Raw genomic sequence first — 111,837 nt, forward strand, 5'->3', positions numbered from 1 at the left:
GGCCGCCGTCCAGCGCCAGGGCAGGGCATTCGCGCGCCAGATGCCGCCCAGCACCTGCAGCCGCAGCACGCGCTGCGCGCCGGGCCAGCGCGCACGCGAAGCCTCGTCCCAGAGCAGCTCGGCGCGGGCGGCCACATGCAGCAGGCCGCCGTCGTCATAGTCCACCCACAGCAGCCCGGCCTGCGGGTGCAACGCGAGGTTGCCCAGGGTGTTGAAGAACAGGTTGCCGGGGTAGTCGGGCAGGCTGAGCACCAGGCCCTCGGCCGTGTACTCGGCATGCACGAAACCCGCCTCGCCACCGCGGTGCGATACGTCCACGCCTTCATTGCGCCGTGCTCCCGGGCGCGCCGCCGAGGCGCTGGCGATGAACATCGTGTCGCTGCGTGCGATCAGTCCCAGCGCGGCAGTATCGAGCCCCGGGCCCAGCACCTGGGCCGGCGCAGGTGGCGTGACCACCGCGCGCAATCCGGGCGCGCGCGCCTGGATGTACTTGGGGCAGTTGCCGAAGCTCTGCACCACGCCCACTTCCAGCCCGTGGGCAGCGAAGGCCGCCACGCGCCCGTTCATGCGATTGCGCCGGCGCGTGTGCGGCTCCAGGCCGAGCACGCCCACCGGCGCACCGGGTGCCAGCCGGGCCAGCACCGGGTCAGCGGCATCGGGCGCCACGGCCAGGTGCATGGACCCGGCGTCGGGCGTCTGCACGAAGCCCGGCGGCCCGGCCACCATGGTCGCCCATGGCTGGCCCTGGTCGTCGAGCGCGCCCAGCAGCAGCGTGGGCAGTTTTTCGAACAGTTCGCGGTGCTGGTCGGGCATGTGGTCGCGCAGCACCACGGGGCCGACCGCGGCCATGCGCTCGCGCACGCCCACGCGCTCCTGCAGCGCCTGCTCGCCCACGTGGAAGGCTGCGGCGGCCCCGGCGCTCATGCCGGCACCACGGCGTCAGGGGCTGGCAGGCGGTCGGCCAGCGGCACATAGCCCGGCAGGGCCTCGACCCGTGCGACCCAGGCGGCGATGCGCGGGTAGCTGTCCAGCGAGAGCCCGCCGATCGGCGCCTGCGAGGTGTAGCTCACCATGGCGATGTCGGCCAGCGTGGGGCGGGCACCGCCTAGCAGCCAGTCACGCCCTTCGAGTGCGGGCTCCATGAAGTCGAACAGCCGGCGGCCGATGGCGAGCGCCGCCTCGGTCGGTTCGCGGCCGATGATGGCGGCGAAGCGTGCGCTCGATGCCCCGGGCGCGAGCATGCCGGCGGCCAGGCTGAACCAGCGCTGCAGGCCGGCCTGGCCCACCGGGTCCTGCGGCATCCAGTGGCTGCCGGGCGCATAGCGCTGCACCAGGTAGACCAGGATGCCGTTGCTGTCGGACAGCACCAGCTCGCCGTCGACCAGCACCGGGATCTGGCCCAGCGGGTTGCGTGCCAGGTGGGCGGCCTGCCGGTGCTCGCCGGCGATCACGTCCACATGGACCAGCTGGTGGGGCAGGCCGAGCATGGACAGCATGAGCTCGACCCGGTGGCTGTGGCCCGAGATGGGCATGCGGTAGAGCGTGAGGGGTGCGGAGAGTGCCATGGTCGGAGGTCCTTGTCGGAGGGGAAGTACACAGAGGTCTCCACGATATCCATTGCCAAATCTGCCGTGAATAGCCATAGTGCGGCAATCAAAATTGCGGATTTCGCAACAATGGACCATTTGGAGACCCTGCGCTGCTTCATCGCCGTGGCCGATGCCGGAGGCTTTGCTGCGGCGGCGCGGCGCCTGGGCGTGTCAGCCACCGCCGTCACGCGCGCCATTGCGACGCTGGAGGCACGCCTGTCGGTGCTGCTGTTCCAGCGCAGCACGCGCACCGTGCGCCTGACCGAGGCGGGCGAGCGCTTCCTGGCCGATTGCCGGCCCCTCCTCACCGACCTGCAGGAGGCCGAGCAGGCCGCCCGCGGCGCACAGGCCGATCCCCAAGGCCTGCTGGCCATCACCGCGCCGCACATGTTCGGCATGCGGCATGTGGCGCCCATCGTGCAGGACTTCCTGCACGCCCAGCCCCGCGTGCAGGTGCGCACCCTGTTCGTGAACCGGCTGGTGCACCTGCTCGAAGAGGGCATGGACGTGGCGGTGCGCATCGCCCACCTGCCGGACTCGGGCCTCACCGCCGTGCAGGTGGGCACATTGCGCCGGCTGGTGGTGGCCTCGCCCGCCTACCTGGCGCAGCATGGCGAACCCCGCCACCCCGCTGACCTGGTGGCGCACCGCGCCATCGGCTTCTCGTTCGACAACAACAGCGTCTCGCCGTGGAAGTTCAAGGACGGCGTGGTCGGCCAACCGCATTTCAGCTGGGTCAGCAACAGCAACGAGGTGGACATCGCCGCGGCCGAGTCGGGCCTGGGCCTCACGCGCTGCCTGGCCTACCAGGCGGCGCAGGGCGTGCGCGCGGGCCGGTTGCGCGTGGTGCTGGCCGCGCACGAGCCGCCGCCGGTGCCCGTGCACATCGTCTACCCCGCGGGGCGGCGTGCGCCGGCCAAGGTGCGCGCCTTCGTGGAGTTCGCGCGCGAGCGGTTGTCAGCCGAGCCCGTGCTGCAGGGCCGTGGCCTCACCCGCAAGGCCTGAAAAGTTCTGCCGGTAGCGCGAGGGCGCCGGCAGCCGGTGCAGGCGGAAATGCCGGCGCAGCGACTCGGGCGAACCCAGGCCTGCGAGGTCCGCCACCGCATCGATGGGCATGGCCGGGTGGGTCTCGAGCAACTCCTTGGCGATGGCCACGCGCTCGCGCACCAGCCAGTCCTGCGGCGACAGGCCCGTGCTCTCTTTGAAGCGGCGCTGCAGCGTTCGCCGGCTCATCTGCGCAACCGCCGCCATGGAGTCCACCGTGTGGGCCTGGCGCGCGTTCTCGCGCAGCCAGTCGAGCAGGCGGGCGATGGTGCTCACCTCGGCAGACGGCATGGGCCGCGGCACGAACTGCGCCTGCCCGCCATCGCGGTGCGGCGACATCACGAGCCGCTGGGCGACCGTGTTCGCCACGCGCGCGCCATGGTCGCGCCGCACCAGGTGCAGCAGCATGTCGAGCCCTGCGGCGGAGCCGGCCGAGGTGATGGCCTGGCCTTCGTCCACATACAGGGCCGAGACGTCCACCGTGATGTCGGGGAACTCGTGGGCCAGGCGCTCGGCATAGCGCCAGTGCGTGGTGGCTCGCCGGCCTGCGAGCAACCCCGCATGCGCCAGCACGAACACGCCCGAGCAGATGGAGCAGATGCGCGCACCGCGCCGCCAGGCGCGCTGCAAGGCGCGCAGCAGCGCCTCGGGCGGGCGTTCGGCCGCATCGCGCCAACCGGGCACCACGATGGTGTCGGCCCGTGCCAGCATGGCCAGGCCATGCGGCGCCTGCACCTGCACACCACCCATGGCGCGCAGCGGGCCGGGCTCCACCGCGCACACCGCGTGGCGGTACCAGTCCACCTGCAGCTCGGGCCGCTCCAGCGCGAAGAGCTCGACCGCGCAGCCGAATTCGAAGGTGCACAGGCGGTCGTAGGCCAGGATCGCGACAAGGTGGGGCATGGCGCAATGTTACCGAAGATTGTCGTGGCGGCCACTGGCCGGAGAAGCACCCCATGGCGACACTGGAGGCATCTGAAACGCCATCCAAGGAGCCAGTTGCCATGACCTCTACCCCCAGCGCCGTGGGCGCCATCCCCGCCGCCCGCAGCACCGAAGCGCTGGCGCACTTCGAATCCGCCTTCGCCTTCGAGACCGATTGCTGGGACGTGCACGACGCCATGGACCGCGGCGTACAGGACTTCGTGCTGCTCGACGTGCGTAGCCACGCGCTGTACGAGGCCGGCCACGTGCCCGGCGCGGTGAGCCTGCCGCACGCCAAGATCATCGAATCGAAGATGGCCGCCTACGCGCCCGGCACGCTGTTCGTCGTCTACTGCGCGGGCCCGCACTGCAACGGCGCGCACCGTGGCGCCGTGCGGCTGGCGCGGCTGGGCCGGCCGGTGAAGCTGATGATCGGCGGCGTGACGGGCTGGATCGACGAGGGCTTTGGCCTGGACAAGGGCGCCCAGGGTGCTTGAGCCCGCCACCCTTCGCAAGGCAGGCCCGCACGACGCGCCGCAGCTGCTGGCGATGATGCGTGCGCTGGCCGTCTTCGAAGGCTATGCCGATGCCTTCCAGGTGGCGGAGCAGGACCTGCTGGAGCGCGGGCTGGCCTGTAGCTGGCAGGACCGCGAGTTCGGCTGCCTCGTCGCGCAGGCCAGCGCGGATGCGCCGCTCGCCGGCTATGCGGTGTGGGTGCTGAGCCGCTTCACCTTCGACCTGAAGCCCACGCTGGTACTCAAGGAGCTGTGGGTGCAGTCAGCCCACCGGCGCAGGGGCCTGGGCGAGCAGCTGTTCGATGCGGTGCGCACACAGGCCGCAGCCATCGGCGCCGCGCGGCTGCAGTGGCTGGTGCTGCCGGGCAATGCCGCGGCCCAGCGCATGTATGCCCGCTGCGGCGGGCGCCGCGATACGCGCTGGGAGCACTGGGAGCTGCCGCCCGAGGCGCTGCGGCGGCCGGCAGGCTGAGCCGGCGACGGCTCAGCTCAATGGTGGTGGCCGTGGTCGCCGTGCACGTGGCGGTGGGCGATTTCCTCGGCACTGGCAGCGCGCACGCTCGCCACCTTGCAAGAGAAGCGCAGGGCCTGGCCGGCCAGCGGGTGGTTGCCGTCCAGGTGCACTTCGGGGCCCTTGATCTTGACCACGTTGAAAACGGCGGGCTGGCCATCGCTGCCCACGCCCTGCAACTGGCCGCCGACCTTCACGCCCGGGGGAAACTCGGCCTTGGGAATGGTGCGCACCAGGCCTTCGTCGCGTGCGCCGAAGGCGTCTTCCACGGCCAGGTCCAGCGTGGTGCTGAAACCGGCGGTCTGGCCTTCGAGGGCGGCCTCGACCTTGGGGAAGATGTTCTCATAGCCGCCATGCAGGTAGGACAGGTTGCCCGCATCCAGGGGCTTGCCCTCGAGGGTGGTGACCTTGTAGGCGATGGTGACGGCGGAGTCTTTGGCGATGTTCATGGAGGACGCGCTTTCATGCAAGGAAAAGCAGGGGGGCGGCATGGCCGCCACCCTGCGGATCGGAATGCAGGATTGTCCACGACCCGGGCCACCCCTGCCCAAGCAGGGGTGGCGGCCTTCAGGCGGCCGCGGGCACCTCGTCCTCGGCCTGGCCCGGGTAGCGCGCAAAGCGCCGGGCCTCGGTGCCGTGCACCGGGTCGCTGTCCGGCCAGGGCCAGCCGCCGAACTGGGTGCGGCGGTAGTCCTGCATGGCCTGCATGATTTCCTGCTGCGTGTTCATCACGAAGGGGCCGTACTGCGCAACGGGTTCGCCGATGGGGCGGCCCTGCAGCACCAGGCATTCCGCCACGGTGGCACCGGTGTTGGTCAGCAGCCATTCCTGGCGGGCATCGATCTCCAGCGCGGCGTGCTCACGCACGTCTTGCGGGCCCACGCGCAGGCCATCGCCCACGAAGAAGTAGAGCATGCGGCGCGTGCCCTCGCCCTGTGCGGCGGGCATGGGCCACTGGGCGCCCGGCTCCAGGCGCAGCGTCCAGATCGCCACGTCCGAACCCGGCTGCGAGGCCCAGGACTCGGGTGGCGGTGCCAGCGGCGCGGGTGCGGCGGGCAGGGCGCCGGCCACCACCGTGGCGGTGGTCGTGCGGCCGGCCTCGTCGTGGTGCACCAGGCGCGGGATGTGCTCGTTCCAGAGCATGGTGAAGTGCGGATCCACCATCTTGTGGCGGGCGGGCAGGTTCAGCCAGATCTGGAACAGCTCCAGCGGGTTGGGCTCGGTGGCGCTGAGCAGCGGGAACATCTCGGAGTGCACGATGCCCTTGCCGGCCGTGACCCACTGCACATCGCCCCCGCCGAAGCGCGCGGCAGCACCGAGCGAGTCGGAATGGTCGATCAGCCCCTTGCGCACCAGGGTCACGGTCTCGAAGCCGCGGTGCGGATGGCCGGGAAAGCCGGGCACGGTCTCGCCGTGGTACATGCTCCAGCCATCCTTGCGGCTGAAGTCGCTGCCGATCTGGCGATCATCCACCGGCACGGCCGGGCCAAAAGCGGCGTTGCCGGCAGGGTAGGCGTCGTCGTGGTGCGCGCAGAACAGGAACGGGTCGAGCGTGGGCCACAGCGGGCCGAGCGGCTGGCTTTGCAGGATGGGCGTGGGATGGTTGTTCGACATGGGCAATGGCTCCTTCTGTTGTGCGCCGTCCGGATTGTGAACGGCCTGCACCTGCAGATGGGGCCAGGATGCGCCAGCGGAAGTGCCATCCATGGGACGGTGCGGTGCATGCCGCAGGACAATCCCCGCGTCCCATGCGTGGGCCGGCTGCGCGCCCAGGCGGGCCAGCGTGGCAGCCTCCGGTGGGAAGCGACGTGGTGGGCGATGCGGGCTCAGGAGGTCTTGCGGCGATACCTTGCTGTCATGAACTCCTTCCAGCTGCCATCGGGCTGCTGGGTGGCGGAGGTCAGCGTGCGCTCGTTGGGACCGACGATGGTGATGGTGTCGCGGTACTTCGCGGTGCCGCCATCGCCGGCGAAACTCGGGCCCTCGGTCTCGAGCGGAAGCACCTTTTCGCTGGCGTCGAGCGTGCCGCGGTAGACCCACATGTTGGTCATCATCGAGCCGATCCAGGTGCCGATGAAGGCCTTTTTCTCGGGGTCGTAGCCCAGGGTGATGAGCATGCGCGCATCGCCGCCACCGGGCATGGTGCCCGTGCCTTCGCCCAGCACCCACAGAGCGCCGAGCTGGCGCACGTGTTCGGTGCCGGTGGTGGTCATGGGCGGCTCGCCGGGCCCTGCGTCGCAGGTGGATTCGCAGGTCCAGTCGCCGAGCAGTTGCTGCAGCCAGAGGTGCTGCGCCTGGGGTTCGGGGTTCATCATGGTGGGTCTCCTTGAAGGGCAGGTGGTCTACATCGCCAGTCCGTCGTGGTGGTGCACGGGAATGGCGCCGAGGTCCACACCGTCGAGCGTGCGCAGGTTCACGGCGGCCATCTTGTGGCCCGCCGGGTGCACGCCTTCGCCGAAGGTGTGGATACCGCAGGCCGGACAGAATCGGTGCGTGATGACGTGTTTGTGGAAGGTGTAGCTGCCCAGGTCCGCCGCGGGCGTGGTCAGCCGCAACTGGCCGTGCGGCACGAACCACAGCAGCGAGCCGCGCCGGCGGCACATGGTGCAGTTGCAGGCCAGGGCGCTGTCGATGGTGCCCTCCACTTCGAACGCCACCTTGCCGCAGTGGCAGCTGCCTGTGTAGCGCAGGGGCTGGGCTCCTGGCGAGGCTGCCGCGGTCATTGGGGCACCACCACCATCCACGACACGCCGAAGCGGTCTGCCACCATGCCGAAGGCGGGCGAGAAGAAAGTCTTGCCCAAGGGCATCTGCACCTGGCCGCCCGCGGCCAGCGCGTCGAACAGGCGCTTGGCCTCGGTTTCGGTCTCGGGCGCCAGCGACAGCGAGATGCCCTGGAAGCTAGGCTTGCCCGAGCCCATGCCGTCGGACGCCATGACCTGGGTGTCGCCCACATTGAACGAGGCGTGCATGACCATCTCGGGCTGGGGGCCTGCGCCCGCAGCGCCGTCGGCCGAACAGCCGGCGCCGGCCGCTGGCTCGGGGTTGTCCTTGTAGCGCATGAGCATGGTCACCTCGGCGCCCAGGGCCGTGCGGTAGAACTCAAGCGCCTCTTCGCAGCGGCCTTCGAAGAACAGGTAGGGTTCGACTTTCATGGGGGATCTCCTTGGATGGAAAGGGGTCAAGGGCGGATGCCCATGCATTGTGGACACCGTTCACAAACAATAGCAGAGATAATGGACAGTGTCCACATTGCACTCCAGATGTCCGTAACCACCCGCAACAGCGTCCCCACAGACCCCCCGGCCGCCCGCAGCACCTACCGCCATGGCGACCTGCGCCGCGCCCTGCTCGACGCCGGCATCGAACTGGCGCGCCAGGGTGGGCCCGATGCCGTGGTGCTGCGCGAGGCCACGCGCCGCGCGGGCGTGGCGCCCAATGCGGCCTACCGCCATTTCGCCAACCGGCAGGACCTGCTGGCGGCCGTGCGCGCCGCCGCCGTGGCCGCCGTGGCCCAGGCCATGGAGGCCGAGATGGCCGGCGTGCCCACCGGCGGCACGCCCACCGAGCAGGCCCATGCCCGGGTGCGCGCCGTGGGTGCCGGCTACATGCGCTTCGCGCACGCCGAGACAGGGCTGTTCCGCACTGCGTTCGGCGGGCAGTTCAGCGTGGAGCAGGACCCCGACCCCGCCATGGGTGGCCTGACGGGCCTGAACCCGTTTGAGCACCTGTCGGCTGCGCTCGACGACCTGGTGAAAGCCGGCGCACTGCCGGCCGAGCGCCGCCCGGGCGCCGAGTACCTGGCCTGGTCCACCGTGCACGGCATGGCCTTGCTGAGCATCGACGGGCCGCTGCGCGGCACGCCGGGCGACATGCAACAGCTGCTGGGCCAGCGGCTGCTGGACATGGTCGAGCGGGGGCTTTAGCCCAGCTTGTAGAGCCGGGCTGTCGCCTGGACGCGCTCTATCAGCGCCCGCCGCAACGCCGCCGGGCGCAGCACCTCCACTTCGGGCGACTGGCGCATCAACTGGCCGCAGGCGTGCGCGACCGACTCGATGGGGATGGTGAGCGCCACCCGGCCGTCCTTGCGGCGCGAACGCGGGGCCGCTGCCACTGCCCGCGCCACGGCGCTGCTCAGTGCGGCGAGGCCCTTGAGCCCCGCCGGTGTGGCCAGCAGGTCTGCCTCGCCGGTGTAGAGACTGGATTCGAAGCGGCGGATGGACTCGCCCCAGTACCGGGGCAGATCGAAGCGCGCCGGGCGCCGCACGGGAGTGCCCAGTGCCGTGGCCGCGCGGATGTTGGCGACGCGGTAGGTGCGCGGGCCGCTGTCGGCGGGCACCTTGTCCACCTGCTGCGCCACCAGGTACCAGACGCCCGCCTTGAGCACCAGCCCCAGTGGGGCCACGGCACGCTCCACCGTGTCGGCCCAGCTTTCGTAGCGCAGGGCCAGCTGTTCGCCGCTCCAAACGGCGGCGGCCACGGTGGCCAGGTGGGGCGTGGGCGCGCTCTCGCGGTACCAGTCCACCGGGTCGAGGTGCAGGCGGTCGCTCACGCGCCGGGCATCCTCGCGCCACGGGGCCGGCAGCGCGGCCAGCAGCTTCAGGCGCGCGCCCTCCACGTCACCGCCCAGGCCCAGGTCACCGGCCGGGCCGGGCAGCCCGCTCAGGAACACGGCCTGCGCCTCGGACGGGGTGAGGCCGGTGAGCGTGGTCTTCCACCCCGGCAGCAGGGCAAAGCCGCCGCTGCGACCGCGTTCGGCATAGACCGGCACACCCGCGGCGGTGAGCTGGTCCACATCGCGGTACAGCGTGCGCACCGAGATCTCCAGCGCCTCGGCAAGCGCCTGCGCACTCATGCGCCCGCGGGTTTCGAGCAGCATCTGGATGGACAACAGGCGGCTGGCGCGCATGGGGACTCGGAAGAAAAGGGACCGGCATGCAGTATGCCGCGAATACCTGCCATGCCTTGGCAGGTATTGCGCCCCAGACTGCAGTCTTCTCTTTCGCCTGAAACCACCAAGGAAGTCCCGCATGCCTACCACCACCCCCTCGATTGCCGACTGCTCCATCGCCGAGCTGCGCCAGTACACCCTGCACCCTGGCCAGCGCGATGTGCTCATCGACCTGTTCGACCGTGAGTTCCTCGAAACCCAGGAGCGCGAAGGCATGCGCGTGATCGGCCAGTTCCGCGACCTCGACCAGCCGGACCTGTTCGTCTGGCTGCGCGGCTTTGCCGACATGGCGGCGCGCCAGCAGGCACTCGAAGCCTTCTACGGCGGCCCGGTGTGGGCTGCGCACCGCGATGCGGCCAATGCCACCATGGTCGATTCGGACAACGTGCTGCTGCTGCACCCGGCCTGGCCCGGAGCAGCCGATGGCCTGCCCGCGAACCGCGCCGCTGCGGGTGCCGGCAGCATGGCCCCGGGCCTCCTCGATGCCACGGTGTTCTACCTCCAGGAGCCTGCAACGCCCGACCTGTTGGCGTACTGCCGCGAGCGCATGGACCCCGCGTTGCGCGCGGGTGGCGCACGCCATACCGCCTGGTACGCCAGCGAGACGAGCCCCAACAGCTTTCCCCGCCTGCCGGTGCGCGAAGGCGAGCACGTGCTGCTGGGCCTGGCGCTGTTCGGCGATGCGGCGGCGTTCGATGCCTTTGCGCAGGGCGGGGCCTGGCAGCGCGATGTGGCGCCCGGCCTGGCCCCCTGGCTGGCCCGCGCACCCGAGGCCCACCGGCTGCAGCCCACGGCGCGCTCGGCCCTGCACGCATGACGCACGCCCATCCCGGAGACACCCCATGCCGATCACCCCACCCACTGGCGATGCCCACGACTTCGACTTTCTGATGGGCCCCTGGCGCATCCGCAACACCCGCCTCGTGCAACGGCTTGCGGGCTGCACCGACTGGGAAACCTTCGACGCCACCGGCACGGCACGGCCGCTGTCCGGCGGCATCGGCAACTGCGATGACTTCATCCCCGAGGCCTGGAATGCAGGCTACGTGGGCATGGCGCTGCGCCTGTTCAATCCCCAGGCGCAGCGCTGGAGCATCTACTGGCTGGACAACGTGACGGGCGGGCTGGACACGGCCACGGGCCAACTGCTGCCACCGGTGAGCGGCGGTTTCGCGGGCACGGACCAAGGCGTCTTCTTCGGCCAGGAAGTGTTCGAGGGCCAGCCCGTCCAGGTGCGGTTCGAGTGGGCCAGGAACCTCGCCACCGGCATGCCGCGCTGGGAGCAGGCCTTCTCGGACAATGGCGGGCAGACCTGGGAGACCAACTGGGTCATGGAGTTCTCGCGCCCTGTACAGGCAGACTAACGCGCGTTCGCCATCACCTCGGCCAGCCAGTCCACGAACACGCGCACGCGCGGCGAGAGCTGGCGGCTGTGCGGGTAGAGCACGGTCACCGGCAGGGGCGCGGGGCGGCAATCGGCCAGAACCTCGACCAGGCTGCCGTCGGCCAGCTGCGGCTCCAGGTGGTAGCGCGGCACTTGGATGATCCCCAGCCCCGCCGTACAGCAGGCTACATAGGCAAACGCATCGGTGACCGACACCGCGCCCTTGAGCTGCACGCTGCGCGGCACGCCGTCGACCATGAGGTCCAGGGGCATGGGCTTGCCCGTGCGTGACGACAGGTAGTTCACCGCGCGGTGGCCACGCAAGTCGTCCACGCTGCGGGGCACGCCATGGCGTGCCAGGTATTCGCGGCTGGCGCAGGTCACCTGCGCGAGCTGCGCCACGCGCCGGCCGACCATGCTGGAATCGGCCGGCTCGCCGCCGCGCATCACGCAGTCCACGCGCTCGCGCACCAGGTCCACCAGGCGGTCGCCCATGCCCAGCTCCAGCTCCACGCCGGGATAGCGTGCAAAGAACTCGCCGATGCGCGGCAGCACGAAATACCGTGCCAGGGTACCCTGCAGATCCACGCGCAGCTTACCCTTGGGCTGCTGACCGGCGGTGGCGAAGGCCGCCTCGGTCTCGTCGAGGTCGGCCAGCAGCTGCTGGCAGCGCCCGTAGTAGGCCTCTCCGTCCTGCGTCGGCGCCACATGGCGCGTGGTACGGTGCAGCAGGCGCGCACCCAGGCGCTTTTCCAGCTGCTGCACGGCCAGGGTCACCGTGGCGCGGGGCAGTTGCAGGTCTTCCGCGGCCTGCGTGAAGCTGCCCAGTTCCACGATGCGGGTGAACAGGCGCATGGCGTCGAATCGGTCCATGGGGAGCAGGGCTTGGTTGTTGGTATTTTTTGAACAGTCATGGCATTTATTGGGCCTTTATCAAACCCAGCGCCAACAGAACAATACACCCATCACCACCGTTCAGGAGTTTTCATGGCCACCAACGACCCATCCACCCACCGCCCCGTCGCCATCGTCACCGGGTCCTCGCGCGGCATCGGCGCCGCGATTGCCCAGCGCCTGGGGCGCGATGGCTTCAGCGTGGTGGTCAACTACGCCGGCAGTGCGGCCGAGGCCGAAGTGGTGGCGCAGTCCATCACTGCGGCAGGCGGCCAGGCCATCGCCGTGCAGGCCGACGTGGCCGATGCCACCGCCGTGGCTCGCCTGTTCGACCAGGCCACCGAGGCCTTCGGCCGCGTGGACGTGCTGGTGAACAACGCGGGCGTGATGCCCCCGCACACGCCACACCTGGCCGATACAGACGATGCCACCTTCGACCGGCTGATCGCCATCAACCTCAGGGGCAGCTTCAACACCCTGCGCGAGGCCGCGCGCCGGCTCGAGCCGGGCGGGCGCATCGTGAACTTCTCCACCAGCGTGGTCGGCACCGCGATGCCCGGCTACGCGGTGTACGCCGCCACCAAGAGCGCGGTGGAAACCATGACGCTGATCCTGGCCAAGGAACTGCGTGGCAAGAACATCACCGTGAACGCCGTAGCCCCCGGCCCCACGGCCACGGCCCTGTTCCTGGACGGCAAGACGCCCGAACTCGTCGAGCGCCTGGCGCAGATGAACCCGCTGGGCCGCCTGGGCACGCCGGACGACATCGCGGGCACCGTGTCCTTCCTGGTCGGGCCCGATGGCGCCTGGATCAACGGGCAAACCCTGCGCGCCAACGGCGGCATGGTCTGACCCACCGCTGGCGCATTCTCACGCCGCAGCCTGCTGTGGGAAGTCCGTGGAGGCTGCCAGCTCGCGCCAGGCGGCCGTTTCCTTTTCCACAAAGGCGTGCTTCTCGGCAATGGCCTGCAGCGTGTCGGTGCCCAGCGGCAGGCGCAGCGGCGGCGTGGGGCTGGCTACCAGCTGCATCATGGCCTGGGCCAGGCGCACGGGGTCGCCGGGCTGGTTCAGGTTGATGCGGCGGGCGGCTTCGCGGATCACGCCGGCGCTGGGGGCGTAGTCCTCCAGCACCAGCGGGGAGACCGCGAGCGAGGCCGTGTCGAGGAACTCCGTGCGAAAGTAACCGGGCTCCACCACCGTGGCGTGGATGCCCAGCGGCGCCAGTTCGGCGTGCAGCGCCTCGGTGATGCCTTCCACCGCGAACTTGGTCGAGCAGTACACGCCAAAGCCCGCGGCAGAACGCACCCCGCCCAGCGACGAGATGTTGATGACATGGCCGGTACGGCGCGCACGCATGGCGGGCAGCACGGCGCGCGTCACGTTCAGCAGGCCGAACACATTGGTTTCGTAGAGGCTGCGCACCTCGTCGGCGGTGGCCTCCTCCACCGCGCCCAGCAACCCGTAGCCGGCGTTGTTGACCAGCACGTCGATGCGGCCGAAGCGATCGAGCGCTGCACCCACGGCATGGCGGGCCTGGGCCTCGTCGGTCACGTCCAGGGCCAAGGGCAGCAGCGCATCGCTGGCGCCCAGGCGGCGCGTGATCGATTCGGTATTGCGCGAGGTGGCCACCACGGCATCGCCCTGGGCCAGCGCGGCCTCGGCAATGCGGGCACCGATGCCGCGCGAGGCACCGGTGATCAACCAGATGCGGGGGAAGGAAGGGGAAGAAGCATGGGCAGTCATGGCAGAAGTCCTTGGAAGGGTTGAATTTCGGGGTTCTGGCAGACGCGGTGCGTTGCCATGGGGGTGAACTTTAGGCACACCATTGCCATCGCACTAGCCCATAATCGCTGACTTCATTGGCAATAAATTCTTGCCAATCTCCGGAGCTTGTCATGGCCATGAACGAATTGCGCGCGATTTCCACCTTTGCCAAGGCGGCCGAGCTGGGCAGCCTGCGCCAGGCAGCCTCGGCCCAGGGCATCACGCCGCAGGCGGCCAGCCTGGCGCTGGGGCAGCTCGAATCGCACCTGGGCGTGCGGTTGTTCCACCGCACCACGCGCAGCCTGAGCCTGACCGAGGAGGGGCGCCAGTTCCTCGACGCCGCGCAGCCCGGGCTGGCCACGCTGCAGCGCGCCGTGCACGGCGCGCGGCGCGGGCGCGAGGAGATCGCCGGGCCGCTGCGCATCACCGCGCCGCGCTCCATGATGCTGGAGGTGATCTGGCCCGTGGTCGACGAATTCGTGCGCCGCTACCCGCAGGTGGAGCCCGACGTGCAGCTCGAGGACCGCATCGGCAACTGGGTCGAGGACCGGGTGGACGTGGGCTTCCGCTCGGGCTATCCGCCCGAGGGCGGAGTCATCGCGCGCCGCCTGCTGTGGCTGCAGCTGGTGGTGTGCGCCACGCCGGACTACCTGGCGCGCCACGGCACGCCCACGCGCATCGAAGACCTGGCGCAGCACCGCTGCAGCGGCTTTCGCCACCCGACCACGGGCAAGCCCATGCCCTGGGAATTCCAGGTGGGCGAGGACATCGTGGCCCACGCCATTCCGCCGGCCTTCTGCACCAACGACATCGAACTGGAGGCGCGCGCCGTGCTGGGCGGCCATGCCATCGGCCAGCTCGTGGGCGTGACGGCCGCGCCCCTGGTGCGCAGCGGCCAGCTGGTGCCGGTGCTGACCGGCTTTGTCCCCCGGCACCTGGGCCTGTACGTGTACTACGGCAGCCGCGCGGCCCAGCCGGCGCGCGTGCGCGCCTTCATCGACCTGGCCGTGGAGATGCTGGCGGACAACCCGTTGTTCAGCCTGGGCGCCCAGGAACTGGCGGGCGCGGCGCCCAAGCCCCGCAGGCGCCGGCAAACCCCCGCTTGAAGCCGGTTTGTACACCGTTCTTTCGCTGCGGGAAGGGGCAATTGTTCACGGTTTGGCCAACAGTCCGTTTGAGAAAACGGTATTTATCGTTTCCGCCTTCCACAATACATTCGATCCACTCCCCCTCCCGCACGAACCGGACGCCACCACCATGCCCACCTTTGCCGCCACGGTCCAGACGCATATCAAGGCCTCGCCCGCCCAGGCGTTCCAGTTCATCGCGCCCGTCGACCCGACCACGCTGTTCACCGGCTACGGCCCCCTGCCGGCGGTGACCGGCACCAGCGACCAGACGGGCCCCTGGGACGCCCCGGGGCAAACGCGCACGGTGGCCATGTCCGATGGCAGCAGCGTGCAGGAGGGGCTCAAGCACTACCGCCCGGCCCAGTACTTCGCCTACACCGTGAGCGGCTTCACCGGCGTGCTGCGCTGGCTGGCCACGGGGGCCGACGGCGCCTGGTGGTTCGACCCAGAGGCCAATGGCACGCAGACCACGGTGCGCTGGCGCCATGCCTTCCATGCGCGCTCGAAGTGGGCGGCGCCGGTGCTCTGGCTGCTGGCCAGCGTGCTGTGGCGCGGCTACATGCGCAAGGCGCTGCGCCTGGCCAAGGCACAGATCGAAATGGCGCCGCGCGCCCCCGCAGGAGCGCTGTCGGCCTGAACTGCCTAGGGCCTGTTCGCACCCATTTCGGGGATCGCGTTGCCCGTCGTTGCGCTCCTTGCGTGTGCAAGGGCACTAGCAGCGTCGCGCGCCTGGATTGGCACGCCGGCAAGGGCCTTCGAGACCCCGAAATGGGTGCGAACAGGCCCTAATTGCGCGTGGCCTCGAAGAAGGGCTTGCCCTGGATGGCCGAGGGGCTGACGGTGAAGGTCTTCACGGGCGCCATGGGTTTGATTTCGCCTTCCGGCAAGGGACGCGAGACGCCGGGCTTGAGCGCAGGATTGATGCAGCCATTGCGCACCGCCTTGAGGACCTCGGGGTTCAGGGGGCGGCGCTGGCCCAGGCGGCTGCCGGACAGGAACAGCACTTGGCCCTTGAGTTCGGCCCGCTGGTCCATGAGAGGCATGGCCTGCAGTTCATCGAAGCCCACGTGCACGGAGTTGCCGCCTTCCAATCGGTACTGTACAACCTTCACGGCCGATGGCTTGCCGGGGCTCTCTTCCACCACTTCGCCCAGGTAAAAGTAGCGCACCGACGCTGCGGGCAGGGCGGGCAGCTTGTAGCTTTCCGACCAGTTGTTGTTGCCTTCGTTGAACAGCGGGCGCAGGGTGGTCGGTGCAGTGTCGTCTGCCGACACGGCGAATGCCGGTGCACGGGCATTGGACAACGTATGGCCATGGAAGTCGAACTCCACCATGGCCCCCAGTGCTTCCACCTTGCGGGCAAATGCGGGAAACAGCGTCTGCGCCTGCCGCACCTGCTGCAGCCGGATACCCGTGCCCTCGGCCTTCCAGCGGCCTGCGGCCACCATGTCCAGCGCACCGCCGGTGAAGGCGAAGCAATAGGTGTTGTCGTCCAGCAGCGCGAGCTGGGCCACGGTGTCCACCGAGCCCCCGCGGTACTCGCCCACATAGCCGGACTCGGCCGGGGTGACGGCACCGGCGGTGAAGGCGGCCCACAGGGTGGCCAAGGCCACCGCAGTGGTGCGGGCATTGCGCAGGAAGTGGGGGGTGTGGTGCACGGCAGGGTCCCGGGTGGAATGGTGGGCCACTATAAGGCCCTGGACTCCTCGAACCCGCGGTAGCGCGCCAGGCCCTCGACCAGGAAGTCCACGGCCGCGCGCACCGAGGGCAGTTGCCCGCGCCGGTGCGAGATCAGCAAGGTGGTGGTCATGCTCGCGCCATAGCGGAAATCTGCCAGCAGCCGCACCAGGCGGCCGGCCTCGATATCGGGCTGGCACAGGCCGCGCGGCAGGCAGCCGATGCCCACGCCCGCCAGGGCCGCCCGCAGCAAGGTCCAGGGCTCGTCGGCAAAGAAGCGCGGCACCGGCCGCACGCCGATGGCCTCGCCATCGCGCAGAAAAGTCCACACCTGGGCCGATGGCGCGGGCGACAGCAGCAGGGCGTCGTGCGCAGCCAGATCACGCGGGTGCACCGGTGCACCACCGTGCGCCGCCAGGTAGCCCGGCGAGGCCACGGCGTAGAACGGCTCGTGGCCCACGCGCCGCTGCACCAGGTCCGAATCGGGCAGCGGGGCGGAGTGGTCGCGCACCCCGATGTCGAAGCCCTCCTGCACCAGGTCCACGAAGCGATCGGTGGCGTGCAGCATCACCTGCAGCCGGGGATGCCGCGCCGCCAGCGCGGGCAGCAGCTCGGCCAGCACCAGCTGGGCCGTGGTGACCGAGGCCGTGAGGCGCACGATGCCCGCCGGCTCGGCCTGCAGGCCACGCACCACGCTCTCGGCCGCCTCGGCCTCGACCAGCATCGCGGCGGCATGGCGGTAGAAGGCCTGGCCGGTGTCGCTCACCACGAACACCCGCGAACTGCGCTGTATCAGGCGCACGCCCAGCGTGGCCTCGAGCTGCGCCACGCGCTTGCTCAGCGTGGACTTGGGCACCTCCAGCGCCCGCGCGGCAGCAGCAAACCCGCCATGGTCCACCACGCGCACAAACCACTGCAGGTCATTGAGATTGAGCATGCAGGCATCCTCGCAGCCCAAGGGGGCGTTCATCGTTCACAAAAGGAGACGATGAGTCTACTTTCACCCGACTACCCAAGCAAAGGCCACATCCGTATCTTTGGTGCTTGTTCCCACAACCCAAGGATCTGCAAATGACACCGACCCTTTTCTATGGCGTACCCCAGGGCTGCTCGCTGGCCAGCACCATCGCGCTCGAATGGCTGGGAGCGCCGTACGCGCTCTCGCGCATCGAGATGCTCGAACACCCCTGGCCCGCGGCTTTCGCGCACATCAACCCGCAGAACCTGACGCCCGCCTATGTGACGGCCGAGGGCGGCACGCTCACCGAGAGCGTGGCCATCCTGCAGCACCTGGCGGCGCGCAACGGCCACCAACTCGGCTACCCGCAGGGCAGCCCGGAGTACGACCGGCTCAACCAGGCGCTGGCCTACCTGGCCACGGATTTCTTCGCGGCCTTCGCGCCACTGTGGGCCGCCTACGAAATGGCCACCGACCCGCCGCGCCAGGACGTGCTGCGCGATCTCGGCCGCCCCCAGGTGGCCAAGGGCTGCGCCCACCTGGACCATCTGCTCGCCGGGCGCGAGTGGATCGACGGCGGGAGCAAGAAGACCGTGGCCGACGCCTACCTGGTGGCCGTAGCACGCTGGGCCGAGTACCACGGTGTGCTGCAGGTCGCAGCCTACCCGCACCTGGCGGCCCACCTGGCGAAGCTGCGCGCCGACCCCGCCGTGGTGTTCGCCGATGCCATCGAGCGGCAGCAACCCGCCACCAGCAGCGGCGGATTTCTGGGCCACGTCACGCTGGCCGATGTGGTGGCGCAGATAAGCGTCTGATCTCAGGTGGGCCAACGCGCCACATGGGCGCGTGACCTACAGCACTGGCGCGACCCAGGCCAGTGCCCCCGCGCAAGGGCCGCCCCGCCGCGCTGGGGGCGTCCCCCTCAGGGGGATGGCGCGAAGCGACTCAGGGGGAGCCTGTTTCAGGCTGCGAACCCGCCATCAATCAGCAGGCTGGCACCCGTGACCATGCCCGACTCGGGCCCGGCCAGGTAGGCCACCATGCCGGCGATCTCGGCTGGGTCGGCGTGGCGGTCCAGCGCCATCAGGCCGTGCATGTCCTTGGCCATGGGCCCGTCGGCAGGGTTCATGTCGGTGTTGACCGGGCCGGGCTGCACGTTGTTGACCGTGATGCCGCGCGGACCCAGGTCGCGTGCCAGGCCCTTGGTGAGCCCCACGATGGCGGCCTTGCTCATGCCGTAGACGCTGAAGCCGGCCCAGGGCAGGCGCTCGGAATTGGTGCTGCCGATGGTGATCACGCGGCCGTAGGCACCGCCCTGGCCCATGTGGCGCACGGCGGCCTGGGTGGCGACGAACACACCGCGCACGTTGATCGCCAGCGTGCGGTCCAGGTCTTCGAGCGGAACGCTGCCGACCTCGCCCATGATGGCGACGCCGGCGTTGTTGACCAGGATGTCCAGGCGGCCCAGATCGCGCGCGGCACCGTCGATGGCGGCCGTGATGGCCTGGGCATCGGCGCTGTCGGCGCGCAGCGCCAGCGCGCGGCCGCCGGCGGCCTCGATCTCGGCGGCCAGCGCCTTGGCCGGTGCGTCGTTGCTGGTGTAGGTGAAGGCCACGGCAGCGCCATCGCGCGCCAGGCGGCGCACGATGGCGGCACCGATGCCGCGCGAGCCGCCGGTGACAAAGGCGGCCTTGCCGGCCAGGACGGCGGTGGTGGCAACAGGGGAGGAAGAAGCAGAGGAAGCGACAGACATGGTGGACTCCGGTAGGTGGACCAGTGAATGCACTGGCAACACCTGCAGTGTCGGCAAACCATTGCATTGCTGGTAGCCATGAATGGGATGTACCTGTTTCAACTTCCAGTTGAAAATAGCAGGCATGCAGCCCCTCAGCCATCTCGAATCCTTCGTGAAGTCCGCCGAATCCGGCAGCTTCTCGGCCGCCGCCCGGCTCATGGGCCTGACGCCTGCCGCCGTGAGCAAGAACGTGGCGCGGCTTGAGCAGAGCCTCTCCGTGCGCCTGTTCCAGCGCAGCACGCGGCGCCTGGTGCTGACCGAGGGGGGCCAGCGCCTGCTGCAGCAGATCAGCACGCCGCTGGCCACGCTGGCCGACGCCGTGCAGCATGCGGCCGAGGCCGATCGCCAGCCTGCAGGCACGCTCAAGGTCAGCATGGGCCAGGCCTTCGGCCGTGCCTACCTGGTGCCGCTGCTGGGCGAGTTCCTCGCGCGCTACCCGGCCATCCAGCCCGACTGGCGCTTCGAGAACCGGCAGGTGGACCTGGTCGGCGAGGGCTTCGACGCAGGCATCGGCGGCGGGCTCAACCTCAACCCCGGCATGGTGGCGCGCACGCTGGGCACGATCCACATCGTGGCCGTGGCATCGCGCGCCCAGTTGCAGGGCCGCAAGCCGCCGCGCCACCCGTCGGACCTGGCGCAATGGGACGGCATTGCGCGCCGCTCGATCCAGACGGGCCGCATCCACGTCACCACGCTGCGCAACAAGGCCGGTGATGCGGCAGCCGCCGAGCTGCGCCCGCGCATTGTCTTCGACGACCCCGAGGCCATGTGCCAGGCCGCCCTGATGGGCCTGGGCGTGGCCTTGCTGCCCATGCCGTTCGCCCAGCCCTGGCTGGCCAGCGGCGACCTGGTGCGGCTGCTGCCGGGCTGGTGGTCGGACGCGGGACCGACCTCGCTGTACTACCCGGACAAGAAGCTGCTTCCCGCGCGCACGCGGGTCTTCGTGGACTTCATCATCGAGCAGTTCGGCCAGCGTGGCTTTGCGCAGCGGGTGCGCGGGGATTGATGTCCGCGCAACCCACCGAACAAGGCCATTGAGCGCTGGGAGCCATCGACTTGCTTCACGGAGCCGGTTTGTTCACGAAGGCAATGGACAGGCCCTTGGCGGTCACGGTGATGGCCCCGGGCTGCATGCCCAGGCCGTCGAGCACGGCGAGATCCTGCGGCCGCAGCCGGTGCAGCACCACCTCGCGCAGCGATTGCTCGGCCAGGGCGGGGCCGTAACCATTGAGCAGCGCCACCACCTCGGGCCGCAGGCTCGGGAAATCCAGCCGCCCCACACGCAATTGGTGGGCGCGCAGGCTGCGGTCGCCGGGCTCGTAGCGCAGGGCGAATTCCACCTCCAGCGTGCCACTGTGGCGGCGCCTGAGCGCAGGGCCGGCGGCGCTCAGCGCGAAGGCCGCAGCCAGGCGGTTGCTTTCGGGCAGCAGCGACAGGCCCGGGGCCTGCACGTCCACATCCACCAGGCCCGCCATGGGATAGCGCAGCGGAAAGCGCAGCGCCACGGCCTCCTGCAGTTGCTCCGCGGAGACGGTGTAGGCCGGCTGGGCCCGGGCGTTGCGGATGGCCGCCAGCACGAGGCCGCCCAAGGCCAGACGGCGCCCCCCGGCAGCAAGGAAGATTCGGCGATGCATTCAGTGGCTCCTTGGTGTGGCGGGTGGCCATTGGCAATAATGTCCGGATGAAGCCCGCAGCGCCCACCCACCAATGCCAGGTCTTCGGCTCGCCCTGGGAAGGGGTGTACGCTACGCACATCGAAAGTTCCCGCCACTATGGCAGGCATTGGCATGCAGTCTATGGCCTGGGGCTTCTCGACGATGGCGCGCAGAGTTCGGCCAGCGGGCGCGGCCCGGTGGATGCCTATGCGGGCGACCTGATCACCACCAACCCCGGCGAAGTGCACGACGGCCAGCCGCTGGGCGGCCCTTCGCGCCGCTGGCGCATGGTGTACCTGGAACCCTCGGTGGTGCATGCCATGGCGGGCGACCTGGCCACGGCATCGCCCCACGGTGTGGCCCTGGCCCGCCCGGTGATCCAGGGCGACGCGACACTCCGCGAGGCCCTGCACCAGTTGCTGCAGCGGCTCGCGCACTGGAGCGCGACACCACAGGCCGCGGCCAGCCTGACCGCGCTTGCCTGTGAAGAAGCGCTGGTACAGACCTGCGCCCTGCTGCTGGGCCGCCATGCCAATGCGCCGCGCGCACATGGGCTGGGCGCGGATGCCTCGGCCGAGGTGCGCCAGGTGCGCGACCAGCTGGCCGATGCGCCACTGGCGCCCCCCACGCTCACGCAGTTGGCCGCGATGGCCGGCCTGGGCAAGTACCAGTTGCTGCGCCGCTTCACCCAGGCCTACGGCCTGCCACCCCACGCCTGGCTGCTGCAGCAGCGTGCCGAGCGCGCCCGCAGCCTGGTGCAGCGCGGCACCAGCCTGGCTGAGGCGGCGGCAGACTGCGGCTTTGCTGACCAGAGCCACATGACGCGCATCTTCGCGCGGCAGTTCGGCTTTACACCCGGTGCCTGGCAGAAGGCCGCCGCAGGCTGGCAGCGCCGGCCACTGCCGCAATAACGTTCAAGACCCATCGCGCCCAGGAATCCACACTGCCTGCCATGTTCATATACAGGCAAGGCGGTACGCGATGGGGATGTCGGAATCATGGAAGGGCCCGCTGCTGTGCAGCCTGGCCATGGTGCTCGTGGGCAGCACGGTGGTGGTCAGCAAGCCCATCGCGCAGGACATCGAGCCTTTTGCGGCCACCGTGCTGCGCCATGCCCTGGCCCTGCCGGTGTTCCTTGTGCTCATGCGCTGGAGTGGCCAGCAGTTGCCGCGCGTGGGGCGGCGCGACGCGCTGCTGCTCACCGTGCAGGCGGCGGCGGGCAGCGTGGGCTACTCGGTGCTGCTGATCCTGGGTGTGGCGCTCGCCAGCGCCGCGGATGCCGGCATCGTGGCCGGCACGCTGCCAGCGGCCGCCGCGCTGTTCTCGGCGCTGCTGCTGGGCGAGCGGCCGGGCCACAGGCTGGTGCTGTCCATTGCGCTGGCCACCGCCGGGGTGATGGCCGTGGCCATGGCGCCCGATGGCGCAGCGCAGGGAGGCGCCAGCACCCGGCTGGCGGGCATTGCCCTGGTGCTGGCCGCCGTGGCCTGCGAGGCGGTGTTCATTCTGGCCAACAAGCGCTTGTCGCAGCCCATCCCGGCCCTGGCGTTGTCCACACTGATGTCGGGGGGCGGACTCCTGCTGTCGGTCCTGCCGGCGTGGCTGGTGGCGCAGGCATCGCCCTCCTCCTTCACAGCAGCGGCTCTGGCCGGGGTGTTGTACTACGCCTGGGTGCCCACGGTGGGCGGCTTTCTGCTCTGGTACGCGGGCAGTGCCCGCACCAGCGGTGTGCGCGCATCCCTGGCCACAGTATGGCTGCCGGTGTCAGCCCTGCTGCTGTCGGTGGTGTTCCTGGGGGAATCCATCCGCAGCTGGCAGTGGCTGGGCCTGGGCTGCGTGGTGGCGGCCCTGCTGCTGGCTTCGCTGCCCCCTGCGCAGGTGCCCGGGGATTGACGAAGCGCGCTCAGCGCCCTACGACGGACCAGCCTGCATGCAGGTTGGTCTTGTCGTTCTCGTACTCCCAGGCGGTGCCGCAGCGGTCGCACTGGTAGCGGGTGAAGGTCACCTGGCCGTGCTCGCGGTCTTCCTTGCGGTTGCTGCGCTGCACCAGCTCGGCATGGCCTGGGGCGCGGCGCCAGTTGCGCTGGATGCCCTTGCAGGACTCGCACAGCTCCATGGGTTTGAGTTCGGTCTGCCGTTCGTGTTGTTTGGTCATGGGAAAGGCCTTGCCGTTCTGGGATGGTGGGGTCGTGTCGAAGGGGCGCCTGTGCAGGGCCACCCCGCTATTGTCCCACCCCTGCGCCGCCGGGCAGAAGCACCTTGGCCATGCGGGCATTGGCGAGAACCACGCCGTGGCGCTCCACCTGCTGGCGGGCTTCGACCACAAAGCCGCTTTTGGCGAAGAAGGGCTCGGCCGTGAGGCTCACATCGGCCCACAGGCGCTCGGTGCTGCGCAGCGCGGCCTGGGCATGGATGTATGCCATCAGCGCCCGGGCCACGCCCTGACCGGCATGGGCGGGCGCGACGAAGAAATGGTCGATATAGCCGCTGGCCTGCAGATCCGAGAAGCCGGCGATGTGCACCACCGTCCCTGCCGGTACCTCAGCGACAAAGGGCTGGTTGGCCTCGAGGCGGGCGTTCCACAGCGCAGCGTCGTACGCCAGCGGTGCCCAGGCATCGCGCTGCGCCAGGCTGTACTGCGCGGCGGTCAGGCCATGCACGGCGGCGTTGAACAGCGCACGCAATGCGGGCGCGTCGCCCGGGCGGAAGTTGCGGATCACGGGGGTCATGGCGGCGGGGCGGGCAATGGCAAGGGGCGCCGATTGTGCCCGAGGCCGCTGCAACTATGCCGCGGTGGCCATGCGCAGGCGGCGCGCGGCTTCTTCGGCGCGGGCGTCCTCGATCTCGCGCAGCACGCCCTGCATGTCCACGTCGGTGTGCTCTGGCGCGTAGATGCCGGTGAGCAGCGTCTCGTTGGTCAGCAGCCCGCCCTGGTACAGGCTCCAGATCTCGGGGCCGTACTGGGTGGCGAGCAGCTCGGGCGCGAACTGGCCGAAGAAGTCGCGCAGGTTGGCCACATCGCGCATCAGCATGCGCGGCGCATGGTTGTTGCCGGCGGCATCCACGGCCTGCGGCAGGTCGATGATGACCGGGCCGTCCACGCCCTCTTCACCCTCGGCCCCGGGCAGGTGCGCCAGCAGGATGTTGAACTCCGAGAGGTCGCCATGCACCACGCCCGCGCAAAGCATGCGCACGACCTCGGCGATCAGCGTGGCGTGGTGGGTGCGGGCCTGTTCAGGCGTGAAGGACACGTCGTTCAAGCGCGGTGCCGCATCGCCATGGGCATCGGTCACCAGCTCCATGAGCAGCACGCCTTCGTGGAAGTTGTAGGGCTGGGGCACGCGCACCCCGGCCGCGGCCAGGCGGTACAGGGCATCCACCTCGGCGCTCTGCCAGGCGGCCTCCTGCTCCTGGCGGCCGAACTTGCTGCCCTTGGCCATGGCGCGGGCCGAACGCGAGTTCTTGACCTTGCGGTTCTCGGTGTAGTCCACGGCCTGGCGGAAGCTGCGGTGGGTGGCTTCCTTGTAGATCTTGGCGCAGCGCGTTTCCTCGCCACTGCGCACCACGAAGACCATGGCCTCCTTGCCACTCATGAGCTGCCGGACCACGGTGTCGATCAGGCCTTCCTCGATGAGGGACTGCAGGCGGGGTGGAGCTTTCATGGGCGCATTGTGCACCTTCGATGCACTTCAGGCGCGCAGTGCCTGCAACCTCAGGTGCACCTCATCGCCATGGTCCACCGGCAACTGGTGCTTGGACTGCAGGTAGTGGTTGGTGAACACATCGAGGTAGGCCTCGAGCGTCTGGGCCGCATGGCCTTCGCCCGACAGCTCCATGCACAACGCCGCCACTTCGGAGGTACAGAAATGGTCCTCGCGCGTGGAGCGGCGCAGCCGGTAGCGCGACAGCTGCTCGGGCGCGAGGCTGAGTACCGGAAACGCATCGATGTACGGGCTCTTGCGGAACATCTTGCGTGCCTCGGGCCAGGTGGCATCGAGCAGGATGAACAGCGGGCGTTTGCCACCCTGCACCGGCTCCACCGCCGTCACCACGCGCTCGGGCGCCACGAATTCGCCAGGGAACACCACATACGGCTGCCACTGCGGGTCGGCGAGCAGGGTGAGCAACCCAGGGTCGACCTCGGTGCGCGCCCAGCCGAAGGCCCAGGTGTCGGCCACCACGTCGGCAATCAGCCAGCCGGTGTTGCTGGGCTTGAGCGGCTCGATGTCAGCCATGAGCAGACACACGCCGGCCTGCGGAGTCAGCAGCGGGCGCAAGGCGCACAGGCAATGGCTGGGCACCAGGCGGCAGCCTGGGCAGCGCTCGCCACGCGGGCCGCCCCGGGCCAGGAAGGGCTTGGCGCTGCGCGCCAGCCGCGCTGCACGCAGGCGCGACACGGCGTGGGGCAGGGCCGGCACCGGTGCAGCGGCAGCCGTCACTGGCCGCCCGCGTGTTCGAGTGCGAACAGGGGCAGCTCGGTCTTGGGGCTCAGCCACACACCGCCGCCCAGCTCGGTGAAGCCCTCGCCCAGCGTGCGGCGGTACAGCTGCGCGGGGTGGCGGAACATCCGGGGGTCGGTCAGGGTCTCGTCCACGATGTCCTGCTCCCAGTCCTCGCGCGTGACCGCCTCCACGTACAGGGCGCCGCGGCTGAGCCCCGCCAGGTTGCGCATGGCCTTCTGCACGTCGGCCTCGTTCAGGTAGGGCAGCACGCCCTGGCAGATCACCAGGTCGTAGGGTGTGCGTGCCTGGTAGTCGACCACCGAGCCCTGCTCCCAGCCAAAGCGGCCGCACAGGTACTGGCTGTACTCGACACCGTGGAACGTGGCCTTGGGAAAATGCCGGGCCACGATGTCGCGCCACAGCCCGATGCCGCAGCCCACGTCCAGCACGCGCCGCACCGGCACGCGCAGGTACTGCAGGTAGCTGCAGACGAAGGCACCGAGCCGATCGGTGTGCGCCGGGTCGACCACGCTGGTCTTCTTGTCGAAATAGAAACGCTCGTAGTAGGCCGCGTCGAAGCCATCGGCACTGGCGCTCTGGCCGGTACGGTTTGCAGAAGTCACTGCCATTCCTTGTGGCGCGGATGGATCGCCGAACCCGGAAGTATCGCCCACGAACCGGCGCTCATCGGCGCCGCGGCCCTGCCTGTCTCACTTCGCTGGCGCGGGGGTCCACACGGGATTGAGCAGGCGCTCCAGCCGGGCATAGGAGGCTTCGAGCCGCACCAGGGCCTGGTCGATGAGCGCGTTGGTCATGGTGATCTTGGTGCCGTTGGCTTCCACGGGCTTGCCCTTGGCAACCAGCGCCAGGGATTCGCGGAACGCCTTGTCCTTGGCCAGCACGGCATCGGTCGGGAGCTTGCGCATCTGCATCATCTCCAGACGGGTCTTGAGGGCCGACTCGTAGCTCTTGTCCACCACCGGCTTGCGCTGCTTGATGCTGGCCTTGTAGCTGACCACCGTCGCACGCTCCATCTCGAGGTTGTTCTTGAGCGCGAAGGCCACGCGCTCCAGAGCACCGCGACTCACGGCGGCCTCGGGATCCTGGAGGCCGGACCAGAACTCGCGGTGCACATCTTCGGTCAGTACGGCGTCGTCCTTGAACATGGACATGATCACAGCCTGGCGCTCCGCCTCGGTCTGAGCCGCCATGGCCGCTGGCGACAGTGCGGAGAAGGACAGCGCGAGCACCAGGCTCGCGCGCAGGCATTGCTTGCGGAAATTCATTCGAAACTCTCTTGGAAAGCGGTCGGCACAGGGAAGCCGTGGACTATGCCACCGCTGCAACGCCTGCATGTAAACGCCAGGTATCAGCGTGTAAACGGACTGGCACCGTATGCCACTTCGCACCGGCCCCCGGCGCCCGAGCACATCAGCGCTGCGGCTGCAGGTACTGCGCCGCCAGTTGCCGCTGGGCCGCCGCATCGACCCCGAGCACGTCCACCAGGTAGGTCGGCACGCCGCCGTAGTCCTGGTCGACCATGTGCAGCGCAGTGTCGAGGAATTCCTCCTGCACGCGCCACAGCACGGCCAGCACCTCTTCGGGCGCGTGGCTGCCCATGCCGGCAGGGCGGCGGTAGAGGTTGTTGGTGAGCAGGTAGTCCTGCATCACAGTCTCGCGCGGCACGCCCAGGGCCATCAGGATCAGCGCGGCGGCAAAGCCGGTGCGGTCCTTGCCCGCGGTGCAGTGGAACACCGTGGGTGCATCGCTGGCCAGCAGCAGGCGGAACAGTTCGGCAAAGCGCGGTGCGTTCTCGTGCACGAAGCCGCGGTAGGTGTCCTGCATCAGGCCCACGGCGTCCTGTGCGGTGAGCGCACGGCCGGTGGCCTGCAGCTCCAGCGCGCGCTGCACCACCGTGGGCTCGATGACCAGCGGGTGGTAGGCCACGCCAGGGATGGCATAGGCATATGCCGCGCCCTCGGCCTTGCCGCGAAAGTCGATGGCACGGCTGACGCCCAGTTCGGCGAGCAGGGCCTGGTCGGCCGGGGTCAGCCCGGCCAGGTGGTCGGAGCGGAAGATGCGGCGCCATTTCACGGCCCGGCCGTCCTGCCCGACGTAGCCGCCCAGGTCGCGGAAATTGGTGGCGCCGGCCATGGGCAGGGAACGGGTGGGGTCTTGGTGCATGGAGAAGCGGCGATCCCCCAGGAGGGACCGGGTGATTGGTTCAGCAGAGCACCCAGCTTAGCCGAGCCCGGTGTCCACCACCTGTCGCCCCCGCGGTGGCCCTGCAGCGGGCGGGGCAAAAAGAGCCAGCATTTGCGCCCATCGAACCCGGCTGAGCGGTATGGACCTGATGCGCACACGCAACAGTCAGCACGCAAGCCCCGGCCGATCCCGCCCTGCAGCTCAGCGAGCGCCCTGGGCGGGGCGCATATTTTGGATGCATGAATGATAATTACTATCATTGACATTGTAAGAACAGGTTTCCAGCCGGTCCCGCGCCGTGCATGCAAAGCACCCGCCCGTGACCGGCCCAGAACCACACCGCACCGGGGAAATTCACATGACGACACAACACACCAAGGCACCCGCTTTGACACCGAAGCTCACCCGCTGCGCCGCAGCCGTCGCGCTGGCCTGGCTGGGCGCGCCGCTGGCACTGCATGCGCAAGATGCGTCGCCTGCGGGCGACAGCGCCTCGCCGGCGCTGGAAACCATCCAGATCACGGGCAGCTGGCTCGGCACAGGCCTGCAAAACAGCGTGAAGAATTTCGCGGGCGCCCGCACCGTGGTGGACAAGGAAAAGATCGACGGCACGGGCGCGGCCAACATCGGCGAAGTCCTGCGCCGCATCCCTGGCGTGCAGGCCACCGAGAACTCGGGCACCGCGGGCAGCGCGATCTCGCTGAACATCGGCGTGCGCGGCCTGACCGGGCGCTACAGCCCGCGCTCCACCATCCTGCTCGACGGCGTGCCGCTGGCGGTGGCGCCCTACGGCCAACCCCAGCTCTCGTTCGCGCCGGTGAGCCTGAACAACATCGAGTCCATCGACGTGGTGCGCGGTGGTGGTGCCGTGCGCTATGGCCCGCAGAACGTGGGTGGCATCATCAACTTCACGAGCCGCGCCATCCCCTCCAAGCCCGGCCTCACGGGTGACGTGACCGTGCGCCACAACCACTACAGCGAAGGCGGCCAGGACAACACACAGTACAGCACCTTCCTGGGCTCGCAGCTGGACAACGGCCTGGGCCTGGCACTTCTGTATTCGGGCATGACCGGCAGCAGCTGGCGCCAGGGCAGCGACGAGAAGGTCAACGACCTGGCCTTCAAGTTCCGCTACGAACTGACCGGCAGCTCCGAGGTCTACGGCAAGGTCTCCTACTACGACGTCAACTCGCGCACGCCCGGCGGCCTGACGGTGGCGCAGTTCAACGCCAACCCCTTCCAGAACACGCGCCCCACCGACTACTGGAATGGCGAGCGCAAGGGCCTCGACCTGGGCTACATCAACACGATCTCCGACAACCAGGAGTTCGAGGTGCGCGCCTACTACAACGACAGCACGCGCAAGAGCACGCTGATCAACGCTACCAGCACACAGCTGGCGCACCAGCCACGCGACTACGAGGTGCTGGGCATCGAGCCGCGCTACACCCAGCGCGTGCAACTGGGCGCCACCACGCACGATGTGACGGCCGGCTACCGCTTCCTGCGCGAGCGCGGCAACGACCGGGCCTACAACCAGACCATCGCCACGGGCGCGAACAGCGTCCCCACCCGCTTCGACAATGCCACCGACGCGCACGCCGTATACATCGATGACCGCATCGCCTTTGGTGCCTGGCGCGTGACGCCGGGCGTGCGCTTCGAGCACATCGAGACGAACCGCGAGGACCGTGCCTCCACCCAGCGCTTCGACACCACCAACAACAAGGCGCTGCCTTCGCTCAACGTGGCCTACCTGGTGAACCCGGCGCTCACGCTGTTCGCCAACTACGGCACCTCGTTCGGCCCGGTGCAGAACATCCAGCTCAATTCGCAGACGGCCACCAACCCGCTCAAGCCCGAGTTGGCCAAGACCGCCGAAGTGGGTGCGCGCTGGCAGACCCCGCAGATCCGCGCCGAACTCACGGCCTTCAAGATCCGCTTCGACAACCAGATCCTGCAGGTGCCCGGCATCACGCCAGCCACCTTCCAGAACATCGGCGCCACCAGCCATGAGGGCATCGAGGCCGCCATCGACTACAGCTTCGACAAGGCCAGCGCACTGGCGGGCCTGAACGTGTACGCCAACTACAGCTACACCAAGGCGATCCAGAAGTCGGGCACCACGGCCGGCCTGGACGTGCCCTTCTACTCGCGCAACACCGACACGCTGGGCGCACGCTACCAGCTCGGCGACTGGGCCTTCAACCTGGCCAGCACGCACCAGAGCGCGCAGTACGCCGATGCGGCCAACACCTTCGCCGAACCCGCCGACGCCCGCCTGGGCCGCATCCCGGGCTTTCGCCTGTGGAACATCCAGGCCGACTGGAAGGTGCCCGGCTACAAGGGCAGCAGCATTGCCGTGGGCGTGAACAACCTGGCCGACAAGCGCTACTACACGCGCAATGTGGACGGCAACCCCGGCCGCATGGTCGGCGCGCCGCGCATGCTGTACGTGCAAGGTCGCCTCGCATTCTGATGCCGGTGACCAAGGGCGCGCGCTGACATGCAGCGGCTGCGCCAACTCTGGCTGCGGGTACACCGCTGGACCGCGCTCAGTCTGGGCTGGGTGCTGATCCTGTCGGGGCTGACCGGGGCCGTGCTCGTGGTGGCGCAGCCGCTCGACCGTTGGCTGCACCCTGAACTGTTCCGTGCCGAGACGCAGGCTGGCGTCGGCTCGCCCGATGCCGCCCTGCAGGATGTGCTGCAAAAGCTCAAAGCCGAGTGGCCCAAGGGCAGCTTCACGATGCGGCCCGCACGCGAGTCGGGAGAGAGCCTGTGGGTGCTGGTCAACGGCCCCTGGCGCGGCACGGTCTACTTTGACCCGGCCACCGGCCTGGAGCAGGGCCGCCGGGGTGAAACCGAGGGCTTCGTCAACGCCCTGTTCAAGCTGCACAGCTCGCTGTGGTGGCAGGACACGGGCAAGGCCGTCCTGGCCTGGGTGGCGCTCGGCTATCTGTTGCTGCTCATCACCGGCCTGGTCCTCTGGTGGCCGCGGCGCTGGCCGCCGTCCTGGCGCATCGTGCTGGACAAGGACCTGCTGCGCGCCTTCTTCGACCTGCACCGGGTGGGCGGTGCGGCCCTGGGGCTGCTCATCGCAGTCTCGGTGGCCAGCGGGGCCTGGATGGCCTGGCGGCCGCTGGGCGGGTTCGTCACCACGCTCAGCGGGGCCGAGCCGACCAAGGTGCCCACGCTGCCCAAGGGCTCTGCATCGGCCCGCGCGCTGCCGCTCGACAGCCTGGTGGCCCGGGCGCAGGCGCAGTTTCCAGGTGCGCCCATCGGCTATGTGCAGGTGCCGGCACAGGCCGACCGGCCGCTGCGCGTGCGCCTTCGGCTCGCGGACGACCCGCACCCGAATGGGCTGAGCTCGGTGTGGCTGCACCCCGCTACCGGCGAGGTGCTGGCCACCCACCGCTGGAACGAACTGGACCCCGGGGCGCGCGCAACGGCAGTCATCTACCCCCTGCACACCGGCGTGCTCGGAGGTGTGCTGCTGGAAGCGCTCATCGCCGTGGGCGGCCTGGTGCTGGCAGGCATGGGCATCACCGGGGTCTGGCTCTGGTGGAAGCGCCGGCGTCCGCGCTGACCCCGGCTACAGGGGCCTGCGCGTGGCGTAGCGCACCACCGTCACGCCTGCGCGCGCCTGGCGCACCGAGGGCATGACGAGCACACAGTCGTCGTACGGCGTGGTGACCGGCACGCCGTCGTTGTCGCCGATCACGGTGCCGGCCTTCTCGATCACTTCGAGGCCGGTGTACGGCTCCACGAAGCGGAAGGCGCTGCTGGTGGCCACCACCGGCCCGGTGACTTCGAGCGCCCACTGGCGCGGCGCGTCGGGCAGGCGCCAGCCGGGCAGTTGCTGCGCCAGTGCGTGGGCACCGAGCACGCCCGCTTGTTCGAGGAAGCGCACGCACTGGTCCTGCGCCACGGCGCGGCTCGCCGGGTCGCCATGGAAGCCGCACTCGATGAGCAGGGAGCGGGTGTCCTCCCCCTGTGCATCGCCCAGACCGAAGCGCCCGTAATCGCGCATGCGCACGCCATCCTTGTGGCCGGCGTCGACCACGATGTGCTCTGGCGAGCGCATGGCACGCGCCAGCTGCAGGTTGCGCGGCTGGATGCCGGTGAGCAGCAGTGGCGCCGAGGGCTCGTGCATGGAGTGGATGTCCAGCAGCCAGTCGGCCTGGGCCACGAAGGGCCGCAGGGCCGCGGCACGGCGGCGCTCGCTGGTGTCGCCCGCGTCCATGCGCTCGTCGAGCCACTGGCGGTTCAGGTCTTCGTCGGTGAAGCGCGAGGCGTCGTGGCTTTGCGGGTCGAAGCGGTCGAAGGCGGTGAGGTTGCAAAAGGCCAGCGTGAGCTTGCCGCGCGCAGGGCGCAGCCCGGCTTCCAGCAGGCCCTTGAGCGCCCAGGCACCGCACAGCTCGTTGCCGTGCACCAGGGCACTGACCATCACGTGGCGGCCGGGCACGCCCGAATCGAAGTGCCAGACACCTTCGGTGCCGGTATTGCCCGCGCGCCAGGCGCCGATGTCGGGCGCGGGCAGTTCGAAGACCAGGGGCTGGGATGTCGTCGCTGCAGTCATGCCGGTCATTCCTCGATCTTGGCGAACTCGACGATCTTCTTGTACTTGGCCACCTCGGCGGCCAGGTACTGGTCCATGTTCACCGTCGTAGCCGCCACGGTGGAGCCGCTGGCCTCCATTTTCTTGCGGAAGTCGGGTGACTGCAGCGTGTCGTTGAGCGCCTTCTTGATCTTGTCGAACACGGGCTTGGGCAGGTTGGCCGGGCCCAGCAGGGCGAACCAGACACCGATGTCCACGTTCTTGAACTGCGGCGACTCGGCCAGGGCCGGGATGTCCGGGGTCGTGGACGAGCGCTTGGCTTCGGTGGTGCCCAGCGCGACGACCTTTCCGCTCTTGATGTGGGGCAGGCCACTGGAGAGCACGAACACCCCGAATTCGAGGTTGTTGCCCAACAGGTCGTTGGTGAGCGGCGCCACGCCGCGGTAGGGGATGTGGGTCATGAACAGCTTGCCCTGCTCCTTGACCATCTCGCCGGCCAGGTGCAGCGAGGTGCCCACGCCCGAGCTACCGTAGCTGTACTTGCCGGGGTTCTTGGCCACCTTCTGCGTGAACTCGGCCAGGTTCTTCACGCCCGCGCCTGGGGACGCGACCAGCACCAGGGGCTGCGAGGCCACGAGGCCGATGGCCGTGAAGTCCTTGACGTCGTACTTGACCTTCTTGGTCACGAGCTTGTTGATCGCGATCTCGTTGCTGGCCCCGACCAGCAGGGTGTAGCCATCGGGTGCGGCACTGGCCACCTTCTGGGCGCCGATGGCGCCGCCCGCGCCGCCGATATTCTCGATCACCACCGGCACGCCAAGCTTGGCGCCCAGCTCCTGCGCCACCGCACGCCCCGTCAGGTCGGTGCTGCCGCCGGGCGGATAGCCGACGACGATGGTGATGGGCTTTGCCGGGTAGGTGTCTTGCGCGAAGGCCGGGGCCGCGGCGAAGCAGGAGGCCAGGGCGCACAGCAGTGCGGTGCGGCGCGCGAAGTGGGCGGGTTTTTTCACAATGGAACTCCTCATCGGGTGGGGTCAGGGCTTGGTATGTAAGCCATTGTGAGAATGCCGCCCGATCCCATTGGTGCTGAAATGGCACCAGGATGTGCCGTTTTGGTTCGCCTTGGCACGCGCTCAGCGCTGTGCAAACGCCTGCCAGAACGCCTCGGCCAGGGGAGGCAGCCGGCGCTTGGGCCGGTACAGGCGCACATCGAAGCGCACCTCCATGCGCGCATCGCCCGCGAGCGCCAGGCGCTGCGCCTTGCAGTCGGCATGCACCAGGGACCACGGCAGCCACGCCACGCCCACCCCGCGCAGCGCGTACTCGTACAGGGCATCGGGCGAATCGCATTCCACCACCCGCTGCAGCCGCGGTGCATGGGGGTGGTTGGCCAGGTGGTCCTCCACCAGGCGGCCCAGTGCCAGCTGGGGTGCATAGGCCAGGTAGGCCGCCGCGGCACCGTCGGGGCCGAAGCGGTGCTGCGGCTGGCCCTGTGCGGTGGCGCGCGACACAGGCACCAGCCGGTCGCTGGCCACGGTCACGTGGCTGAACTGCCGGGCATCGAGCCGCACGGCCAGGGCGGTGTGGTGGTAGACCAGCGAGAAATCGGCCTCGCTGCGCTCGAGCTGGGCCACGGTCTCGGCCAGGGAGCCGGTGCGGATGCACAGCTCACTGGCGTGCAGCGCGCGCGGCAGCCGCACCAGCCAGTCGGCCAGCAGGGTGCGCGCCAGGGTACGGCCCGTGACGATGGTCACGGTGCGAGCGGTGCGCCCGGCCATGCTCTGCATTTCTTCGTGCGACTGGGCCAGGCTGCGCGCCATCTGGCCAGCCGTCTCCAGAAAGCGCTTGCCTGCGGCCGTCAGCGTGACCGGGCCACCGCCTTTTTCCACCAGGGGGGTGCCGGCCCATTCTTCCAGCGCGCGGATGCGCCGCCCAAAGGCCGGATGGGTGACATGCCGCAACTCGGCCGCGCGCGTGAAGCTGCGCTCCTGCGCGAGCACGATGAAATCCTCCAGCCACTTCAGTTGCATCGGGGAATCCTTGCAGCGACCGGTGCGCGCGCAGGGCACGCCGGGGACATCAGGCCCGGGCCGCTTCCAGCACGGCCCGCGTGCGCACCGCCTCGGTACGCGCTGCACTGGCGAAGTCCTCGCCGCCCGAGGCGTAGAGGATGGAGCGCGACGAGTTGACGATGATGGGCCCGCCCTCGCGCAGGCCGGCACGCACGGTGGCCACGGCATCACCCCCCTGGGCACCGACGCCCGGGATCAGCAGCGGCAGCGTGGGCGCGATGCCGCGCACGCGCTCGATCTCCTGCGGGTAGGTGGCGCCCACGACCAGGCCGAGCTGGCCATTGCGGTTCCAGGGGCCCTGGGCGAGGCGTGCCACGTGCTCGTACAGCAGGGGCTCGCCCGCGACGCTGGACAGGCGCTGGATCTGCAGGTCGTCGCCCCCGGGGTTGGAGGTGCGGCACAGCAGGAAGGCGCCCTTGCCGTGGTAGGCCAGGTAGGGCTCGATGGAGTCGAAACCCATGAAGGGCGAGAGCGTGACGGCGTCGGCACCGTAGCGCTCGAAGGCCTCCTTGGCGTACTGCTCGGCCGTGGAGCCGATGTCGCCGCGCTTGGCGTCCAGGATCACGGGCACATGCGGAGCATTGGCGCGCATGTGCTGCATCAGGCGTTCGAGCTGGTCCTCGGCGCTGTGCGCCGCGAAGTAGGCGATCTGGGGCTTGAAGGCGCAGGCCAGGTCGGCCGTGGCATCGACGATGGCGGCGCAGAAATCGTAGATCTTGCGCGGATCGCCCTTGAGCGCTGCAGGGAAACGGGTGGGCTCGGGGTCCAGGCCCACGCACAGCATGGAGTTGTTCTGTGCGGACGCGTCGCGCAGCATGTCTAGAAAGGTCATGGGGCCCGATTTTAGGCGGGCCGGGGCACGAAAGCCGTGGGCCGGCCGCTTCCCCCTCTCGTGGGAACCCCTGCGGACGTAAAAAAAGGCCGTCGCAACGGCCTTATTCCAGGGGGCAAAATGTAACCAAAATGGTTATTTTGCAACTGCACGCTTCTCCAATATCTCGAAAGCCGGCAGCGTTTTGCCTTCCAGCACTTCCAGAAACGCGCCCCCGCCGGTGGAGATATAGCCGACCTGTTTCTCGATACCGTATTTGGCGATGGCCGCCAGAGTATCTCCGCCGCCAGCGATGCTGAATGCGGGCGATTCGGCAATGGCGGCCGCAATCGCGCGCGTGCCATTTTCAAAGGCCGCGAATTCGAACACGCCGACCGGCCCGTTCCAGACGATGGAGCCGGCCGACTTGAGCTGGCTGGCCAGACGGGCGGCGGTCTCGGGCCCGATGTCCAGGATCAGGTCGTCGGCACCGACGTCCGTGGCCGCCTTCACGGTGGCCGGCGCATCGGCCGAGAAGGCCGTGGCCGTCACCACGTCGGTGGGGATCGGCACGTCGGCGCCGCGCGCCTTCATCGCGGCCATCACGGCGCGGGCTTCCTCCACCAGGTCGGGTTCGGCCAGGCTCTTGCCGATGGGCAGGCCGGCGGCCAGCATGAAGGTGTTGGCGATGCCGCCGCCCACGATGAGCTGGTCGACCTTGTCGGCCAGGCTCTTGAGGATGGTGAGCTTGCTCGACACCTTGGAGCCGGCCACGATGGCCACCAGCGGCCGCTGGGGCTGCGCCAGGGCCTTGGTCAGCGCGTCGATCTCGGCCGACAGCAAGGGGCCAGCGCAGGCGACGGGCGCAAACTGGGCGATGCCGTAGGTCGTGCCCTCGGCGCGGTGGGCGGTGCCGAAGGCATCGTTCACGAAGATGTCGCACAGGGCGGCCATCTTGCGCGCCAGCTCTTCCTTGTTCTTCTTCTCGCCCACGTTGAGGCGGCAGTTCTCCAGCAGCACGATCTGGCCGGGGGCCACGCTCACGCCATCGACCCAGTCGGAGACCAGGGGCACCTCGCGGCCCAGCAGCTCCCCGAGGCGCGCGGCCACGGGAGCCAGGGTGTCCTCGGGCTTGAACTCGCCTTCGGTGGGGCGGCCCAGGTGGCTGGTGACCATGACGGCAGCACCGGCGTCCAGCGCCAGCTGGATGCAGGGAATGGAGGCGCGGATGCGCGTGTCTTCGGTGATGGCGCCACTGTCGTCCTGCGGCACGTTCAGGTCGGCACGGATGAAGACGCGCTGGCCTTGGGCCTTGCCCTGGGCGCACAGATCGGAGAAGCGGAGGATGTTCATGAAAGAAGGGTTCCTGGATGGGGCACTGAAGGCCGCCATTTTAAAGGGCCCGCCCTGGCCCCCTCCCGGCGCCTACCAGCCCCAGCCGATGTGCAGCGGCAGGTAGACCACCATGCCCACCACGATGGTGCCCAGGATGCCGCGTTTCCAGAAGTAGTAAGCACTCGCAAACAGAACGGCCGGCAGGCGCGCGTCCTTGAACGTGTCCAGCAGCTCGCCCTGGGTCATGAGGATCTCGGGCGCGATGACAGCCGTGAGCGCGGCCAGCGGCGCGTACTTGAGGCCGCGCTTGAGCCAGTCGGGCAGGGGCAGCTCGCGCTCGGGAATCATGAAGAAGGCACGCGACACCACGGTGATGATGGCCAGCCCGAGGATGGCGATGGTGATCTCGATCCAGTGGCCGCTCATGGGTGGCGCTCCTCGCGCAGCGGCACCACATCGCCGTCCTTCATGTGCTGGCGCTCCTCGGGTGGCATTACGCTGTTGGCTGGTACCAGCAGCATCTCGGGGTGGCGGTTCTTGCGGCGCCGGTCTACCGCCTCCATCATCAGGCCCACGGCCACGGCGGCCGCAATGGCCACGAGGATGTTGAGCTTGAGCGGCAGGGCGAACGCGGCCACGGCGGCCGTGGCCGCCACGCCCGTGGCCAGCCAGGTGGCGCGGTCGAACAACAGCGACAGCAGCACGCCCAGCAGGGCCAGCACGCCCGCAAAGCCCAGGCCCCAGGACAGCGGCACCGCATTGGCCAGCAGGATGCCGGCAATGGAGGGCACCTGCCAGGCGACCCAGTTGGTGGCGGCCGCGCCCCAGAAATAAGGCATCTGTTCGGGCTGGGACTGGGGCTCCGGGAAGCGTTTCATGAAGGCCACGTAGATCACGTCACCACTGAAGTAGCCAATGGCCAGGCGCTCGCGCAGGGGCCTGTGGGCAAAGTAGCTGCGCCACATGCTGCTGAAGATGACGAAACGCAGGTTCACGCACGAGGCCGTGAGCCAGATCACCCACAGCGGCGCCCCCACGGTGAGCAGCGGAATCACGGCCAGTTGGGCGCTGCCCGCATAGACCACGACCGACATCAGCAGGGCCAGCGACACGGACATGCCGCTCTTGACCATGGCCACGCCCGTGACCAGACCCCAGGCCGCAATGCCCAGGGAGGTGCCGGCCATGTCCACGGCGGCCAGGCGGAAATGCGGATCGCGGACGGTGCGCGAGACTTTCTGCACCAGGGTGCTCATGGCGCACCGCCAGCGCCGAGCGCCACCCCCAGCACCGCACCGGGTTGCAGCTCGTCAAAGCCGCGCAGGAAATCCGCCGCGGCCAGGCGCTTGCCACCGGCACGCTGCAGGGTGGTCAGGCGCAGCCTCCCCGTACCGCAGGCCACGGTGACGCCCGCGCCATCGGCAACCAGGACCTGCCCGGGCACGGCCCCGGCAGGGGCATCCCCCGCCTCGGGCAAGCCAGCCCACAGCTTGATGGTCTCCTCACCCAGGCGGGTGCTGGCGCCGGGAAAGGGATCGAAGGCGCGGATGCGCTGGCCGATGGCCTGGGCAGGCTGCGACCAGTCGATGGCGCTCTCGGCCTTTTCGATCTTGTGCGCGTAGGTCACGCCCTCGGCTGGCTGCACCACGGGCGCCAGGCCGCCGCAGGCCGCCAGCTCCAGGGCCTCCACGACCATGCGGCCACCCAGGTCGGCCAACCGGTCGTGCAGGGTGGCGGTGGTGTCGCTCGTGGTGATGGCGGTGCGTTCGGTGAGCAGCATGTCGCCCGTGTCCAGGCCCGCATCCATCTGCATGATGGTGACGCCGGTCTCGGCATCCCCGGCCTCGATGGCGCGGTGGATGGGTGCCGCGCCGCGCCAGCGCGGCAGCAGGCTGGCGTGGATGTTCAGGCAGCCCAGGCGCGGCAGGTCCAGCACCCACTGGGGCAGGATCAGGCCATAGGCGGCCACCACCATGGCGTCGGCCCGGGCGGCCAGCAGGGCTGCGCGCGCCGCGGCCGCATCCTCGGGGTACTTGCCATCCAGGCGCAGGCTCCTGGGCTGCGCCACGGCAATACCGTGGTCCAGGGCGCACTGCTTGACGGGGGAGGCCTGCAGCTTCATGCCCCGGCCGGCAGGACGGTCAGGCTGGGTGAGGACCAGGGGGACGGTGAAGCCGGCCTTCAGCAAGCGCTCGAGGGCCACGCGGGCGAACTCGGGCGTACCGGCAAAAATGACGTTCATGGGGGTTTCTGCAACACAGACGATCAGTCTCGTCCTTTGTCGGTATTGGGGATGTCGTCGGTGAAGCCGATGCGGCGGACCACGCCGGCAGGATCGAGGTGCACGTGGGCAAAGCGCGGGTCGGAGCCCTGCTTGAAGCGGTAGGTCCAGATGTCACCGTCCCAGCGGGCCACCCGCTCCACCCGCAGCGGCGGGCCGAAGGTGCGCTGCAGGTCGGTCTGCGTCCACTGGTCCAGGGGAATGCTCTCGAGCCGGGTCTGGGTCAGGACCTGCTCGGCGCGCACCAGCCTGCCGCTGGCGTCAAAGTCGAGGTTGTACACCTCGGTGCCGGCAGGCAACTGCGAATAGAGCAACCGCTCGCCCTGCGGCAGGGAGTGGACGGCGGTGGGCTGCCCCTGCCGCGCCAGCACCTGGGCGCGCGGGGTGCCCAGCGGCTCGCTCAAGGGCACGGCACAGGCCGCTAGGCCCGCCACCAGTGCCAGCGCTGCGGCACCGCGCAGCACGCGGGGCGCCACCAGGAGCGTGCGCGGCAGAAGGCATCGAAGCGAAGCGCTCGAAAACCGGGGACCGCGGGGTAGTACCGACAAGCCCAGGGTAGACGCCTGGGCGCCGGAGGTGATGCCCAGCGAGACCGGTCTATCGGGTGTTGCAGCCGATGTTCCTTCTGCCACGCACGCTCCTGGGCCCATCAGCGGTTCTCCCGCTGCTGCTTGACCATCTTGGTCTTGATGCGGTTGCGCTTCAGGGGTGACAGGTATTCGACGAAGACCTTGCCCAGCAAGTGGTCCATCTCGTGCTGGATGCAGACCGCCAGCAGGCCCTCGGCCTCGACGGTGCGCGACTGGCCCTCGGCATCGAGCGCCTTCACATGCACGGCGTCGTGGCGCTCGACCCCGTCGTAGATGCCGGGCACCGAGAGGCAGCCCTCGTCGTTGACGTGCTTTTCGGCGCTGGCCCAGACGATTTCGGGGTTGATCAGCACCATGGGCTCGTTGCGCCCTTCGGAGACGTCGATCACGATCAGGCGCTCATGCACGTCGACCTGGGTGGCAGCCAGGCCGATGCCGTTGGCGTCGTACATGGTGGCCAGCATGTCGGACACCAGGGTCTTCAGGCGTGCATCCACGGCCTCAACGGGCCGGGCGACCTTGTGAAGCCGGGGGTCTGGATAACAGAGAATGGGGAGAATTGCCATGGAATCGGGTAATAGATGTCGCTATTTTCGCCACTTTTGCCCAAAGCTGCAGATACTCAACCCAATAATCGTTGCCGAATCAAGGGCTTGAGCAGAGAATCTAAGAAGGTTTGTAACGTATTCGTCCGGCTGCTTGCATGTGCAACACAGTTCGGACGCCAGTGAGGGGGCGTTTCACAATGCATCAAAAAAGGATCCACATGACGGCATTCACCAGCGCGCGGCTAACCGCCCTGGGCGCCCTGACCGTGGCCGCAGGCGCTTTGCTCGTCGCACCGGCCCAGGCGCAAAATCACCCCATTTCCGGTCAGCAGCGCGCCACAGCGCAGGAAGTGTCGCAGCGCGGCGTTCCCGTGGCCGACCTGGCACCCAACGCACCCGATGTGTACGTGGTCAAGCGTGGCGACACGCTGTGGGGCATCTCCGGCCTGTACCTGAAAAGCGCCTGGCGCTGGCCCGAACTGTGGGGCATGAACATGCAGGCCCTGCCCAACCCGCACCTGATCTACCCGGGTCAGACGCTGTACCTGGACAAGGAAGGCGGCTATGCCCGTCTGCGCACCACGGCCCCGGGCGGCAGCGGATCTTCCGACACGGTTCGCGTGTCCCCCAGCACCCGCAGCGACAGCTTGGCCAGCACGGCACTGCCGACGCTCAAGCCCCACCTGATCGAACCGTTCCTGGTCGAGCCACTCGTGGTGGACGCCAGCGTGCTCCAACGTGCCCCGCGCGTGATTGCCACGGTGGACGATCGGGTGCTCATGGCCGGCGGTGATCGCGCCTATGTGCGTGGCGACGCCGCTGCGCCCTTGACGATGGAGCCGGGGGAACCCCGCCAATTCCGTGTATTCCGCGACGCCGTCGCACTCAAGGACCCCTTGACGGGGGAGGTTCTGGGATATGAAGCCCAGTACCTGGGCAAGGCCGAACTGGCGCGTGGCGAGAGCTTCGAGAAGTCCTCCGATGGCAAGGGCGGCATCCGGACCGACTACGTGCCTGCTACCGTGGACCTCACCGGTGCCAAGGAAGAGATTCGTGCCGGTGACCGCCTTCTGCCAGCTCCTGCACGCGAGTTCGTCAGCTACGTCCCGAGCGTTCCTCGCGGGGATGTGGAAGCCCGCGTGGTATCCATTTACGGCAGCTCATCTGCGGGTGCGGCCGGTCAGAACCAGGTGGTAGCCATCAACCTCGGCACCCGGAACGGCCTCCAGGCCGGCCATGTACTGCGGTTGCTGACCAAGGGCGACGTGATCAAGGACAAGACCGATCCCAAGCTCCCCATGATCAAGCTGCCCAGCGAGAGCAATGGCCTGGCCATGGTGTTCCGGACCTTCGACCGGGTCTCCTACGCGCTGATCCTGGAAATCCGCACTGGCGTGCGCGTGGGCGACCGGCTGGTCAGCCCACAGGAGTGAAGCGCCAGCGCATCCCCCCTGCAATGGGCCCCCGGCCCGGCCTGCAGGGGAATGCGCCAGGCTTGTGAAGCCGGCGGGCCACGCCATGCCCCTCATGGACCACGACGAATTGCAGGCCTGGCTCAGGCTGACGCTGTCGCGCGGCGTAGGCAATGCCGCCGCGCGGCTTCTGCTGGCCCGCTTCGGCCTGCCGCAGGCCATCTTCGGGCAATCGGAAGCAGCCTTGCTGGAGTGCGTGACCCCGGCCCAGGCCAAGGCCTTGCGCGCCATCCCTCCCACCCTGGCGGACCTGGTGGAAGCCACCTGGGAATGGCTGCAGGATGCGCCCGAACCCGAAACTGCAGCCCGCACGCTGCTCACGCTGGGCGACGCCGGCTATCCGCGCACGCTCCTGAACACCGACGATCCCCCGCTGCTGCTGTACCTGATGGGGCCCGCTGCACGTCTGGCGTCCGAGCATCCGCTGGGCGAACGGCCTTGCCTGGCCGTGGTGGGCAGCCGCAATCCGACGGCCCAGGGCGCGGAGCATGCACGGCAGTTCGCCAAGTCCTTGCACGGCGCCGGCCTCACCATCGTCTCGGGCTTGGCGCTGGGGGTGGATGCGGCGGCCCATGAGGGTGCCCTTGAGAGCGCCGGCCTGGGCGAAGACCAACCCGCGACCATTGCCGTGGTCGGCACCGGGCTGGACCGGGTCTACCCTGCAGCCAACCGGGCACTGGCCCACCGCATCGCCCGGCAGGGACTGCTGGTGAGCGAGTACCCCCTGGGCACGCCACCGCTGGCCCCCAATTTCCCCAAGCGCAACCGCATCATTTCCGGGCTCTCGCAGGGCACGCTGGTGGTCGAGGCAGCCCTTGCCTCAGGCTCGCTGATCACCGCCCGGCTGGCGGCGGAGCAAGGCCGCGAGGTGTTCGCCATCCCGGGCTCCATCCACTCGCCCCAGTCCCGTGGATGCCACGCACTCATCCGACAGGGCGCCAAGCTGGTGGAGTCCGCCCAGGACGTGCTGGAGGAATTGAGCCTGCCCGCTGCGGCCGCCGCCCCGGCGGGCGCCTCGGGTCCGCAAGGCCTCGGGCGCGGGCATCCGCGGCAGGACAGCCCCCTGTTGCAAGCACTGGGATTCGACCCCATGGGCCTGGATGCCCTGCTGGCCCGCACCGGCATGGACGCGGCCAGCCTTCAGGTGCAACTGCTGGAACTCGAACTGGCGGGAAACGTGGCGCGCTTGCCTGGCGGACTGTTCCAGCGCATGGGAACAGCGTAGCCCGCACCAGGGGAGCCCCGCAGGCACTACTGCCGCGCCTGCAGATCAGCCCAGCAGGCGCTCCGGATTGGCGTCGAGCTTGGCCAGCGCGTCGCGCGTGGCACGGGTGGTGATGCCCTCTTCGTCCTGCGCCACCAGCAGGCCGGCCTGCAGGTAGGCAGCCAGACGCCGCAGCTGGATCAGGTAGCTGCTGCCATCCACCGCGGCGAACAGGTGCAGCTGCTTGCGCTGGCTCTGCCAGGCGTACTGCACCTGGGCCGATGCCCCGTTGTGGTCCAGCGTGTACCAGGTGCCGGGCTTGAGTTCCTGCGCCCAGACGACCATGCCCTCGTCCACCGGCGCACCGTTGTCGGCCACGACATGGATCGACGAGGCGTCGATGCCCAGCATCATCTCGATGTTGTCGGCATTGAGCGGCATGTCGCCCAGCGTTGCATCGCTGATGAAATCCTCGAGATTGGCCAGGCGCTTGGCCATGGCCTCGATGTGCGCCTGCGGGATCGATGCGGTCTTGGACAGGAAGGCATCGGCCAGCGTGTCGGTGAGCGTCTTGATCAGGGCGTCCTGCGGGGCGTCATGGATGCCCATCAGCGCCAGTCCCTGGCGCAGGCGCTGCAGCAAGCCGGGCAGGTTCTGGATGACCTGCGCCCGGTCGCTGCGGTTGGGCTTGGCGCTGGCGGCCCACACCAGGTCGGCGGCCGTGCGCTTCAAGGTGATGGTGTCGGCATGCTGGGCGCCATCGCGCACGGCCGACAGGGCCAGCACCTCGGCCCAGGTCTTGAACAGGAACTCGCGGATCTCGTCGCGCACCGGCATGTCCTTGAGCATGGTGCGCATCTCGATCGTGTACTGGATCGCCAGGGTTTCCTTCTGCTCGACCTGCTGGGCCACGCTGACCAGGCGCGAGGTGGCCTGCTTCTCGGTGAGGAACTTGGACAGGAACTTCTCGAACTCGTCGTAGACCAGCTGGAACACGCGGCGACCGGTCTCCGGGTACTGCTCGATCACCTGCACCACGCGGCGGATCTCGGCCTCCAGGGCGCTGCCATTGATGCTGGTGGAATCGAAGCCCATCACGCAGGCACCCATGCGGTCGATCAACTGGCGCGCAGGGTGGTCCAGGTTGCTGAAGAACTCGGGCTCGGCCAGGGCCACGCGCAGCACCGGCACCTGCAGGCGCGCAAACCACACGCGCACGGCAGGCGGGATGCGGTCTTCGGCCAGAATGCTCTGGAACATCAGGGCCACCACCTCGATGATGGCTTTTTCACCTGCGGTGGAGGCCTTGTTCTTGAACTCGGTGGAACGCTCGCGCACGGTACCGGCCAGTTGCACCACGGCAGCCGGGCTGTAGTCTTCCATGAGCGTGGCCACACCGCTGTAGTAGGTGTCCGCCTGGACGCGCTGCGCCGACAGCGCATGGGCCAGGGCCGCAGAGGCCGGCGGCGCCTTGACCATGTCGAAGCCCGTGGCGGGCTGGGTGAGCAGCCGGCGCAACTGGCCCATGACACCCTGTGCGCGCTGGCGCGCGCGGATCAGCGGCGTCATGCCGGTCGCAAAGCCCATGCCCATGCCGCCGCCGCCGGGGGCCATGGGATAGCCCGGGCCTGGCGGCATATAACCCCCTTGCATGTGCTGGGGCTGCATCTGCTGCGGGTACATGCCCGCGGCCGCCGCCTGGCGACCTGCCGCAATCGCCTCGCGCGACTGTGCCAGCGCCTGCGACGCCAGGCCTGCCGGACCGGAATCGCCACCGCCCGGTGCGCCGCCACCGCCACCGCCCCCGGTGCGCCGCACGCGCGAGCGCAGGTCGGACTGCACTGCCACACCCTGCTCCACATAGAAGGCATTGGTGGCCTGGTACTGCTTTTGCAGCACGTTCGCCAGTTCCCGCTGCAGGGGATCCACCACGGTGAGCAGGTCGGTGCGCGGCAAACCCGCCTCCACCCACTGCTGCACCAGCAGCAGGCAGATGGTTTCGGGGCGCAGGATGTCGCTGCTGTCTATCTCCTGCCCCTCCAGCGACTGGGTGCGCTGGCGCAGCGCATCGAAGTGCTGCCCCGCCTGCTCGGCCACGGTCAGCGCCATGCGCGAGGCGACGATCTTGTTTTCCACCACATCGTCGCTGAGCAACTCGAACGACAGGCTGAGGTTGTTGCCGCCCGCTGCGGTCAGCCCCGAGCGCGCGCTGGTGTGGGGCGCCAAGGCCTCCTGCCATGCCTGGCTGGTGGCCGATACCCACTTGGCATGGTGCTGCTGGTAGAGCATCCAGGTGTCGCGGCGGGACTGCATCTCGCGCGCGGTGCCGGTCTGCGCGATCAGCACGCCCAGGAAATCAGCGACGGCCTTGTCCACCTCCGCCAGCCCTGCGCAGAGCCCCTCGACAAACCGCTGGCGCGCCAAGCGTGCCAGGCGGCGCTGCGGTGAGGGGGCAGGGGAGTTTTGCATGCGCCAATATTAGCGGTTCAGACGGCGGCCCCGGCGTTGGGATCGTTGGGATCGCCGTCCTTTTTGGTAGTGGTCTTGATCAGGTCTTCGCGCTTGACGCCCAGCCACATGGCAATCGCCGCGGCCACGAACACCGACGAGTAGATACCGAACAGGATACCAATGGTCAGCGCGAGAGCAAAGTAATGAAGGCTCGGGCCGCCGAAGAAGAACATCGACAGCACCATCGCCTCGGTGGACGCGTGGGTGATGATGGTCCGGCTCATGGTGCTGGTGATGGCGTGGTCGATCACCTCGTGCGTCGTCATCTTGCGGTACTTGCGGAAGGCCTCGCGGATCCGGTCGAAGATCACGACCGATTCGTTGACCGAATACCCCAGCACGGCCAGCACGGCCGCCAGCACCGACAGCGAGAACTCCCACTGGAAGAATGCGAAGAACCCAAGGATGATCACCACATCGTGCAGGTTGGCGATGATGGCCGCGACCCCGAACTTCCACTCGAAGCGAAAGGCCAAGTAGATCATGATGCCCACCACCACCATCGCCAGCGCCATCAGGCCACCGTGCACCAGTTCCTCGCCCACCTGCGGTCCGACGAACTCGGTGCGGCGCAGCGTGACCTCCGGGTCGGCAGACTTGAGCGCAGTGAGCACCCGCTCGCTCTGCTGGGCCGAAGTCACGTCCTTCTGCACGGGCAGGCGGATCATCACGTCGCGAGCGGAGCCGAAGGTCTGCACCTGCACGTCCGGGTAGCCCAGCGCCGACACCGTCTCACGCACCTTGGAGAGCTCGGCCGGCTGGCTGTAGGCCACTTCCATGACCGTGCCGCCCGTGAACTCCACCGACAGGTGCAGCCCGCGCGTGAGCAGGAAGAACACCGCCAGCGCGAAAGTGATGAAGGAGATCGCGTTGAAGATCAACGCGTGCTTCATGAAGGGGATGTCTTTTTTGATGCGGAAAAATTCCATGGCCGCTGTCCTTTAGTTCGTTTTGGCCACGGAGGTACCGTCGGCGTCAGGTTTCCAGACCTGTCCGATGGACACGCTCTTGAGCTTCTTCTGGCGCCCGTACCACAGGTTCACCAGGCCGCGCGAGAAGAACACGGCAGAGAACATGCTGGTCAGGATACCGATGCAGTGCACCACGGCAAAGCCGCGCACCGGGCCGGAGCCAAAGGCGAGCAGCGCCAGGCCGGCGATCAGCGTGGTCACATTGGAGTCCAGGATGGTCGCCCAGGCGCGCTCGTAGCCCGCATGGATGGCCGCCTGCGGCGACAGGCCGGCGCGCAGCTCCTCGCGGATGCGCTCGTTGATCAGCACGTTGGAGTCGATGGCCACGCCGATGGCCAGCGCCATGGCGGCGATGCCGGGCAGCGTCAGCGTGGCCTGCAGCATGGACAGCACTGCCATCAGCATCAGCACGTTGACCCCCAGCGCAATGCTGGAGAACACGCCGAACAGCATGTAGTAGAAGCACATGAAGGCCGCGATGGCCGCCAGGCCCCAGACCACGCTGTGGATGCCGCGCTCGATGTTGTCGGCACCCAGGCTCGGGCCGATGGTGTATTCCTCAATGATTTCCATGGGCGCGGCCAGCGAGCCGGCGCGCAGCAGCAGCGCCGTGTCATTGGCTTCCGCCGTGGTCATGCGGCCCGAGATCTGCACCCGGCCGCCACCGATTTCACTGCGGATCACGGGGGCCGTGACCACTTCACCCTTGCCCTTCTCGAAGAGCACGATGGCCATGCGCTTGCCGATGTTGTCGCGCGTGATGTCGCGGAAGATGCGCGAGCCCTTGGCGTCCAGCGTGAGGTTCACGGTGGGCTCCTGGGTCTGGCCGTCGAAGCCGGGCTGGGCATCGGTCAGGTTCTCGCCGGTCAGGATGACCTGCTTCTTGACCACCACGAGCTGGCCGTTGCGCTCGGGGTAGCGCTCGGAGCCGAACGGCACCGGGCCGCGGCCCGACTCGGCCGATCGGGCTTCGGTGCCCTCGTCGACCATGCGCACTTCCAGGGTGGCTGTGCGGCCCAGGATGTCCTTGGCCTTGGCCGTGTCCTCCACCCCAGGCAATTGCACGACAACACGGTCCAGGCCCTGCTGCTGGATCACCGGCTCGGCCACGCCCAGCTCGTTGATGCGGTTGTGCAGGGTGACCATGTTCTGCTTGAGCGCCTGCTCCTGCACGCGGCGCGTGGCCTCCGGCTTGATGGTGGCGCGCAGTTTGAATTCGCTGCCATCGGGCACGCTCGTCGTCACCAGGTCGGGGAACTGGTCGCTGACCAGGTTGCGGGCGGCCGTGACGGCAGCTTCATCGCGCAGGCGTACTTCGACGGCCTGGCCATCGCGGCTGATGCCGCCATGGCGGATGTTCTTGTCGCGCAGCGCGGTGCGCAGGTCGCCGGCATACGACTCGGCCTTCTTGGTCAGCGCCGCCTGCATGTCCACCTGCAGCATGAAGTGCACGCCACCGCGCAGGTCCAGCCCCAGGTACATGGGCATGGCACGAATGGAGGTCAGCCACTTGGGCGACAGCGAGATGCGGTTCAACGCGACCACATAGGAGGGGTCGGACTCATCGGGCACCAAGGCCTTCTGAATGGTGTACTTGGCCTTTTCCTGGTCTTCCTGCTTCTCGAGCCGCGCACGCAGGGAAGCTCCCTCCAGGCTCACAGAGGCCGTCGGGACTTCTGCCGCTTTGAGCGCCTCTTCCACCCGCTGCTGCAGCGCAGCATCCACCTTCACGGAAGACTTGACGGCAGACACCTGCACAGCAGGTGCCTCGCCAAAGAAATTGGGCAGGGTATACAGGGTCCCCACCAGCAGCACGATCACCAGGATCGCGTACTTCCACACCGGATATCGGTTCATGATCGCGCTCTTGCCTCTTGGAAAGCTTCAGGGGGCGCCGCCCGCACGGGCCGGGGCGCCCCGGATACAGGGGGCTTTGCGGCCTTACTTGACCGAGCCCTTGGGCAGGACCTGCACCACGGCACTGCGCTGCAGCTGGATTTCGACGCCGCTCGCGATTTCCAGGTGCAGGAAGCCTTCGGACAGGCGCGTGACCTTGCCGACGATGCCGCCTGCGGTCGCCACCTCATCGCCCTTGGCGATGGCGTCGATCATGGCGCGGTGCTCCTTCTGCTTCTTCATCTGGGGGCGGATCATGACGAAGTACAGCACCACGAACATCAGCACCAGGGGCAGCATGCCGGTGAGCGAGGACATCATGTCACCACCGCCCGCAGCGGCGGCGGGAGCGGTCTGGGCAAAAGCAGAAGAAATAAACACGGACGAAACTCCACAACGGATGGTCAAAACACACTGAAAACCGCCTGCAGACAGCGCCTGCGCGCTCACCGGGCGGAACAGGACATTGTATGCGGCCCCCCGCCACGCCCCCAAGGGGTATGACCCAAGGTGGCAGCGGGTGTTTGTTGCCCTCCACAGAATGCCACCTCCGGCAAGCCTGCAAAGACTCGAAAGCTACACTTTCAATAGCAAAAAGCCCGCGCAAGCGCGGGCTCTCCGATCAAGGTGCGGCCAGGCCGCCCCACTTCAAGCGGCCTGGCGCTGCGTCTGCACCGCACCGCCCTGGCGCCATTGGGCCATCAGGCCAGCCCACTTGGGTCGGGCCGCAGCCAGGTGGCGCTCCTTCACATGGCCATAGCCACGGATCTCTTCGGGAATGCGCGCAATCTCCACGGCCAGCGCCAGGTTGTCGGCGCTGAGGCTCTGCAGCAGCTCGTCGAGGCAGGCGCGGTATTCCACGATCAGTGCGCGCTCCATGCGGCGCTCCTCGGTCTTGCCGAACAGGTCGAACGCCGTGCCGCGCAGGCCCTTGAGCTTGGCCAGCACGCCGAAGGCGCTGCGCATCCAGGGGCCGAAGGGCTGCTTGACCAGTTCGCCCCGGTCGTTCTTCTTGGCCGTCATGGGCGGGGCCAGATGGTGCACCAGCTTGTAGTCGCCCTCGAACATGTTCGCGATCTTGTCCGTGAAGGCCTTGTCGGTGTGCAGGCGCGCCACCTCGTACTCGTCCTTGTAGGCCATGAGTTTGAACAGGTAGCGGGCCACGGCTTCCGACAGGCGGGTGCCGGTACCGAGCTTGCCTTCGGCGGCGCGCACCTTTTCCACGAAGGCCGTGTACTCGGCTGCGTAGGCGGCGTTCTGGTAGCCCGTGAGGAAGTCGACGCGCTTGGACAGCATCTCGGTGATGGACGGCTTCTTGACGAACTCGATCACCTGCGCGGCCTGGAACAGCGACTGCACGGCCTTCAGGTCATGGGCGCAGCGGCGACCCCATTCGAAGGCTGCCTTGTTGTTGTCCACCTGCACGCCATTGAGCTCCATGGCGCGCATCAACGAAGCGAACGACAGCGGCACGCGGCCCTTTTGCCAGGCATAGCCCAGCATCAGCGGGTTGGTGTAGATGCTGTCGCCCAGCAGCTGGGTGGCCACCTGCTCGGCATCGAAACTGCCCACGCCACCGGCCCCCACGGCCGCCGCGATGGCGCTGTCGCAGTTGGCGCCCGGGAACTGCCAGTTGGGATTGGTCACGAAGGCCGCCGTGGGCGTGCCATGCGTGTTGAGCGCCACGAAGGTGCGGCCCGGCTGCATCACGGCCAGCGTGTACTTGTGCGCCGCGACGATGGAGTCGCAGCCGATCACCAGGTCGGCCTTGGCGGTGTCGACCTTGGTGGTGTAGATGGCCTCGGGGCGGTTGGCGATCTGGATGTGGCTCCAGGTGGCGCCGCCCTTCTGGGCCAGGCCGCCGGCGTCCTGGGTGATGACGCCCTTGCCGTCGAGGTGCGCTGCCATGCCCAGCAGCGAGCCGATGGTGATCACGCCCGTGCCGCCCACGCCGCCGACCACGATGCCCCAGGCCGCTTCGGCCACGGGCAGCACCGGCTCGGGGATGGCCGGCAGGCTGGCCAGGTCGCCCTTCTTTTCCTTCTTGGGCTTCTTGAGCTTGCCGCCTTCCACCGTGACGAAGCTCGGGCAGAAGCCATTCACGCAGGAGTAGTCCTTGTTGCAGGTGCTCTGGTTGATGCGGCGCTTGCGGCCGAATTCCGTCTCCACCGGCTCCACGCTCAGGCAGTTGGACTTGGTCGAGCAGTCGCCGCAGCCCTCGCACACCAGGTCGTTGATGACCACGGTCTTGTCGGGCGTGGCCAGGGTGCCGCGCTTCCTGCGGCGGCGCTTTTCGGTGGCGCAGGTCTGGTCGTAGATGATGACCGTGCAGCCCTTGATCTCGCGGAACTGGCGCTGCAGCGTGTCGAGTTCGTCGCGGTGGTGCACCGTCACGCCCGCGGCCAGCGCCACGCCGTCGTACTTCTGCGGTTCGTCGGTGACGATGATGAGCTTGACCACGCCCTCGGACTTGAGGCTGTTCATGATCTGCAGCACCGAGTGGCCCTCGGGCCGTTCGCCCACCTGCTGGCCGCCGGTCATGGCCACGGCGTCGTTGTAGAGCACCTTGTAGGTGATGCTGGTGCCGGCCGCAATGCTCTGGCGGATGGCCAGCAGGCCGCTGTGGAAGTAGGTGCCGTCGCCCAGGTTGGCGAACACGTGCTGGTCGGTGGTGAACGGGGCCTGGCCCACCCAGGTCACGCCCTCGCCGCCCATCTGCGTGAAGGTGGACGTGTTGCGGTCGGGCATCCAGTTGGCCATGTAGTGGCAACCGATGCCGGCCACGGCGCGCGAGCCCTCGGGCACACGGGTGCTGGTGTTGTGCGGGCAACCGCTGCAGAACCAGGGCGCGCGCTCGCCGGTTTCCACCTTGAGCTCGGCCATGCCGCGCTCGCTCGCCTCGATGACGGCAATGCGCGCATCCATGCGGGCGATGATGTCGCTCGATACACCCATCTTTTTCAGGCGCTTGGCGATGGCCTTGGCGATGATGGCCGGCGTCAGGTCGGCCTTGGCGCGCAGCAGCCAGTTCTGGCTGGGGTTGGGCATGGACCATTCGCCGCCCGTGGCATCGCCCTCAGGCTCGTCGAACTTGCCCAGCACGTGGGGGCGCACGTCGGCGCGCCAGTTGTACAGCTCTTCCTTGAGCTGGTACTCGATGACCTGGCGCTTTTCCTCGACCACCAGGATCTCCTGCAGGCCCTGGGCGAAGTCGCGCGTGATGGTGGCCTCGAGCGGCCACACCACGTTGACCTTGTGCACGCGGATGCCGAGCTGGCGGCAGGTGTCGTCGTCCAGGCCCAGGTCCACCAGGGCCTGGCGCGTGTCGTTGTAGGCCTTGCCGCTGGCGATGATGCCGAAGCGGTCGTTCGGGCCTTCGATGACGTTGTAGTTGAGCCTGTTGGCGCGGATGTACGCCAGGGCCGCATACCACTTGTAGTCCATGAGGCGCGCTTCCTGCTCCAGCGGCGCATCGGGCCAGCGGATGTGCAGGCCGCCGGGCGGCATCACGAAGTCCTCGGGCATCACGATCTTCACGCGATCGGGGTCCACCGAGATGCTGCTCGAGGACTCGACCACCTCCTGGATAGTCTTCATGCCCGACCACACGCCCGAGAAGCGGCTCATGGCAAAGGCGTGCAGCCCCATGTCCAGGATTTCCTGCACGCTGCTCGGGAAGAACACCGGCGTGCCGCAGGCCTTGAAGATGTGGTCGCTCTGGTGGGCGGCCGTGCTGCTCTTGCTGATGTGGTCGTCGCCCGCAATGGCGATCACGCCGCCGTGCTTGGCGGTGCCGGCCATGTTGGCGTGCTTGAACACGTCCGAGCAGCGGTCCACGCCCGGTCCCTTGCCGTACCAGATGCCGAAGACACCGTCGAACTTCTTGGACTGGGGGTACAGGTCGAGCTGCTGCGTGCCCCAGACCGCCGTGGCGCCGAGTTCCTCGTTCACCCCGGGCTGGAAGACGATGTTGTTGGCCGCCAGGTGCTTCTTGGCCGCCCACAGGGACTGGTCGTAGGTGCCCAGGGGCGAGCCGCGGTAGCCGCTGATGAAGCCGGCCGTGTTCAGCCCCTCCATCGCATCGCGCTGGCGCTGCAGCATGGGCAGACGAACCAGGGCCTGCACCCCGCTCATGAAGGCCCGCCCGCTATCCAAAGCGTATTTGTCGTCGAGCGTGACGGTCTCGAGGGCCTTGCGGATGTGCTCGGGCAGGGGTGCATTCATGGCTATGTCTCCATTGGCTTTTTTGTGGGGTGCGCCCCTTGTGGGGGCGGTGGATCACGGCGCTGTCACCCGTTTAGGGCGGCACCTCCAGTGTGGAGACAAGTGTATGCCCGCGTCGCTGATATGTCTTTGCGTTGTGTGCCGTGTTTGGGCTATTCTGAGAAAGGATCTTTCTTGATATGGCCATTTTGTGAACACTCTCGACAAATTCGACATTGCCATCCTCAACGAGCTGCAGACCGATGCCCGTCTGACCAATGCCGAGCTGGCCCAGCGCGTGGGCCTGTCGGCCGCGCCCTGCTGGCGCCGCGTGCGCGCGCTGGAAGAAGAGGGCTTCATCAAGGGCTACCGCGCCGAGATCGACCGCAACAAGATCGGCCTGGGGGTGCTGGCCTTCGTGCGGCTCGACGCCGACCGCAGCACCGGCAACCTCACGCGCGAGATGGAGGACGCGATCGCCAAGATCCCGGAGGTCGTGGCCTGCCACTACATCAGCGGCACCGGCACCTTCGAGCTGCAGGTAGTGGCGCGTGACCTGGAGAGCTTTTCGCAGTTCGCACGCAATGTGCTGCTCAACCTGCCGAACGTGAAAGACATGCACACCAGCTTTTCGCTCGGCGAAGTCAAGGCCAGCGGGGCACTGCCGCTCACGCACCTGGCCCGGACGAGATGATGACGCTACTTATTTTGTAGCAATTTGCGTTTTATGGACATGCGCCAGGGCCTATTTTGGCCGGATATCGGCGCTGACACGCCGCTGCGCACAGCGGCTGGGACGATGCCCGATGCCCGACCCCCTGCAAGGTAACAAGGCGTTCGGGCGTGGACTCACCACAGGGTGTGCTGTATAAGCCTGCGACGCCACAGCACAACCACCGCGGAACCACCCAGCTGCCGCGCGCACCCTCTCCACGACCGGGGTGCTTTGTCGCAATGCTCAGGGGTTGCGCGTTGGCCGGTGGGGCTAAAAATACGATGGCTTCTTTGGTACAGGCCGGCGGCCTGTCGAAGGAAGTCCCAAAGAGGGAGCGAGCGGCATGATCATCTGGGGCATTTTTTGGGGCGCGGTGCTGGGTTCCTGGTTTGGCGGCCATGGCGATTTCGGACCGTTCGTCGGCGCCATCCTGGGCTTCTTTGCCGGGCTGTCGTTGCGCTGGGCGGTGCGCTCCGCTATCCGTACCGAGTTGCAGGCGCAGGCCGCGAAGGCTGTCGCCCCGCCCGCTGCGGCGGCGCACGCGGCGCCCACGGCCGAAGACCGGGCACAGGTGGCCTCGCCCTCACCGCCGCCCCCGCCGGTGACCCTGGACAAACGCCCAGACGCTGACGATCCGTTCTGGACTGGCGAACTCACGCCGCACGGCCTGCCGCCCGTCCCGACCTCGGCCTCCACCTCGTCGGCTTCGGTGCCTCCCGGCCCCGATGTACTTCGCCAGCCCGCCCCACCCAACCCCTTGGAGCAGGCCGTGCTTGCCGCCAGGAACTGGTTGCTGGGCGGCAACACCATCGTGCGGGTAGGCCTGGTGATTTTGTTCATTGGCCTGTCCTTCCTTGCGCGGTATGCCGCTTCGGCCGGGCTGTTGCCGGTCGAATTCCGCCTGGCTGCAGTCGCGGCGGTGGGCATTGCGCTGCTGGTGGTGGGCTTCCGCAAGCGCGCTGACAAGCCCGCTTTTGCGCTGGCCCTGCAGGGCTGTGGCGTGGCGGTCATGTACCTCACCGTGTTCGCCGCCTTCCGGCTCTACGGGCTGCTGCCACCGCTTTATGCCTTCGGTCTGATGATCGCGGTCTGCGCCGCCAGCTGCGCGCTGGCGCTGCTGCAGGACTCGCGCGCACTTGCCGTGGCTGCGTTTGCCGGTGGCTTTGCCGCACCCATCCTGCTGTCCACGGGTCAGGGCAGTCATGTGGGCCTGTTCAGCTACTACACCCTGCTGAACCTGGCCATTCTCTTCATTGCCCACAAGCGCTCCTGGCGCATGCTCAACGTGGTGGGCTTTGTCGCCACCTTTGGCGTCGCCTCGGCATGGGGTGCGCTCAAGTACCAGCCCGAGAACTACGCCAGCACGCAGCCCTTCCTTGCGGGCTTTGTGCTGATCTACCTTTGTGCTGCCATCCTCTATGCCCGCAACACACCCACCAAGCTGGGCAATGCCGTCGACACCATGCTGGTCTTCGGCACGCCGCTGGTGGGTTTTGGTCTGCAGGCCGGGCTGGTACAGCCTTTTGAGCTGGGCGCCGCCTTCTCCGCAATGGCCTTTGCCGCGCTGTACCTGGTGACAGCGACAGTGTTGGCGCGCCGCGCGCTGGACAGCTGGCGCCTGCTCGTCGAATGTTTCATTGCCGTTGGCGTGGGCTTTGCCACACTTGCCGTGCCGCTGGCGCTGGACGCTCAATGGACATCTGCGGTCTGGGCGCTCGAAGGCGCAGGCGCTTTCTGGGTCGGCATGCGCCAGGCCCGCTGGATGCCGCGCGCCTTCGGGCTTGTGCTGCAGGTCGTGGCCATGCTGGCGTTCCTGGGCAGCACCTCCAGCATCTCGCCGCTGCCGCTGGTCAACCCTGCCTTCCTGGGCGCGTTACTGATCGCGCTGCCCTCGCTGCTGCTGGCCTGGTGGCTGCGCCAGCCGCTGCCGCACAGCGGCTCAGCCTGGGCCCGGGGTTATGCGGGTGTTGAGGCGCGGCTGTCCAACCCGGCCTATCTCCACGGCTTTGTGTTCTGGTGCCTGGCCTGGCTCATGGAAATCACGCGGCGTGTGCCCGGCCTGGAAGCGGGCCAGTGGCCCACGTCGGTGTTCTCCGAACAGGTGACCGGGCTGCTGGCCATGCTGGCCGTCGTGCTCAGCGCCGCGCTGTCGATGGTGCTGGGCCTTCGCACGCGCTGGGCAGTGGCTACCTGGCCGGCGCGCGGCACCATTGCCGTGCTGGCGCTGGGGTTGGTCGTGCAGGTGACCGACGGCTACCGTGTGCTCGCCACCCCGGCCTGGGCCGTGTGGCCCGTCGTGCTGGCGCTGCATGTGTGGATGCTGCGGCAGACGGACCGCCTGCAGGTGGCGGCCGATGTGGATGGCAAGCCGGGTGCGCCCACTCCGCTTGTTGGCTGGTTCCATGCCGCCACAGCGTGGCTGGTGACTTTGCTGCTGGCCGACTGCCTGTGGTCCGGCATCGGCAAGGCTGAGCTGTGGCGTACCTCTTGGGCCGGTGTGGTCCTGCTGGTCAGCGCCATTGCGGTGTTGATGCTGCTGGCGCTGTGGGCGGGTCGTGGCAACCGGCTGGCAGCGCGTGCAGCGCTGCCTTGGCCGCTCAACCCGCATGCCGAGGCCTACTACTGGCTGGCGGCCCTGCCCCTGGCGGTGATGGTGTTCTGGGGCGCGCTGTTGGCGGCAGTGCATTCGTCAGGCCACACCGCGCCGCTGCCCTACATTCCACTGCTCAACCCCACCGACCTGACGCTCGCGCTCGCGTTGGGCGGCCTGGTGTTCTGGCGGCGGGTACTGCTTTCGGCGCTACCGCTCCCGGCCCGCTCGGGCTGGATCACCGGGCGCCATGCGCTGCTGGCGTTGGCGCTGCTGGCGTTCATCGTGATCAACACCGTGTGGTTGCGTGTGGCCCACCACTTCTTCGGCGTGCGCTGGGATGCGTCGGCGCTGTTCGACAGCTTCGTGGTGCAGACCGGTTACGCCATCCTGTGGACGCTGCTGGCGCTCAGCATGATGGTGCTGGCGCACCGGCGCGTGCAGCGGCCGCTGTGGCTGGTGGGCGCGGGCCTGCTCGGCGGGGTGGTGGTCAAGCTGCTGCTGATCGACCTGTCCAATGCCGGCGGTGCCGAACGCATCATTGCCTTCATCGCCGTGGGTGTGCTCATGCTGGTGGTGGGCTACTTCGCGCCGTTGCCGCCCAAGGCGGCTGCCCTCGCGGAGCCTGCTGCGCCGCCGCTGGCGCCATCGCAACAAGAAGCACACCCATGAAGCCTGTCGCTCTGAACCTGCCCCTGGCGCTGGCCGCTGCCGCCCTGTCCCTGTGTGCCGGTGCGGCCCACGCGGTGACCGATGCCAGCAAGCCTGCGGCCTACGCCATTCGCATTCCCGTGACGCTTGCGGCCGATGCGCCGCTGCAGCGCATCCTGCTGCCCGCCGAGGTGCTGGTGCGCCTGCAAAGCCCGGGCTACGCCGACCTGCGCCTTTTCAACGGCCTGGGCCAGCCCGTGCCCATGGCACTGACCGGTGTGGCGGCGGCCAGCGCCCCCGAGGAGTCGGTGACCTTGCCCGCTTATCCCATCCTGGGCGCTGCCAGCGCGGGGACGGCAGGGCTGGAAGGCCTGTCGCTGCGCATCGAGGAGCGCCAGGGCCAGCGCGTGGTGCAGATCGACAGGGCCGGCACTGCAGGTCCTGCAGCCACACAAATCGTGCGGGGCGCGTTGCTCGACGCGCGCGATGTGCAACTGCCCGTGGCCCGCATGGCTCTGGACGCGGATCTGCCAGCAGGCCAACCCGTGACGTTCCAGGTGCAGGCCAGCAAGGACCTCAAGCACTGGCATCCACTGGCCGAGACCGTGCTGTACCGTGCCGACGCTGCGATGGCACCCACGGCACCAGGCCGCCTGGGCAGCGAGCAGATCGACCTGCAGCGCGCCGACCTCAAGGACCACTACCTGCGCGTGACCTGGGGCGACGCTGCCGTGACCTTGCGCGGTGTCAAGCTGGCTACCTCGACCAAAACGGGCCCGCGCGAGCGCGTCAGCGCCAGCATGGCGGTGCCGCCACTGGGCAACAACCCACGCGAGCTGGTGTTTGCGCTGCCGTTTGCTACGCCAGTCGCCGCGCTCCAGATCAAGCCGCCCGGCAACAATGTGCTGATCCCTGTGCGCGTGCTGGGCCGCAACCACCGCGAGCAGCCCTGGTCGCCGCTGGCGAGCGCGGTGGTCTACACGATGACCATGGAAGGCAAGGAGCAGGCCAGCGGCCCCATCGAGCTGGGCGGCGCCTCGGTGCGCGAGATCAAGATCGAAGCCGACCCCAAGACCCCCGGCTTTGCCGCCGCGCCCGAGATGGCGCTGCAATTCGAGCCCGCGCAGCTGGTGTTCCTGGCCAGCGGGCAAGGGCCCTTCACACTGGCGGCTGGGCTGCCCGGCGCCAGCGCGGCGACGAGTGCCTTCCTGCCCCTGGCCAGCCTGGTGCCGGGCTACCAGCCCGCTCAGGAGGACCAGTTGCCCATGGCGCTGGCCGATGTGGCCCGGGCCGACATCACCGGTGGCAAGCCCGAAGACAGCGCGCGGGTGCCTGCTGCGGCCGCCAGCGGCGGCATCTCCACGCGCAGTGCCGTGCTGTGGGGCGTGCTGCTGGCGGGCGTGGGGGCGCTGGCGCTCATGGCTTGGCTGCTGCTGCGGCAGACCAGGCGGGCGGGCAACCACGCACCGGCTGAGCCCACCGATGCGGTGTGAAGGAGTACTGGGGGGAAGGGACAGGCCTGCAGTCGGCTATTTGGCGCTGACCGGCCACGACCACTCCAACCGTCGCACAATGTGCAGACATGCCACCATTGCCGTCCCACGAAAGCACCCGCAGCGTCGCGCCCGAATCCGCCCCCACCAGCGCGAGGGCTGAAGCCGCGCAGGGAACCACGGAAGAAACCACGGCCGCCCAGCCCGGTCCGACCTCCGAGCAGCGGGCCTCGCTGTCCACCCTGGCGCCGCTCTCGGTGCCCGTGTTTCGCATGCTCTGGCTGACCTGGGTGGCGGCCAATACCTGCATGTGGATGAACGACGTGGCGGCCGCCTGGCTGATGACCTCGCTCACCACCTCGCCCATCCTGGTGGCGCTGGTGCAGTCGGCATCCACCCTGCCGGTGTTCCTGCTGGGCCTGCCCAGCGGCGCGCTGGCCGACATCCTGGACCGGCGCCGCTACTTCATGGCCACGCAGTTCTGGGTGGCCGCCGTGGCGCTGGTGCTGTGCGCGACGGTGCTGGCCGGCGGCATGACGGCGCCGCTGCTGCTGGCACTGACCTTCGCCAACGGCATCGGGCTGGCCATGCGCTGGCCGGTGTTTTCCGCCATCGTGCCCGAGCTGGTCAGCCGCGCCCACCTGCCCGCGGCCCTGGCGCTCAACGGCGTGGCCATGAACGCCTCGCGCATCATCGGGCCGCTGCTGGCCGGCGCCATCATCGCCAGCGCCGGCAGCGCCTGGGTCTTCGTGCTCAACGCCGTGCTGTCGGTGGGCTCGGGCCTTGTGATCATGCGCTGGAAGCGCGACCATGTGCCCAGCCCCCTGGGCCGCGAGCGCCTGCCCAGCGCCATGCGCGTGGGCCTGCAGTTCGTGCGCCAGTCGCCGCGCATGCGTGCCGTGCTCTGGCGCATCTCCATCTTCTTCCTGCACGCCACCGCCCTGCTGGCCATGCTGCCGCTGCTGGCCAAGGGCCTGGAGGGCGGCGGCGCCGGCACCTTCACGCTGCTGCTGGCCTCCATGGGGGCGGGCGCCATCGTGGCGGCGATGTTCCTGCCGCGCCTGCGCCAGGCCATGCCGCGCGATGTGCTGGTGCTGCGCGGCACCCTGCTGCAGGCGGCCGCCACCGGCGTGATGGCCGTGGCGCCCAATGTCTACGTGGCCGTGCCCGCGATGGTCGTGGGCGGCATGGCCTGGATCACCACGGCCAACTCGCTCAGCGTGTCGGCCCAGCTGGCGCTGCCCAACTGGGTGCGCGCGCGCGGCATGTCCATCTACCAGATGGCCATCATGGGCTCCACCGCCCTGGGCGCTGCGGTGTGGGGCCAGGTGGCCACGCTCACCAGCGTGCACACCAGCCTCGCGCTGGCCGCCGTCACGGGCACCATTGCCATGGTGGTCGTGCAGCGCCTGGTGGCCGACCGCAGCATCGAGGAAGACCTGAGCCCGTCCCAGGCCTTCAAGGCCCCCGTCGCGCCCACCCCGCCCGAACGCGGGCATGTGGTGGTCACCATCGAGTACGTCATCGACCCCGCGCGCGCCACCGACTTCCGCGCGCTGATGCAGGAAAGCCGCCGCAGCCGCCTGCGCCAGGGCGCTCTCTCGTGGCAGCTGCAGCACGACATCGCCGACCCGGCACGCTATGTGGAGCAGATCGAGGACGAATCCTGGACCGAGCACCTGCGCCGCTTCGACCGCGTCACCGCCTCCGACGTCGCCCTGCGCGAACGCAAGCTGGCCTTCCACCTCGGCGACGCCCCCCCCGTGGTCTCTCGCTTCGTGGTGGAGCGCTGAGCCCCGCCCACAACCGTCAAAACTGGCGCGCTCCAAGCCAGTGCCCCCGCGCAAGGGCCGCCCCGCCGCGAAGGCGGCGTATCCAGCGCTTGCGCTGGGGGCGTCCCCCTCCCGACTCGCGCAGCGAGACGAGAGAGGGGTGAAGGCGCGAAGCGACTCAGGGGGTGCTTACTGCCTCGGCCAGAGCACCCACAGGCGCAGGCCCTGCTTGAGCCGGCCGGCAATGTCGCCCGCCTCCTGGCCCCAGCCCGTGAAGTAGTCGGCCCGCACGGCGCCCAGGATGGCGCTGCCCGTGTCCTGGGCCAGCACCAGCCGGCTCAGCTGCACCTGCGGCCCGGTGGAGGCCAGCCACACCGGCGTGCCGTAGGGAATGCTCTGGCGGTCCACCGCGATCGAGCGGCCCGGCGTGAGCGCCACGCCCTGCGCGCCCTTGGGACCGAAGCCGGCCTCCATGCCGTCGAGCGCCTCTTCGCGGAAGAACACGTAGCGCGGATTGGCCCACAGCAGCTCATTGGTGCGCTGCGGGTTCTGCGCCAGCCAGGCACGGATGCCGGGCCAGGTGGCATCGCGCGTGGCGCCCTGGTCCAGCAGCCAGCGGCCCACGCTCTGGTAGGGCTGGTCGTTGGTGCCGGCATAGGCCACGCGCACCAGCGTGACCGAGCCGTCGGGCTCGGCCACGCGCAGACGGCCCGAGCCCTGGATGTGCAGCACCATCGATTCGACCGGATCGCGCAGCCAGGCGATGGCACGCCCCTGCAGCGCGGCCTGCGCCTCGGGCAGGGTGTCGATCTGCTGGCGCGTGTACCAGGGCTTGCGCGCACCATGCCCGGCCGGCAGCCGGTACACCGGCACGGTGAAGCCGTTGCCGGGCTGGCGCGCGGCATCGATCATGGGCTCGTAGTAGGCCGTGAGCAGGCCCTCGGGGTTGCCCTCGGGCGACTCCACGCGGTAGGGTTGCAGGCGCGCCACCATCCAGGCGCGCTGCTCCTCGGGCGTGGCGATGCTCAGCTGGCGCACCTCACCGCACAGCAGCGTGAACTGCGGTGCCGGGCGCTCGCAGCTCTTGATCCAGGCGTTCCAGGCCTCGTGCAGCGCGTCGTTGGCAAAGCCCGGCAGTTCGGCCCAGCGCACCGGGATCCAGCGGCTCTTGGGCTGGGCCATGGCGGACGGCAACGGGCCGTTGTCCCCGGGGACGAACACGGCGCCCGGCACGGGCGCAGGGGCTATGGCCGGGGGACGGGAGGGACTTGGGGCGGGTGCGGTGGAGCAGGCGGCCAGCGTTCCTACAATCAGCGCCGTCATCACAAGGCGCAGGAGTGTCAATTTCATGGGGCTGATTTTGCTTGAAGCGCTGCTCGCGCTGGTGGTGCTGGTGGCCATTGTCTGGTGGACCATGTTTTCGGGGCGCCGTGGCGGCGAGCTCAAGGCCCCCGAACCGGAGGGAGAAGAAGGCAAGAAGGCAGACACCCCGGCGCGCAAGGACTGAACCGAGCGCGGGGCTCAATGCCCCAGGCGCAGCAGGTTGGCCAGCTCCACGGCCGACTTCACCTGCATCTTGTCGAACACCCGCGCGCGGTGCACCTCCACCGTGCGCACGCTGATGTCGAGCTGGTCGGCAATCAGCTTGTTGGGCAGGCCCGCGACCACCAGGTCCATCACGTCGCGCTCGCGCTCGGTCAGGTCGGCCAGGCGCACCTGCAGGTCGCTGCGCTCGCGCAGGGTGGCCAGGTGGGCGGCCGATTTCGCCAGCGCCTGCTCGATGCGGTCCACCAGCGCATTGTCGGAGAACGGCTTCTCGCAGAAGTCGAAGGCGCCGCGCTTGACCGCATCCACGGCCGTGGGCACATCGGCGTGGCCGGTGAGAAAGATCACCGGCATGGTCGCCAGGTCGCCGCGCACGATCAGCAAATCGAACAGCGCCAGGCCGCTCATGCCCGGCATGCGCACGTCCAGCAGCAGGCAGCACGGATGGCGCTGCGCCGGGCGCGACTGCAGCGCGGCATCGAAGGCTTCGGCGCTGTCGAAGGACTCGCTGGGCAGGCGGCGCGAGCGCAGCAGCCAGGCCAGTGCTTCGCGCACGCCCGCATCGTCATCGACGATGTACACGGTGGCATTGGAGACGGGTTCCATCAGGAGGCGGTAGAAGAAGAGGCAGGAGGTTGGTGGACGGGCAGCGTGAAGGTGAATACCGTACCACGCGGTTCGTTGGCCGCAAAACCGAGGAAACCGCCATGCTGCTCGATGACGGTGCGGCACAGGCTCAGGCCCAGCCCCATGCCCTCTGCCCGCGTGGTGAAGAAGGGGGTGAACAGGCGCTCGGCCACCTCGGGCTCGATGCCGGCGCCCAGGTCGGCCACGGCAAACTCGATCCAGGCCTGGTGCGCGTTCGATGCCGCACGGCGCGCACGGATCTCCAGCACGCGCTTGGAGATGCCCGGCACGTCCATGGCCTGCATGGCATTGCGCGCCAGGTTGAGCAGCACCTGCTCGACCATGGTGCGGTCGCACAGCGCGGCCGGCAGGTCCGGCTCCACCAGGGTGTGCACGCGCACACCGATCTTGCGCGCCTGCAGGCTCACCAGCGGCATGATGGCGTCAAGCAATTGCTGCGCGGTGACGGCCTCGCGCGCCTGGTCGCGGCGGCGCACGAAGTCGTGCACGCTCTTGATCACCTTGCCGGCACGCTCGGCCTGCCGCCCGATCTGCTGCATGGCCATGCGCACGTCCTGCAGGCTCTCGGGCGGCGGCAGATCGCCCGCGCCAGCAGGTGTCTCCAGCAGGTTCAGGGAGCCCGTGGCATAGCTCGAGATCGCGGCCAGCGGCTGGTTGAGCTCGTGGCTGAGCAGCGAGGCCATCTCGCCCACGGTGGCCAGGCGCGCGGTGGCCTGCAGGCGCTCCTGTGAGGCGCGCGAGAGTTCCTCGATGCGGCGCTGCTCGCTCATGTCCAGGAAGGCGCTCATCCACCCGGTGTGCAGTCCCTGGGCATTGATCAGCGGCGCCTCGATGATGAGCACGGGAAAGCGCGTGCCGTCCTTGCGCATGAATTCCGACTCGAAGCCTTCGCGCGGGGGCATGTAGCCGGCAAAGCGGATGGCCTGGCGCTGCTGGTACTCCTCCACGCGCTCGGGCGGCCAGTAGGGGGCCGACGCGCTCAGACCCAGCAGCTCCTGCGGCGTGAAGCCCACCATGTCGCAGAACGCCGGGTTGACGTAGGTGATACGGCCCTCCAAGTCACGCGCGCGCAGCCCGGTGACCAGCGAGTCCTCCATGGCCTTGCGGAATGCCAGCGCATCGCCCAGATCGCGCTCGGCACGCAGGCGCCGGCGGTTGTCGCGCACCAGCACCACCATCACCGTGACCAGCGCGATGGACATGGCCGTGACCAGCGCCGTGAGCACGTTCGGGAACAGGCTCGGGGCACTGTGCCAGGTGTCCATGCGCAGCACCAGGGTGGCGCCGGGCAGGTCCAGCAGGTGCGTGGCGGTGAACATGCGCGAGCCGCGCCGCGCCGCGCCCAGCACCGCCAGGCGCGTGCCATCGGCCTCGGTGAAGGAGGCCTCCTGGCTGCGCGTGAGTCCGTGCCCCACCAGGTCTTCGAGCATGGCGTTGAGCGCATAGGTGGCTACCAGGAAACCGGTGTTGCGCCCGCCCGAGGTGATGGGCAGGCACAGCTCCATCATCTCCGAGCCCAGTCCATCGCCATGGGGCTGGAAGTAGCTGCTGGAGTAGGCCGGCCCGCTCAGCCGGCGCGCGTTGGCACAGGCCAGCGAGGCGTCGGAGTGCGCGCTCTCGCGCGTGCCCCGGTCCCAGTACACGGGGCGGTAGGGTGTCTGCACCTGCGAGCGCAGCCGCATGCCGGTGTCGCGCCATTCCAGCCGCACCAGCTCGCGGTGGCCGCGCAGCAGCTCCGAGGCATTCACCTCCCAGGCCAGCACGCCCGGGTCATCGGCATGCAGGGCCTGCAGGCTCTGCAGGTTGCGCGTGAGGGCCACGCGCACGTCCGAGACGGCGTCGGCCGTGTCGCGCTCGAGCCGGCTCTGCACCTGGCTGGCCTCGTAGCGCCCGGCCAGCCAGACCACGGTGACCAGCATGGCCACCACCAGCGCCACCAGCAGCGTCCACAGCGACCAGCGCCGCCAGGCGCCACGCCAGCGTTGCCACAGGGTCTTGCGCGGCTTGCTCACAGCACGCGGTGGCCCAGGGCTGGCAGCTGGCTGCGCACCTCGCGCAGGCGTGCCTTGGCCAGCATGCCCACGGCGACGCCGGCGCCTTCCTCACGCAGCGCCGCAATGCCGCCCCAGGGATCCACCAGCATGCTGTGGCCCCAGGTGCGGCGGCCGTTCTCGTGCGCGCCGCCCTGGGCCGGGGCCAGCACGTAGGCCAGGTTCTCGATGGCGCGGGCGCGCAGCAGCACCTCCCAGTGCGCCTGGCCCGTGGTGTGGGTGAAGGCACTGGGCACCAGCAGCAGGTCGGCACCCGCCTGGGCATGGGCCCGGTACAGCTCGGGAAAGCGCAGGTCGTAGCACACACTCAGGCCCACGCGCCACAGCTCGCCCTCGCGCGAGCGCAGGTCGAACTGCACGACCTCGTCCCCGGGCTCGATCACCCGGCTCTCGTGGAACTGGTCCTGGCCGTTGTCGAAGTGGAACAGGTGGATCTTGTCGTAGCGCGCGACGCAGGCGCCCTCGGGGTTGAAGGCCAGCGTGGTGTTGCGCACGCGCACGGCATCGTTGCCGCGCAGCGGCAGGGTTCCACCCACGACCCACAGGTCGAGCTCGCGCGCCGCGCGTGCCAAAAAGTCCTGGATCGGGCCCTCGCCATGCGACTCCTTGAGCGCCAGCTTGTCCGTGTCCTGCCGGCCCATGATGCAGAAATACTCGGGCAGCACGGCCAGCTCGGCGCCCTCGCGCGCCGCCTGCTCCAGCAGGGCCCGGGCGGCGGCCAGGTTGGTGTCGAGGTGGGTGCCGGAAACCATCTGCAGGGCAGCGACTTTCATGAGGATTCTCCGGTTCGGGGGGCGGGGGATGGCGGGCCGGTGTCTGCCGCGTTGCCCGACAGGCGCGTGCGCCGGGGCACGCGCACCACGCGCGGGTCGGACCAGGAGCCATCGATGCGGAACTCCTGCGTCGCCGCCTCGATGAGCGGGCCGCGCAGGAACACCTGGGCCAGGAAGCTGCCCAGGCCGATCACCGGGTTGATGGCGGTGGCCACCAGCGAGGCCGTCATGGCATTGATCTCGGGCACCACCACCACGCGCAGGTCCTGCGTCTCGCGGTCGATGTCGGCGCTGCCCTCCATGAGCACGGCGGCGTTCACGCCCTTCATCTGCAGGTTGTTGGTGGTGGCCACGCCCTGCTCGATGCGCAGGTCGCCGCGCACGAAATCGAACGCAAAGCCTTCGCTGAAGACATCGCGGAAATCGAGCGTCAGGCGGCGCGGCAGCGACTGCAGGCTGAGCACGCTGAGCAGCTTGGCCAGGCCCGGGTCGGCCTTGAGGAACTGGCCGGCTTCGATGTTCACGCTGACCTGGCCTGCCATCGAGCGGTAGTCGGGACTGAAGGGCGCGCCCACCCAGGCCACCTGGCCTTCCATGCGGCCCTTGCCACGCCGCACCACGCCCGGCATGGCAAAGCGCGCCAGCAGGTCGCCCGAATCGCGGATGTCGAGCCGGAAATTGAGCACCGTGCGCCGCTCGCCGGCGCCGCTCCCCGCCATCCGCGCCTGGTTGAGCAGGGCCCAGTTGCCACTGGCCGTCAGGCTGCCCTCGGGCGAGGTGATGTTGAACTTGGACAGGCGCCACTCGCGCGGCGTGCTCTCGCTGCCCCGGTTCTGGGCCTCGATCTCCACCCGGCCGAGCTTGCGGCCACGCAGCTCGAAATCGTCGACCACGATGTCCAGCGCCGGCAGCGAGGTCGGCTGCTCCTCGAGCAGTGCCTCGACCTGGTTGGCGTCACTCTGCGGCATGTTCAGGCGGGACAGTCGGGCATACAGCCGCCCATTGCCTGAGTCGCCGCCACCGCCTTCGCGGAACTCCACGAAGCCGCTGAGCTCGGTCGCGTCGATGTTGCCCTTCCACGCCGGGCCTTCGCGCTGCCCGCCGGCCACCACGTTATGCAGGGTGCGCCCCTGGGCCGACAACTCCTTGGCGCGCAGGGCCACCCGCGTCGGCAGGTATTCCTGCGTGGTACTGGCCAGCGTGGCGCCTGCCGGGGCGGTCACACGGGCCGCAGCACCGGGCGCAGGGCGGGCCGGCGGGCTGAGCAGTTCTTCCCAGGCATCGACGTCGAGCCTGGCAATTTGCACATTGGCCGCCACACCCTCGGCCGGCATCGGAGCCGTCTCTCCGGGCGCCAGCCCCACGCCGATGGCCCCGCGCAGCACGCGGGGCTGGGCGCCGCTCACGTCGCGGTGGTAGGTGGCCGAGCCCAGGGCCCCCAGGTCCAGCGTGATCTGGTCGCGCAGCGGCGGCAGGGCTCCGGCGGCAGTCGCCGTGCCGGTGAGCGATTCGCGCGCCAGCGAGTTGTCGTAGCGCAGCGGCAGGGTGGCCTCGGCCGTTTTGCCCAGCGGGGCCGGCAGTGCCAGCGCCAGCCCCTGCAGGCTGGTGGTCACCTGCACCTCGGGCACCCCGCGGCGAAAGGCCAGTGCCAGTGTGTAGGGCGCGCTGCCCGTGGCACGGCCGGCCAGCTGCGACAGCAGGCCCAGCTGCGGCGCCTGCTGCAGGCCCTCTGCCGTGGCCACGCCCTGCGCTCGCAGCTGGATGGCCGACTCGGTGGCTGGAGCGCCTGGCGGCAGGGAGCGCATGCCGCCTTCGAGCTTCACGTCGCCGCCCAGGGCCCGGGCCTGCATGCCCACCAGCGAAAAGCCCGTCTCGCTGAACTGCACCGAGCCCCGCGCACGCCCGAGCATCGGCGTGTCGGGCGTGATGCGCACATCGTTGCCGGCCAGGGTGACACTGCCTTGCACCCGGGACTTGTCGATGTGGCTGATGGGCAGGGTCAGTTTGAGCTGGAGATCGGCCTGGCCCGTGCCGCTGGCCTGCGCCAGGGCATTGCCCGTCAGGCGCGAGAGCGGCGAGGTGTTGACCACGCCGAGCAGTTCGGACAGCGGTCCACGGGCGTCGGCATTCACGCCCACTACCGTGTGCGCGAGATCGGGGATGGAGGCCTCCACCCGCGACACGCGCACGCCGGACGTACCTGCGAAGCTGCCACTGGCACCACGCACCTGCATCGACGAGCGCTCGAAGATCAGCTCACCCTGCAGCTGCGTGAGCGCCGGCCAGCGCAGGGGATCGTTCGGGTGCAACTGCGGCGGCACGAAGGCATAGGTCACATCCTTGACGCGCGCTGCAATGCGGAACTCGCCCTGGCGCGGGTCGTTGAACGGCATGTCATGCAGGTCGCCCCGGACCTTGAAATCGACCACGCTGGCGGTACCGGCAACCACCGCGTCGCGCACATAGTGGCGGGCGTCCTCGCCGACGGACAGCGGCAGGTAGCGGTGCACGCGCGTGCCATCGGCCCGCGTGAGCTTGCCCGACAGGTCCAGCACGCCGGGGAAGCGCGAACGGCTCGGACCCTTCGCGGGGTCGGAGGTATGCCAGGTCGCGCGTGCCTCGCCCTGCGCATCGGCATTGGCGAACTTCACCTCGTTGGCCTGCACCGCGATGCGCTCGCCCTCGAGCTGCCAGCGCACCTCGGCACTCAGGCGGTCCAGCGGCAGCAGGGGGTCTTCGAACACGCCAGGCAAGAGCAGGGCGCCGGATTCGATGGCGAGCATGGCCTTGCCACCGCCCTGCGTCATGTCCAGGTCCACCGTGGCACCACGCAGGCCCAGGCGCTGCGCCGCGCCGTTGTCCAGCTCCCCCGCCAGCGCCAGGCCCTGGATGCGGCCGCGCACCTGGTACTGCTGCAGCGCACCAAGCGGCCCCTTCCAGGTGGCCTGGATCTCGTCCACCAGGCCCTTGGGCGCGTACTGGCGCACGGCATCGTGGGCCGTGGCGCCCAGGGGCAGGCGGCTGGCGATCTGCGCCAGGGCGGCCAATTCCAGCCGGTCGGCACGGAAGTCGCCCTGCGCGGGGGCCTTGGCGGTGGCATCGGTGTATACCAGCCGGACGTTGCCCCCGGGCCAGCGCAGGCCGTCATCGGTGGTGAACTGCAGGCCCTGCGTGGAGAATTCGAAGCCGCCCTTGAGCTGCCGCCCGCCCAGGCGCCCGGCGACGGAGGGCAGCGCCAGCGGCTCCAGCCCCGGGCCCAGGGTGGCATTCACGTCGGCCAGTGCCAGGTCGGCCGTGCCGCCGACGATCTGGCCGCTCTTCACGTCCGCCCAGGCCCGGAGGGCGCCACGGCCCTGGGCCACGTCCACCCCCAGGTCGGCATGGTGGCGCAGCCGGGACACGTCCACCCGCGCGAAGTCGGCATAGACCTGGCCGTTCCAGTGCTGCCAGTTGCCGTCGCGCGCGCGCAGCAGCGGCGCGCGGAACAGGCCGACCAGCGTGAAGCGGTCGCCCCAGTCGGGCGGCGGCGTGGCATCCACGCGCATGCGGTGGCTCCAGTTGCCGTTGCGCACCAGCAGGTCCACGTCGGTCAGGGCCAGCTCGGGCGCATTGCGCATCTCGTCGGTCCAGCGCAGGGTGCCGCCCTTGATCAGCACCTCGCCCTGCGAGAAGAACCAGTCCGCCGCGCTGCTGCTGTCGCTGCGGCTGTCCTTCATGGCCAGGCCGGCCACGGTGATGCGGCCGTCGCTGGCCCGGCGGATGTCCAGGTCGGGCTTCTCTATATAGAGCTGCTCGAAACCGAAGTTCAGCAGCGAGCGCGGCGACAGGGCCACGACCACGCGCGGCAGGCGCAGGGCCTCACGGCCGGCGCTGTCCAGCAGCGCCACATTCACCAGCTCCACGGAGGGGACCAGCCCCTCGGAGCGGGCGCTCAGGGCGCCGATGCGCACGGGAACCCCTAGGGCGCGTGCGGCATGGGCTTCGAGCTGCGGGCGGAACTCGCCGATTCGCGGCACAATCCAGCCATGAAGGGCCCCCCAGGCGATGGTCAGCAGCAGCCAGAAGGCAAGCAGCAACCCCAGTGACCACCGCGCAAAGCCTGCCACTGTCTTGAGCAGGCGTGAGGGGTGCGGGGTGGGATCGATCATGGTGGGATTGAATGTGGCAGGAATTATGACCCGCGGTTTCCTTGTGGGTTCAATGAGAACCAGTGTCCTTTTGCTTGCAGCGGGCCATGGCCCCGTGCTTGCAGCCGGCTGCGGCACCTCCTGCCCCACCCCTGTGCGCCACCATGCCCATGTCCTGTAACGACCCCTTCAAGGACGGCGAGCCGCTGGCGGGGCATTCCCGCTTCCTGCAGCGCCTGCACCGGCGTTACGCCGGCGATTTGACCCTGCTGCCGGCCGGGGCACCCCGGCGCGCCGCAATGGATACCGTCTGCGATGCCCTGCTGGCACGCGGCAACGACACCGGCACCGCCCTGCGCGTGCTGCGCCAGCTGGTCATGGAACGCCTGATCCAGCTCGACTGCGATGGGCAGGCGCCGCTGTCCGACATCACCTGTGCCGTCACCGAGCTGGCCGAACTGGCCCTGGACCGCGCCTGCCGGCATGCGCGCCAGGAGCTCGACGCGCGCCACGGCGCCCCCCAGGGCCCCGAAGGCCAGGCCGTGCAGCTGTGGATCATCGGCATGGGCAAGCTCGGCGCGCGCGAGCTCAACGTATCGAGCGACATCGACCTGATCTACGTCTACGAGCACGATGGCGAGACCGCCGGCACGCCGGACGGCCGGGGCAAGATCTCGAACCACGAGTATTTCGCGCGCGCGGTCAAGGCCATCTACAGCCTGGTCGGCGACACCACCGAGCATGGCTTCGTGTTCCGCGTCGACCTGGCCCTCAGGCCCAACGGCAACTCGGGTCCGGCGGCCGTCTCGCTGGCGGCGCTCGAGGAGTACCTGCAGGTACAGGGCCGTGAATGGGAACGCTTTGCCTGGCTCAAGAGCCGGGTGGTGGCACCGCGCGAGTGCATTGCCAGCACCGAGGTGCAGGCGCTGCGCGGCGTGGTGCTGCCCTTCGTCTTTCGCCGCTACCTGGACTACAGCGTGTTCGATGCGCTGCGCCTGCTGCACAGCCAGATCCGCGACCATGCGGCCAAGCGCAGCGCGGGCCACCCCGAGCGCGCCAATGACGTCAAGCTCTCGCGCGGGGGCATCCGCGAGATCGAATTCACCGTGCAGCTGCTGCAGGTGGTGCGCGGCGGCCAGTTCCCCGAGCTGCGCCGGCGCCCCACGCTCGATGCCCTGCAGCGCCTGGCCCAGGCCGGCCTGATGCCGCAGGAGACGGCCGACGCCCTGGCGCGCGCCTATGTCTTCCTGCGCCGGGTGGAGCACCGCATCCAGTACCTCGATGACCAGCAGACCCATGTGCTGCCCACGCGCGACGACGACCTGGCCTGGATCGCCCGCACCATGGGCTACCCCGACTGCTGCGCCTTCCTGCACGAACTCGACGCCCACCGCGAACTGGTGGCCCAGGAGTTCGACACCCTGCTGGGCGGCAACGGCAAGAAGCAGTGCAGCAAGGGCGGCTGCGGCGGCCCGCGCGCGGCCGCGCCCCCGCCACCCGAGCTGGAGGCGCTGCTGGAACAGCTGCCCCCCGGTTTCCGCGAGCGCGTGGCCGAGTGGCGCAGCCATCCGCGCGTGCAGGGCCTGCGCGATGAGACACGCGCGCGCCTGTTCCGCCTGGTGCAGCGCACCGCCCAGTGGCTCAACGAAGGCCGGGTGACCGAAGAGGCCGCCGTGCGCATGGCCAACTGGCTCGAGCCCCTGCTGCGCCGCGACAGCTACCTGGCGCTGCTGCTGGAACGCCCCTCGGTGCACGAGCAGATGCTGCACCTGCTGGGTGCGGCCCGCTGGCCCGCGCGCTACCTGTTGCAGCACCCCGGCGTGATCGACGAGCTGGTGGGCGACGCCCTGCTGGCCGAGCGCTTCTCGGTGGCCGATTTCGAGCGCGAACTGGCCATGCGCCTGGCCTCGATCACCTCCACCGGGGAAGACGACGACGAGACCCTCCTGAACCTGCTGCGCCGCGCCCAGCATGCCGAGACCTTCCGCACGCTGGCACGCGACGTGGAGCACCGCATCACGGTCGAACAGGTGGCCGACGACCTGAGCGCCCTGGCCGACAGCGTGCTGCGCGTGACGGCCCAGTGGTGCTGGAGCCGCCTCAAGACGCGCCACCGCGACGTGCCGCAGTTCGCGGTGATCGGCTACGGCAAGCTCGGCGGCAAGGAGCTAGGCTACGGCAGCGACCTGGACATCGTGTTCGTCTTCGACGACGACGACGAGCGCGCCCCCGAGGTGTATGCCGCCTTCGTGCGCAAGCTGATCAACTGGCTCACGGTGAAGACCGGCGAGGGCGACCTCTACGAGATCGACACCGCGCTGCGCCCCAATGGCAGCTCGGGCCTGCTGGTCACGCGCTTCGAGGCCTATGCCAACTACCAGGAACGCCGCGGCAGCAACACCGCCTGGACCTGGGAGCACCAGGCCATGACGCGCGCGCGCTTCGTGATGGGCAGCCCCGCACTGGAAGCCCGCTTCGACGCCGTGCGCACGGCCGTGATCACCTCGGCCCGCGACCCGGTGGCCCTGCGCGATGAGATCGTGGCCATGCGCGAAAAGGTGCGCCAGGCCCACCCCACGCGCGACGGGCAATTCGATGTCAAGCACAGCGTGGGCGGCATGGTGGACGCGGAATTTGCCGTGCAGTACCTGGTGCTCTCGCAATCGGCGGCGCACCCCGAACTGGTGGCCAACGTGGGCAACATCGCCCTGCTGCAGCGCGCCGAGCAGGTCGGCCTGCTGCCGGCCGGCGTAGGCCAGGCCGCCGCCGACGCCTACCGCGAGCTGCGCCGCGTGCAGCACCGGGCGCGCCTGGACGAGGCCCCGACCCAGGTCACGCCCCCGGCCCTGCAGGCCGAGCGCGACGCCGTGCTGGCCCTCTGGGCGGCGGTGTTCGGCAGCGGCGACTGAGCCGGGCCCACCCAGGCCCGCGGCGGCCTGTTGCCGAATGTCACGCTAATTTAAACACTTGTTTGAATTATGGTGGTTTAATCCACCGCCATGCATTCTGCCCCGCCCATTTCTGAGCCCGCTGCCAAGCGCGCCGCGCGCCCCGCCCGTGCCGCGCGCAGCGATGGCGACGACACGCGCGCACGCCTGCTGCAGGCCGCGCTGCGGCTGTTTTCCGAAAGTGGCTTTGCCCGCACCTCGGTGCGCGCCATCGCCGTCGCGGCAGGCACCAACGTGGCCGCCATCGGCTACCATTTCGGCGACAAGGCCCAGCTGTACACCGCCACCTTCTATGAGCCTTTTGGCAGCGGCAGCGACCTCATCGAGGTGTTTGCCGCCCCCGGGCTCAGCCTGCAACAGGCCCTGCAGGCCTACTTCACAGGGCTGCTGGAGCCGCTCAAGCACGACGATCTGGTCCGCCAGGCCACGCGCCTGCATGTGCGCGAGCTGCTCGAACCCACCCATGTCTGGCCCGAGCTGATCGAGCGCGAATGCAAGGCCCCGCACATGGCGCTGGCACGCCTGCTGTGCGAGCACATGGGCGTGCCCGACATCGACGACGACATGCACCGCCTGGCGTTCTCGATCGGCGGCCTGGTCATGCTGCTGTGGACCCAGCGCGACGCGATTGCCGCCATTGCCCCCCAACTCGCAGGCCCCGCCACCGCGGACGCCTGGGCCGAACGCCTGACCGGCTATGCCATGTCCATGATCCAGGGCGAAGTGGCACGCCGCCAGACACTGCGCGAACGGCGCAGGCACAACAACAAGGAGGAAGAGGAATGACATTGTTTGTTCGAACCCTGGGCGTCTGCGGCGTGCTGCTGCTGGGCGCCTGCAGCACCGCGCGACCGCCGCAGGCGATCCCGGTGCAGGCGCCTGCGGGCTGGGTCGCGCCGCTGCCGCATGGCGGGCAGATGGCCGACCTGGCGCAGTGGTGGCGCCAGTGGAACGACCCCGCGCTGGTGCCGCTGATCGAGGCCGCGCAGGGCATCAGCCCGAGCCTGGCCCAGGCCCGATCGCGCCTGCTGCAGGCCCGCGCCACGCAAACCACGGCGGGCGCCGCCCTGAAGCCCACGCTCGACGCCCAGGCGACCACCAGCCGTGGCGCCAACGCGCAGGTCGGCGGCCTGGCCACCACCAGCCAGGCGGGCCTGCAGGCAGCCTGGGAAGTGGACCTGTTCGGCGCCAATGCCGCCACGCGCGACGCGGCCAGCGAACGCCTGGCCGGCGCCCAGGCCCTGTGGCACGAAGCGCGCGTGAGCGTGGCAGCCGAGGTGGCGCTGCAGACCAGCAGCCTGCGCACCTGCCTGCAGCAGCTGGACGTGGCCGAGCGCGATGCGCGCTCGCGCGGCGAGACCTCGCGCCTGTCGGACCTGAGCGAACGCGCCGGCTTCACGGCCCCGGCCACCGCCGCGCTGGCGCGCGCCAGCGCCGCCGAGGCCGCGGCGCGCGCCTCGCAGCAGCGCATGCAGTGCGACGTGGAGTTCAAGACCCTGGTGGCCTTGACCGGCCAGGAGGAGGCCGCGCTGCGCCAGCTGATCACGGCAATGCCGATCACGCCCGCACCCGACAGCCTGTTCGCCATTGCCGCCCTGCCCGCGCAGGTGATCTCCCAGCGCCCCGACGTCTACAACGCCGAGCGCGAGGTCGCAGCCGCCAGTGCCGAGGTGGGCAACGCCCAGGCACAGCGCTATCCCCGCCTGTCGCTCAGCGGCAACATCGGCAAGGCCTGGAGCCGCGCCGGCGGCACCACCCTCGACGTGGACGCCTGGACGCTGGGCCCGCTGACCCTGAGCCTGCCGCTGTTCGACGGCGGGCGCCGCGCGGCGCAGGTCGATGCGGCCCGCGCGCGCTACGACGAGTCGGTGGCGCTGTACCGCGCCCGCATCCGCCAGGCCGTGAGCGAGGTGGAGCAGGCCCTGGTGCGGCTGCAGAGCACGGCCGAGCGCAATGCCAGCGCCCGCGCCGCGGCCGATGGCTACCGCATCTCGTTCGATGCCACCGACGCGCGCTGGCGCGGCGGCCTGGCCAGCCTGGTGGAGCTGGAGGACGCACGCCGCACGGCGCTGGCCGCGCAGAACGCGCTGCTGGCCCTGCAGCACGAGCGCCAGTCTGCCTGGATCGCGCTGTACCGCGCAGCCGGCGGCGGCTGGGACACCACGGCCCCCGGCCTGGCCGAGACCGCCCAGGCCGGCACCCGCTGAGCCCGGCACCCCCCATTTTTCCTGACACCTTCCGGATGAACGGACCCCTTTCATGAACCAGTTCAAACTCTCCGCTTCCACGCTGGCCGTCGTTGCCGCCTGCGTCCTGGCTGCCACCGGCGCCCTGGTGTTCTCGGGCGCCTCGCGCGCTGCCGACGAGCCAAAGGCCAACCAGCCGCGCCCGGCGCTCACGGTCACGACCGCACAGCCGCAGCGCACCGCCGTGCCCCTGCGCCTGGCCGCCAACGGCAACGTCGCCGCCTGGCAGGAGGCCATCATCGGCGCCGAAAGCAATGGCCTGCGCCTGACCGACGTGCGCGTCAACGTGGGCGACGTGGTCAAGCGCGGCCAGGTGCTGGCCACCTTCTCGGCCGAGACCACGCAGGCCGAGGTGGCCCAGGGCCGCGCCAGCGTGCTCGAAGCCCAGGCCACGGCCGCCGAGGCCGCCGCCAATGCCGAGCGCGCGCGTTCGCTGCAGGCCTCGGGCGCCTTGAGCCAGCAGCAGATCCAGCAGTACACCACGGCCGAGAAGACCGCCCAGGCGCGCGTCGAGGCGGCCCAGGCCCAGCTCAACGCCCAGCAGCTGCGCCTCAAATACACCCAGGTGGTGGCGCCCGACAGCGGCATCATCTCGGCCCGCAGCGCCACCGTGGGCGCGGTCGTGGGCGCCGGCACCGAGCTGTTCCGCATGGTGCGCAAGGGCCGGCTCGAATGGCGCGCCGAAGTCACCTCGACCGAGCTGGCACGCATCCAGCCCGGCTCCAAGGTCAGCGTGACGGCCGCCAGCGGCACCACGGTGCAGGGCACGGTGCGCATGGTCGGCCCGACGGTGGACCCGCAGACGCGCAACGCCCTGGTCTATGTGGACCTGCCGTCGTCCGCCACCGACACGCCCATCGACCCCAAGGCCACGCTCAGCGCCATCCTGCCCGGCATGTTCGCACGCGGCGAGTTCGCGCTCGGCAGCAGCGAGGCCCTGACCGTGCCGCAGGAAGCCCTGGTGGTGCGCGATGGCTTCTCCTATGTGTTCGCCCTGGGCGGCGACCAGCGCGTGCAGCAGCGCAAGATCCAGACTGGCCGGCGCGTGGCTGACCGGGTGGAGGTGCTCTCGGGCCTGGAGGCAACGACCGCCATCGCCGTGCGCGGCGCCGGCTTCCTCAACGACGGCGATCTGGTGCGCGTGTCCAACACCGCGCCCGTCGGGGTGCAGGGCACGGCGACCGTGCCCACCGCGGCCGCCCCGGCTTCGGCCACCAAGTAAGAAGAGCAAGGAGCATTCACCATGAATGTATCTACCTGGTCGATCAAGAACCCCATACCGGCGCTGATGCTGTTCGTGCTGCTGACCTTCGGCGGCCTGCTGTCGTTCAACGGCATGAAGGTGCAGAACTTCCCCGACATCGACCTGCCCACCATCTCGGTGACCGTGTCGCTGCCCGGCGCCTCGCCCGCGCAGCTCGAGAACGATGTGGCACGCAAGGTCGAGAGCTCGATCGCCACGCTGCAGGGCCTGAAGCACATCTACACCAAGGTACAGGACGGCGGCGCCACCATCACGGCCGAGTTCCGTCTGGAAAAGCCCACGCAGGAGGCGCTCGATGACGTGCGCTCGGCCGTGGCACGCGTGCGCGGCGACCTGCCCGGTGACGTGCGCGACCCCATCGTGACCAAGATGGACCTGGCGGCCCAGCCGGTGCTGGCCTTCACCATCGCCTCGCGCCGCATGGACGACGAGGCCCTGTCCTGGTTCGTGGACAACGACATCGCCAAGAAGCTGCTGGCCGTGCGCGGCGTGGGCGCGGTGAACCGCGTGGGCGGCGTGGACCGCCAGGTGCACGTGGCGCTCGATCCCATGAAGCTGCAGGCGCTGGGCGCCACGGCGGCCGACGTTTCGCGCCAGCTGCGCCTGGTGCAGACCGAGAGCGCGGGCGGCCGCACCGACCTGGGCGGCAGCGAGCAGCCCGTGCGCACCCTGGCCACCGTGCAGTCGGCGCAGGAGCTCGCGGGCCTCACGCTGTCGCTGTCCGACGGCCGCCACGTGCGCCTGGACCAGGTGGCCACCGTCTCCGACACCTTTGCCGATCCGCGCGCCATGGCCCTGCTCAATGGCAAGCCCGTGGTGGGCTTCGAGGTGGCCCGCAGCAAGGGCGCGAGCGAGGTCGAAGTGGGCGCCGCGGTGCAGGCGGCCCTGGCCGAGATGCGCGCCCAACACCCCGACCTGGAGATCACCGAGGCCTTCAACTTCGTGGCGCCGGTGCAGGAGGAATACGACGGTTCCATGCACCTGCTCTACGAAGGCGCGCTGCTGGCGGTGCTGGTGGTGTGGCTGTTCCTGCGCGACTGGCGCGCGACCTTCGTCTCGGCCGTGGCGCTGCCGCTGTCGGTGATCCCGGCCTTCATCGGCATGTACCTGCTGGGCTTTTCGATCAACGTGATCACGCTGCTCGCGCTGTCGCTGGTGGTCGGCATCCTGGTGGACGATGCCATCGTGGAGGTGGAGAACATCGTGCGCCACCTGCGCATGGGCAAGACGCCCTACCAGGCGGCCATGGAGGCGGCCGACGAGATCGGCCTGGCCGTGGTGGCCACCACGTTCACGCTGATCGCGGTGTTCCTGCCCACGGCCTTCATGAGCGGCATCGCCGGCAAGTTCTTCAAGCAGTTCGGCTGGACCGCGGCGCTGGCGGTGTTCGCCAGCCTGGTCGTGGCGCGCGTGCTGACCCCGATGATGGCGGCCTATATCCTCAAGCCCATCGTCGGCGAGCACAAGGACCCGCGCTGGATGGGCTGGTACCTGCGCTGGGCGGCCTGGTGCATCCGGCACCGCTGGATCACCTTCATCGCCACGGGAGCCTTCTTCATCGGCTCGCTGGCGCTGATCCCGCTCCTGCCCACGGGCTTCATCCCGCCGGACGACAACTCCCAGACCCAGGTCTACCTGGAGCTGCCGCCCGGTGCCACGCTGGCCCAGACCCGCGTGGTGGCCGAGGACGCGCGCCAGCGCGTGGCCGCTGTGAACCACGTCAAGAGCGTCTACACCACCATCGGCGGCGGCTCCGCGGGCTCCGACCCCTTCATGGGCAGCGCCAATGCCGAGACGCGCAAGGCCACGCTCACCATCCTGCTGGCCGACCGCGGCGACCGGCCGCGCAAGCAGGGCATCGAGAACCAGATCCGCGCCGCGCTGGAGAGCCTGCCCGGCGTGCGCAGCAAGGTCGGCCTGGGCGGCTCGGGCGAAAAGTACGTGCTGGTGCTCACGGGCGACGACCCGCAGGCACTGCAGACAGCCTCTCTCGCCGTCGAGAAGGACCTGCGCACCATCCCCGGCCTGGGCAGCGTGTCCTCCACCGCCAGCCTGATCCGCTCGGAGATCGCGGTGCGCCCCGACTTCGCGCGCGCCGCCGACCTGGGCGTGACCAGCAGCGCCATTGCCGAGACCCTGCGCATCGCCACCGTGGGCGACTACGACGTGTCGCTGCCCAAGCTCAACCTGGCCTCGCGCCAGGTGCCCATCGTGGTCAAGCTGCAGGACGATGCGCGCAAGGACCTGTCGCTGCTCGAACGCCTGGCCGTGCCCGGCTCCAAGGGCCCGGTGATGCTGGGCCAGGTGGCCACGCTGGAGTTCAGCGGCGGCCCGGCCGTGGTGGACCGCTACGACCGCTCGCGCAACGTGAACTTCGAGATCGAGCTCTCGGGCCTGCCTCTGGGCGACGTGACCAAGGCCGTGGATGCGCTGCCGTCCATCAAGAACCTGCCGCCCGGCGTGCGCCAGATCACCATCGGTGACGCCGAGGTGATGGGCGAGCTGTTCGCCAGCTTCGGCCTGGCCATGCTCACCGGCGTGCTGTGCATCTACATCGTGCTGGTGCTGCTGTTCAAGGACTTCCTGCACCCGGTGACCATCCTGGCGGCGCTGCCGCTGTCGCTGGGCGGCGCCTTCGTGGGCCTGCTGATCGCGCAAAAGAGCTTCTCCATGCCCTCGCTGATCGGGCTCATCATGCTCATGGGCATTGCGACGAAGAACTCCATCCTGCTGGTGGAGTACGCGATCCTGGCACGGCGCGAGCATGGCATGACGCGTTTCGAGGCGCTGATCGACGCCTGCCACAAGCGCGCCCGGCCGATCATCATGACGACGCTGGCCATGGGTGCGGGCATGCTTCCGATCGCCGTGGGCTTCGGCGCGGCGGACGCCAGCTTCCGCTCGCCGATGGCGGTGGCGGTGATCGGCGGGTTGATCACCTCGACCTTCCTGAGCCTGCTGGTGATCCCGGCCGTGTTCACGGGGGTGGACGACGTGGGCCAGTGGTTCGGCCGCATGCTGCGGCGCCTGCGCGGCCTGCCGCCGCGGGCACCGACCTCCAGGCCGGAGCAGGCACCCGCGATCCCCTGACGGCAACACATCCCGTCATCCGCGCAAAAGGGCGCAAACCACCCGGGTTTGCGCCCTTTAACACGCCCCGGGGCGGCGAGATAATGGCCTACCGCTATGAACCTCGTCACCATCAACGTCGGATCGATCCAGCTCGGCCACCCGCTGCCATTCGCCTTGCGGGGTGCCGATGGGACGCTGCTGGCCCAAAAAGGCTTCGTGGTGCACACCCGGGACGAGTTGGGCGCCATGCTCAGCCGGGGTCGCCAGCTGTGCGTGGACGTGGAAGAGTCCGGCGAGAGCTACCGCGCCTACGTGGCCCAGCTGCAACGCATGCTGAGGCAGGAAACCAACCTCGGGGAGCTGGCCTCCGTCAAGCTGACGGCAGGCGCCCATGCGGCCTCGCGCGAGCGCGATGCCCCGCCCTACATGGTGGACTGGCCGGCCCTGCAGGACCGCGCGACCCAGTTGCTGCGCAGCCCGCACGCCCTTGATTTCCCGGACCGCTTCCAGCCCCTGCATGCCGAACTGGCGCGCAACTGCGAGCAGTCGCCCGATGCCACGCTGCTGGCCCTGATCTACCTGTCGGCACAGGAGACACGCATGTACAGCGGCACCCACGCCATGCTGGTGTCCTGCGTGTGCATGGTGGTGGCCAGGGAAATGCTGCGCTGGCCTGCGGCCCAGGTGCAGACCGTGGGCCAGGCCGCCCTGTCCATGAACATCGCCATGACCGAGTTGCAGGACCAGTTGGCCCAGCAGGCCCAGCCCCTGACCTCGACCCAGATCACCGCCGTGGAGAACCACGCGGCCCGCTCCGAAGCGCTGCTCCGCGAACTGGGCGTGCACAGCGAACTGTGGCTGGAGGCCGTGCGCCACCACCACCACCGCACCCCGGGTGCCTTCGGCCAGAAGAGCCCCGGCCTGCAGATGGCCCGGCTGATCCAGCGCGCCGACGTCTTCGGTGCCCGGCTGGCGCCGCGCGCAGCGCGCTCGCCCATGCCGGTGACCGCCGCCATGCAGGCCAGCTACTACGACGAGGAGCAGAAGGTCGACGAGGCCGGAGCGGCCCTGGTCAAGGCCCTGGGCATCTACCCGCCGGGCGCCTTCGTGAAGCTCGCCAGCCAGGAAGTGGCCGTGGTGCTGCGCCGCGGCAGCACGGGCACCACACCGCGCGTGGCTGTGGTCACCAACCGGCTGGGCATGCCCACGGGTGAGCTGATTCCCCGCGACACCGCCCAGCCCCAGTGGAAGATCGTCGGCGTGGTCGCGCACAAGGACGTGCGCGTCAAGCTCTCGCTCAACCGGCTGCTGCCGCTGGTCTGATTCCCCCGGGCCTGCACGGCCCACCGGCCTGTCCTTGCCAGTTCCACAGGGGTTTCCACCCCCTGGGGCCGCGTCCACGCATCCAGCCGCGCTTTCGCTGCGTACTTCCCCACACACGGCAACGCCAGCGCTGCCGGCGCTTGCAAGTGCCGCCGCCAAAAAAAACCAATCAGTACAAATAAAAACTTATCTGGACAAAATATGATTCATTGGTTAAATTGGCCACCAACAACTCGGGAGGTGCTCTCATGATCCAGTTTTCGCGCCTTGGCACCCTGGCCCCGGTGGCAGCCCTTCTGTGGTTCGGCGTGGCGCCGTCGTCAGCCCTCGCGGCGTCCCCCGAGTCCTGCCCGGCCACACTGCAACACACCTACCTGCGCCTGCAGGACGAGAAACCGCAATCGCTGTGCCAGTACGCTGGCCGGGTCGTGCTGGTGGTCAACACGGCCAGCTTCTGTGGCTTCACGGGGCAGTACAAGGGCCTCGAAGACCTCTATGCCCGCTACAAGGACAAGGGGCTGGTGGTGCTGGGCTTTCCCAGCAACGACTTCTCCCAGGAAAGCGGCAGCAACCAGCAGATCGCGGATTTCTGCGAAAACACCTTCGGGGTGAAATTCCCGATGTTCGCCAAGAGCGTGGTGACCGGTGCCGAGGCCTCGCCGCTGTTCCGCCAGCTGGCCCAGATGTCCGGCCCACCGCGCTGGAACTTCCACAAGTACCTGCTGGGCCGCGACGGCAAGCTGGTGGACAGCTACACCAGCCTCACGGCGCCGGACAGCAAAAGCCTGGTCCGTGCCATCGAACAACAGCTGGCCACCGCACCAACCCGGTGAACACGAATGTTTTCTTTACATTTCTTCAAAAAAATGCGGAGGAACCTCTGGAACTTCTGCGGAACGGCCTTACTCTATCGAACGCAAGGACGTGATGAGCGTCCATCCGTTTTAACGTTGCGAAGCCTTTCGGTCCCACGGGTTCCGACTGTTCTCCTGGAGCGCTTCTCCTCCCTCCCTCTCTTATTCGTTTCGGGACGCTTCGCAACTTTTTTATTCAGCCAGCCGGCCAGAGGGAGCCGGCCATGAAGATCGCCATCGTCGGCTCCGGCATTTCCGGCCTGGCAGTGGCGCACCGGCTGCGCGACCAGGCCGACATCACCCTCTACGAAGCCGGCAGCCATTTCGGCGGCCACACCCACACCGTGGACGTGACCCTGCCCGGCCCCTCCGGGGACGTGGCCTGCGGGGTGGACACCGGGTTCCTGGTCTTCAACGAGCGCACCTACCCGAACCTGATCCGCCTGCTGGCCGAACTGGGCGTGGAAACCGCCCCGTCGGACATGTCGTTTTCCGTCCAGGTGCCGCAAGCGCTGGGCGGCGGGCGCACGCTGGAGTGGAGCGGCACCAGCCTGTCCACCGTGTTCGCCCAGCGCGGCAACCTCTTGAACCCGCGTTTCCTGGGCATGCTCTACGACCTGCTGCGCTTCAACCGGCTGTGCACAAGCCTGGCCGAGGCCCAGGCCGATGCCGCGCTGATGCAGCCCCTGGGCGATTTCCTCAAGGAGCACCGCTTCGGCGATGCCTTCCGCGACTGGTACTTCCTGCCCATGCTGGGCTGCATCTGGAGCTGCCCGACCGACCAGATGCTGCAGTTCCCCGTGGCGACCATGGTGCGCTTTTGCCACAACCATGGACTGATCCAGGTCAGCAACCGCCCCCAGTGGTGGACGGTGGCCGGCGGCGCGCGCCACTATGTGGACAAGATCGTGGCCGGCATCGAGGACAAGCGCCTCGCCACCCCCGTGCGCCGCATCGAACGCGACGCTGCGGGCGTGCGCGTGGTGACCACCGGCAACACCGAGCGCTTCGACCAGGTGGTGCTGGCCACGCATTCGGACCAGTCGCTGGCCCTGCTGGCCCAGCCCACGCTGCAGGAGCGCGCCGTGCTGGGCGCCATCCGCTACCAGGCCAACCATGCCGTGCTGCACACCGACACCTCGGTGCTGCCCGGGCGCCGCGCCGCCTGGGCCGCCTGGAACTACGAGCGCGCACCGGACCGCGGCCGCGAGTCGGCCCGCGTGTGCCTACACTACCTGATCAACCAGCTGCAGCCCGTGCCGTTCACGCAGCCGGTCGTGGTCTCGCTCAACCCGGTGGCCGAGATCGACCCCGGCCAGGTGATCGGCCGCTACGACTACGCCCACCCGGTCTTCGACCTGGCGGCCATCCGTGCGCAAAAGGGCGTGGCGCAACTCCAGGGGCGCGAGCGCACCTGGTTCTGCGGCGCCTGGACGGGCTATGGCTTCCATGAGGACGGGCTGAAGTCCGGCCTGGCCGTGGCCGAGCAATTGCAGGCCCGCATGCCGGCGCTCCTGGCGGAGGCCGCATGACAACGGCTCCGCGCAGCGCCGAGCCGCTGCTGGGCTTTGGCCAAGTGCGCCACACGCGGTTGCGCCCCACGCGGCATGCGTTTGCCTACCCCACCTTCTTCCTCATGCTGCCGCTGCGCACGCTGGGCGCGCAGCCGGCCGGCCTGCTGGCCGTGAACCGGCCCGGCGTCATCAGCTTTCACGACACGGACCATGGCGACGGCCGCGGCCCGGCGCAGGGCGGGGCGCTCGCCTGGGTCGACGAACTGCTTCGCGCCGAGGGCATCGCGGACGCCACCGGCGAGGTCTGGCTGCACTGCTACCCGCGCGTGCTGGGCTACACCTTCAAGCCCGTGAGCTTCTGGTACTGCCACCGTCCGGACGGCAGCCTGCGCGCCATCGTGGTCGAGGTCAACAACACCTTCGGCGAGCGCCACTGCTACCTGCTGGATGCGCCGCGCTATGGCGCCGAGCTACATGCGCGCAAGGTGTTCCATGTTTCGCCCTTTTGCGACATCAGTGGCGGCTACCGCTTTCGCTTCCTGCGCACCGCGCAGGGCGGGCAGGAGCGCACCGTGGTGCGCATCGACCATGACGACGCCCTCGGCCCGCTGCTGCAGACCAGCGTGAGCGGCACGCTGGCGCCCATCACGCGCAAGACCCTGCGCCACGCCCTCTGGGGCTACCCGGCGATGACTCTGGCCCTGATCGCCCGCATCCACTGGCACGCCCTGCGGCTGTGGGCCAAGCGGGTGCGCTTTCACCGCAAGCCCGAGGCACCCGCCTCCATCGTGACCCGCTGAGCCCCGGCACGGCACCGCCCCGAAAACCCCTTGTCCATCCGGCCCGCCATGAACAGCACCACCCTCGCACCCACCCTGCCACGGGGCACCCCCGCTGCCGCCCGCACGGCCCTGCGCCTGATGCAGCGCTTGCAGCATGGCAGCCTCACGGTGCAGCTGCCCGATGGCACGCTGCAGCACTTCGGCGACCACCAGGGTGATGGGCCCGCCGCGGCCATCACACTCAAGAACTGGAATGTCTGCAAGGCGGCGCTCAAGTCCGGCGACATCGGCTTTGCCGAGAGCTACATCGCGGGCGACTGGACCACGCCCAACCTCACGGATCTGCTGCGGGTCTTCATCGCCAACCGCCAGCAGGTGGAGGGCGTGATCTACGGCTCGTGGGCCGGTCGGCTGCTGTACCGCATCAAGCACCTGCTCAACCGCAACACGCGTGCCAACAGCCAGAAGAACATCCACGCCCACTACGACCTGGGCAACGCGTTCTATACGCTGTGGCTGGACGACACGATGAACTACTCGTCGGCCTGGTTCGAGGGCGATGCCGGCGGCGACATGCGCACCGCCCAGCATGCCAAGGTGCGCCGCGCCCTGCGCATGGCGGGCGTGCAGGCGGGCGACCGGGTGCTGGAGATCGGCTGCGGCTGGGGCGCGCTGGCCGAGATGGCCACCACCGAGTTCGGTGCCTCGCTCACCGGCGTGACGCTCTCCACCGAACAGCTCGACTTCGCGCGACGCCGCATGGAAGCGAGTGGCACCGCCGACCGGGCGGACCTGCGCCTGCAGGACTACCGCGACATCGCTGACGGCCCCTACGACGCGGTCTGCTCCATCGAGATGATCGAGGCCGTGGGCCGCGGGTACTGGCCGACCTACTTCCAGGCCGTGCGGCGCCTGCTCAAGCCCGGCGGCAAGGCCTGCATCCAGAGCATCGTGATCGACGATGGCCTGTTCGAGCGCTACATCAGCTCCACCGATTTCATCCAGCAGTACATCTTTCCGGGCGGCTGCCTGCCCTGCCCGCGCGAGTTCCGCCGCGAGGCCGAGGCCGCCGGCCTGCGCGTGGTGGACGAGTTCGCTTTCGGCCAGGACTATGCCGAGACCCTCAGGCGCTGGCGCGAGCGTTTCCTGGCCCAGCGAGCGCAGATCCTGCAGCTCGGTTTCGACCAGCGCTTCCTGCACATCTGGGAGTTCTACCTGGCCTATTGCGAGGCGGCTTTTGCCATGGCCAACATCAACCTCGTGCAGTACACCCTGGTGCGCGACTGAGCCATGCCCATGAAGCATGCCACCGCACTCACCCTGTCCCTGGCCTTGCTGTGTCCCGGGGTGTCGCTGGCCCAGGCGCCAGGCGCAGAGCCGCTGGCCGGGCTGCGCCAGGCCGGCCAGGGCACACTGCGCTTTCTGGGCTTCGAAATCTACAGCGCACAGCTGTGGGTGAGCCCGGGCTTCGACGCCAGCAACTACGCCGCCCAACCGCTGGTGCTCCAGCTGGCCTACCAACGCGAATTCACGGCCGAAGCGATCGCCAGGCGCTCGATCCAGGAGATGCGCCGCGTGGGCCGCTTCACCCCCGCCCAGGCCACGCGCTGGCAACAGGCGCTGCAGGCCGCCCTGCCCGACGTGAAGGCCGGCGACCAGCTCACCGGCATCTACCAGCCCGGGGCGGGTGCCGTGTTCCAGATGGGCGGGCAGGTGGTGGGCGAGGTCAAGGACCCCGAGTTCTCGCGCCTGTTCTTCGGCATCTGGCTGTCGCCCCGCACGTCGGAGCCTGAGTTGCGCCAGGCGCTGATCGCGCCGCCTGCGGCCGCGGGAACGCCATGACCACCGGCACGGCGCTGCCCTGGCGCCAGGGGCTGGCCTATGGCCTGCTCGGGCTGCCGCTGGCCTTTGTGGCGCTGCCGCTGTACGTGCTGCTGCCCAACCACTATGCGCGCGAGTTCGGCATGCCCCTGGCCACGCTGGGCGGCGTGCTGCTGGCCGCACGGCTGTTCGACGCCGTCTCGGACCCGCTGCTCGGCCGCTGGGCCGACCGGCTGTTCGAGCGCTCGCCCCTGGCGGTTCTCTCCACGGGGGCCGTGTCCGCCGTGGTGCTGGCCGTCGGGCTCACCGCGCTGTTCTTCCCCCGGGTGCAGGGCCAGGGTGCGCTCGCCGCCTGGGCCCTGGCCTGCCTGCTGGTCAGCTACCTGGCCTACAGCCAGCTCGGCATTGCCCACCAGTCCTGGGGCGCACGCCTGGGCGGCGACGAGCTGCAACGCAGCCGCATCGTGGCCTGGCGCGAGGGCGCGGCCCTGGTGGGCGTGGTGCTCGCCTCCGTGCTGCCGGCGCTGCTGGGCCTGCCAGTGATGCTGGGCGTTTTCGCGGCCACGCTGGTGCTGGGCTGGCTGGCGTGGCTGCGCGCCCCCCGGCCCGCTGCGGTTGCGCCCCACGCCACCGACCGTGCGCAGCTGTGGCGGCCCTGGACGCGACCCGCCTTTCGCCGCCTGCTCGCGGTGTTCGTGCTCAATGGCATCGCCAGCGCCGTACCGGCCACGCTGGTGCTGTTCTTCATCCAGGACCGGCTGCAGGCCCCGCCGGGCCAGGAGCCGATGTTCCTGGCTGCGTATTTCCTCTGCGCCGCGCTCTCGATTCCGCTGTGGCTGCGGGCCGTGGCGCGCTGGGGGCTGGCCCGCACCTGGCTGGCGGGCATGCTGCTGGCCGTGGCGGTGTTCGGCTGGACGGCGGCGCTCGGCGCGGGCGACAGCGGGCCCTTTCTCTCGGTGTGCGCACTCTCGGGCGTGGCCCTGGGCACGGACCTGGCCCTGCCCGGCGCCCTGCTGGCCGGCGTGGTGGCGGCCGAAGGCGACAGCGGCCAGCACGAAGGCGCCTACTTCGGCTGGTGGAACTTTGCCACCAAGCTCAACCTGGCGCTGGCTGCGGGCCTGGTCCTGCCCCTGCTCGACACCCTGGGCTACACGCCCGGCACGCGCAGCCCCGAAGGCCTGCACACCCTGACCCTGGCCTATGCCGTGCTGCCCTGCGCACTCAAGCTCGCAGCCACCGCGGCGCTGTACCTCCTGATCCTGCGCAAACCCGCGCACCCAGCCCACCCCATCCTCCAAGGCAGACCGTGATGCAGCGACGCTTGCTTCTTCTTTCGACGGCGGCCGTGGCCGCCCCCCTGGCGCTGTCGGGCTGCGCCGGCCAGAACGTGGCCGACTATGCGGCCGAGAAGCCGGTGCTCGACCTCGCGCAGTACTTCAACGGCGTGGTCGACGCGCACGGCATGTTCCAGGACCGCAGCGGCAAGATCGTCAAGCGCTTCACCGTGGTCATGCACTGCCAGTGGACCGGCAACCAGGGCGTGCTGGACGAGGCCTTCACCTATTCGGACGGCAGCACCGAGCGGCGCATCTGGCGCCTGACGCGCGAGGCCGATGGCCGCTACACGGGCACGGCCGGCGACGTGATCGGCCAAGCCGTGGGCCAGGTGCGCGGCAACGCCTTCCGCTGGAACTACACGCTGGCATTGCCCGTGGACGGCACGGTCTACCACGTGGACCTGGACGACTGGATGTACCTCATGGACGAGCGCGTGATGCTCAACCGCGCCACCATGCGCAAGTTCGGCGTGCGGCTGGGCGAGATCACGCTGTCCTTCACCAAGCGACTGCCATGAGCCTCAACCCCCGCCTGCGCGACTGGCAGGGCCGCCGTGCCTGGCTGGTGGGCGCCTCCAGCGGCATCGGCCGGGCCACGGCATCGGCCCTGCACGCGCGCGGCGCACAGGTCATCGTCTCGGCCCGCAGCGAGGCGGCGCTCAATGCGTTCGCCGTGCAGCACCCCGGCAGCATCGCCCTGCCGCTGGACACCGCCGTGCCCGACGCCGTGAAGGCGGCCGCAGCCCAGGTGCTGGCGGGCGGTCCGCTGGACCTGGTGTGCTACTGCGCAGGCACCTACCACCACATGCGCGCCACGGAGTTCGACCTGCCCGTGATGCTGCGCCACGAGCAGGTGAACTACACCGGCGTGCTGCACCTGCTGGCCGCCGTGCTGCCGGACATGCTGGCCGCCGCGAAGTCGGGCCGCGCCGGGCATGTGAGCCTGGTCAGCAGCGTTGCCGGCTTCCGCGGGCTTCCCAAGAGCCTGGCCTACGGCCCGACCAAGGCGGCACTGATCAACCTGGCCGAGGCGCTGTACCTGGACCTGCACGGCCTGGGCATGGGCGTGAGCGTGGTCAACCCCGGCTTCGTGGCCACGCCGCTCACCGAGGGCAATGACTTTCGCATGCCAGCGCTGATCACACCCGAAGAGGCGGCCACGGCCATCCTCAAGGGCTGGGGGCAGGGCGCGTTCGACATCCATTTCCCCAAGCGCTTCACGCGCGTGATGAAAATGCTGCGCGTGCTGCCCTATGGGTGGTACTTTCCGGCGATCCGCAAGTTCACCGGACTTTGAGCACCATGCCGCCACCAGACACCATGCTATCCACCGAAGAAGCCGTCACCCGCGTCGTGGCCTTCTTCGAGACCCTGGCCCCGGCCGACGTGGCGGCGCTGGGGCACCTGTATGCGGCCGATGCGCGCTTCAAGGACCCGTTCAACGAGGTGCAGGGCCTGCCCGCCATCCGGCACATCTTCGAGCACATGTTCGTGGCGCTGGAGCAGCCGCGTTTCGTGGTCACCGGTCGCGTGGTGCAGGGGCAGCAATGCTTTCTGACCTGGGAGTTCCTGTTTGCCTTCCGCAACTTCCACAAGGGCACCACGCAGACCGTGCGCGGCGCCTCGCACCTGGTGTTCGACGGCCAGGGCCTGGTCACGCTGCACCGCGACTACTGGGACGCAGCCGAGGAACTGTACGAGAAGCTGCCCATGGTGGGTGGACTCATGCGCTGGCTCAAGAAGCGCGCCAACAGCTAGCGACCCATCAGCCGCAGGTGCCCTGGCAGGGGCACGGCACGCTGCAGTACCCCTTCGGCCAGCCACACGGCACTGTTCCAGGCCCGGCCGGCCACATAGGGCAGGGGCAGTTGCTGGTAGTCGTCGTTGAAGACTTCGAAGCTGTAGTCACCCCGGTAGCCCATGCCGTCGAGCGTGCGCACCAGCTCGACCAGCGCCTGGCTGTGCACGCCCTCGCCCGGGAAGACGCGGAAATGCCGCGCCGTGTCGATGCGCTCCTGCACCGTGCGCGTTTCCTGCCACATGAAGTCCGACAGCTGCACTAGGTAGATGCGCTCCGGGTCGACGCCTTCCAGCGCCTCGAGCGGCGTGCTGGTGGCGAACTGGTGGTAGGAGTCGATGGCCAGGCCCAGGTTGGGGCAGTCGGCCCGCTGCACCGCGGCCCAGGCCTGGTGCACCTCGTTGATGTGCCGGCCCCAGGACAGGCCCTCGAACGCGATGCGGATGCCGTGCGGCAGTGCCAGCATGGCCAGCTTGCGCAGGTCGCGGGCGATGGCATCGGGGTCGTTGGTGGCGTGCAGCGAAGTGGAGCTGCAGGCCAGCAGCACGCGGGTGCCCAGCGCCCGTGCCATGAGGATCATCTGCTGGGCAATGCCCACCTTGTAGCTGTGCAGGTGACCCGAGAGCCCCTCGAAGTCGCGCAGCACCTGGAAACCCGTGACACGCAGGCCGCTGCTGCGCACCGCCTGCACGGCGGCATCGATGCCCTCTGGGTGGCCGACGAGGTCGCGCGCGGCCAGCATGATCTGGCCGAAGCCGGCGGCCTTCACGGCGGCGAGCTTGGCCTCCAGCGGACCGGCGAGGCTGATGGTGTCCATGCCGAAATCGGCGACGTTGCGTTGCATGGCCTGGGCGCGCATGGTGGTGAATTCCTTCAACGGGGATCGAGTACCAGCTCGAAGCTGGCACCGCCGGCCTCGGCGCGTGTCAGCGCTCCGCGCACCTCGCTGTGCACGCCCGTGGGCGATTCGACGAAGTCCACCCCTTGCGCGCGCAGGGCCGCCACCGTCGCCAGCACGTCGCCGGTGCCGAAGGCCACGCGCTGCAGCAGCTCGCCCGGGTCGGCATCGAGCGCGTCGATCAACGGCTCGATGAGCTGCCAGTACAGCGTGCCGCAGGGGCTGGCGAGGATGCGCCCCTGCGTCAGCACGCCGAAGTTCTGCTCGGGCGGCAGCTCGGCAAAGCCGAACAGCTCGCCATAGAAGGCGGTCCAGTCGGCCAGCCGGTCCAGGCCGATGTACTGCACCAGGCCGAACAGGTGCAGGCCATGCTGCGCAGGCGGGCGCGGGTCCACCGTGGGGATGGGTACGAAGTCCACGTCGTAGATCGAGAACTCGCGGTGCCGGTCCACGAAGTAGATGCGGCTCGTGCCCACGCCGTGGATGGCCGGGATGTTGAGCTCCATGACCTCGACCTCGGTGTGCACGGCCCAGGCGCCGAGCTCCAGCACGCGGCGGTAGGCGGCCGCGGCATTGCCCACCCGGAAGGCGATGGCGGACAGCACCGGCGCATCGCCGGGGGCGGGGAGTTTGGCGCCGGCGCCCTCGCCCTGGTGGGCGTTGACGATGATGTTCATGCCGCCCTGGCGGTACAGCAGCACCTCGCGCGAACGGTGGCGCGCCACGGGCTTGAATCCCATGCGCTCCAGCGCCTGGCCCAACGCCTGGGGGCGTGCCGTGGCGTACTCGATGAACTCCACGCCCTGCAGGCCCAGGGGGTTGGGCAGGGTGCCCAGGGATTCACGGTCGGCCGTCATCGGTGTGCTCATGGAATGCGCTCCAGAAGAAGGAAGATCAGCGGGCTGCCACGAGCCGGCGGAAGTGGGCGTCCATGCGTGCCGCGTCAGGCACCACGCCCGTGAACAGTTCGAAGGCGCCCACGGCCTGGCCCACGGCCATGCCGCCGCCGTCCGAGACCGGGCAGCCCAGCGCGCGCGCGGCACGCACCAGGGCGGTTTCGAGCGGAAAGTACACCACCTCCGAGACCCACAGCGCCGGGCGCAGCAGGCCCACGTCCAGGGGCAGGCCGGGCAGCTTGTCCATGCCTGTGGGCGTGGCATGGATCAGCCCCGTGGCCTGCGCCATGGCGGTGGCGATATCGCTGGACTGGGCCCGCGCACCATAGAGCGCATTCACATCCGCTGCGAGCTGGGCGGCCCGCTCGGGCTGCGCGTCGACGATGGAGAGGCGCTGCGCCCCCAGCCGCAACACGGCATGCGCAATCGCGGCGCCGGCACCGCCCGCGCCCAGCAGCACCACATGCGACAGGTCGGCCTGCGGCAGGGCGCGCTGGAAGCCCCAGGCCCAGCCGGAGCCGTCGGTGTTGTGCCCCACCAGCCGGCCGCCCTGCACCACCACGGTGTTCACGGCGCCCATGGCCCGGGCCTCCTCGGACAGGTCGTCGAGGTGCGGGATCACCGCCTGCTTGCAGGGATAGGTCACGTTGCAGCCCGCATAGCCCATGATGCGTGCGGCCGACAGCAGGGTCGGCAGTTGCTCGGGCGACGAGGCGGAGCGGTCCAGGTCGATCAGCTGGTAGTGCAGGCGCATGCCGTGGTGCCGCGCTTCCTCTTCGTGCAGCGCGGGCGACAGCGATTGTTGGATGCCTGCACCGATCAGCCCGATCAGTACCTTGCGGGGGCTTGTGGAAGACATGGTGGGCGGGGAATCGAGAAGCAGCGGGGAGTCCATGGGAATACAGGCCGTCCCGCATGGCCCGGGCGGAAAGCGCCAGGGCCATGCGGGTTGCGGGATCACTTGCCGCCGCGCAGCTTGGCCAGCGTGGCGTAGACCTCTTGCACCGTGTCGGCACCGACCTTGTCGCTGTGCTTTTCGACCACGGGCTTGACCTTGGCGCGCAGTTTGTCGACCTCGGCGGGCGAGAATTCGGTGACCTGCATGCCGGCCTTCTTGAGTTCCTCCAGCGCCACGTCGGCCTGCGAGCGCGAGACACTGCGCTGGAAGGTGGTGGCTTCGGCCATGGCCTCGGTCACGGCCTTCTGGTCGGCCGGGTTCAGGCTGTCCCAGAACTTCTTGGAGACGATGACGGCCTGGGGGTTGTACATGTGGCGCGTGACCGTGAGGTGCTTTTGCACTTCGGCAAATTTCGACGAGAGGATGGTCGAGAACGGGTTCTCCTGGCCGTCCACCGCCTTTTGCTCCATGGCGGTATAAAGCTCGGGGAAGGGCATGGGCACGGCGTTGGCGCCCAGGGCGTTGAACATGTCGATGTAGATCGGCGACTGGATCACGCGGATCTTGAGCCCCGCGATGTCCTCGGCCTTGGTGATCGGCTTCTTGCTGTTGGTCAGGTTGCGAAAGCCCAGCTCCCAGTAACCCAGGCCCACGAGGTTCTTGGCCTGCAGCTTGTCGAGCAGCTTCTTGCCGAAGGGGCCATCGGTCACGGCATCGGCCTCCTGCGGCGAGGCGAACAGGAAGGGGAAGTCGTAGATGCCGAACTCCTTGGCCTGGGCCGACAGGATGCCGGCGTTGAGCACCGTCATCTCCACCGTGCCGCCCTGCAGTGCCGAGACGGTCTGCAGGTCACCGCCCAGCGTGCCGCCCGGGAAGAGCTTGACCGCAATGCGGCCATTGGTCTTGGCCGCCACGAGGTCGGCGAACTTCTGCGCGCCCTGGGCCTGGGGGTGCTCCTTCTGGTTCTGGAAGGCGAACTTGATGGTGCGCTCCTGCGCGTGGGCGCCAGGCAGCAGCGATGCGGCGACCAGGGCCGTGGCAAGCAGGGTCTTCAAGAGTTTCATGGATGTCTCCTTGGTTTTAGGACGGGCAGAAAAAGGGGGTGCGGCAGCAACGGGCGGGCGGATCAGCCACCGAGCCAGCGCAGCGGTACGGTGACGAGCGCGGGGAACATCACCAGCAGGAACATCACCGCGAACTGCGCCAGCATGAAGGGCATGACGCCGCGCGTGACCTGGCCCATGGAGATGCGCCCGACACCTGCCACCACGTTGAGCACGGTGCCCACGGGCGGGGTGATGAGGCCGATGGAGTTGTTGATGATGAACAGCACGCCGAAGTAGACGGGGTCGATGCCGGCGGCCTTGACCACCGGCATCAGCACCGGCGTCATGATCAGGATGGTGGGCGTCATGTCCATGGCGGTGCCGATCACCATCACCAGCACCATGATGGCCACCAACAGCAGGGTGGGGTTGCCCATGAAGGGCTCGAGCATGCCGATCACCTTGCTCGGCAGGTCGGCCACCGTGATGAGCCAGGCCGACACCATGGCGGCGGCCACCAGGAACATGATCACGGCGCTGGTGCGCGCTGCGGCCTGGAAAATGCCGGCCAGCTCGCGCCAGCTGAGCTCGCGGTAGACCACCATGGAGATGAGCAGGGCGTACACCGCGGCCACCACGGCGGCCTCGGTGGGCGTGAACACGCCCATGCGCAGGCCCACCAGGATGATGACCGGCAGGCCCAGGGCCCAGCCCGCCTCGCGCAGTGCGGTGCCCAGCTCGGCCCGCGTGGCGCGCGGTGGCGGCGTGACCTTTTCGGTGCGGCCCAGCCACCACCAGGTCGCGGCCATGGCGACCGCCAGCAGCAGCCCCGGGAAGATGCCCGCCAGGAACAGCTTGCTGATGGAGACGTTGGCCGCCACCCCGAAGATCACGAAGCCGATGGACGGCGGGATGATGGGCCCGATGACGCCGGCCGAGGCGATGAGGCCGGCCGAGCGCTCCTTGGCGTGGCCCGCAGCCACCATCATGGGCAGCAGCAGCGAGGTCAGCGCGGCGGCATCGGCCACGGCCGAGCCAGAGACCGCGGAGAGGATCACCGCGGCCATGATGACCACGTAGCCCAGCCCGCCGGGGATGTGGCCGACCAGCGCCAGCGCCAGCTTGACGATGCGCTTGGACAGGCCGCCCACGTTCATGATCTCGCCGGCCAGCATGAAGAAGGGAACGGCCAGCAGGGGGAAGCTGTCGGCCCCGTTGATCACGTTCTGCGCCAGGATCTGCGCGTCGAACAGGTCGAGGTGCCACATCAGCGCAACGCCGCTGATCAAGAGCGCATAGGCGATGGGAATGCCGATGGCCATGGCCAGCAGCAGGGAACCGATGAAGATCGCGACGGTCATGGTGTGTTTCTCGGGAAGAGGCGCTCAGGAGTGCTTCGCAGGGCCATCGCCGTCCGCTTTGTCGGAAGGGGGTTGGAGGCCGGGGTTGCTGCGCTCGAAGGCGGCCATCTCCTCGCTCTCCTGCACCATGATCAGTTCATGCTCGGCCAGCGGCACGAGCAAGGTGCGCAGCAGGTCGCGCAGCAGGATCACGATGGCCGAGGCGCCCATGAGCACGCCGCTGGCGTAGAAGATGCCGACCGAGGCGCCCGTCACCGGTGCCTCGGTCTCCCAATTGATCAGCACCTGCGCCCAGCTGCCGGCCAGCAGCAGCCACGAGACGTAGAGCATGGCCAGCTGCGCGATCACCAGGCAGGTCTTTTTGCCCACGACGGGCAGGCGCGAGACGAAGGCATCCATGCCCAGGTGGCCGTGCTCGCGCAGCGCCACCACGGCGCCCATGAAGGTCAACCAGACGAAGAGCCAGCGCGAGAGCTCCTCGGACACGGTGATGCCCGAGTTGAAGGTATAGCGCAACACCACGTTGCCGAACACCAGCACAACCATGATGGCCAGGCAGATGCCCGAGAGCACGTCCAGCACACGGGTGTATCCCCGCAGCACGCGATCGGCCAGTGCAAACATGGTGTGTCTCCGTCTTCGTTCGTTGTGGATGAATTTTGTACGAACTGGTTAGTATTTAATCTAGGTGCAAACCCTGTACCCCGACTCCGCAGAGAGAACTCCCGGGTCGATCAACCAATGTCTAAAGGAAGGGCACGCCCTCCACAGGCCAGTGACCGCCGCGCAAGGGCCGCCCCGCCGCGCTGGCGGTGTCCCCCTTCCCGAATGGCGCAGCCATTCGAGAGAAGGGGGAAGGCGCGAAGCGACTCAGGGGGATGTACCTGCTACGGCCGCAGGAAGCGCACGATCATCTCGACGATGGATGCGCGGCGCTCGGCCATGGCGGCGGGCGCATCGAGCGTGCGCTTGAAGATGGCGCCGAAGGTGTGGCGGTTGGAGACGTTGAAGAAGCACAGCGCCGAGATCGACATGTGCAGATCGACCGGGTCCACGTCGGGGCGAAAGACCCCGGCGGCCACGCCGCGCTGGTAGACCTTGTGCACCGCATGGATGACCGGGATGTTGAGCTCCTGGATGGTCGTGGAGCGGCTGATGTACTCGCCCCGGTGCATGTTCTCGTTCATCACCAGGCGGATGAAGTCGGGGTTGGCCAGCTGGTAATCGAAGGTGAAGCCGACCAGGGTGCGCAGGGCCTGCTCGGGCGCCAGGTCTTCCAGGTGCAGGTCCGATTCGATCTGCCGGATGCGGCGGTAGGCTTCTTCGAGCACCCGCACGTACAAGCCTTCCTTGCTACCAAAATAGTAGTAGATCATGCGCTTGCTGGTGCTGGTGAGCGCCGCGATCTCGTCGATGCGCGCGCCGGCCAGGCCCTTGTCCGCGAACTCGGCCGTGGCCACCTGCAAGATGTTGGCCATGGTGCGGTCGGGGTCGTTCACGCGCACGCGCTCGGCACCGGGCGTGGCCGCGGCCTCGCGCGCAGCGCGCTGCCGCGCCGGGCGGCTGTCACCGGCGGAAGGCGGGGTGTTTTGAACCGTTTCGTCCATATGCGCCAAGCATACGGCAAGGGCCGGCCCTGCCAGTGCGATCAGGCGGGCTTGGTGTCCGCGAAGCTCGGGCGCAGCATGAGCTTGTCCAGCAGCTTGCCCAGGTTGGGGTATTCGCTGCGCCAGGCGATCTCGGGAAAGCGGAACTCGAGCCAGCCCAGGGCACAGCCCACGGCGATGTCCGACAGGCTCAGGTGGATGCCGCTGCAGTAGGGCTTGTCGCCCAGGCCCTGGCTCATGGACTTGAGGCTGTCGTTGACCTTGCGCATCTGGCGGTCGATCCAGGCCTGGCTGCGCTCGCCGTCCTTGCGGTGGGCCCAGGTGGCTTCCAGGCGTGCCAGGATGGCGGCGTCCACCACCCCATCGGCCAGGGCTTCCCAGGTCTTGACCTCGGCGCGCTCGCGGCCCTGGCTGGGGATGAGCTTGCCCACAGGCGACAGCGTGTCCAGGTACTCGACGATCACGCGCGAGTCGAAGACGGCTTCGCCGCCTTCCATCACCAGGCAGGGCACCTTGCCCAGCGGATTGGAGGTGGCAATCGTCGTGTCGTCGGCCCAGACGTTTTCCTGCACAAACTGGTAGTCGAGCTTCTTCTCGGCCATGACGACGCGCACCTTGCGTACATAAGGGCTGGCGGAGGCTCCGATCAATTTCATGGCGAGATTTCTTCCAGTGCGCGGGATGCGTGACAACGGTACGGGTACGCGACCGATTCTATCGGCTGGCGCCCGGGGGACCGGCCCGGCATGCCCCCGCAAATGGGTGACAACGGTCCGAGCGGCGCCCGCACACGGGCCAACGGCCGGCGTGTGTGCACATTTGGTGCGGATTTGCAACACTTGCATCCAGCCCGTCGAGGCAGGCCGATGTCACCGGCCGGACGGCCCTCCAATGGCCCGGATCGGGGTTTTCCCGCGCGTGGCGCCTACAATCCGGGTCCATGAGCCTGTCCACCATCACCGCCCTGTCGCCGCTCGACGGCCGCTATTCCAACAAACTCGCAGCGCTGCGCCCGATCATGAGCGAGCACGGCTACATGCACCGGCGCGTGCAGGTGGAAGTGGCGTGGTTCATCGCGCTGTCGGACGCAGGCTTTGCCGAATTCAAGCCGCTGACCACGGGCGCGCGCGCCTACCTGCTGGGCCTGGTGAAGAACTTCTCGGAGGCCGATTCGGCCGCCATCAAGGACATCGAGAAGACCACCAACCACGACGTGAAGGCCGTGGAGTACTGGATCAAGAGCAAGTTCGAGGCGCGCCCCGAGCTGGAGAAGGCCGCCGAGTTCGTGCACTTTGCCTGCACCAGCGAAGACATCAACAACACCAGCCACGCACTGCAGCTGCGTTCGGGCCGCGACCAGGTCGTGCTGCCGGGCCTGGACCGCGTGGTGCTCAAGCTGCGCGAGATGGCGCATGCCTATGCCGACGTGCCCATGCTCAGCCGCACGCACGGCCAGACCGCGAGCCCCACCACGGTGGGCAAGGAAATGGCCAACGTGGTGGTGCGCCTGCAGGCCGCCTGCGACCGCATCGCGGCGGTGAAGATCCTGGGCAAGATGAACGGCGCCGTGGGCAACTACAACGCCCACATGTCGGCCTGGCCCGACTTCGACTGGGAAACCTTCAGCAAGAAGGTCATCGAGACGCCCGAGCCCCTGGGCCTGGGCCTGACCTTCCAGCCCTACAGCATCCAGATCGAGCCGCACGACTACATGGCCGAGCTGTTCGATGCCGTGGCGCGTGCCAACACCATCCTCGTCGACCTGTCGCGCGACATCTGGGGCTATGTGAGCCTGGGCTATTTCAAGCAGCGCCTGAAGGCCGGCGAGATCGGCTCCAGCACCATGCCGCACAAGGTCAACCCCATCGACTTCGAGAATGCCGAAGGCAATCTGGGCCTGGCCAATGCGCTGCTGCGCCATCTGTCGGAGAAGCTGCCGATCAGCCGCTGGCAGCGGGACCTGACCGACAGCACGGTGCTGCGCAACATGGGCGTGGCCCTGGGCTATGCAGCACTGGCCTATGCCTCGCTGCTGACCGGCCTGAACAAGCTCGAACTCAACGAAGAAGCCCTGGCCGAGGACCTGGATGCCGCCTGGGAAGTGCTGGCCGAGCCCATCCAGACGGTGATGCGCCGCTTTGGCGTGCAGGGCGCCTACGAGAAGCTCAAGGAAGTCACGCGTGGCAAGACGGTGACGGCCGAGGCGCTGCACGGTCTGATCCGTTCGCTGGAGATCCCGCAGGAGGAAAAGGACCGGCTGCTGGCCATGACACCGGGCAGCTACACCGGCAAGGCCGCCGCATTGGCCCGCCGGGCATAGTCGCTTTTTCTGCCGAGCCCCGCCCGGGCCCGCTGTGCTGCGTGCACGGCCCCGGGCCCGCTGTGCTGCGTGCACGGCCCCAGGCCCGGCACGCTCGCGACCCCAATCACCTGCGCTCTGTGGCGCATGGTGATTTCCTTTTTTCACGGCCTCTGTTGCCTGCACCCAGGCAAAGGCAGCGGTCAATTGTTGTTCAGTGAGACCGCATGGCCATCAAATCCACCATCTTCAAGGCGCATCTGCAGATCGCCGACATCGACCACGGCTACTACGCGGACCACGCGCTGACGCTGGCACGGCACCCGAGCGAGACCGATGAGCGCATGATGGTGCGCCTGGCGGCGCTGGCCATCCATGCGCACGACCTCAACGACGTCTGCAACGGCGACGGCACGCTGGCCTTTGGCGCGGGACTGTCGGACCCGGACGATCCGGACGCCTCGCTGACCGACTTCACGGGCAGGAAGCGCGTCTGGATCGAGGTCGGCCAGCCCGAGGACAAGCCGCTGACCAAGGCCTGCAGCAAGGCCGACAGCGTGGTCGTGTACTGCTTCAACCACGCGGCCGAGATCTGGTGGAAGGGCATCGAGACCAAGCTCTCGCGCCTGGAGAAGCTGCAGGTCTGGCGCATCCCGACCGAGGCCTCGCAGGCCCTGGCGGCCCTGGCCGAGCGCAGCATGCAGCTGCAGGCCACGGTGCAGGAGAACGCACTCACCCTGAGCAGCAACCTGGGCAGCGTGGTCGTGGAGCCGGTGCGCTGGAAGTAAGCCTCCAGCGCAGCTGAAAAACTGCAGGCACCGCTGCTGCCCGACGGCCGTGATGGGTCCGGTCAATCCAGCGGCATGAGGGCCCCGCAGTGCCAGCACTGCTCGAAGCCCCCCTCCACCGTTTCACCGCAACGGCACACCCAATGGCGCTGCGGAATGTTCTGCAAATCGTCGAGCAGGGTGCGCGCGCGGCTGGCGTGCTCGTCGTATTCGAGCCAGATCTCGGGCAGGCACTGGTCAGGCGGCAGGTGGCCCGCTGCAGCGCCCAGGTACTGCCGCTGCACCGAGGCGGTCATGCCGGCCTCGCACAGGATGTCGGCCCAGAGCGTGGCAATCGCGATGTTGGGGGCCTGGGTCAGTCGCAGCATGGCCCCACCATACCGGTTTGGGCGCGCGGCGTACAGTGGCCCCGGCGGCCTGGACCTCAGGCTTGTGCCACCGGCACCTGCAGTGGTCCGGCGGATGGTCCTTCTGCGGCCCGCTCGGCATAGCGGTTGAAGCGCCATGCCGAATGCTCGAGCGTGATGCGGCGCCACACGCTGCGCTTCTCGGCAGGGGTGTAGGCGAGCCAGTGCTGCACTTCGTCGAAACTGCGACCGCAGCCCTTGCACTGGTCGTCGCCCTGGCTGGTGGAGCAGATGGCGATGCACGGGGTGTCGGGCGTGGTCTCGTACCAGCCCTGCCAGGCCGCCAGCGCCTCCTCGGGGAAATCCGCTTCATCGATCTCGTCCGCGTGCCGGTAGACCATCAGCGCATACACCTTGGCCAGGGCGCGGGTGGCAGGCGCCAGGGTGAAGCCATCGGGCGAGGGCAAGCGCTGGCGCCAGTGGTTGATGGCGGCCTCGATGTCAGTGATGTGGATGCGGGAAGAGGGCATGGCGAAAAAATGGCCCCCGCCAGCTTCTGCCCGGCGGGGGCCCGGAGGATAACCGGCATTGCCCGACATGCGGGCAAGGGGGTTACTCAGTTGTTGCCCAGCGCGATGCCTTCACGGCGCGGATCGGCGCCCCCGGCGTAAGTACCCGCTGCGGGGTTGCGCGAGAGCAGGCCGGCGCTGCCGTTGGCGCGCACGCCGTTGAACGTCACGCCGTGCAGGCCGCTGGCGAAGGTGTCGGTCTGCGCCACGGTATGGCCGCGCGCCCTGAGGCCGTCGCGGATGGCGGCCGTGTCGATGACCGAGCCCTTCTCGATCGAGGTGGTGGCACTGGTCTGCGCGCCGAAGTTGGGCAGGTTGATGGCCTGCTGCACGTTCAACCCCCAGTCGGTCATGCCCAGGATGCTCTTGGCGGTGTACTGGATGATGGCGCTGCCGCCGGGCGAGCCGATGGCCCCTTCGAAGTCGCCGGTGGCGGCGTTGAAGATGATGGTCGGCGCCATGGAGCTGCGTGGCCGCTTGCCGGGCTGCACGCTGTTGGCGATGGCCTTGCCGGCCGCGTCGGTGGCGGTGAACGAGAAGTCGGTGAGCTGGTTGTTCAAGAGGAAGCCGCGCACCATCTGCAGGCTGCCAAAGCCGTTCTCGATGGTGGTGGTCATCGACACGGCGTTGCCCGAGGCATCGACGATGGACAGGTGGGTGGTCGAGGGCAGGTTCAGCGAGCTATCGGCCCCGCGTGCGGCGACCACGCCGGGTGGCGTGCCGGCCACCGGCGTGCCAATGCTGCGCTGCATGTCGATCAGGCGCGCACGGCCCTTGAGGTAGTCGGCATTGACCAGGCCGGCCTGGGGCACGGCCACGAAGTCGGGGTCGGCCACATACAGGGCGCGGTCAGCATAGGCCAGGCGGTAGGCCTCGGAGACCACGTGCACGGAGTCGAGCGTATTGGGCTTCATCGCCGCGAGGTCGAAGCTTTCGAGCATGCCCAGGGTCTGCAGCACGGCGATGCCGCCCGAGCTCGGCGCCGGCATGCCGCAGACACGGTACTTGGTGCGGTACACGCCGCACACGGGCTCGCGCACCTTGGCGGTGTAGTTGTTCAGGTCGGCCAGCGCGAGCTTGCCGGGATTGGTGGGGTGGCCCGTGACCTTGGCCACGATGTCGGCCGCGATGGCCCCCTTGTAGAACGCATCCGCGCCGCCAGCGGCAATGGTGCGCAGCGTCGCAGCCAGTTCGGGGTTCTTGAGCAGGGTGCCGGTGGGCTTGGCCGTGCCGTCGGCCCGCAGGAAGTAGCTGGCCCCGGGCTCGCCCTGGGCCTTGATGCGCGCGGCCGAGCCGGCGATGGAGACGCTCATGCGCTCGGAGATCGCAAAGCCGTCTTCGCTGAGCTTGATGGCGGGATCGAACAGGTCCTTCCAGGGCAGTTTGCCGTGCGCCTTGTGTGCGGCTTCGAGCATGCGCAAGACACCGGGTGTGCCGACCGACAGGCCACCGTCCACGGCAGTCAGGAAAGCCAGCGGGTTGCCGTCGGCGCCGATGAACAGGTTGGGCGTGGCGGCCAGGGGCGCGGTCTCGCGGCCGTCATAGGCCAGCAGCCGGTTGGCCCCTTTGTCGAAATGCAGCATGAAGGCACCGCCGCCAATGCCCGAGGATTGCGGCTCCACCAGGTTGAGCACCAGCTGCACGGCAATGGCCGCGTCGATGGCACTGCCGCCCTTGGCCAGGATGGCCGTGCCGGTCTGCACGGCCAGCGGGTTGGCCGCGGCGACCATGTCCTTGTTGGCATAGGCGATGGTCTTGGGCGTGTAGCCCGAGGGCGGCTCGGGCGGTACGTACTGCTCCACGGGCTCGGCGACGGGGGTGTCGTCACTGCCTCCGCAGGCAGCAAGCAGTGCAGCCACGGCAGTGGCACTGAGCAGGGCGAGTTGCCAGCGGCGCCCGGTGGTGGAAATGGTCATGGGGTACAGGTCCTCGATCCAGTGAAGAGCAGGAGGGGAATGCGGCCTGCGGGCAAGGCGCAGGTGCATGGCGAAACACATGATAGTCACGGTTTTGTCACACCGCAAAGGCAAAAAACGGCATGTTGAAATGCACCGCTGCATGTGCTCGTTATCCCTTGGATAGGCGCTCTGCGCGCTCCGCGGGGCTTGCGTTCATGGCCGGGCGATGGTCCAATTGCGGCTTCGAAGGGGAGTAGCTCCCGCCACGCATGTACAGCGCGCCCTGCAGGGGCACTGCCCACGCATGGCATCGGCCTGTCGTCAGTACGAAGCATCGCTTCCGGCAGTCCGGGTCCAGCGCGCAAACAGGGCGCTGGATCGAGCAAGACCTTTGATGGGCCCTTCTGTGGGCTGATCAAGGCTGCCTTCCCGATTTTCGAACCACCCGCGCAACGCGGGCGAGCCCTTGATCCTCCGACCGCAGGCCCTCTATCCCCCAGGTGGACTTGGCGCTACATTGGCGCTAAGCCCTCCTTTTGCCCACTGATATTGAGGAATTTATGGACTTTTTGGCTTCGCCCGAATTCTGGCTCGCGCTGGGACAGATCATCATCATCGACATCCTGCTGGGTGGCGACAATGCGGTGGTCATTGCCCTGGCCTGCCGCAAGCTGCCCCCCGCCCAGCGTACCAAGGGCATCATCTGGGGCACGGCCGGCGCCATCGTTCTGCGCGTGATCCTGATCGCCTTTGCGATGACCTTGCTGGCGCTGCCCTTCCTCAAGTTCGTGGGCGCGGTCCTGCTGGTGTGGATCGGCGTCAAGCTGCTGGCCCCCGATGAGGACGGCCATGGCGAAGTGGCAGGCAGCGACAAGCTGCTGGCCGCCATCAAGACCATCATCGTGGCCGACCTGGTGATGAGCGTGGACAACGTGATCGCCATCGCTGGCGCCGCACAGAACGCGGGCGAGCACCAGTTCCTGCTGGTGGTGCTGGGTCTTCTGATCTCGATCCCGATCATCGTCTGGGGCAGCCAGCTGGTCATCAAGCTGATGGAGCGCTTCCCGTTCATCATCACGCTGGGTGGCATGCTGCTGGGCTGGATCGCCGGCGGCATGCTGGTGACCGACCCGGTGTTCTCCAATCCTGACAAGTGGCAGTGGATGCTCAAGATCCCGCAGACCGACGTGATCCGCTATGGTGCGAGCGTGGCAGGTGCCCTGCTGGTGCTGGCGCTGGGCAAGATGATCCTGGCACGCCGCGCCCCCGCGACCCCCGTGGAACACGGTTGAGCGATTTTCAATGACCCCGTGGGCTGACCGCGGGGCGCTCGCCGAGCGCCCCGTTGGCAGCCACTGACAAGGGAGCTACCCAAATGGACAAAGTCATCGTGTACGTGGACGACGCAGCCCATGCGCAGCAGATCCTCGCGCCCCTGTTTGCGCGTGGTTCGGCAGGCAATACGCACTGGGTGCTGGTGGCGTGCGCGCCACGCATGACCCATCGCATCAGCAAGTGGGTGAGCCACAGCGCGCGTGAGAACTGGCGCGCCAAGTGGGCCGACAAGCTGTTCGCCCAGGTGGTTCCCAGCCTCAGGGTCCACCCCGACCAGGTCACCACGGTGCTGGCCAAGGGCCCGCTGCCGGAATTGACGGACAAGCTGCAGGCCGACATGGGCAGCACCAAGGCCCAGGTGGTGGATGCGCGCCGACCCAAGCTGGATGTGGCAGCCCCCGATACCGGCGCCACGGTGCCGGCCGGCGGGCGCTGGTCGCTGCCAGGCACGCTGAGCAGCCTGTTTGCCAGCGTGGGCTTGCTGATGGTGCTGGGCACCGAGTAAATACACCGCTTGCAAGGCACGGGGGCCGGCCCGCCGGTGCCCCGCCTTTTGCCACAGGCCAATGCTATCCTGTGGCCATGATCCGACTTCTTCTGAAATGGCTGCTCAGCGCTGCATCGCTGCTGTTCGTGGCCTATGTCTACAGCGGTGTGGTGGTGCAGAGCTTTCCGTCGGCGCTGATCGCGGCCTTCGTGATCGGCCTGTTCAATGTGGTCCTGCGTCCCATCCTCGTGGTGCTGACATTGCCCGTGACCATCGTGACGGTCGGGCTGTTCCTTTTTGTCATCAACGCGCTCATGTTCTGGGCGGCCGCCAGCGTGCTCGACGGCTTCCAGGTGACGGGCTTTGCCGCCGCGCTGATCGGCTCGCTGATCTATTCGGTGCTGGGCGTGGTGATCGAATCAGCGCTCGGCGGTCTGTTCACGAAGAAGTGACTCCACGGCCTTGAGCCGGGTGTCGATGATGGACGCCTCGAAGTGGTCCGCCGATGCCCCGCTGCGCCGGGCCAGGTCCTGCCCGGCCTTGAAACGGTCCACCGCCGCGGCATAGTCGTAGCGCGTGGCGTGGGCTTCGGCCTCGGCGCGAACAGCGCGCAGCGGCTGGCCGTTGGCCTGCCACACCGTGGCCAGCAATTGCCATACGGTGGCATCCCGCGGGTGGTTGGCGATCCAGGTCTGCAGCGCACCGACCACCTCGCCCGAGCGCCCGGCCTTGAGCAGCGCGCGGGTGCGCAGCAGCAACTCCGGCCGGTGGTCACTGGCCCCGGCGGGCAGCGCGGCCAGCGCCGCGTCGGCCTCGCCGGCGGCGAATTCGATTTCTGCCTTGAGCAGCTGCGCCAGCCGCTGGGCCGGCATGTCGCCACGCACCTGCGCCTCCAGCAGCGCCCAGGTCGTGCGCGCCGCCTTGGCATCACGCAACTGGCTGCTGCCCAGGGCCGACGCATAGAGGATGGCGGCCTTGCGCGACCCGCTCTGGCTGGCAAAGCCGGTACTGCCCGGCTCGGCGATCCACTGGCGCAAGGTGTCCACCCCCGGGTTGGAGAGCACCCGCGCCCGCGCGGAGGCCATGGCATGTTCCTGCGTGGAGGCAGGGCCGGGCTGCTGTGCCTTGCCGGGCGGCAGCCGCGACTGCATGTCGGCCATGCGCTGGGTGGTCAGCGGGTGGCTGCGCAGGTAGGGCCAGCTGCCGTTGTCGTTGATGCGGTTGGCCTGCTGCAGCTTGTCGAACATGCTGACAAAACCCTGCGGTGCGAAGCCTGCGGGCTCCATGAGGCCATAGCCGATGCGGTCGGCCTCGCGCTCCATGTCGCGAGAAAAGTTGAGCTGGTTCTGCATGGCCAGCGCCTGGCCGCCCACGACCATGGCCTGCGCCGCACCCGGGTTCTTGCTCGCCGCCAGGGCCCCGAGGATCATGGCGCCCAGCAGCAGGGGCGTCTGCTTGCTCTGCTGCGCGATCAGCCGCGAGATATGGCGCTGGGTGACGTGGCTGAGCTCGTGCGCCAGCACCGATGCCAGCTCGTCGCGCGAAGTCACCACGCCGATGAGCCCCAGGTGCACGCCCAGGTAGCCGCCCGGCAGAGCAAAGGCATTCACCGTGCGGTCACGCCCGAGCAGGATCTCCCAGGCAAAGCGCTCGTCCAGCTCCGGCGAGAGCTCCCCGCGCTTGCGCGCGGCGTCCATGAGCGGCAGCCACAGACCCTGGACGTACTCGGAGAGCACGGCATCGTCGATGTAATCGGGGTCGCGGTACAGCTCGCGGATGATGCGGTCGCCCAGGCGCCGCTCGCCGCTGGTGGTCAGCTCGCTGCCGTCGCCCAGGGTGGGCAGCTGCGCATGCGCCAGGCGCACAGGAAGAAGAACCAGAACGGCCGCGCTGGCCAGGGCGAGCACCAGCGGTGCCAGCACCGCGCGCGTGTGCCTCCAGTGGTTGATGTCGGGGAGAGCCGCCCTGCTTGGGATTTTCCGCATGGACCGTATGATGCCCTGACACTCCAGTGTTTCCCCGGCGATTCAACTGGTTACCAAGAAATTGCCAGCCCCCCCCCGCCATAGCCGCCCCAGCAACCAGCTTCCCATGTCCAAGCCCGACCCCACCACCCCGCCAACCCTTACCCATTTCGACGCCCAGGGCCAGGCCCACATGGTGGACGTGGGCGCCAAACCCGCGACCCACCGCGTCGCCATCGCCACCGGCCGCATCGAGATGCAGCCAGCCACGCTGGCCATCATCGAGGCCGGCACCGCGAAGAAAGGCGACGTGCTGGGCATCGCACGGATTGCCGGCATCCAGGCCGCGAAGAAGACGAGTGATCTGATTCCACTGTGCCATCCACTGGCGCTGACAAGGGTGGCGGTGGAGTTTGAAGTGGCTGGCGTCCAGCACCCGGGGGCGACGGGGATAACCTGCACGGCCACGGTGGAAACCGTGGGGCCGACAGGCGTCGAGATGGAAGCGCTGACGGCGGTGCAGGTTGCCTTGCTGACCATTTACGACATGTGCAAGGCGGTGGACCGGGGGATGGTGGTGGAGGGGGTCCGGGTGGTGGGAAAGCAGGGGGGAAAGTCAGGAAGCTGGCCGTAGAAAGCACTGCAGAATCAACCGACCCTCATGTATCGAACGCCGCGTCTCCAAAAAGGATAGCTTGCGACGGACACCACAAGCCGTGAAATGAATCCTTTTTCAGCGGCAGTCGGGCGGAGCAAATTTGGCGGGCAACGATCCCAAAGTACCCACCATGGCACGAGCCGTTGAGATGGCACTGCTTTCGGATTGGCAACTCCAGTCGATCGCGCCCGTCACGTTGGCGGCATAGGAAGAACCCAGAGCCGTGGCAGCAGCCGCGCTTCGTATCCAAGGAGTCAGCACCAGGGTACGCCCATTGATCGGGCCGGCAGTGCCATTGAAGGTAATCGTGATTTCCCCATCCGTGGAAGCCCCTGGTGCCGCAGTCGCCAGCACGCTAGTGACATACTTGCTTGTCGCGCCCTTGTTGTTGGCTTGGGAGTTCCAGGTCGCAATGGCACTTGCCAGGTCGGGCGAAGCGGCAGCTCCGGCGCTGATTTCGTGCTTGGCAGTGTCAGCAATCGACAATCCCTCAGTCACCCGTGCCCGGGTCGTGAAAACCTGATAGGCCGGCAATGCAACTGCAGCCAATATGCCGATGATCGCCACCACGATCATGAGTTCTATCAGGGTAAAGCCCTTTGAACGCCGGTGTTTTATCATTTGCGTGCCTCGTAACATGCTGATGCACAAGCAAATAGCATTCCCGCCTTACATCGGCCTCGATCCCACTGCCATCATCACGATCAGCAATGGCATTCATTGCTTCTGCAGGCGGGGTTTTTGCTTGTAATAGTGGCACATTTCCGTCTTGTTTCCCCCCGGAGCCCCCTTGATGAGTCCCACGCACCGTAATTCTCGACTCTGCTTGTTCGCCATTTTTGTCCTGTCTGGTTTCGCAGGTCTCATTTATCAGTCCATTTGGTCACACTATCTGGGGCTCTTTCTGGGACATGCAGCCTATGCGCAAGCTTTGGTGCTGGCCATCTTCATGGGGGGGATGGCTGCAGGGGCGGCCTGGATCGCATCTGCGGGGCAACACTGGCGCAACCTGATACGCGGATACGCCGTGATCGAGGGCGTCATCGGGCTATTGGGTCTTACATTTCACTGGCTTTTTACGCGGGTCAGCGCCTTCAGCTACGACACCTTGATTCCGGCGCTTGGCGAGCCTTGGGCGATCAACCTTGCACGGTGGGCTGTGGCAGCCTTGTTGATACTGCCGCAGACCATTTTGCTGGGCATGACCTTTCCCTTGATGAGCGGAGGTCTGATCCGGCGCTTTCCGAGCAGCCAAGGTCACATGCTGGGTGGACTCTATTTCACCAACAGTATTGGCGCGGCCGCAGGCGCCCTGGTTTCCGTTTTCGTACTCATCCCCTTCGCCGGCCTGCCCGGTGCCATGACCGCAGCCGGCGTCTTGAATCTTGCCGTCGCCGGTATGGCCTGGTGGCTGGCCCGAGCGCCAGAACCCGCTCCAGCAACTTCTACCGTCTCCGAGTTGGATCAGCGCGTTGCCAGCAACCCATTGCTGCGCTTGGTCCTCCTGGGCACCGCTCTTTCGGGGGCTGCCTCGTTTGCTTACGAAATCATCTGGATCCGGATGCTCAGCATGGCTGTCGGCAGCACCATGCACGCGTTCGAGCTCATGCTGGCCTCGTTCATCGCGGGGATTGCGCTCGGCGGTTTGTGGGTGCGGCACCGAGCCGACAGCACGGATGCTCCATTGCGATTGGTGGGATGGATGCAGGTGTTCATGGGCGCCGCAGCACTTGCGTCTTTGCTCGTGTATGCCAATGCATTTTCATGGGTCGGCTGGCTGATGGGCGCATTGTCAAAGACCGATGGCGGGTACGCCCTTTTCAACTTCGGCACTGCAGCCGTTTCCATGGCCATCATGCTGCCCGCAGCCTTTTTCGCTGGCACGACTTTGCCTCTGTTCACCGTGGCACTGTTGAAAGAAGGATTTGGAGAACGCGCCATTGGCCGCGTCTATGCCTGGAACACACTTGGATCCATCGTCGGCGTATTTCTCGCCATCCATTTGCTGATACCCAATCTTGGCCTGAAACTGGCCTTGTGCGTGGCTGCGCTCGTGGATATCGCCATTGGCCTTTACCTGCTGCGCTTGCATGCCGATGGCAATCGCTCCAAGCTTCAATTCGCCATGGCGGCGATGGTAGCCGCTTGTGCACTGGTGGTAGCTATTCGGGTCCCCTTTGATCCCATGACCGTTGCGTCCGGGGTGTATCGGCACGGGAAGGCAAGCATTAATAAAGGTGACCAGGTCCCCTATTACAGAGATGGGAAGACAGCCAGCGTGGCAGTGCTTTTGTCCCAAAGCGGCGCCGCATCCATTTCCACCAATGGCAAGACAGATGCAGCCGTCCAGATGACTGACCGGCCTCCCACGCCAGACGAACCAACGATGGTGCTGCTGGGGGGGGTGCCATTGTCCTTGCACGACGCACCAAAAAAGGTTGGCATCATCGGTTTCGGCTCCGGCATGACGACCCATACCGTGCTTGGCGATAACCGCGTGGAACAGGTTGACACGATAGAAATAGAGCCGGCCATGGTCGAAGGCGCCAAGGCTTTCGGACCACGTGTGGAGCGCGCCTACCAGGACAAGCGCTCTCATATTGTTATCGATGATGCCAAGGCTTATTTTGCTGGGCAAAACAAGAAGTACGATGTTTTGATATCGGAGCCTTCAAACCCATGGATCAGCGGTGTTGGATCTCTTTTTTCGCAGGAGTTCTATAAATTTGTCCCTCGGTATTTGAACGATGATGGACTTTTCGTGCAATGGATTCAGCTGTACGAAATCGATGATGCGTTGCTTGCATCCATCCTGAACTCTCTGACACCCGCATTCGAGGACTATGCAGCCTGGTTTGGCTCTCAGACCGACTTGATAATCGTCGCAAAACCCAAGGGGCAAATCAACGATGTGGACTGGAAACGAATAGCGCCTTCTTCCAATTTGGTTGGAGATTTGAGCCGAGTTGGCGTCACCCAAGAGGCCCATTTGGCCTTCCGGAAAGTTGCCAATGCCCCAATGATTCAAGCACTGGGGAAATTTTCCGACCAGACGCCTGCCAACTCTGATTACTATCCTGTTCTGAGCCTTGAGGCGCCCAAAGCCCGATTCAAAAATAGCATGGCTGGGGTGGCATTTGAAATGCAAATGAGCCTCAGGACACATCTGGAAGCCTTGAATGTCAGCGCTCCCTTGCCTTCCAAAACACCGACCCTCGGGGATCGGTATTTTCTTCCTGAAGCGACAACCGCGAACGCACGTGCCCTGATTGCAGAAATCAACGGCGACGCGGCGGCTCAGACACCAGCCGTCATAGCGATGCGGGCAATTGGTGCTCAATGTTCTGTGAAGTGGAGTGAGGGAGAGCTGCGCACCTTGTCACGGGCCATGGGTGACCTTGCGAAAAAGACCATCGGCTTTCTACCCCGGGATGCGCTCGTAGGCGCATGGATCAATCCATCGTGGCAAAAATGCCCGTACATTCCGCAAGACTTGCAGCGGGCCATGGGCATTCTGGAGGCATATGCCAACAGGGACTATGCCAAGTTGGAGCAGCTTGGTCGAGACTGGTTTACCCAGCGGCCCAGCGCCCCATTTTTTCAATCGGCCTTTGACGGTATTGCGTGGATGGCCTGGAGCACTGCCTTGGCCAGCCAGAAACGATGGGGCCAACTGGCAGAAATGTCCAGCGCGCAGTTTGCGAACACGGACTTTTCTCCCGAGGAGAAAACAGCCCATAGCATCATTCACAAATTTGCGCTCCAATTGTCCGCGGACGAGCCTGCTAGATGAACCCATCCAGCGGTAAAAATGCTTTTGCCTGCATGGTCAGAGGGTCGAGAAAGACGACCCACTCCAGATTGTGCCGGCTCACCAGCGGGAGCCACACGTGCTCCCCGCCATTCACAACGGGCCCCGCAGCGCGGGCACGGCCCCGCTCAACGGCTTGGTCGATGGCTGTCTGCTGCGCAGGATAAGCTGCGCGCAGATCCGACAGCGAACGTACACGATTTCGGATCTGCGCGGTGCTGTGCCCAATATCCTGCCAGTAGACCGGGCGTTGGCTGGGGCTGATATCTAGGAGCATGTCATCGAAGCGTTGCGCGCGCTCCTCGTCCGACAAAGGACCCCGAACACTGGCCATGACAGGACCATCCAGGCTCCATGGCCGGATCCAAGCGGCAAGCGGTGGCAGGGCTTGCGCGGGAATGTCGGCATGGGTGATCAGTCGAAATCGATCGGTTTCAAAGACCAGCGCCAGCGGTCTCGCCTGGACCATGGCATTGAGGCCATACAGCAGCGAGGCCATCTGCAAGAGTCCGATGAATGCCGCATCCACCTGCAACGCGCGCCGGCTTTTGGTGGTCCGGTACAGCAGTGCGGTCAGCACCGGTCCACATACCAGTAGCCCGGTGACGAACAGTCCGAAGAGCTTCCATCCACCCGCCAGCTCACGAAGACCTGGTGGAAACCAATATCCAAAAACCACGAGCGCCAGACCTGCCGCCGCCAGTGTGGTTGCCAAGAGATGAATGCCGACCACTCTGGTATCGATCGCTGCTCGCATCGTATTGCGCCCTTGCTTTGAGTTCTCGGCAATCTAGCCAAATTAGTTCAAAAATGCTTTACCCACGCTTTCCAGACGAAAAAAAACCCGCATAAGCGGGTTTTTTGAGCTGGATCAGCTTAACGGCAGTCGTTAGGCGCGAACTTGGCCTTCAACGTACCGGCGCCACCAATAGGAGGCATGGTGCGTGCCGTGGAAACGGCATTGGTGTCCGATGCGCAGCCCCAGTCCACAGAACCCGTGACTGGAGTGGCGCTCGCGAAGTTGCCAGCCAGAGCCACTGGACCGGCACCACCTTGAATGTATGGGGTATAGACCAGCGTTGCACCGTCAACGTTGATGTTACCTACGTTCGCCTTGTTGAAGGCCACCGTGATTTCACCGGTCGTAGGTGCCATCTGCACCGAGGTCACATACTTGCTCACGGCACCCTTGGCACCAGCCTGGGCGTTCCAGGTATCGGCAGCAGCCTTGAGTTCAACAGCGGTATTGGCTTCACCCACGAGTTGCTTCGCGCTCGAAGCCAGGCCCACGCCTTCCGTGACACGCGCACGGATCGTGTAGTCCTGATAGGCAGGCAGTGCCACGGCAGCCAGAATACCGATGATCGCCACAACGATCATCAATTCGATCAGGGTGAAACCCTTTTGTGCAAAACGCTTCATAAATCACTCCTCGGAGGTCAATTGCAATTCAAAACCTGCAGAAGAATTCTCCAGGCTGGCGGAACATGAGCAGGTTCCGTGCCACCCCGCCGGCCCTGCTGCACCGTGCCTGAATCCCTCCCCCAAATGGGTCAATTGTCCTTGAAGTGTTTCCCGGACATCTACAAGGGCCCTGTCGCGACATTTTTGTCGTGCCACGAACGTCACCAACTGCAACACAGTGGTCAGAACACGAACTCGTCCCCGGCCTTGAGCCAATAAATGTCATGCGGAGCGGCGCCCAGCGGCCCTGCGCTTTGGTCGAAGCGGCGGATCTCCTCCATGATGAGTTCGGTCTCGGAGGGCTTGGTGTGGGTGATGTAGATGGGGCAGCGCTTGCCGGGGGTCAGTTGCGCCAGTTCCTGGGCCAGGGTGTGGGGTGACAGGTGCAGGCTGCGCTGGGCCAGGGAGGTTTCGCGGTTGCTGAAGGCCGTCTCGATGACGAGCATGGCGACGGGCAGGGAGTTGACGCGCGTCCAGAAATCCGGGTTGCGGCCAGTGTCACCGCTGAACACCCACCATCCCGTGCTGCCGGCCACTGCGTAGCCCACGGCTGGCACCGTGTGCACGGCGGGCAGGACCTCCAGGTGCATGCCTTCGACCTTCAGGCGTTCGCCCACCGCGATGGTCTGGTACTGCAGGAAGGGCTGGTCAGACGTGGGGATGCTGCTGAAATCCGGCCAGATGACGTTGTTGAACACATGCGCCTGCAGGGCGGCAATGGTGCCGGGCAGCGCATGGACCTGCACCGGGCTGCTGCGCAGGGAAGAGACCGCATCGAGCATCAACGGCAGCGCCGCGATATGGTCCAGGTGCGAATGCGTGAGGAACACGTGGTCGATGCGGCGCATTTCGTCCAGTGTCAGGTCGCCCACCCCCGTCCCCGCATCGATGAGGATGTTGTCGTTGACCAGGAACGAGGTGGTCCGGCAGTCTTTGGCAATGGCCCCGGAGCACCCCAGTACGCGAACCTTCATGTCATGCAGTCCTGTTTGCTGTCGTCTCTTGGTTTTTTGTCGGTGCAGGTTGCGGCCATTGTCCTACTTGGTGTCGAACTGGGTGGCACCGTCCCAATCCGGCTGGAAGGGTAACACCCGCAGGGCCTGAATGCGGCCCGCATACAGCGAATACAGGATGTTTCCAGGTTCCGATGCGTGCAAATTCCGCAAAAGCAGGGCAGATGCATCCCATTCCTGGGCCCGGTAGGCGCCCAGGAACTGGTGCCACAGGGCCAGTTGCTGCTCCCGCTCGGGCGACAGCGGCTCGGCCACCGTGCCCACGGGCGTGTAGATGGCGACGGCCTGGGCCTTGCCCTTGACGCGCACCCGGTCCAGTTCCTGCCAGATGAAGCCCGGGGCCATGGCCCGCGTGCTGTCGCTGACCACCATGGTCACGCCATAGGTCTTGGACAGCCCCTCCAGCCGGGAGCCCAGGTTCACCGCATCGCCGATCACGGTGTAGCTGCGCCGGATGTTCGAGCCCATGTCGCCCACGCACATGGTGCCGGTGTTCAGGCCGATGCCCACGCCGATCTCCGGCAGCCCCTTGCGGCGGTGCTCCTCGTTGAGCTGGGCAACCGCCCGGGTCATGTCCAGCGCTGCCGCCACGGCGGACTCGGCATGCCCGGGCGTGGCCACGGGAGCCCCCCAGAAGGCCATCACACAGTCTCCCATGTACTTGTCGATGGTGCCCTGGCGACGGCCGCGGATGATCTGGGTCAGGCGGCTGAACACGCCGTTGAGCAGGGCCTGCAGCTGAAGGGGCTCCATGCGCTCGGACAATGCCGTGAAGCCGCGCATGTCGCAGAACATCACCGTCAGCTCCTGGTTGATGGCATCCATGGTGTAACGCTCAGGCTCCTTGAGCATCTCATCCACCAACTCCGGGGGCACATAAGTGCCGAACAGGGCGGCAAGCTCCCGCTTGGAGCGGCTCTCCACAAAGTACCCATAGACCATGTTCAGCGTGAAAGCGGACAGCGCCAGCACCAGGGCCGTCGCCAGAGGCATCACCAGGCCATGCGACTGGTACAGCCAGAGGTTCAGCCCCACCAGCCCGGCAAACACCCCGGCGCTGAGCAGCACGGCCCAGCCCGCCGTCAGCAGGGGCAATGAGAATGCCAGCAGCAGCCCTGTCACCACCAACTGAAGCACATCAAAATCGGGGGCGTAGTCCGGTTGGAGCACGTTCGCGCCGTCCAGGAAGGCGGACAGCAGATTGGCATGCGCCTCCACGCCGGGATAAGTTCGCCCCACGGGCGTCACACGCAGATCGACCAGGCCTGGCGCCGTGGAGCCCACCAGC

At 68.2% G+C, this 111,837-nt stretch carries 103 protein-coding genes (2 of these 103 only partly in view); 44 read left to right on the top strand and 59 right to left on the bottom strand.

Features of this window, described 5'->3' with window-relative positions; genetic code table 11:
• Together AC07PF_RS04935 and AC07PF_RS04940 are read right to left on the bottom strand one after the other, a co-directional pair.
• Window positions 1–924 carry the 5' portion of a flavin-nucleotide-binding protein gene (locus AC07PF_RS04935; RefSeq protein WP_494611061.1) on the bottom strand. 48 nt of this gene lie to the left of the window's left edge, so only the first 924 of its 972 coding nucleotides appear in the window; its start codon is at window positions 922–924; its stop codon lies beyond the left edge, outside the window.
• The gene (locus AC07PF_RS04940; protein WP_494611062.1) at window positions 921–1,565 is read right to left on the bottom strand and encodes a glutathione S-transferase family protein; all 645 of its coding nucleotides are present in this window, start codon (window positions 1,563–1,565) and stop codon (window positions 921–923) included. Before AC07PF_RS04940 ends, AC07PF_RS04935 begins: the two co-directional genes overlap by 4 nt.
• Before the next feature lie 111 nt (window positions 1,566–1,676).
• Between AC07PF_RS04940 and AC07PF_RS04945 the strand changes: the two genes are divergently transcribed.
• The gene (locus AC07PF_RS04945; RefSeq protein ID WP_494611063.1) at window positions 1,677–2,594 is read left to right on the top strand and encodes a LysR family transcriptional regulator; all 918 of its coding nucleotides are present in this window, start codon (window positions 1,677–1,679) and stop codon (window positions 2,592–2,594) included.
• Here AC07PF_RS04945 and ftrA read toward each other — a convergent pair.
• The gene (gene ftrA / locus AC07PF_RS04950) at window positions 2,547–3,536 is read right to left on the bottom strand and encodes a transcriptional regulator FtrA (protein ID WP_145693819.1); all 990 of its coding nucleotides are present in this window, start codon (window positions 3,534–3,536) and stop codon (window positions 2,547–2,549) included. The genes AC07PF_RS04945 and ftrA overlap by 48 nt on opposite strands.
• Before the next feature lie 101 nt (window positions 3,537–3,637).
• Between ftrA and AC07PF_RS04955 the strand changes: the two genes are divergently transcribed.
• Together AC07PF_RS04955 and AC07PF_RS04960 are read left to right on the top strand one after the other, a co-directional pair.
• Window positions 3,638–4,054 carry a rhodanese-like domain-containing protein gene (locus AC07PF_RS04955; RefSeq protein ID WP_494603976.1) on the top strand — a complete coding sequence of 139 codons (417 nt, stop codon included), beginning with the start codon at window positions 3,638–3,640 and terminating at the stop codon, window positions 4,052–4,054.
• Window positions 4,047–4,544, top strand: coding sequence for a GNAT family N-acetyltransferase (locus AC07PF_RS04960; RefSeq protein WP_494611064.1), 498 nt, complete (start codon window positions 4,047–4,049; stop codon window positions 4,542–4,544). Before AC07PF_RS04955 ends, AC07PF_RS04960 begins: the two co-directional genes overlap by 8 nt.
• 17 nt (window positions 4,545–4,561) lie before the next feature.
• On the opposite strand, the gene AC07PF_RS04965 is transcribed toward AC07PF_RS04960, so the two are convergent.
• The 5 genes from AC07PF_RS04965 to AC07PF_RS04985 form a co-directional block, all read right to left on the bottom strand.
• On the bottom strand, window positions 4,562–5,032 hold the full coding sequence (locus AC07PF_RS04965) for an FKBP-type peptidyl-prolyl cis-trans isomerase (RefSeq protein ID WP_035202240.1): 471 nt from the start codon (window positions 5,030–5,032) through the stop codon (window positions 4,562–4,564).
• Between the two features lie 118 nt (window positions 5,033–5,150).
• The gene (locus AC07PF_RS04970) at window positions 5,151–6,197 is read right to left on the bottom strand and encodes a pirin family protein (RefSeq protein WP_007849857.1); all 1,047 of its coding nucleotides are present in this window, start codon (window positions 6,195–6,197) and stop codon (window positions 5,151–5,153) included.
• A gap of 212 nt (window positions 6,198–6,409) precedes the next feature.
• Complete coding sequence (locus tag AC07PF_RS04975) at window positions 6,410–6,898, bottom strand: DUF1579 domain-containing protein (RefSeq protein ID WP_494611065.1); 489 nt, start codon at window positions 6,896–6,898, stop codon at window positions 6,410–6,412.
• Between the two features lie 27 nt (window positions 6,899–6,925).
• Window positions 6,926–7,273 carry a GFA family protein gene (locus AC07PF_RS04980; RefSeq protein WP_494611398.1) on the bottom strand — a complete coding sequence of 116 codons (348 nt, stop codon included), beginning with the start codon at window positions 7,271–7,273 and terminating at the stop codon, window positions 6,926–6,928.
• A 29-nt stretch (window positions 7,274–7,302) separates the two neighbouring features.
• Window positions 7,303–7,737 carry a VOC family protein gene (locus tag AC07PF_RS04985; RefSeq protein ID WP_494611066.1) on the bottom strand — a complete coding sequence of 145 codons (435 nt, stop codon included), beginning with the start codon at window positions 7,735–7,737 and terminating at the stop codon, window positions 7,303–7,305.
• Between the two features lie 108 nt (window positions 7,738–7,845).
• On the opposite strand from AC07PF_RS04985, the gene AC07PF_RS04990 reads away from it, so the two are divergent.
• The gene (locus tag AC07PF_RS04990) at window positions 7,846–8,508 is read left to right on the top strand and encodes a TetR/AcrR family transcriptional regulator (protein ID WP_494611067.1); all 663 of its coding nucleotides are present in this window, start codon (window positions 7,846–7,848) and stop codon (window positions 8,506–8,508) included.
• Here the strand turns inward: AC07PF_RS04990 and AC07PF_RS04995 are convergent.
• Window positions 8,505–9,491: a helix-turn-helix transcriptional regulator gene (locus AC07PF_RS04995; RefSeq protein WP_494611068.1), complete on the bottom strand. Its 987-nt coding sequence runs from the start codon at window positions 9,489–9,491 to the stop codon at window positions 8,505–8,507. The two genes, AC07PF_RS04990 and AC07PF_RS04995, sit on opposite strands and share 4 nt — an antisense overlap.
• Before the next feature lie 121 nt (window positions 9,492–9,612).
• On the opposite strand from AC07PF_RS04995, the gene AC07PF_RS05000 reads away from it, so the two are divergent.
• Window positions 9,613–10,350, top strand: a complete 738-nt coding sequence (locus AC07PF_RS05000) for an NIPSNAP family protein (protein ID WP_494611069.1) — start codon at window positions 9,613–9,615, stop codon at window positions 10,348–10,350.
• 25 nt (window positions 10,351–10,375) lie between these two features.
• On the top strand, window positions 10,376–10,897 hold the full coding sequence (locus AC07PF_RS05005; protein ID WP_494611070.1) for a hypothetical protein: 522 nt from the start codon (window positions 10,376–10,378) through the stop codon (window positions 10,895–10,897).
• Here AC07PF_RS05005 and AC07PF_RS05010 read toward each other — a convergent pair.
• Window positions 10,894–11,790 carry a LysR family transcriptional regulator gene (locus AC07PF_RS05010; RefSeq protein ID WP_494611071.1) on the bottom strand — a complete coding sequence of 299 codons (897 nt, stop codon included), beginning with the start codon at window positions 11,788–11,790 and terminating at the stop codon, window positions 10,894–10,896. The two genes, AC07PF_RS05005 and AC07PF_RS05010, sit on opposite strands and share 4 nt — an antisense overlap.
• A 114-nt stretch (window positions 11,791–11,904) precedes the next feature.
• On the opposite strand from AC07PF_RS05010, the gene AC07PF_RS05015 reads away from it, so the two are divergent.
• Entirely contained in the window at window positions 11,905–12,663 is a 759-nt protein-coding gene (locus tag AC07PF_RS05015; RefSeq protein ID WP_494611072.1) for an SDR family oxidoreductase, read from the top strand.
• 18 nt (window positions 12,664–12,681) lie between these two features.
• Here AC07PF_RS05015 and AC07PF_RS05020 read toward each other — a convergent pair whose 3' ends face one another.
• The gene (locus tag AC07PF_RS05020) at window positions 12,682–13,554 is read right to left on the bottom strand and encodes an oxidoreductase (protein WP_494603955.1); all 873 of its coding nucleotides are present in this window, start codon (window positions 13,552–13,554) and stop codon (window positions 12,682–12,684) included.
• Window positions 13,555–13,706: 152 nt separating this feature from the next.
• Between AC07PF_RS05020 and AC07PF_RS05025 the strand changes: the two genes are divergently transcribed.
• Both AC07PF_RS05025 and AC07PF_RS05030 read left to right on the top strand, forming a co-directional pair.
• Window positions 13,707–14,681: a LysR family transcriptional regulator gene (locus AC07PF_RS05025; RefSeq protein ID WP_494611073.1), complete on the top strand. Its 975-nt coding sequence runs from the start codon at window positions 13,707–13,709 to the stop codon at window positions 14,679–14,681.
• 151 nt (window positions 14,682–14,832) lie between these two features.
• On the top strand, window positions 14,833–15,342 hold the full coding sequence (locus AC07PF_RS05030; RefSeq protein ID WP_007849825.1) for an SRPBCC family protein: 510 nt from the start codon (window positions 14,833–14,835) through the stop codon (window positions 15,340–15,342).
• 148 nt (window positions 15,343–15,490) lie between these two features.
• Here the strand turns inward: AC07PF_RS05030 and AC07PF_RS05035 are convergent, their stop codons facing one another.
• Window positions 15,491–16,363: a hypothetical protein gene (locus AC07PF_RS05035; RefSeq protein ID WP_494611074.1), complete on the bottom strand. Its 873-nt coding sequence runs from the start codon at window positions 16,361–16,363 to the stop codon at window positions 15,491–15,493.
• Between the two features lie 29 nt (window positions 16,364–16,392).
• Complete coding sequence (locus AC07PF_RS05040; RefSeq protein ID WP_494611076.1) at window positions 16,393–17,352, bottom strand: LysR substrate-binding domain-containing protein; 960 nt, start codon at window positions 17,350–17,352, stop codon at window positions 16,393–16,395.
• Between the two features lie 101 nt (window positions 17,353–17,453).
• Here AC07PF_RS05040 and AC07PF_RS05045 point away from each other — a divergent pair, with 101 nt between their 5' ends.
• The gene (locus AC07PF_RS05045) at window positions 17,454–18,155 is read left to right on the top strand and encodes a glutathione S-transferase family protein (RefSeq protein ID WP_494611077.1); all 702 of its coding nucleotides are present in this window, start codon (window positions 17,454–17,456) and stop codon (window positions 18,153–18,155) included.
• A 146-nt stretch (window positions 18,156–18,301) separates the two neighbouring features.
• Here AC07PF_RS05045 and AC07PF_RS05050 read toward each other — a convergent pair whose 3' ends face one another.
• Window positions 18,302–19,093 carry an SDR family oxidoreductase gene (locus AC07PF_RS05050; RefSeq protein WP_007849811.1) on the bottom strand — a complete coding sequence of 264 codons (792 nt, stop codon included), beginning with the start codon at window positions 19,091–19,093 and terminating at the stop codon, window positions 18,302–18,304.
• Window positions 19,094–19,217: 124 nt separating this feature from the next.
• Between AC07PF_RS05050 and AC07PF_RS05055 the strand changes: the two genes are divergently transcribed.
• Window positions 19,218–20,141, top strand: a complete 924-nt coding sequence (locus tag AC07PF_RS05055) for a LysR family transcriptional regulator (protein ID WP_007849808.1) — start codon at window positions 19,218–19,220, stop codon at window positions 20,139–20,141.
• A gap of 55 nt (window positions 20,142–20,196) precedes the next feature.
• On the opposite strand, the gene AC07PF_RS05060 is transcribed toward AC07PF_RS05055, so the two are convergent.
• Window positions 20,197–20,769 (bottom strand): hypothetical protein, encoded by a 573-nt coding sequence (locus AC07PF_RS05060; protein WP_007849805.1) that lies wholly within the window; start codon window positions 20,767–20,769, stop codon window positions 20,197–20,199.
• Window positions 20,770–20,816: 47 nt separating this feature from the next.
• On the opposite strand from AC07PF_RS05060, the gene AC07PF_RS05065 reads away from it, so the two are divergent.
• Window positions 20,817–21,701: a helix-turn-helix transcriptional regulator gene (locus AC07PF_RS05065; RefSeq protein ID WP_494611078.1), complete on the top strand. Its 885-nt coding sequence runs from the start codon at window positions 20,817–20,819 to the stop codon at window positions 21,699–21,701.
• Window positions 21,702–21,777: 76 nt separating this feature from the next.
• The gene (locus AC07PF_RS05070; protein WP_035202237.1) at window positions 21,778–22,680 is read left to right on the top strand and encodes a DMT family transporter; all 903 of its coding nucleotides are present in this window, start codon (window positions 21,778–21,780) and stop codon (window positions 22,678–22,680) included.
• A gap of 10 nt (window positions 22,681–22,690) precedes the next feature.
• Here AC07PF_RS05070 and AC07PF_RS05075 read toward each other — a convergent pair whose 3' ends face one another.
• From AC07PF_RS05075 to AC07PF_RS05105, 7 genes are all read right to left on the bottom strand, one after another.
• Window positions 22,691–22,942, bottom strand: coding sequence for a hypothetical protein (locus AC07PF_RS05075; protein ID WP_007849794.1), 252 nt, complete (start codon window positions 22,940–22,942; stop codon window positions 22,691–22,693).
• Window positions 22,943–23,009: 67 nt separating this feature from the next.
• Window positions 23,010–23,516, bottom strand: coding sequence for a GNAT family N-acetyltransferase (locus tag AC07PF_RS05080; RefSeq protein WP_494611079.1), 507 nt, complete (start codon window positions 23,514–23,516; stop codon window positions 23,010–23,012).
• A gap of 54 nt (window positions 23,517–23,570) precedes the next feature.
• On the bottom strand, window positions 23,571–24,449 hold the full coding sequence (locus tag AC07PF_RS05085) for a PA4780 family RIO1-like protein kinase (protein ID WP_494611080.1): 879 nt from the start codon (window positions 24,447–24,449) through the stop codon (window positions 23,571–23,573).
• 27 nt (window positions 24,450–24,476) lie between these two features.
• Window positions 24,477–25,226: a tRNA-uridine aminocarboxypropyltransferase gene (locus AC07PF_RS05090; RefSeq protein ID WP_494603931.1), complete on the bottom strand. Its 750-nt coding sequence runs from the start codon at window positions 25,224–25,226 to the stop codon at window positions 24,477–24,479.
• Window positions 25,223–25,858 carry a class I SAM-dependent methyltransferase gene (locus AC07PF_RS05095; protein ID WP_007849770.1) on the bottom strand — a complete coding sequence of 212 codons (636 nt, stop codon included), beginning with the start codon at window positions 25,856–25,858 and terminating at the stop codon, window positions 25,223–25,225. Before AC07PF_RS05095 ends, AC07PF_RS05090 begins: the two co-directional genes overlap by 4 nt.
• An 81-nt stretch (window positions 25,859–25,939) precedes the next feature.
• Entirely contained in the window at window positions 25,940–26,515 is a 576-nt protein-coding gene (locus AC07PF_RS05100; protein ID WP_007849767.1) for a hypothetical protein, read from the bottom strand.
• 145 nt (window positions 26,516–26,660) lie between these two features.
• Window positions 26,661–27,413 (bottom strand): tyrosine-protein phosphatase, encoded by a 753-nt coding sequence (locus tag AC07PF_RS05105; RefSeq protein WP_494611081.1) that lies wholly within the window; start codon window positions 27,411–27,413, stop codon window positions 26,661–26,663.
• Between the two features lie 379 nt (window positions 27,414–27,792).
• Here AC07PF_RS05105 and AC07PF_RS05110 point away from each other — a divergent pair, with 379 nt between their 5' ends.
• Window positions 27,793–29,913, top strand: coding sequence for a TonB-dependent receptor family protein (locus tag AC07PF_RS05110; RefSeq protein WP_494611082.1), 2,121 nt, complete (start codon window positions 27,793–27,795; stop codon window positions 29,911–29,913).
• Window positions 29,914–29,940: 27 nt separating this feature from the next.
• The gene (locus AC07PF_RS05115; protein ID WP_494611083.1) at window positions 29,941–31,020 is read left to right on the top strand and encodes a PepSY-associated TM helix domain-containing protein; all 1,080 of its coding nucleotides are present in this window, start codon (window positions 29,941–29,943) and stop codon (window positions 31,018–31,020) included.
• A gap of 6 nt (window positions 31,021–31,026) precedes the next feature.
• Here AC07PF_RS05115 and AC07PF_RS05120 read toward each other — a convergent pair whose 3' ends face one another.
• From AC07PF_RS05120 to def, 10 genes are all read right to left on the bottom strand, one after another.
• On the bottom strand, window positions 31,027–32,013 hold the full coding sequence (locus tag AC07PF_RS05120) for a M14 family metallopeptidase (protein WP_494603922.1): 987 nt from the start codon (window positions 32,011–32,013) through the stop codon (window positions 31,027–31,029).
• A gap of 5 nt (window positions 32,014–32,018) precedes the next feature.
• Complete coding sequence (locus tag AC07PF_RS05125; protein ID WP_494611084.1) at window positions 32,019–33,002, bottom strand: Bug family tripartite tricarboxylate transporter substrate binding protein; 984 nt, start codon at window positions 33,000–33,002, stop codon at window positions 32,019–32,021.
• A 123-nt stretch (window positions 33,003–33,125) separates the two neighbouring features.
• Complete coding sequence (locus AC07PF_RS05130) at window positions 33,126–34,022, bottom strand: LysR family transcriptional regulator (RefSeq protein ID WP_007860173.1); 897 nt, start codon at window positions 34,020–34,022, stop codon at window positions 33,126–33,128.
• A gap of 49 nt (window positions 34,023–34,071) precedes the next feature.
• A complete protein-coding gene (gene pyrF / locus AC07PF_RS05135) occupies window positions 34,072–34,896 on the bottom strand; it encodes an orotidine-5'-phosphate decarboxylase (RefSeq protein ID WP_494603916.1) in 825 nt (274 codons plus the stop codon).
• 135 nt (window positions 34,897–35,031) lie between these two features.
• Window positions 35,032–36,228 carry a phosphoglycerate kinase gene (locus AC07PF_RS05140; protein WP_494603914.1) on the bottom strand — a complete coding sequence of 399 codons (1,197 nt, stop codon included), beginning with the start codon at window positions 36,226–36,228 and terminating at the stop codon, window positions 35,032–35,034.
• A 72-nt stretch (window positions 36,229–36,300) separates the two neighbouring features.
• Entirely contained in the window at window positions 36,301–36,636 is a 336-nt protein-coding gene (locus AC07PF_RS05145; protein WP_494603912.1) for an AzlD domain-containing protein, read from the bottom strand.
• Window positions 36,633–37,466 carry an AzlC family ABC transporter permease gene (locus AC07PF_RS05150; RefSeq protein WP_494611085.1) on the bottom strand — a complete coding sequence of 278 codons (834 nt, stop codon included), beginning with the start codon at window positions 37,464–37,466 and terminating at the stop codon, window positions 36,633–36,635. Before AC07PF_RS05150 ends, AC07PF_RS05145 begins: the two co-directional genes overlap by 4 nt.
• Window positions 37,463–38,452: a methionyl-tRNA formyltransferase gene (fmt, locus tag AC07PF_RS05155; protein WP_494611087.1), complete on the bottom strand. Its 990-nt coding sequence runs from the start codon at window positions 38,450–38,452 to the stop codon at window positions 37,463–37,465. Before fmt ends, AC07PF_RS05150 begins: the two co-directional genes overlap by 4 nt.
• A gap of 23 nt (window positions 38,453–38,475) precedes the next feature.
• The gene (locus AC07PF_RS05160) at window positions 38,476–38,967 is read right to left on the bottom strand and encodes a hypothetical protein (protein ID WP_494603908.1); all 492 of its coding nucleotides are present in this window, start codon (window positions 38,965–38,967) and stop codon (window positions 38,476–38,478) included.
• A 173-nt stretch (window positions 38,968–39,140) separates the two neighbouring features.
• Window positions 39,141–39,647, bottom strand: coding sequence for a peptide deformylase (def, locus tag AC07PF_RS05165; protein WP_007860353.1), 507 nt, complete (start codon window positions 39,645–39,647; stop codon window positions 39,141–39,143).
• 200 nt (window positions 39,648–39,847) lie between these two features.
• On the opposite strand from def, the gene AC07PF_RS05170 reads away from it, so the two are divergent.
• Window positions 39,848–41,062, top strand: coding sequence for a LysM peptidoglycan-binding domain-containing protein (locus AC07PF_RS05170; protein WP_494611088.1), 1,215 nt, complete (start codon window positions 39,848–39,850; stop codon window positions 41,060–41,062).
• 94 nt (window positions 41,063–41,156) lie between these two features.
• Complete coding sequence (gene dprA / locus AC07PF_RS05175) at window positions 41,157–42,326, top strand: DNA-processing protein DprA (RefSeq protein ID WP_494611399.1); 1,170 nt, start codon at window positions 41,157–41,159, stop codon at window positions 42,324–42,326.
• Window positions 42,327–42,371: 45 nt separating this feature from the next.
• Here dprA and AC07PF_RS05180 read toward each other — a convergent pair whose 3' ends face one another.
• From AC07PF_RS05180 to AC07PF_RS05200, 5 genes are all read right to left on the bottom strand, one after another.
• A complete protein-coding gene (locus AC07PF_RS05180) occupies window positions 42,372–44,774 on the bottom strand; it encodes a DUF1631 family protein (RefSeq protein WP_494611089.1) in 2,403 nt (800 codons plus the stop codon).
• A gap of 17 nt (window positions 44,775–44,791) precedes the next feature.
• Window positions 44,792–45,745 carry a protein translocase subunit SecF gene (gene secF, locus AC07PF_RS05185; RefSeq protein ID WP_007860359.1) on the bottom strand — a complete coding sequence of 318 codons (954 nt, stop codon included), beginning with the start codon at window positions 45,743–45,745 and terminating at the stop codon, window positions 44,792–44,794.
• Window positions 45,746–45,757: 12 nt separating this feature from the next.
• Window positions 45,758–47,644: a protein translocase subunit SecD gene (secD, locus tag AC07PF_RS05190; protein ID WP_145693902.1), complete on the bottom strand. Its 1,887-nt coding sequence runs from the start codon at window positions 47,642–47,644 to the stop codon at window positions 45,758–45,760.
• 84 nt (window positions 47,645–47,728) lie between these two features.
• The gene (gene yajC, locus AC07PF_RS05195) at window positions 47,729–48,064 is read right to left on the bottom strand and encodes a preprotein translocase subunit YajC (protein ID WP_035206274.1); all 336 of its coding nucleotides are present in this window, start codon (window positions 48,062–48,064) and stop codon (window positions 47,729–47,731) included.
• Window positions 48,065–48,331: 267 nt separating this feature from the next.
• Window positions 48,332–51,907, bottom strand: a complete 3,576-nt coding sequence (locus tag AC07PF_RS05200; protein ID WP_494611090.1) for an indolepyruvate ferredoxin oxidoreductase family protein — start codon at window positions 51,905–51,907, stop codon at window positions 48,332–48,334.
• A 190-nt stretch (window positions 51,908–52,097) separates the two neighbouring features.
• Between AC07PF_RS05200 and AC07PF_RS05205 the strand changes: the two genes are divergently transcribed.
• The 4 genes from AC07PF_RS05205 (at window position 52,098) to AC07PF_RS05220 (ending at window position 59,128) form a co-directional block, all read left to right on the top strand.
• Entirely contained in the window at window positions 52,098–52,580 is a 483-nt protein-coding gene (locus AC07PF_RS05205; RefSeq protein WP_007860363.1) for an Lrp/AsnC family transcriptional regulator, read from the top strand.
• 364 nt (window positions 52,581–52,944) lie between these two features.
• The gene (locus AC07PF_RS05210) at window positions 52,945–55,863 is read left to right on the top strand and encodes a DUF2339 domain-containing protein (protein WP_494611091.1); all 2,919 of its coding nucleotides are present in this window, start codon (window positions 52,945–52,947) and stop codon (window positions 55,861–55,863) included.
• Entirely contained in the window at window positions 55,860–57,335 is a 1,476-nt protein-coding gene (locus AC07PF_RS05215) for a DUF3999 domain-containing protein (protein WP_494611092.1), read from the top strand. Before AC07PF_RS05210 ends, AC07PF_RS05215 begins: the two co-directional genes overlap by 4 nt.
• Before the next feature lie 89 nt (window positions 57,336–57,424).
• Window positions 57,425–59,128, top strand: a complete 1,704-nt coding sequence (locus tag AC07PF_RS05220) for an MFS transporter (RefSeq protein WP_494611093.1) — start codon at window positions 57,425–57,427, stop codon at window positions 59,126–59,128.
• Between the two features lie 168 nt (window positions 59,129–59,296).
• On the opposite strand, the gene mltA is transcribed toward AC07PF_RS05220, so the two are convergent.
• Entirely contained in the window at window positions 59,297–60,523 is a 1,227-nt protein-coding gene (mltA, locus tag AC07PF_RS05225; protein WP_494611094.1) for a murein transglycosylase A, read from the bottom strand.
• Here mltA and AC07PF_RS05230 point away from each other — a divergent pair.
• Window positions 60,456–60,614, top strand: coding sequence for a hypothetical protein (locus tag AC07PF_RS05230; RefSeq protein ID WP_007860374.1), 159 nt, complete (start codon window positions 60,456–60,458; stop codon window positions 60,612–60,614). The genes mltA and AC07PF_RS05230 overlap by 68 nt on opposite strands.
• Before the next feature lie 14 nt (window positions 60,615–60,628).
• Here the strand turns inward: AC07PF_RS05230 and AC07PF_RS05235 are convergent, their stop codons facing one another.
• Genes AC07PF_RS05235 through AC07PF_RS05250 form a run of 4 tightly spaced genes read right to left on the bottom strand, consistent with a single transcriptional unit; the run spans window position 60,629 to window position 68,272 of the window.
• A complete protein-coding gene (locus tag AC07PF_RS05235; protein WP_007860375.1) occupies window positions 60,629–61,258 on the bottom strand; it encodes a response regulator transcription factor in 630 nt (209 codons plus the stop codon).
• A complete protein-coding gene (locus tag AC07PF_RS05240; protein WP_494611095.1) occupies window positions 61,258–63,312 on the bottom strand; it encodes a two-component system sensor histidine kinase NtrB in 2,055 nt (684 codons plus the stop codon). The genes AC07PF_RS05235 and AC07PF_RS05240 overlap by 1 nt, the downstream gene beginning before the upstream one ends.
• Entirely contained in the window at window positions 63,309–64,124 is an 816-nt protein-coding gene (locus tag AC07PF_RS05245; RefSeq protein ID WP_494603890.1) for a carbon-nitrogen hydrolase family protein, read from the bottom strand. The genes AC07PF_RS05240 and AC07PF_RS05245 overlap by 4 nt, the downstream gene beginning before the upstream one ends.
• Window positions 64,121–68,272, bottom strand: a complete 4,152-nt coding sequence (locus tag AC07PF_RS05250; protein WP_494611096.1) for a YhdP family protein — start codon at window positions 68,270–68,272, stop codon at window positions 64,121–64,123. The genes AC07PF_RS05245 and AC07PF_RS05250 overlap by 4 nt, the downstream gene beginning before the upstream one ends.
• Before the next feature lie 143 nt (window positions 68,273–68,415).
• Between AC07PF_RS05250 and glnE the strand changes: the two genes are divergently transcribed.
• The 15 genes from glnE to AC07PF_RS05325 all read left to right on the top strand — a co-directional run bounded on the left by glnE (window position 68,416) and on the right by AC07PF_RS05325 (window position 87,170).
• Window positions 68,416–71,160 carry a bifunctional [glutamate--ammonia ligase]-adenylyl-L-tyrosine phosphorylase/[glutamate--ammonia-ligase] adenylyltransferase gene (gene glnE / locus AC07PF_RS05255; protein WP_494611097.1) on the top strand — a complete coding sequence of 915 codons (2,745 nt, stop codon included), beginning with the start codon at window positions 68,416–68,418 and terminating at the stop codon, window positions 71,158–71,160.
• Window positions 71,161–71,250: 90 nt separating this feature from the next.
• Window positions 71,251–71,985 (top strand): TetR/AcrR family transcriptional regulator, encoded by a 735-nt coding sequence (locus AC07PF_RS05260; RefSeq protein WP_494611098.1) that lies wholly within the window; start codon window positions 71,251–71,253, stop codon window positions 71,983–71,985.
• Window positions 71,982–73,406, top strand: a complete 1,425-nt coding sequence (locus AC07PF_RS05265) for an efflux transporter outer membrane subunit (RefSeq protein WP_007861479.1) — start codon at window positions 71,982–71,984, stop codon at window positions 73,404–73,406. The genes AC07PF_RS05260 and AC07PF_RS05265 overlap by 4 nt, the downstream gene beginning before the upstream one ends.
• A gap of 52 nt (window positions 73,407–73,458) precedes the next feature.
• The gene (locus AC07PF_RS05270; protein ID WP_007861481.1) at window positions 73,459–74,667 is read left to right on the top strand and encodes an efflux RND transporter periplasmic adaptor subunit; all 1,209 of its coding nucleotides are present in this window, start codon (window positions 73,459–73,461) and stop codon (window positions 74,665–74,667) included.
• A 21-nt stretch (window positions 74,668–74,688) separates the two neighbouring features.
• Window positions 74,689–77,799 (top strand): efflux RND transporter permease subunit, encoded by a 3,111-nt coding sequence (locus AC07PF_RS05275; protein ID WP_494603881.1) that lies wholly within the window; start codon window positions 74,689–74,691, stop codon window positions 77,797–77,799.
• Between the two features lie 96 nt (window positions 77,800–77,895).
• On the top strand, window positions 77,896–79,104 hold the full coding sequence (locus tag AC07PF_RS05280; protein WP_007861485.1) for an HD-GYP domain-containing protein: 1,209 nt from the start codon (window positions 77,896–77,898) through the stop codon (window positions 79,102–79,104).
• 248 nt (window positions 79,105–79,352) lie between these two features.
• Window positions 79,353–79,937 carry a glutathione peroxidase gene (locus AC07PF_RS05285; RefSeq protein ID WP_007861486.1) on the top strand — a complete coding sequence of 195 codons (585 nt, stop codon included), beginning with the start codon at window positions 79,353–79,355 and terminating at the stop codon, window positions 79,935–79,937.
• A 245-nt stretch (window positions 79,938–80,182) separates the two neighbouring features.
• A complete protein-coding gene (locus AC07PF_RS05290; RefSeq protein WP_494611099.1) occupies window positions 80,183–81,490 on the top strand; it encodes an NAD(P)/FAD-dependent oxidoreductase in 1,308 nt (435 codons plus the stop codon).
• Complete coding sequence (locus AC07PF_RS05295) at window positions 81,487–82,272, top strand: DUF1365 domain-containing protein (protein WP_494611100.1); 786 nt, start codon at window positions 81,487–81,489, stop codon at window positions 82,270–82,272. The genes AC07PF_RS05290 and AC07PF_RS05295 overlap by 4 nt, the downstream gene beginning before the upstream one ends.
• Window positions 82,273–82,320: 48 nt before the next feature.
• Window positions 82,321–83,541 carry an SAM-dependent methyltransferase gene (locus AC07PF_RS05300; protein ID WP_007861489.1) on the top strand — a complete coding sequence of 407 codons (1,221 nt, stop codon included), beginning with the start codon at window positions 82,321–82,323 and terminating at the stop codon, window positions 83,539–83,541.
• Window positions 83,542–83,550: 9 nt separating this feature from the next.
• Complete coding sequence (locus AC07PF_RS05305) at window positions 83,551–84,096, top strand: chalcone isomerase family protein (RefSeq protein WP_494611101.1); 546 nt, start codon at window positions 83,551–83,553, stop codon at window positions 84,094–84,096.
• The gene (locus AC07PF_RS05310; protein WP_494611102.1) at window positions 84,093–85,385 is read left to right on the top strand and encodes an MFS transporter; all 1,293 of its coding nucleotides are present in this window, start codon (window positions 84,093–84,095) and stop codon (window positions 85,383–85,385) included. Before AC07PF_RS05305 ends, AC07PF_RS05310 begins: the two co-directional genes overlap by 4 nt.
• The gene (locus AC07PF_RS05315) at window positions 85,385–85,930 is read left to right on the top strand and encodes a DUF3833 domain-containing protein (RefSeq protein ID WP_007861492.1); all 546 of its coding nucleotides are present in this window, start codon (window positions 85,385–85,387) and stop codon (window positions 85,928–85,930) included. The genes AC07PF_RS05310 and AC07PF_RS05315 overlap by 1 nt, the downstream gene beginning before the upstream one ends.
• Window positions 85,927–86,709: an SDR family NAD(P)-dependent oxidoreductase gene (locus AC07PF_RS05320; RefSeq protein WP_007861493.1), complete on the top strand. Its 783-nt coding sequence runs from the start codon at window positions 85,927–85,929 to the stop codon at window positions 86,707–86,709. The genes AC07PF_RS05315 and AC07PF_RS05320 overlap by 4 nt, the downstream gene beginning before the upstream one ends.
• 23 nt (window positions 86,710–86,732) lie before the next feature.
• A complete protein-coding gene (locus AC07PF_RS05325) occupies window positions 86,733–87,170 on the top strand; it encodes a nuclear transport factor 2 family protein (protein ID WP_007861494.1) in 438 nt (145 codons plus the stop codon).
• Here AC07PF_RS05325 and AC07PF_RS05330 read toward each other — a convergent pair.
• The 8 genes from AC07PF_RS05330 to AC07PF_RS05365 all read right to left on the bottom strand — a co-directional run bounded on the left by AC07PF_RS05330 (window position 87,167) and on the right by AC07PF_RS05365 (window position 94,572).
• Entirely contained in the window at window positions 87,167–88,069 is a 903-nt protein-coding gene (locus AC07PF_RS05330) for a sugar phosphate isomerase/epimerase family protein (protein ID WP_007861495.1), read from the bottom strand. The genes AC07PF_RS05325 and AC07PF_RS05330 overlap by 4 nt on opposite strands.
• Window positions 88,070–88,083: 14 nt before the next feature.
• Window positions 88,084–88,977, bottom strand: a complete 894-nt coding sequence (locus AC07PF_RS05335) for a 4-hydroxyphenylpyruvate dioxygenase (protein ID WP_007861496.1) — start codon at window positions 88,975–88,977, stop codon at window positions 88,084–88,086.
• Between the two features lie 25 nt (window positions 88,978–89,002).
• Window positions 89,003–89,863, bottom strand: coding sequence for a shikimate dehydrogenase (locus AC07PF_RS05340; RefSeq protein ID WP_494611103.1), 861 nt, complete (start codon window positions 89,861–89,863; stop codon window positions 89,003–89,005).
• 98 nt (window positions 89,864–89,961) lie between these two features.
• Window positions 89,962–90,966, bottom strand: coding sequence for a TRAP transporter substrate-binding protein (locus AC07PF_RS05345; protein WP_145693946.1), 1,005 nt, complete (start codon window positions 90,964–90,966; stop codon window positions 89,962–89,964).
• Window positions 90,967–91,028: 62 nt separating this feature from the next.
• Entirely contained in the window at window positions 91,029–92,309 is a 1,281-nt protein-coding gene (locus AC07PF_RS05350) for a TRAP transporter large permease (protein ID WP_494611104.1), read from the bottom strand.
• 24 nt (window positions 92,310–92,333) lie between these two features.
• Window positions 92,334–92,933: a TRAP transporter small permease gene (locus AC07PF_RS05355; protein ID WP_494611105.1), complete on the bottom strand. Its 600-nt coding sequence runs from the start codon at window positions 92,931–92,933 to the stop codon at window positions 92,334–92,336.
• Between the two features lie 263 nt (window positions 92,934–93,196).
• Window positions 93,197–93,916, bottom strand: coding sequence for a TetR/AcrR family transcriptional regulator (locus AC07PF_RS05360; protein ID WP_007860766.1), 720 nt, complete (start codon window positions 93,914–93,916; stop codon window positions 93,197–93,199).
• Between the two features lie 41 nt (window positions 93,917–93,957).
• Window positions 93,958–94,572, bottom strand: a complete 615-nt coding sequence (locus tag AC07PF_RS05365; RefSeq protein ID WP_007860763.1) for a glutathione S-transferase N-terminal domain-containing protein — start codon at window positions 94,570–94,572, stop codon at window positions 93,958–93,960.
• A 284-nt stretch (window positions 94,573–94,856) separates the two neighbouring features.
• Here AC07PF_RS05365 and purB point away from each other — a divergent pair, with 284 nt between their 5' ends.
• Complete coding sequence (purB, locus tag AC07PF_RS05370; protein WP_007860762.1) at window positions 94,857–96,236, top strand: adenylosuccinate lyase; 1,380 nt, start codon at window positions 94,857–94,859, stop codon at window positions 96,234–96,236.
• A gap of 206 nt (window positions 96,237–96,442) precedes the next feature.
• The gene (locus tag AC07PF_RS05375; protein WP_007860759.1) at window positions 96,443–97,003 is read left to right on the top strand and encodes a YaeQ family protein; all 561 of its coding nucleotides are present in this window, start codon (window positions 96,443–96,445) and stop codon (window positions 97,001–97,003) included.
• A gap of 62 nt (window positions 97,004–97,065) precedes the next feature.
• On the opposite strand, the gene AC07PF_RS05380 is transcribed toward AC07PF_RS05375, so the two are convergent.
• The 3 genes from AC07PF_RS05380 to ggt form a co-directional block, all read right to left on the bottom strand.
• Window positions 97,066–97,371, bottom strand: coding sequence for a hypothetical protein (locus tag AC07PF_RS05380; RefSeq protein ID WP_007860757.1), 306 nt, complete (start codon window positions 97,369–97,371; stop codon window positions 97,066–97,068).
• 56 nt (window positions 97,372–97,427) lie between these two features.
• Complete coding sequence (locus AC07PF_RS05385) at window positions 97,428–97,880, bottom strand: DUF3717 domain-containing protein (RefSeq protein ID WP_145693955.1); 453 nt, start codon at window positions 97,878–97,880, stop codon at window positions 97,428–97,430.
• A gap of 86 nt (window positions 97,881–97,966) precedes the next feature.
• A complete protein-coding gene (gene ggt / locus AC07PF_RS05390; protein WP_494611106.1) occupies window positions 97,967–99,835 on the bottom strand; it encodes a gamma-glutamyltransferase in 1,869 nt (622 codons plus the stop codon).
• A 542-nt stretch (window positions 99,836–100,377) separates the two neighbouring features.
• Here ggt and AC07PF_RS05395 point away from each other — a divergent pair.
• From AC07PF_RS05395 to AC07PF_RS05405, 3 genes are all read left to right on the top strand, one after another.
• Window positions 100,378–101,109, top strand: a complete 732-nt coding sequence (locus AC07PF_RS05395; protein ID WP_007860745.1) for a TerC family protein — start codon at window positions 100,378–100,380, stop codon at window positions 101,107–101,109.
• 83 nt (window positions 101,110–101,192) lie between these two features.
• Window positions 101,193–101,657 (top strand): hypothetical protein, encoded by a 465-nt coding sequence (locus AC07PF_RS05400; protein WP_007860744.1) that lies wholly within the window; start codon window positions 101,193–101,195, stop codon window positions 101,655–101,657.
• 80 nt (window positions 101,658–101,737) lie between these two features.
• Window positions 101,738–102,091 carry a phage holin family protein gene (locus tag AC07PF_RS05405; RefSeq protein WP_035206311.1) on the top strand — a complete coding sequence of 118 codons (354 nt, stop codon included), beginning with the start codon at window positions 101,738–101,740 and terminating at the stop codon, window positions 102,089–102,091.
• On the opposite strand, the gene AC07PF_RS05410 is transcribed toward AC07PF_RS05405, so the two are convergent.
• Window positions 102,059–103,624: a M48 family metalloprotease gene (locus AC07PF_RS05410; protein ID WP_494611107.1), complete on the bottom strand. Its 1,566-nt coding sequence runs from the start codon at window positions 103,622–103,624 to the stop codon at window positions 102,059–102,061. The genes AC07PF_RS05405 and AC07PF_RS05410 overlap by 33 nt on opposite strands.
• A 106-nt stretch (window positions 103,625–103,730) precedes the next feature.
• Here AC07PF_RS05410 and moaC point away from each other — a divergent pair, with 106 nt between their 5' ends.
• Window positions 103,731–104,237 carry a cyclic pyranopterin monophosphate synthase MoaC gene (gene moaC, locus AC07PF_RS05415; protein ID WP_494611108.1) on the top strand — a complete coding sequence of 169 codons (507 nt, stop codon included), beginning with the start codon at window positions 103,731–103,733 and terminating at the stop codon, window positions 104,235–104,237.
• A gap of 99 nt (window positions 104,238–104,336) precedes the next feature.
• Here moaC and AC07PF_RS05420 read toward each other — a convergent pair whose 3' ends face one another.
• Window positions 104,337–104,900: a pilin gene (locus AC07PF_RS05420; protein WP_494611109.1), complete on the bottom strand. Its 564-nt coding sequence runs from the start codon at window positions 104,898–104,900 to the stop codon at window positions 104,337–104,339.
• Window positions 104,901–105,054: 154 nt separating this feature from the next.
• On the opposite strand from AC07PF_RS05420, the gene AC07PF_RS05425 reads away from it, so the two are divergent.
• The gene (locus AC07PF_RS05425) at window positions 105,055–108,054 is read left to right on the top strand and encodes a fused MFS/spermidine synthase (protein ID WP_494611110.1); all 3,000 of its coding nucleotides are present in this window, start codon (window positions 105,055–105,057) and stop codon (window positions 108,052–108,054) included.
• Here the strand turns inward: AC07PF_RS05425 and AC07PF_RS05430 are convergent.
• The 4 genes from AC07PF_RS05430 to AC07PF_RS05445 all read right to left on the bottom strand — a co-directional run.
• Window positions 108,047–108,829 carry a hypothetical protein gene (locus AC07PF_RS05430; protein WP_494611111.1) on the bottom strand — a complete coding sequence of 261 codons (783 nt, stop codon included), beginning with the start codon at window positions 108,827–108,829 and terminating at the stop codon, window positions 108,047–108,049. The two genes, AC07PF_RS05425 and AC07PF_RS05430, sit on opposite strands and share 8 nt — an antisense overlap.
• A gap of 119 nt (window positions 108,830–108,948) precedes the next feature.
• On the bottom strand, window positions 108,949–109,494 hold the full coding sequence (locus AC07PF_RS05435; protein WP_494611112.1) for a pilin: 546 nt from the start codon (window positions 109,492–109,494) through the stop codon (window positions 108,949–108,951).
• Window positions 109,495–109,718: 224 nt separating this feature from the next.
• Complete coding sequence (locus tag AC07PF_RS05440; protein ID WP_494611113.1) at window positions 109,719–110,510, bottom strand: MBL fold metallo-hydrolase; 792 nt, start codon at window positions 110,508–110,510, stop codon at window positions 109,719–109,721.
• A gap of 63 nt (window positions 110,511–110,573) precedes the next feature.
• Window positions 110,574–111,837, bottom strand: partial view of a CHASE2 domain-containing protein gene (locus tag AC07PF_RS05445; RefSeq protein ID WP_494611114.1) — the 3' portion only. It continues 998 nt past the right edge of the window; 1,264 of the gene's 2,262 nt are visible here — the last part of the coding sequence; the start codon falls outside the window, past its right edge; its stop codon occupies window positions 110,574–110,576.

The organism is Acidovorax sp. GW821-FHT10A04, assembly GCF_059415825.1.

Excerpts from the sequence above, each read along its gene's own strand:
- AC07PF_RS04940 (WP_494611062.1), bottom strand. The coding sequence starts at position 1,565 with ATGGCACTCTCCGCACCCCTCACGCTCTACCGCATGCCCATCTCGGGC.
- AC07PF_RS04945 (WP_494611063.1), top strand. The coding sequence starts at position 1,677 with ATGGACCATTTGGAGACCCTGCGCTGCTTCATCGCCGTGGCCGATGCC.
- ftrA (WP_145693819.1), bottom strand. The coding sequence starts at position 3,536 with ATGCCCCACCTTGTCGCGATCCTGGCCTACGACCGCCTGTGCACCTTC.
- AC07PF_RS04955 (WP_494603976.1), top strand. The coding sequence starts at position 3,638 with ATGACCTCTACCCCCAGCGCCGTGGGCGCCATCCCCGCCGCCCGCAGC.
- AC07PF_RS04965 (WP_035202240.1), bottom strand. The coding sequence starts at position 5,032 with ATGAACATCGCCAAAGACTCCGCCGTCACCATCGCCTACAAGGTCACC.
- AC07PF_RS04970 (WP_007849857.1), bottom strand. The coding sequence starts at position 6,197 with ATGTCGAACAACCATCCCACGCCCATCCTGCAAAGCCAGCCGCTCGGC.
- AC07PF_RS04975 (WP_494611065.1), bottom strand. The coding sequence starts at position 6,898 with ATGATGAACCCCGAACCCCAGGCGCAGCACCTCTGGCTGCAGCAACTG.
- AC07PF_RS04985 (WP_494611066.1), bottom strand. The coding sequence starts at position 7,737 with ATGAAAGTCGAACCCTACCTGTTCTTCGAAGGCCGCTGCGAAGAGGCG.
- AC07PF_RS04990 (WP_494611067.1), top strand. The coding sequence starts at position 7,846 with ATGTCCGTAACCACCCGCAACAGCGTCCCCACAGACCCCCCGGCCGCC.
- AC07PF_RS04995 (WP_494611068.1), bottom strand. The coding sequence starts at position 9,491 with ATGCGCGCCAGCCGCCTGTTGTCCATCCAGATGCTGCTCGAAACCCGC.
- AC07PF_RS05000 (WP_494611069.1), top strand. The coding sequence starts at position 9,613 with ATGCCTACCACCACCCCCTCGATTGCCGACTGCTCCATCGCCGAGCTG.
- AC07PF_RS05005 (WP_494611070.1), top strand. The coding sequence starts at position 10,376 with ATGCCGATCACCCCACCCACTGGCGATGCCCACGACTTCGACTTTCTG.
- AC07PF_RS05010 (WP_494611071.1), bottom strand. The coding sequence starts at position 11,790 with ATGGACCGATTCGACGCCATGCGCCTGTTCACCCGCATCGTGGAACTG.
- AC07PF_RS05015 (WP_494611072.1), top strand. The coding sequence starts at position 11,905 with ATGGCCACCAACGACCCATCCACCCACCGCCCCGTCGCCATCGTCACC.
- AC07PF_RS05020 (WP_494603955.1), bottom strand. The coding sequence starts at position 13,554 with ATGACTGCCCATGCTTCTTCCCCTTCCTTCCCCCGCATCTGGTTGATC.
- AC07PF_RS05025 (WP_494611073.1), top strand. The coding sequence starts at position 13,707 with ATGGCCATGAACGAATTGCGCGCGATTTCCACCTTTGCCAAGGCGGCC.
- AC07PF_RS05030 (WP_007849825.1), top strand. The coding sequence starts at position 14,833 with ATGCCCACCTTTGCCGCCACGGTCCAGACGCATATCAAGGCCTCGCCC.
- AC07PF_RS05040 (WP_494611076.1), bottom strand. The coding sequence starts at position 17,352 with ATGAACGCCCCCTTGGGCTGCGAGGATGCCTGCATGCTCAATCTCAAT.
- AC07PF_RS05045 (WP_494611077.1), top strand. The coding sequence starts at position 17,454 with ATGACACCGACCCTTTTCTATGGCGTACCCCAGGGCTGCTCGCTGGCC.
- AC07PF_RS05050 (WP_007849811.1), bottom strand. The coding sequence starts at position 19,093 with ATGTCTGTCGCTTCCTCTGCTTCTTCCTCCCCTGTTGCCACCACCGCC.
- AC07PF_RS05055 (WP_007849808.1), top strand. The coding sequence starts at position 19,218 with ATGCAGCCCCTCAGCCATCTCGAATCCTTCGTGAAGTCCGCCGAATCC.
- AC07PF_RS05060 (WP_007849805.1), bottom strand. The coding sequence starts at position 20,769 with ATGCATCGCCGAATCTTCCTTGCTGCCGGGGGGCGCCGTCTGGCCTTG.
- AC07PF_RS05065 (WP_494611078.1), top strand. The coding sequence starts at position 20,817 with ATGAAGCCCGCAGCGCCCACCCACCAATGCCAGGTCTTCGGCTCGCCC.
- AC07PF_RS05070 (WP_035202237.1), top strand. The coding sequence starts at position 21,778 with ATGTCGGAATCATGGAAGGGCCCGCTGCTGTGCAGCCTGGCCATGGTG.
- AC07PF_RS05075 (WP_007849794.1), bottom strand. The coding sequence starts at position 22,942 with ATGACCAAACAACACGAACGGCAGACCGAACTCAAACCCATGGAGCTG.
- AC07PF_RS05080 (WP_494611079.1), bottom strand. The coding sequence starts at position 23,516 with ATGACCCCCGTGATCCGCAACTTCCGCCCGGGCGACGCGCCCGCATTG.
- AC07PF_RS05085 (WP_494611080.1), bottom strand. The coding sequence starts at position 24,449 with ATGAAAGCTCCACCCCGCCTGCAGTCCCTCATCGAGGAAGGCCTGATC.
- AC07PF_RS05095 (WP_007849770.1), bottom strand. The coding sequence starts at position 25,858 with ATGGCAGTGACTTCTGCAAACCGTACCGGCCAGAGCGCCAGTGCCGAT.
- AC07PF_RS05100 (WP_007849767.1), bottom strand. The coding sequence starts at position 26,515 with ATGAATTTCCGCAAGCAATGCCTGCGCGCGAGCCTGGTGCTCGCGCTG.
- AC07PF_RS05105 (WP_494611081.1), bottom strand. The coding sequence starts at position 27,413 with ATGCACCAAGACCCCACCCGTTCCCTGCCCATGGCCGGCGCCACCAAT.
- AC07PF_RS05110 (WP_494611082.1), top strand. The coding sequence starts at position 27,793 with ATGACGACACAACACACCAAGGCACCCGCTTTGACACCGAAGCTCACC.
- AC07PF_RS05115 (WP_494611083.1), top strand. The coding sequence starts at position 29,941 with ATGCAGCGGCTGCGCCAACTCTGGCTGCGGGTACACCGCTGGACCGCG.
- AC07PF_RS05120 (WP_494603922.1), bottom strand. The coding sequence starts at position 32,013 with ATGACTGCAGCGACGACATCCCAGCCCCTGGTCTTCGAACTGCCCGCG.
- AC07PF_RS05130 (WP_007860173.1), bottom strand. The coding sequence starts at position 34,022 with ATGCAACTGAAGTGGCTGGAGGATTTCATCGTGCTCGCGCAGGAGCGC.
- pyrF (WP_494603916.1), bottom strand. The coding sequence starts at position 34,896 with ATGACCTTTCTAGACATGCTGCGCGACGCGTCCGCACAGAACAACTCC.
- AC07PF_RS05140 (WP_494603914.1), bottom strand. The coding sequence starts at position 36,228 with ATGAACATCCTCCGCTTCTCCGATCTGTGCGCCCAGGGCAAGGCCCAA.
- AC07PF_RS05145 (WP_494603912.1), bottom strand. The coding sequence starts at position 36,636 with ATGAGCGGCCACTGGATCGAGATCACCATCGCCATCCTCGGGCTGGCC.
- AC07PF_RS05150 (WP_494611085.1), bottom strand. The coding sequence starts at position 37,466 with ATGAGCACCCTGGTGCAGAAAGTCTCGCGCACCGTCCGCGATCCGCAT.
- fmt (WP_494611087.1), bottom strand. The coding sequence starts at position 38,452 with ATGAACGTCATTTTTGCCGGTACGCCCGAGTTCGCCCGCGTGGCCCTC.
- def (WP_007860353.1), bottom strand. The coding sequence starts at position 39,647 with ATGGCAATTCTCCCCATTCTCTGTTATCCAGACCCCCGGCTTCACAAG.
- AC07PF_RS05170 (WP_494611088.1), top strand. The coding sequence starts at position 39,848 with ATGACGGCATTCACCAGCGCGCGGCTAACCGCCCTGGGCGCCCTGACC.
- dprA (WP_494611399.1), top strand. The coding sequence starts at position 41,157 with ATGGACCACGACGAATTGCAGGCCTGGCTCAGGCTGACGCTGTCGCGC.
- AC07PF_RS05180 (WP_494611089.1), bottom strand. The coding sequence starts at position 44,774 with ATGCAAAACTCCCCTGCCCCCTCACCGCAGCGCCGCCTGGCACGCTTG.
- secF (WP_007860359.1), bottom strand. The coding sequence starts at position 45,745 with ATGGAATTTTTCCGCATCAAAAAAGACATCCCCTTCATGAAGCACGCG.
- secD (WP_145693902.1), bottom strand. The coding sequence starts at position 47,644 with ATGAACCGATATCCGGTGTGGAAGTACGCGATCCTGGTGATCGTGCTG.
- AC07PF_RS05200 (WP_494611090.1), bottom strand. The coding sequence starts at position 51,907 with ATGAATGCACCCCTGCCCGAGCACATCCGCAAGGCCCTCGAGACCGTC.
- AC07PF_RS05210 (WP_494611091.1), top strand. The coding sequence starts at position 52,945 with ATGATCATCTGGGGCATTTTTTGGGGCGCGGTGCTGGGTTCCTGGTTT.
- AC07PF_RS05215 (WP_494611092.1), top strand. The coding sequence starts at position 55,860 with ATGAAGCCTGTCGCTCTGAACCTGCCCCTGGCGCTGGCCGCTGCCGCC.
- AC07PF_RS05220 (WP_494611093.1), top strand. The coding sequence starts at position 57,425 with ATGCCACCATTGCCGTCCCACGAAAGCACCCGCAGCGTCGCGCCCGAA.
- AC07PF_RS05230 (WP_007860374.1), top strand. The coding sequence starts at position 60,456 with ATGGGGCTGATTTTGCTTGAAGCGCTGCTCGCGCTGGTGGTGCTGGTG.
- mltA (WP_494611094.1), bottom strand. The coding sequence starts at position 60,523 with ATGGTCCACCAGACAATGGCCACCAGCACCACCAGCGCGAGCAGCGCT.
- AC07PF_RS05235 (WP_007860375.1), bottom strand. The coding sequence starts at position 61,258 with ATGGAACCCGTCTCCAATGCCACCGTGTACATCGTCGATGACGATGCG.
- AC07PF_RS05245 (WP_494603890.1), bottom strand. The coding sequence starts at position 64,124 with ATGAAAGTCGCTGCCCTGCAGATGGTTTCCGGCACCCACCTCGACACC.
- AC07PF_RS05250 (WP_494611096.1), bottom strand. The coding sequence starts at position 68,272 with ATGATCGATCCCACCCCGCACCCCTCACGCCTGCTCAAGACAGTGGCA.
- glnE (WP_494611097.1), top strand. The coding sequence starts at position 68,416 with ATGCCCATGTCCTGTAACGACCCCTTCAAGGACGGCGAGCCGCTGGCG.
- AC07PF_RS05260 (WP_494611098.1), top strand. The coding sequence starts at position 71,251 with ATGCATTCTGCCCCGCCCATTTCTGAGCCCGCTGCCAAGCGCGCCGCG.
- AC07PF_RS05265 (WP_007861479.1), top strand. The coding sequence starts at position 71,982 with ATGACATTGTTTGTTCGAACCCTGGGCGTCTGCGGCGTGCTGCTGCTG.
- AC07PF_RS05270 (WP_007861481.1), top strand. The coding sequence starts at position 73,459 with ATGAACCAGTTCAAACTCTCCGCTTCCACGCTGGCCGTCGTTGCCGCC.
- AC07PF_RS05275 (WP_494603881.1), top strand. The coding sequence starts at position 74,689 with ATGAATGTATCTACCTGGTCGATCAAGAACCCCATACCGGCGCTGATG.
- AC07PF_RS05280 (WP_007861485.1), top strand. The coding sequence starts at position 77,896 with ATGAACCTCGTCACCATCAACGTCGGATCGATCCAGCTCGGCCACCCG.
- AC07PF_RS05285 (WP_007861486.1), top strand. The coding sequence starts at position 79,353 with ATGATCCAGTTTTCGCGCCTTGGCACCCTGGCCCCGGTGGCAGCCCTT.
- AC07PF_RS05290 (WP_494611099.1), top strand. The coding sequence starts at position 80,183 with ATGAAGATCGCCATCGTCGGCTCCGGCATTTCCGGCCTGGCAGTGGCG.
- AC07PF_RS05295 (WP_494611100.1), top strand. The coding sequence starts at position 81,487 with ATGACAACGGCTCCGCGCAGCGCCGAGCCGCTGCTGGGCTTTGGCCAA.
- AC07PF_RS05300 (WP_007861489.1), top strand. The coding sequence starts at position 82,321 with ATGAACAGCACCACCCTCGCACCCACCCTGCCACGGGGCACCCCCGCT.
- AC07PF_RS05305 (WP_494611101.1), top strand. The coding sequence starts at position 83,551 with ATGAAGCATGCCACCGCACTCACCCTGTCCCTGGCCTTGCTGTGTCCC.
- AC07PF_RS05310 (WP_494611102.1), top strand. The coding sequence starts at position 84,093 with ATGACCACCGGCACGGCGCTGCCCTGGCGCCAGGGGCTGGCCTATGGC.
- AC07PF_RS05315 (WP_007861492.1), top strand. The coding sequence starts at position 85,385 with ATGCAGCGACGCTTGCTTCTTCTTTCGACGGCGGCCGTGGCCGCCCCC.
- AC07PF_RS05320 (WP_007861493.1), top strand. The coding sequence starts at position 85,927 with ATGAGCCTCAACCCCCGCCTGCGCGACTGGCAGGGCCGCCGTGCCTGG.
- AC07PF_RS05325 (WP_007861494.1), top strand. The coding sequence starts at position 86,733 with ATGCTATCCACCGAAGAAGCCGTCACCCGCGTCGTGGCCTTCTTCGAG.
- AC07PF_RS05330 (WP_007861495.1), bottom strand. The coding sequence starts at position 88,069 with ATGCGCGCCCAGGCCATGCAACGCAACGTCGCCGATTTCGGCATGGAC.
- AC07PF_RS05335 (WP_007861496.1), bottom strand. The coding sequence starts at position 88,977 with ATGAGCACACCGATGACGGCCGACCGTGAATCCCTGGGCACCCTGCCC.
- AC07PF_RS05340 (WP_494611103.1), bottom strand. The coding sequence starts at position 89,863 with ATGTCTTCCACAAGCCCCCGCAAGGTACTGATCGGGCTGATCGGTGCA.
- AC07PF_RS05345 (WP_145693946.1), bottom strand. The coding sequence starts at position 90,966 with ATGAAACTCTTGAAGACCCTGCTTGCCACGGCCCTGGTCGCCGCATCG.
- AC07PF_RS05350 (WP_494611104.1), bottom strand. The coding sequence starts at position 92,309 with ATGACCGTCGCGATCTTCATCGGTTCCCTGCTGCTGGCCATGGCCATC.
- AC07PF_RS05355 (WP_494611105.1), bottom strand. The coding sequence starts at position 92,933 with ATGTTTGCACTGGCCGATCGCGTGCTGCGGGGATACACCCGTGTGCTG.
- AC07PF_RS05360 (WP_007860766.1), bottom strand. The coding sequence starts at position 93,916 with ATGGACGAAACGGTTCAAAACACCCCGCCTTCCGCCGGTGACAGCCGC.
- AC07PF_RS05365 (WP_007860763.1), bottom strand. The coding sequence starts at position 94,572 with ATGAAATTGATCGGAGCCTCCGCCAGCCCTTATGTACGCAAGGTGCGC.
- purB (WP_007860762.1), top strand. The coding sequence starts at position 94,857 with ATGAGCCTGTCCACCATCACCGCCCTGTCGCCGCTCGACGGCCGCTAT.
- AC07PF_RS05375 (WP_007860759.1), top strand. The coding sequence starts at position 96,443 with ATGGCCATCAAATCCACCATCTTCAAGGCGCATCTGCAGATCGCCGAC.
- AC07PF_RS05380 (WP_007860757.1), bottom strand. The coding sequence starts at position 97,371 with ATGCTGCGACTGACCCAGGCCCCCAACATCGCGATTGCCACGCTCTGG.
- AC07PF_RS05385 (WP_145693955.1), bottom strand. The coding sequence starts at position 97,880 with ATGCCCTCTTCCCGCATCCACATCACTGACATCGAGGCCGCCATCAAC.
- ggt (WP_494611106.1), bottom strand. The coding sequence starts at position 99,835 with ATGACCATTTCCACCACCGGGCGCCGCTGGCAACTCGCCCTGCTCAGT.
- AC07PF_RS05395 (WP_007860745.1), top strand. The coding sequence starts at position 100,378 with ATGGACTTTTTGGCTTCGCCCGAATTCTGGCTCGCGCTGGGACAGATC.
- AC07PF_RS05400 (WP_007860744.1), top strand. The coding sequence starts at position 101,193 with ATGGACAAAGTCATCGTGTACGTGGACGACGCAGCCCATGCGCAGCAG.
- AC07PF_RS05410 (WP_494611107.1), bottom strand. The coding sequence starts at position 103,624 with ATGCGGAAAATCCCAAGCAGGGCGGCTCTCCCCGACATCAACCACTGG.
- moaC (WP_494611108.1), top strand. The coding sequence starts at position 103,731 with ATGTCCAAGCCCGACCCCACCACCCCGCCAACCCTTACCCATTTCGAC.
- AC07PF_RS05420 (WP_494611109.1), bottom strand. The coding sequence starts at position 104,900 with ATGTTACGAGGCACGCAAATGATAAAACACCGGCGTTCAAAGGGCTTT.
- AC07PF_RS05425 (WP_494611110.1), top strand. The coding sequence starts at position 105,055 with ATGAGTCCCACGCACCGTAATTCTCGACTCTGCTTGTTCGCCATTTTT.
- AC07PF_RS05430 (WP_494611111.1), bottom strand. The coding sequence starts at position 108,829 with ATGCGAGCAGCGATCGATACCAGAGTGGTCGGCATTCATCTCTTGGCA.
- AC07PF_RS05435 (WP_494611112.1), bottom strand. The coding sequence starts at position 109,494 with ATGAAGCGTTTTGCACAAAAGGGTTTCACCCTGATCGAATTGATGATC.
- AC07PF_RS05440 (WP_494611113.1), bottom strand. The coding sequence starts at position 110,510 with ATGAAGGTTCGCGTACTGGGGTGCTCCGGGGCCATTGCCAAAGACTGC.